The sequence below is a fragment of the Streptosporangium sp. NBC_01755 genome (genome assembly GCF_035917995.1).
Taxonomy (GTDB): domain Bacteria; phylum Actinomycetota; class Actinomycetes; order Streptosporangiales; family Streptosporangiaceae; genus Streptosporangium.
In genome coordinates this window covers 5,001,675-5,117,017 of sequence record NZ_CP109131.1, presented here as the reverse complement: position 1 = coordinate 5,117,017, position 115,343 = coordinate 5,001,675, and the positions used below count along the sequence as shown (strand labels likewise).

General features: G+C 70.5%; 86 protein-coding genes, 1 tRNA gene and 1 pseudogene (2 of these 88 cut by a window edge). 41 read left to right on the top strand and 47 right to left on the bottom strand.

Annotation, left to right across the window (positions count from 1 at the left end; all coding sequences use genetic code 11):
* The 13 genes from glyA to thrC all read right to left on the bottom strand — a co-directional run.
* Positions 1–1,253, bottom strand: the 5' portion of a protein-coding gene (glyA, locus tag OG884_RS24355) for a serine hydroxymethyltransferase (RefSeq protein ID WP_326636513.1). 13 nt of this gene lie to the left of the window's left edge; 1,253 of the gene's 1,266 nt are visible here — the first part of the coding sequence; the start codon lies at positions 1,251–1,253; the stop codon falls past the left edge of the window.
* Between the two features lie 244 nt (positions 1,254–1,497).
* The gene (locus tag OG884_RS24350) at positions 1,498–1,878 is read right to left on the bottom strand and encodes a hypothetical protein (RefSeq protein WP_326636511.1); all 381 of its coding nucleotides are present in this window, start codon (positions 1,876–1,878) and stop codon (positions 1,498–1,500) included.
* 42 nt (positions 1,879–1,920) lie between these two features.
* Entirely contained in the window at positions 1,921–4,206 is a 2,286-nt protein-coding gene (locus OG884_RS24345; protein ID WP_326636509.1) for a hypothetical protein, read from the bottom strand.
* A gap of 128 nt (positions 4,207–4,334) precedes the next feature.
* On the bottom strand, positions 4,335–4,466 hold the full coding sequence (locus tag OG884_RS24340) for a hypothetical protein (protein WP_326636507.1): 132 nt from the start codon (positions 4,464–4,466) through the stop codon (positions 4,335–4,337).
* A complete protein-coding gene (locus OG884_RS24335) occupies positions 4,463–5,146 on the bottom strand; it encodes an L-threonylcarbamoyladenylate synthase (protein ID WP_326636505.1) in 684 nt (227 codons plus the stop codon). The genes OG884_RS24340 and OG884_RS24335 overlap by 4 nt, the downstream gene beginning before the upstream one ends.
* A gap of 97 nt (positions 5,147–5,243) precedes the next feature.
* Positions 5,244–6,098: a peptide chain release factor N(5)-glutamine methyltransferase gene (prmC, locus tag OG884_RS24330; protein ID WP_326636503.1), complete on the bottom strand. Its 855-nt coding sequence runs from the start codon at positions 6,096–6,098 to the stop codon at positions 5,244–5,246.
* Between the two features lie 8 nt (positions 6,099–6,106).
* A complete protein-coding gene (gene prfA, locus OG884_RS24325) occupies positions 6,107–7,159 on the bottom strand; it encodes a peptide chain release factor 1 (protein ID WP_326636501.1) in 1,053 nt (350 codons plus the stop codon).
* A gap of 108 nt (positions 7,160–7,267) precedes the next feature.
* Entirely contained in the window at positions 7,268–7,486 is a 219-nt protein-coding gene (gene rpmE, locus OG884_RS24320; protein WP_030906633.1) for a 50S ribosomal protein L31, read from the bottom strand.
* 205 nt (positions 7,487–7,691) lie between these two features.
* Positions 7,692–8,336, bottom strand: a complete 645-nt coding sequence (locus OG884_RS24315) for a response regulator transcription factor (protein WP_326636495.1) — start codon at positions 8,334–8,336, stop codon at positions 7,692–7,694.
* A gap of 12 nt (positions 8,337–8,348) precedes the next feature.
* A complete protein-coding gene (locus tag OG884_RS24310) occupies positions 8,349–9,668 on the bottom strand; it encodes a sensor histidine kinase (RefSeq protein ID WP_326636493.1) in 1,320 nt (439 codons plus the stop codon).
* Positions 9,669–9,800: 132 nt separating this feature from the next.
* The gene (rho, locus tag OG884_RS24305; protein WP_326636491.1) at positions 9,801–11,876 is read right to left on the bottom strand and encodes a transcription termination factor Rho; all 2,076 of its coding nucleotides are present in this window, start codon (positions 11,874–11,876) and stop codon (positions 9,801–9,803) included.
* A gap of 467 nt (positions 11,877–12,343) precedes the next feature.
* A complete protein-coding gene (thrB, locus tag OG884_RS24300; RefSeq protein WP_326636489.1) occupies positions 12,344–13,321 on the bottom strand; it encodes a homoserine kinase in 978 nt (325 codons plus the stop codon).
* Between the two features lie 267 nt (positions 13,322–13,588).
* The gene (gene thrC, locus OG884_RS24295; protein WP_326636487.1) at positions 13,589–14,647 is read right to left on the bottom strand and encodes a threonine synthase; all 1,059 of its coding nucleotides are present in this window, start codon (positions 14,645–14,647) and stop codon (positions 13,589–13,591) included.
* A gap of 235 nt (positions 14,648–14,882) precedes the next feature.
* Between thrC and OG884_RS24290 the strand changes: the two genes are divergently transcribed.
* Positions 14,883–16,454, top strand: a complete 1,572-nt coding sequence (locus tag OG884_RS24290; protein ID WP_326636485.1) for a glycosyltransferase — start codon at positions 14,883–14,885, stop codon at positions 16,452–16,454.
* A 44-nt stretch (positions 16,455–16,498) separates the two neighbouring features.
* On the opposite strand, the gene OG884_RS24285 is transcribed toward OG884_RS24290, so the two are convergent.
* A complete protein-coding gene (locus OG884_RS24285; RefSeq protein ID WP_326636482.1) occupies positions 16,499–18,247 on the bottom strand; it encodes a glycosyltransferase in 1,749 nt (582 codons plus the stop codon).
* Positions 18,244–19,383 (bottom strand): glycosyltransferase, encoded by a 1,140-nt coding sequence (locus OG884_RS24280; protein ID WP_326636481.1) that lies wholly within the window; start codon positions 19,381–19,383, stop codon positions 18,244–18,246. The genes OG884_RS24285 and OG884_RS24280 overlap by 4 nt, the downstream gene beginning before the upstream one ends.
* Before the next feature lie 211 nt (positions 19,384–19,594).
* Here OG884_RS24280 and OG884_RS24275 point away from each other — a divergent pair, with 211 nt between their 5' ends.
* The 4 genes from OG884_RS24275 to OG884_RS24260 are packed head-to-tail and all read left to right on the top strand — an operon-like array spanning position 19,595 to position 25,566.
* Positions 19,595–20,068 (top strand): hypothetical protein, encoded by a 474-nt coding sequence (locus OG884_RS24275; protein ID WP_326636478.1) that lies wholly within the window; start codon positions 19,595–19,597, stop codon positions 20,066–20,068.
* Complete coding sequence (locus OG884_RS24270) at positions 20,065–21,849, top strand: glycosyltransferase (protein WP_326636477.1); 1,785 nt, start codon at positions 20,065–20,067, stop codon at positions 21,847–21,849. The genes OG884_RS24275 and OG884_RS24270 overlap by 4 nt, the downstream gene beginning before the upstream one ends.
* The gene (locus OG884_RS24265; protein WP_326636475.1) at positions 21,849–23,771 is read left to right on the top strand and encodes a glycosyltransferase family 2 protein; all 1,923 of its coding nucleotides are present in this window, start codon (positions 21,849–21,851) and stop codon (positions 23,769–23,771) included. The genes OG884_RS24270 and OG884_RS24265 overlap by 1 nt, the downstream gene beginning before the upstream one ends.
* 58 nt (positions 23,772–23,829) lie before the next feature.
* Positions 23,830–25,566 carry a glycosyltransferase gene (locus tag OG884_RS24260; protein ID WP_326636473.1) on the top strand — a complete coding sequence of 579 codons (1,737 nt, stop codon included), beginning with the start codon at positions 23,830–23,832 and terminating at the stop codon, positions 25,564–25,566.
* A gap of 158 nt (positions 25,567–25,724) precedes the next feature.
* On the opposite strand, the gene OG884_RS24255 is transcribed toward OG884_RS24260, so the two are convergent.
* The 6 genes from OG884_RS24255 to OG884_RS24230 all read right to left on the bottom strand — a co-directional run bounded on the left by OG884_RS24255 (position 25,725) and on the right by OG884_RS24230 (position 33,321).
* On the bottom strand, positions 25,725–26,531 hold the full coding sequence (locus OG884_RS24255; RefSeq protein ID WP_326636471.1) for a polysaccharide deacetylase family protein: 807 nt from the start codon (positions 26,529–26,531) through the stop codon (positions 25,725–25,727).
* Positions 26,532–26,769: 238 nt separating this feature from the next.
* Positions 26,770–28,062, bottom strand: a complete 1,293-nt coding sequence (locus OG884_RS24250; RefSeq protein ID WP_326636470.1) for a homoserine dehydrogenase — start codon at positions 28,060–28,062, stop codon at positions 26,770–26,772.
* Between the two features lie 60 nt (positions 28,063–28,122).
* Positions 28,123–29,505 carry a diaminopimelate decarboxylase gene (lysA, locus tag OG884_RS24245; protein WP_326636468.1) on the bottom strand — a complete coding sequence of 461 codons (1,383 nt, stop codon included), beginning with the start codon at positions 29,503–29,505 and terminating at the stop codon, positions 28,123–28,125.
* A 140-nt stretch (positions 29,506–29,645) separates the two neighbouring features.
* The gene (locus OG884_RS24240) at positions 29,646–30,458 is read right to left on the bottom strand and encodes a neutral zinc metallopeptidase (protein WP_326636466.1); all 813 of its coding nucleotides are present in this window, start codon (positions 30,456–30,458) and stop codon (positions 29,646–29,648) included.
* 43 nt (positions 30,459–30,501) lie between these two features.
* Positions 30,502–31,158 carry a DALR anticodon-binding domain-containing protein gene (locus tag OG884_RS24235; protein WP_326636464.1) on the bottom strand — a complete coding sequence of 219 codons (657 nt, stop codon included), beginning with the start codon at positions 31,156–31,158 and terminating at the stop codon, positions 30,502–30,504.
* A 255-nt stretch (positions 31,159–31,413) separates the two neighbouring features.
* Positions 31,414–33,321 (bottom strand): glycosyltransferase, encoded by a 1,908-nt coding sequence (locus OG884_RS24230; protein ID WP_326636462.1) that lies wholly within the window; start codon positions 33,319–33,321, stop codon positions 31,414–31,416.
* A gap of 71 nt (positions 33,322–33,392) precedes the next feature.
* Here OG884_RS24230 and OG884_RS24225 point away from each other — a divergent pair, with 71 nt between their 5' ends.
* Both OG884_RS24225 and treS read left to right on the top strand, forming a co-directional pair.
* Positions 33,393–35,051, top strand: a complete 1,659-nt coding sequence (locus OG884_RS24225) for an asparagine synthetase B family protein (protein ID WP_326636460.1) — start codon at positions 33,393–33,395, stop codon at positions 35,049–35,051.
* 475 nt (positions 35,052–35,526) lie between these two features.
* On the top strand, positions 35,527–37,224 hold the full coding sequence (gene treS / locus OG884_RS24220; protein ID WP_326646981.1) for a maltose alpha-D-glucosyltransferase: 1,698 nt from the start codon (positions 35,527–35,529) through the stop codon (positions 37,222–37,224).
* Between the two features lie 39 nt (positions 37,225–37,263).
* On the opposite strand, the gene OG884_RS24215 is transcribed toward treS, so the two are convergent.
* The 3 genes from OG884_RS24215 to OG884_RS24205 form a co-directional block, all read right to left on the bottom strand.
* Positions 37,264–39,543, bottom strand: a complete 2,280-nt coding sequence (locus OG884_RS24215) for an ABC transporter permease (RefSeq protein WP_326636458.1) — start codon at positions 39,541–39,543, stop codon at positions 37,264–37,266.
* Positions 39,544–39,644: 101 nt separating this feature from the next.
* On the bottom strand, positions 39,645–40,385 hold the full coding sequence (locus tag OG884_RS24210) for an ABC transporter ATP-binding protein (protein WP_442811740.1): 741 nt from the start codon (positions 40,383–40,385) through the stop codon (positions 39,645–39,647).
* Positions 40,385–40,882, bottom strand: coding sequence for a PadR family transcriptional regulator (locus OG884_RS24205; protein WP_326646980.1), 498 nt, complete (start codon positions 40,880–40,882; stop codon positions 40,385–40,387). Before OG884_RS24205 ends, OG884_RS24210 begins: the two co-directional genes overlap by 1 nt.
* A 140-nt stretch (positions 40,883–41,022) precedes the next feature.
* Between OG884_RS24205 and OG884_RS24200 the strand changes: the two genes are divergently transcribed.
* The 6 genes from OG884_RS24200 (at position 41,023) to OG884_RS24175 (ending at position 47,283) form a co-directional block, all read left to right on the top strand.
* Positions 41,023–42,279: an ABC transporter substrate-binding protein gene (locus OG884_RS24200; protein WP_326636454.1), complete on the top strand. Its 1,257-nt coding sequence runs from the start codon at positions 41,023–41,025 to the stop codon at positions 42,277–42,279.
* A gap of 108 nt (positions 42,280–42,387) precedes the next feature.
* Positions 42,388–43,707 (top strand): ABC transporter substrate-binding protein, encoded by a 1,320-nt coding sequence (locus OG884_RS24195; RefSeq protein ID WP_326636452.1) that lies wholly within the window; start codon positions 42,388–42,390, stop codon positions 43,705–43,707.
* A 12-nt stretch (positions 43,708–43,719) separates the two neighbouring features.
* A complete protein-coding gene (locus OG884_RS24190; protein ID WP_326636450.1) occupies positions 43,720–45,201 on the top strand; it encodes an ABC transporter permease subunit in 1,482 nt (493 codons plus the stop codon).
* The gene (locus OG884_RS24185) at positions 45,198–46,073 is read left to right on the top strand and encodes a carbohydrate ABC transporter permease (RefSeq protein ID WP_326636448.1); all 876 of its coding nucleotides are present in this window, start codon (positions 45,198–45,200) and stop codon (positions 46,071–46,073) included. Before OG884_RS24190 ends, OG884_RS24185 begins: the two co-directional genes overlap by 4 nt.
* Positions 46,074–46,155: 82 nt before the next feature.
* Positions 46,156–46,833 (top strand): uracil-DNA glycosylase, encoded by a 678-nt coding sequence (locus OG884_RS24180; RefSeq protein ID WP_326636447.1) that lies wholly within the window; start codon positions 46,156–46,158, stop codon positions 46,831–46,833.
* Between the two features lie 99 nt (positions 46,834–46,932).
* Positions 46,933–47,283 carry a hypothetical protein gene (locus tag OG884_RS24175; RefSeq protein WP_326636445.1) on the top strand — a complete coding sequence of 117 codons (351 nt, stop codon included), beginning with the start codon at positions 46,933–46,935 and terminating at the stop codon, positions 47,281–47,283.
* A gap of 88 nt (positions 47,284–47,371) precedes the next feature.
* Here OG884_RS24175 and OG884_RS37600 read toward each other — a convergent pair whose 3' ends face one another.
* Both OG884_RS37600 and OG884_RS37595 read right to left on the bottom strand, forming a co-directional pair.
* Complete coding sequence (locus OG884_RS37600; protein WP_442811513.1) at positions 47,372–47,602, bottom strand: FAD-binding domain-containing protein; 231 nt, start codon at positions 47,600–47,602, stop codon at positions 47,372–47,374.
* Positions 47,603–47,801: 199 nt separating this feature from the next.
* Positions 47,802–48,170, bottom strand: a pseudogene (locus OG884_RS37595) (deoxyribodipyrimidine photo-lyase); the annotation flags it as partial.
* A 192-nt stretch (positions 48,171–48,362) separates the two neighbouring features.
* Between OG884_RS37595 and OG884_RS24165 the strand changes: the two are divergent.
* Together OG884_RS24165 and OG884_RS24160 are read left to right on the top strand one after the other, a co-directional pair.
* Positions 48,363–49,274: a MerR family transcriptional regulator gene (locus OG884_RS24165; protein WP_326636443.1), complete on the top strand. Its 912-nt coding sequence runs from the start codon at positions 48,363–48,365 to the stop codon at positions 49,272–49,274.
* Positions 49,275–49,411: 137 nt separating this feature from the next.
* Complete coding sequence (locus OG884_RS24160) at positions 49,412–49,936, top strand: sigma-70 family RNA polymerase sigma factor (protein ID WP_326636441.1); 525 nt, start codon at positions 49,412–49,414, stop codon at positions 49,934–49,936.
* 207 nt (positions 49,937–50,143) lie between these two features.
* Here the strand turns inward: OG884_RS24160 and treZ are convergent, their stop codons facing one another.
* The 4 genes from treZ to OG884_RS24140 form a co-directional block, all read right to left on the bottom strand.
* Positions 50,144–51,871 carry a malto-oligosyltrehalose trehalohydrolase gene (gene treZ / locus OG884_RS24155; protein WP_326636439.1) on the bottom strand — a complete coding sequence of 576 codons (1,728 nt, stop codon included), beginning with the start codon at positions 51,869–51,871 and terminating at the stop codon, positions 50,144–50,146.
* A gap of 3 nt (positions 51,872–51,874) precedes the next feature.
* On the bottom strand, positions 51,875–54,352 hold the full coding sequence (gene treY, locus OG884_RS24150; RefSeq protein WP_326636437.1) for a malto-oligosyltrehalose synthase: 2,478 nt from the start codon (positions 54,350–54,352) through the stop codon (positions 51,875–51,877).
* Positions 54,345–56,450 carry a glycogen debranching protein GlgX gene (gene glgX / locus OG884_RS24145; protein WP_326636434.1) on the bottom strand — a complete coding sequence of 702 codons (2,106 nt, stop codon included), beginning with the start codon at positions 56,448–56,450 and terminating at the stop codon, positions 54,345–54,347. The genes treY and glgX overlap by 8 nt, the downstream gene beginning before the upstream one ends.
* Positions 56,451–56,567: 117 nt before the next feature.
* Entirely contained in the window at positions 56,568–60,068 is a 3,501-nt protein-coding gene (locus OG884_RS24140) for a BTAD domain-containing putative transcriptional regulator (RefSeq protein WP_326636432.1), read from the bottom strand.
* A 230-nt stretch (positions 60,069–60,298) separates the two neighbouring features.
* On the opposite strand from OG884_RS24140, the gene mscL reads away from it, so the two are divergent.
* Positions 60,299–60,727: a large conductance mechanosensitive channel protein MscL gene (gene mscL / locus OG884_RS24135; protein WP_326636430.1), complete on the top strand. Its 429-nt coding sequence runs from the start codon at positions 60,299–60,301 to the stop codon at positions 60,725–60,727.
* Between the two features lie 141 nt (positions 60,728–60,868).
* Positions 60,869–61,531, top strand: a complete 663-nt coding sequence (locus OG884_RS24130) for a hypothetical protein (RefSeq protein ID WP_326636428.1) — start codon at positions 60,869–60,871, stop codon at positions 61,529–61,531.
* Positions 61,532–61,936: 405 nt separating this feature from the next.
* Here OG884_RS24130 and OG884_RS24125 read toward each other — a convergent pair whose 3' ends face one another.
* Positions 61,937–62,536 carry a TetR/AcrR family transcriptional regulator gene (locus OG884_RS24125; RefSeq protein WP_326636426.1) on the bottom strand — a complete coding sequence of 200 codons (600 nt, stop codon included), beginning with the start codon at positions 62,534–62,536 and terminating at the stop codon, positions 61,937–61,939.
* Positions 62,537–62,591: 55 nt separating this feature from the next.
* On the opposite strand from OG884_RS24125, the gene OG884_RS24120 reads away from it, so the two are divergent.
* The gene (locus OG884_RS24120; protein ID WP_326636424.1) at positions 62,592–63,395 is read left to right on the top strand and encodes an SDR family NAD(P)-dependent oxidoreductase; all 804 of its coding nucleotides are present in this window, start codon (positions 62,592–62,594) and stop codon (positions 63,393–63,395) included.
* Positions 63,396–63,840: 445 nt separating this feature from the next.
* Here OG884_RS24120 and OG884_RS24115 read toward each other — a convergent pair whose 3' ends face one another.
* Positions 63,841–65,424 (bottom strand): peptide chain release factor 3, encoded by a 1,584-nt coding sequence (locus tag OG884_RS24115; RefSeq protein ID WP_326636422.1) that lies wholly within the window; start codon positions 65,422–65,424, stop codon positions 63,841–63,843.
* Positions 65,425–65,675: 251 nt separating this feature from the next.
* Between OG884_RS24115 and OG884_RS24110 the strand changes: the two genes are divergently transcribed.
* The 5 genes from OG884_RS24110 (at position 65,676) to OG884_RS24090 (ending at position 75,175) form a co-directional block, all read left to right on the top strand.
* Positions 65,676–66,437, top strand: coding sequence for a PP2C family protein-serine/threonine phosphatase (locus OG884_RS24110; RefSeq protein ID WP_326636421.1), 762 nt, complete (start codon positions 65,676–65,678; stop codon positions 66,435–66,437).
* A 288-nt stretch (positions 66,438–66,725) separates the two neighbouring features.
* Positions 66,726–67,337, top strand: coding sequence for a hypothetical protein (locus OG884_RS24105; RefSeq protein WP_326636420.1), 612 nt, complete (start codon positions 66,726–66,728; stop codon positions 67,335–67,337).
* Positions 67,338–67,350: 13 nt separating this feature from the next.
* Positions 67,351–69,462 carry a flotillin family protein gene (locus OG884_RS24100; RefSeq protein WP_326636419.1) on the top strand — a complete coding sequence of 704 codons (2,112 nt, stop codon included), beginning with the start codon at positions 67,351–67,353 and terminating at the stop codon, positions 69,460–69,462.
* Positions 69,459–74,639 carry a DNA repair ATPase gene (locus OG884_RS24095; protein WP_326636418.1) on the top strand — a complete coding sequence of 1,727 codons (5,181 nt, stop codon included), beginning with the start codon at positions 69,459–69,461 and terminating at the stop codon, positions 74,637–74,639. The genes OG884_RS24100 and OG884_RS24095 overlap by 4 nt, the downstream gene beginning before the upstream one ends.
* A 173-nt stretch (positions 74,640–74,812) precedes the next feature.
* Positions 74,813–75,175, top strand: coding sequence for a DUF488 domain-containing protein (locus tag OG884_RS24090; protein ID WP_326636416.1), 363 nt, complete (start codon positions 74,813–74,815; stop codon positions 75,173–75,175).
* A gap of 68 nt (positions 75,176–75,243) precedes the next feature.
* Here OG884_RS24090 and OG884_RS24085 read toward each other — a convergent pair whose 3' ends face one another.
* On the bottom strand, positions 75,244–75,849 hold the full coding sequence (locus OG884_RS24085; protein ID WP_326636414.1) for a helix-turn-helix domain-containing protein: 606 nt from the start codon (positions 75,847–75,849) through the stop codon (positions 75,244–75,246).
* An 80-nt stretch (positions 75,850–75,929) separates the two neighbouring features.
* Here OG884_RS24085 and OG884_RS24080 point away from each other — a divergent pair, with 80 nt between their 5' ends.
* The gene (locus OG884_RS24080; protein ID WP_326636412.1) at positions 75,930–76,307 is read left to right on the top strand and encodes a hypothetical protein; all 378 of its coding nucleotides are present in this window, start codon (positions 75,930–75,932) and stop codon (positions 76,305–76,307) included.
* Positions 76,304–77,134, top strand: coding sequence for a phosphoribosylaminoimidazolesuccinocarboxamide synthase (locus OG884_RS24075; protein WP_326636410.1), 831 nt, complete (start codon positions 76,304–76,306; stop codon positions 77,132–77,134). Before OG884_RS24080 ends, OG884_RS24075 begins: the two co-directional genes overlap by 4 nt.
* 42 nt (positions 77,135–77,176) lie before the next feature.
* On the opposite strand, the gene OG884_RS24070 is transcribed toward OG884_RS24075, so the two are convergent.
* Positions 77,177–77,980 (bottom strand): PP2C family protein-serine/threonine phosphatase, encoded by an 804-nt coding sequence (locus tag OG884_RS24070; protein ID WP_326636408.1) that lies wholly within the window; start codon positions 77,978–77,980, stop codon positions 77,177–77,179.
* An 84-nt stretch (positions 77,981–78,064) separates the two neighbouring features.
* On the opposite strand from OG884_RS24070, the gene OG884_RS24065 reads away from it, so the two are divergent.
* The 3 genes from OG884_RS24065 to OG884_RS24055 all read left to right on the top strand — a co-directional run bounded on the left by OG884_RS24065 (position 78,065) and on the right by OG884_RS24055 (position 81,859).
* Positions 78,065–80,008 carry an N-6 DNA methylase gene (locus tag OG884_RS24065; protein WP_326636406.1) on the top strand — a complete coding sequence of 648 codons (1,944 nt, stop codon included), beginning with the start codon at positions 78,065–78,067 and terminating at the stop codon, positions 80,006–80,008.
* Between the two features lie 25 nt (positions 80,009–80,033).
* On the top strand, positions 80,034–80,927 hold the full coding sequence (locus OG884_RS24060) for a serine/threonine-protein kinase (RefSeq protein ID WP_326636404.1): 894 nt from the start codon (positions 80,034–80,036) through the stop codon (positions 80,925–80,927).
* Positions 80,928–81,004: 77 nt separating this feature from the next.
* Complete coding sequence (locus OG884_RS24055; protein WP_326636402.1) at positions 81,005–81,859, top strand: MBL fold metallo-hydrolase; 855 nt, start codon at positions 81,005–81,007, stop codon at positions 81,857–81,859.
* Between the two features lie 30 nt (positions 81,860–81,889).
* Here OG884_RS24055 and ctaD read toward each other — a convergent pair whose 3' ends face one another.
* The gene (gene ctaD, locus OG884_RS24050) at positions 81,890–83,590 is read right to left on the bottom strand and encodes an aa3-type cytochrome oxidase subunit I (RefSeq protein WP_442811512.1); all 1,701 of its coding nucleotides are present in this window, start codon (positions 83,588–83,590) and stop codon (positions 81,890–81,892) included.
* A 275-nt stretch (positions 83,591–83,865) separates the two neighbouring features.
* Between ctaD and OG884_RS24045 the strand changes: the two genes are divergently transcribed.
* Both OG884_RS24045 and OG884_RS24040 read left to right on the top strand, forming a co-directional pair.
* Positions 83,866–85,233, top strand: coding sequence for an NAD(P)/FAD-dependent oxidoreductase (locus tag OG884_RS24045; protein WP_326636399.1), 1,368 nt, complete (start codon positions 83,866–83,868; stop codon positions 85,231–85,233).
* An 85-nt stretch (positions 85,234–85,318) separates the two neighbouring features.
* On the top strand, positions 85,319–86,467 hold the full coding sequence (locus tag OG884_RS24040) for an NAD(P)/FAD-dependent oxidoreductase (RefSeq protein ID WP_326636397.1): 1,149 nt from the start codon (positions 85,319–85,321) through the stop codon (positions 86,465–86,467).
* 498 nt (positions 86,468–86,965) lie between these two features.
* Here OG884_RS24040 and OG884_RS24035 read toward each other — a convergent pair whose 3' ends face one another.
* The gene (locus OG884_RS24035; RefSeq protein ID WP_326636395.1) at positions 86,966–87,127 is read right to left on the bottom strand and encodes a hypothetical protein; all 162 of its coding nucleotides are present in this window, start codon (positions 87,125–87,127) and stop codon (positions 86,966–86,968) included.
* A gap of 123 nt (positions 87,128–87,250) precedes the next feature.
* Here OG884_RS24035 and OG884_RS24030 point away from each other — a divergent pair, with 123 nt between their 5' ends.
* Together OG884_RS24030 and OG884_RS24025 are read left to right on the top strand one after the other, a co-directional pair.
* Entirely contained in the window at positions 87,251–89,017 is a 1,767-nt protein-coding gene (locus OG884_RS24030) for a PD-(D/E)XK nuclease family protein (protein ID WP_326636393.1), read from the top strand.
* 246 nt (positions 89,018–89,263) lie between these two features.
* Positions 89,264–91,945 (top strand): calcium-translocating P-type ATPase, PMCA-type, encoded by a 2,682-nt coding sequence (locus OG884_RS24025; protein ID WP_326636391.1) that lies wholly within the window; start codon positions 89,264–89,266, stop codon positions 91,943–91,945.
* Positions 91,946–93,613: 1,668 nt separating this feature from the next.
* On the opposite strand, the gene OG884_RS24020 is transcribed toward OG884_RS24025, so the two are convergent.
* Both OG884_RS24020 and OG884_RS24015 read right to left on the bottom strand, forming a co-directional pair.
* A tRNA-Arg gene (locus OG884_RS24020) sits at positions 93,614–93,688 on the bottom strand.
* 105 nt (positions 93,689–93,793) lie between these two features.
* Entirely contained in the window at positions 93,794–94,954 is a 1,161-nt protein-coding gene (locus OG884_RS24015) for a C40 family peptidase (RefSeq protein WP_326636389.1), read from the bottom strand.
* A 171-nt stretch (positions 94,955–95,125) separates the two neighbouring features.
* Between OG884_RS24015 and OG884_RS24010 the strand changes: the two genes are divergently transcribed.
* Positions 95,126–95,515, top strand: a complete 390-nt coding sequence (locus OG884_RS24010) for a response regulator transcription factor (RefSeq protein WP_326636387.1) — start codon at positions 95,126–95,128, stop codon at positions 95,513–95,515.
* A 77-nt stretch (positions 95,516–95,592) separates the two neighbouring features.
* Here OG884_RS24010 and OG884_RS24005 read toward each other — a convergent pair whose 3' ends face one another.
* A complete protein-coding gene (locus OG884_RS24005) occupies positions 95,593–98,367 on the bottom strand; it encodes an ATP-binding protein (protein WP_326646978.1) in 2,775 nt (924 codons plus the stop codon).
* Positions 98,368–98,653: 286 nt separating this feature from the next.
* Here OG884_RS24005 and OG884_RS24000 point away from each other — a divergent pair, with 286 nt between their 5' ends.
* Positions 98,654–99,274 (top strand): LysE family translocator, encoded by a 621-nt coding sequence (locus tag OG884_RS24000; protein ID WP_326636386.1) that lies wholly within the window; start codon positions 98,654–98,656, stop codon positions 99,272–99,274.
* A gap of 145 nt (positions 99,275–99,419) precedes the next feature.
* Here OG884_RS24000 and OG884_RS23995 read toward each other — a convergent pair whose 3' ends face one another.
* The 4 genes from OG884_RS23995 to OG884_RS23980 form a co-directional block, all read right to left on the bottom strand.
* Positions 99,420–100,631 (bottom strand): hypothetical protein, encoded by a 1,212-nt coding sequence (locus OG884_RS23995; RefSeq protein WP_326636384.1) that lies wholly within the window; start codon positions 100,629–100,631, stop codon positions 99,420–99,422.
* Positions 100,632–100,662: 31 nt separating this feature from the next.
* On the bottom strand, positions 100,663–101,049 hold the full coding sequence (locus tag OG884_RS23990) for a Rid family detoxifying hydrolase (RefSeq protein WP_326636382.1): 387 nt from the start codon (positions 101,047–101,049) through the stop codon (positions 100,663–100,665).
* A 31-nt stretch (positions 101,050–101,080) separates the two neighbouring features.
* The gene (locus OG884_RS23985) at positions 101,081–101,665 is read right to left on the bottom strand and encodes a hypothetical protein (RefSeq protein ID WP_326636380.1); all 585 of its coding nucleotides are present in this window, start codon (positions 101,663–101,665) and stop codon (positions 101,081–101,083) included.
* Positions 101,666–102,084: 419 nt separating this feature from the next.
* A complete protein-coding gene (locus OG884_RS23980) occupies positions 102,085–103,608 on the bottom strand; it encodes an N-acyl-D-amino-acid deacylase family protein (protein WP_326636378.1) in 1,524 nt (507 codons plus the stop codon).
* A gap of 204 nt (positions 103,609–103,812) precedes the next feature.
* On the opposite strand from OG884_RS23980, the gene OG884_RS23975 reads away from it, so the two are divergent.
* Positions 103,813–104,754, top strand: coding sequence for a discoidin domain-containing protein (locus OG884_RS23975; RefSeq protein ID WP_326636376.1), 942 nt, complete (start codon positions 103,813–103,815; stop codon positions 104,752–104,754).
* A gap of 24 nt (positions 104,755–104,778) precedes the next feature.
* On the opposite strand, the gene OG884_RS23970 is transcribed toward OG884_RS23975, so the two are convergent.
* On the bottom strand, positions 104,779–105,309 hold the full coding sequence (locus OG884_RS23970) for a hypothetical protein (RefSeq protein ID WP_326636372.1): 531 nt from the start codon (positions 105,307–105,309) through the stop codon (positions 104,779–104,781).
* Positions 105,310–105,671: 362 nt separating this feature from the next.
* A complete protein-coding gene (locus OG884_RS23965) occupies positions 105,672–106,241 on the bottom strand; it encodes a hypothetical protein (RefSeq protein WP_326636370.1) in 570 nt (189 codons plus the stop codon).
* Between OG884_RS23965 and OG884_RS23960 the strand changes: the two genes are divergently transcribed.
* The 4 genes from OG884_RS23960 (at position 106,240) to OG884_RS23945 (ending at position 108,312) form a co-directional block, all read left to right on the top strand.
* The gene (locus OG884_RS23960) at positions 106,240–106,422 is read left to right on the top strand and encodes a hypothetical protein (RefSeq protein ID WP_326636368.1); all 183 of its coding nucleotides are present in this window, start codon (positions 106,240–106,242) and stop codon (positions 106,420–106,422) included. The two genes, OG884_RS23965 and OG884_RS23960, sit on opposite strands and share 2 nt — an antisense overlap.
* Before the next feature lie 103 nt (positions 106,423–106,525).
* Positions 106,526–107,746 (top strand): helix-turn-helix domain-containing protein, encoded by a 1,221-nt coding sequence (locus tag OG884_RS23955; protein ID WP_326636365.1) that lies wholly within the window; start codon positions 106,526–106,528, stop codon positions 107,744–107,746.
* A gap of 96 nt (positions 107,747–107,842) precedes the next feature.
* Positions 107,843–107,995, top strand: coding sequence for a hypothetical protein (locus OG884_RS23950; protein ID WP_326636363.1), 153 nt, complete (start codon positions 107,843–107,845; stop codon positions 107,993–107,995).
* On the top strand, positions 107,992–108,312 hold the full coding sequence (locus OG884_RS23945; protein WP_326636361.1) for a hypothetical protein: 321 nt from the start codon (positions 107,992–107,994) through the stop codon (positions 108,310–108,312). The genes OG884_RS23950 and OG884_RS23945 overlap by 4 nt, the downstream gene beginning before the upstream one ends.
* A gap of 108 nt (positions 108,313–108,420) precedes the next feature.
* Here the strand turns inward: OG884_RS23945 and OG884_RS23940 are convergent, their stop codons facing one another.
* Positions 108,421–112,020 carry a DUF4153 domain-containing protein gene (locus OG884_RS23940; RefSeq protein ID WP_326636359.1) on the bottom strand — a complete coding sequence of 1,200 codons (3,600 nt, stop codon included), beginning with the start codon at positions 112,018–112,020 and terminating at the stop codon, positions 108,421–108,423.
* A 135-nt stretch (positions 112,021–112,155) separates the two neighbouring features.
* On the bottom strand, positions 112,156–112,845 hold the full coding sequence (locus OG884_RS23935) for a response regulator transcription factor (RefSeq protein ID WP_326636357.1): 690 nt from the start codon (positions 112,843–112,845) through the stop codon (positions 112,156–112,158).
* A gap of 210 nt (positions 112,846–113,055) precedes the next feature.
* Between OG884_RS23935 and OG884_RS23930 the strand changes: the two genes are divergently transcribed.
* Positions 113,056–113,913, top strand: coding sequence for an arylamine N-acetyltransferase family protein (locus OG884_RS23930; protein ID WP_326636355.1), 858 nt, complete (start codon positions 113,056–113,058; stop codon positions 113,911–113,913).
* Positions 113,914–114,206: 293 nt separating this feature from the next.
* Positions 114,207–115,343: the 5' portion of a serine/threonine-protein kinase gene (locus OG884_RS23925; RefSeq protein ID WP_326636353.1), read on the top strand. The gene runs 489 nt beyond the window's last position; 1,137 of the gene's 1,626 nt are visible here — the first part of the coding sequence; its start codon is at positions 114,207–114,209; the stop codon falls past the right edge of the window.

The following is a 115,343-nucleotide window of genomic DNA, read 5'->3' as shown; positions in this document are numbered from 1 at the left end:
GGATATATCTGATGGAGCCTCGTCAGCACCGCGACGCGCTCCCGTATTTCACCCACTGTGTCGGGGTTGCGGATGGCCTGTGCCACCATCGAGGCCACCGCCTTCATCTCCTCGGGCCCCATCCCCTGGGTCGTGACGCAGGGGGTGCCGACCCGGATCCCGGACGTCACCGTGGGCGGCTCCGGGTCGTAGGGGATCGCGTTGCGGTTCAGCGTGATCCCGGCCGCGCCACACCGCTGCTCGGCCACCGCGCCGGAGACCCCGACGTCACGCAGGTCGATCAGTGCCAGATGGCTGTCGGTGCCCCCGGAGACGGGCCGCATCCCCTCGGCGGCCAGGGCGTCCGTCAGCACCTGGGCGTTGGCCACCACCTGCCGCGCGTACAGCGCGAACTCCGGGCGCAACGCCTCGCCGAACGCCACGGCCTTGGCTGCCACCGCGTGCATGAGCGGGCCGCCCTGCACGAAAGGGAAGACCGCGCGGTCGATCCTGGCGGCCAGCTCCCGCGTGCACATGATCCCGCCACCCCTCGGGCCGCGCAGCGCCTTGTGCGTGGTGAAGGTCACCACATCCGCGTACGGCACGGCGGACGGCAGGGCATGCCCGGCCATCAGGCCGATGGTGTGCGCGACATCGGCGAGCAGCCAGGCACCCACCTCGTCGGCGATCCCCCGGAAGGCCGCGAAGTCGATCTCCCGGGGATAGGCGGTGGCACCACATATGATCATTTTGGGCTGATGTCGCAACGCCAGCTCCCTGACCTCGTCATAGTCGATCAGTTCGGTGTCCCTGCGCACGCCGTACGCCACGACGTCGAACCAGCGGCCGGAGAAGTTGACCTTGGAGCCGTGCGTGAGGTGGCCGCCGTGCGACAGCGCCATCGCCAGCGCCGTGTCGCCCGGCTGGAGCAGCGCCGCGTAGGCCGCCAGATTCGCCGAGGCGCCGGAATGGGGCTGCACGTTGACGTGATCGGCGCCGAACAACCGCTTGGCCCGGTCGATCGCAAGCTGCTCGGCCCGGTCGACGACCTCGCATCCGGCGTAGTAGCGCCTGCCGGGGTAGCCCTCCGCGTACTTGTTGGTGAGCGTCGAGCCGAGCGCGGCGAGCACGGCAGGCGAGGCGAAATTCTCGCTCGCGATCAGTTGGACGCCTCCGCGGAGCCTGTCGAGTTCGTCGAGGAGTACACGTGCGATCTCGGGGTCCTCGCGCTGCAGGAGGCCGAAATCTGGCCCGTAGTACGGCTCTGCGCCCATGGCTCACATCCCGAAGATGACAACTCACCCCCACTGTAAGCCCGGCCGCCCCGGTTATCCCAGGTCAGGGAGCTGTCGCCGCGGAAAGGCGTGTCGCCGTACGGAACGAACGCCCCGGGAAAGCCCCCTGGTCGTCGTCCGCGCGGGGAGACTTGGAAGACCACCCAGGGAGGCTTGGAAGACCGCCCGGCCCGCGAACCTCGCGCCGAAGGAGCCGACCGGTGGGTTTGAGCCGGGAAGGACGTCAGGAGAAGGCATGCGGAGCCCCGGCGCCCACGGGCACCCATCTCGGCGTGTCGGCCGCCTGGTCGCTGATCGAGGTCAGGATCGCCTGCCGGTAGAGGCCGAGACGGGTGCGCCACTCCGTCATGTCCTCGACGTAGCGGCCGGAGACCGGGGCGTCCCAGACGTCCCTGCTCCTGGCGAGCTGGTAGGCCTTGTCCAGACTGGCGGCCAGCGTGTCAAGCTCGGGAAGCACCTGCCTCCACATCATGACCAGCCGCTGGTAGTCGGGGTTGAACTCCCACGCCGTGGCGGCGTCCGAGGACGGCAGCCCGCTGCCGGCCGAGGCCGGTGGGGTCTCCCCCGGCTGCAGCGGCTGCGGTGCGGGTGGATCCACGAACATCACAGGCTCCTCACCCTCGCTGACACGGTCCTTGCACCCCGCTCACTGCCCGCCTCCGGGGGGCGGGATCGGCCGCAGCGGATTTCCCGGCTCCACGTCGCCCGCCGGCCCGTCGGGCCCGATGTCCATGGGCGCCCAGGCTCCCTTGCCCCAGGTCTCCCCATCCGGCACCTGCACGCCGGGCATCTCCAGCGGTTCGATCTCCCTGGCGTTGTCGGCGAGCGTTCTGAGGGCGTCCAGATCGAGGGGACCCGCCTCCGCGGTGACGACGTCGCTGCCGTCGCCCGCCCACCGGGCGACCGAGCCCTCATCCGGACCCCCATCCGGTGGGGCGGCCACACCCCCGGGAGCCACCCCCGCCGCCTGCCCCGCGCCCCCGGCGGCATCCTCCGCCCCTCGCGCCTCGCTGAAGACCGCGTCGCCGATGGATGGCATCCCGACGTCTCCTCGCGGCGCCACAGCGGGCTGCGAGGCCGCCTCACCGGAGGTCGTCGTACCCGCCGTCTGGACGGCGGGCTCAGCGGAGGTCGTGGCCGGCGGCCGAACGGCCGCCTCACCGGAGGCCGTGCCCGCGGGCTGGGGAGTGGCGTCACCACCCGTGCCCGGCGGCTGGACGGTCTGGTCGGTGGTCGGTCCCGCGGTGTCGAGGAGCGGATAGTCGGGCTTGGCCGAATCGAGCGGGCCATGCGGCTCGACCCAGCCTGGCTGCCCCGCCGTGGCGGAGACGTTGTCGACCCCCGGCATCTCCAGCGGCGGGATGTCCTCGATGTTCTTCAGCAGCTCGTCGACCTCGGCCGCCGTGGGCGAGTCGAGCGGGATCTGGAGCACCTGCACGCCGTCGACCTCCACGACCCTGGCCCTGTGATCGCCGCTCTGGTCGATGTCGTCGGGATGGTCCTTCTTGGAACTGTCGAGGATGTCGTTGCCGGACGTGCCGCTCTCCTGCCTGGGCGAGCGCTCATCGCCCTTGGAACCGGAGTCACCCTTGGCGTCGGGATCGTTCACCGGCGTGTCACCCACGGAGCCATCCCCACGCGGCGTCGTCTCATCGCCCTTGGAACCGGAGTCACCCTTGGCGTCGGAATCCTCCCCACCCGGCATCGTGTCGTTCACATTGACGATCTCCGGCCGCGCGTCATCGCTTCTGGGCGTCTCCGGCGCGGGTGTGGAATCCCCCTGCGGCACCTCCGGCACGGGGGCGGCATCCGGGCTGGGAGCCTCAGGGACGGGCGTCTCGCGTGGCACGCCGTCAACCGGCCGCCCTCCGTCCTGAGGCCCCTCACCGGGCCCCGGAACCGCGGGTTTCAAATCCTCGACCTTCGGCGTCTCCGGCCGCGCCCCCTCAGCCCTGGGCGCCTCCGGCGTGGGATCAGCCTTCGGGGCCTCACGTGGCGTGTCGTCGGCTCTCGGCGCCTCCGGCATGGCATCCGGCTTCGGAGCCTCCGGCACAGGCGTGGGATCAGCCTTCGGGGCCTCACGTGGCGTGTCGTCGGCTCTCGGCGCCTCCGGCATGGCATCCGGCTTCGGAGCCTCCGGCACAGGCGTGGGATCAGCCTTCGGGGCCTCACGTGGCGTGTCGTCGGCTCTCGGCGCCTCCGGCATGGCATCCGGCTTCGGAGCCTCGCGTGGTGCGGTGTCAACCGGCTTGACGCTCTCCTTGGGGGTGTCCTCCCCGCGTGGGGAGGTCTCGTCACCCTTCGAACCCGTTTCCGGCTTCCGCTCGTCGGCTCCGGACGTCTCCGGCTTCGGCGTCTCCTTCGAACCGTCCCGTGGGGAGGTCTCGTCGCCCTTCGAACCGGTCTCGGGCTTGGCCTCGTCGGCCTTCGGGGTCTCGGGCTTGGCCACGTCACCCTTCGAACCCGTCTCGGGCTTGGGCGAGTCCTTCGGATCGTCACGCTGTGTGCTCTCGGCGGACTGATCACCGACACGGGGCTTGTCGTCCGCTCCGACCGCCGGTTTGAGACCGTCGGCCTTCGGGGTCTCGGGCTTCGCGTCATCGCCCGCCGCACCGGTCTCGGGCTTCGCGCCGTCGCCCGCCGAACCGCTGTCAGGCTTCGTGTCCCCGGCCCTCGGCTCGGCGGGAGGTGCCGTCACGTTCTGGTTGATCTTCTTCTCCAGCAACGCCACACGAGCGGAGACGTCACGGACCATCACGTCGCACGCGTCGGCGATCTGGACGGGCCTGTGGGTCGACTGCGAGGACAGGCCGGCCCCGCTCATCAGCTGGGTGACCTTGCCCTCGGCGTTCCGCATCTGATCAGCCGCCCGCCGTACCTCGGACAGCAGGTCGCGGACCAGCTTGGGGTCCATTCCTTCGAACTTGCCCATGGACGTCTCCCAGAAGTGTCGGCCCACCTCAAGGTACCGGGGAGACGGCCTCACGTCACGGTGATAATCAGATGGCATGGATCATGGACATGGGCCACGCCACGCCAGCCCCGTGAACCCGCCGAGGATCACGTCCCGGAGTGGACGTGCACAGCGACCCCGAGCCGTTCCAGCGTCCGCACAACGCCGGCCGCACCGTGGTGGAGCGGATAGTGCCCGATCTTGTCGAGCAGGACGGGAACACCCGGGTCCACATTCACTCGCCGGACTCTGTGCCACCGTCAGGCTCGGGACCTTCGTCGGTGGCGACGTAGCCGATCACACCGCGCAGCTTCTCCACCGTGATCGCCCCGCGCCGCAGCAACCTGGGCACCGCGGTGGTCAGATCCAGGATCGTCGAAGGAGTGCCGCTCTCACACGGTCCGGCGTCGAGATAGACCGACACCGAGTCGCCTAGCTGCTTCTCCGCGTCGGCGGCGCCGGTCGCTGCGGGGGCACCGGAGCGGTTGGCACTGGAGACGGCCATCGGGCCGGTCTCCTTGAGCAGGTCGAGGGCGACCGCGTGCAGCGGCATCCGGATGGCGACGGTGCCCTTGGCGTCCCCCAGGTCCCAGGAGAGCGACCGGTTCGCGCGGCAGATCAGCGTGAGCGGCCCCGGCCAGAAGGCGTCGACGAGATCCTGGCCGTAAGGACCGAGATTCTCCACCAGGGCGTTGGCCGCCCGGACGGTCCCGACCAGCACGGGCACCGGCATGTCACGGCCGCGCCCCTTGGCCTCCAGCAGGGCGGAGACCGCGGCGGGCGTGAAGGCGTCGGCGCCGATGCCGTAGACGGTGTCGGTCGGCAGCACCACCAGCTCACCCCGCCGTACGGCGGACGCGGCCTCTACCAGGCCCGCTGCTCGCTGCTCGGCGTCGATGCAGTCAAAACGTCGGCTCACTTTGCCTCCTGGAGATCACTCGCTACGCTCACTCGCGTGCCTCCTCGCCCACCGGCACATCGCCGACGGCCAAGATCCCTCGCTCACGGCGTGCATCCTATTCCCGGCCGAAGCGGGCGGTGACGAAGCGGTCCCTGCGCGTCAGATCCTGGCGGCTGCGGACATCGCGCCAGCCGTTCTCCTCAGAGAAGATCAGATAGACCGGGGTGCCCTGCTGATCGGCGTGCTCCACGGCGACGAAGCCACCGGGACGCAGCAGGCGCCTGGCGGTCCTTTCGACGGCCCTGACCTCGTCGAGGCCGTCGCTGCCCGACCCGTACAGCGCGCGGTGCGGGTCGTAGTCGCGGACCTCGGGGTCACGGGGGATCGCGCCGGGCGGGATGTAGGGCGGGTTGGAGACCACCAGGTCGACCTGGCCGTCCAGCTCGGAGAGGGCGTCGGCCAGATCCTCCGGGTGCAGGTGGACGCGGCCCTGGCCGTGCTCGATGATGTTGCGCTTGGCCCAGCCGTAGGCGTCCGGGTCGACCTCGACCGCGTGCACGGTGGCCAGCGCGACCTCCTGGGCGATGGACAGCGCGATGGCACCGGACCCGGTGCCGAGATCCACGACCACCGGCGAGGCGACGTCCATCTCCCGCAGCCGGTCGATCGCCCAGCCCACCACGATCTCGGTCTCCGGACGTGGCACGAACACCCCGGGCCCGACCTCCAGGGACAGGTAGCGGAAGTAGGCCCGCCCGGTGATGTGCTGGAGCGGCTCGCGGGACTCCCTGCGGGAGACGCCCTCCCAGAACAGGGCGTCGAAGTCGGAGTCCTTCACGGTGTGCAACTCACTGCGCCGTACACCGTGCACACATGCGGCGATCTCCTCGGCGTCGGTGCGCGGCGACGGCACACCTGCCTCAGCGAGCCGAGCGGTGGCGAGGGCGATCTCGTCCAGCAGAAAGGTCATGGCGCGTTCTATGAATGGTTGGCGAGCTTCTCCGCCATCTCAGCGTTGAGCAGGGATTGGATGACGGCGGTGAGATCCCCGTCGAGCACCTGGTCGAGGTTGTAGGCCTTGAAACCGACGCGGTGATCGGAGATGCGGTTCTCGGGGAAGTTGTAGGTGCGGATGCGCTCGGAGCGGTCGACGGTGCGGATCTGGGACTTGCGCTCGGCCATGGCGGCGGCGTTGGCCTCCTCCTCGGCGATCGCCTGCAGGCGGGCCCGCAGGATGCGCATGGCCGACTCCTTGTTCTGGAGCTGGCTCTTCTCGTTCTGGCAGGAGGCGACCACTCCGGTCGGGATGTGCGTGATCCGCACGGCCGAGTCGGTGGTGTTGACACTCTGACCACCGGGACCGCTGGAGCGGTAGACGTCGATGCGGAGGTCGTTCGGGTCGACCTGGACGTCCACGTCCTCGGCCTCCGGGTAGACGAGCACCCCGGCTGCGCTGGTGTGGATGCGCCCCTGGGACTCGGTGACCGGCACCCGCTGGACGCGGTGCACACCGCCCTCGAACTTGAGCCTCGACCAGACGCCCTCGTCGCCCCTGGCCTTCAGGGCGATCGTGACGTCCTTGTAGCCGCCGAGGTCGGAGTGGGTGGCGTCGATGAGCTCGGTCTTCCAGCCGATCCGCTCGGCATACCGCAGATACATCCGCAGGAGGTCTCCGGCGAACAGGGCGGACTCCTCACCGCCCTCGCCCGCCTTGATCTCCATGATGATGTCCTTGTCATCGTTGGGATCACGCGGGACGAGCAGGTTCCTGAGCTTCTCCTCCAGCTCGGGAACGCGCGCTTCGAGCTCCTTGGCCTCCTCCGCGAACGCCTCGTCCTCCGCTGCAAGCTCCCTCGCCGTCCCGAGGTCGGCCTGGACGCCTTCGAGCTCGCGGTAGGTGTTGACGATCGGGGTCAGCTCGGCGTAGCGCCTGCCGAAGGTGCGTGCCTGCTTCTGGTCGGCGTGCACGGAGGGGTCGGCGAGCTTGAGTTCCAGCTCGGCGTACTCACTGAGCAGCTCGTCGAGGTTCACCGTGCGTCCTTCCTTGAAAGCCCTTTACAAGCCTGCCTCATCACCACGAACGCCGACCCGGGCACCCCCTCCGCAGGAGGTTGTTCCGAGCCGGCGTCGGGATGGGGGCTACTGGCCCGTGGACTTCTTGCCGAAGCGCTTCTCGAAGCGCGCCACCCGGCCGCCGGTGTCCAGGATCTTCTGCTTGCCCGTGTAGAAGGGGTGGCAGGCGGAGCACACGTCGGCGTGGATCACGCCGTTCTTCGCGGTGCTGCGGGTGGTGAAGGAGTTACCACAGGTGCACGTCACCTGAGTGGCGATGTACTCCGGGTGGATGTCGGGCTTCATGTCGTCTTTTCCTCTCCAAAACGCGGTCGCCGGGTCGCCACTGTCTCTCGCCGCTGAGGCTTGCGCGCTGGCACACCAAGGTGCGCGCGGGCGGGAACCGGAACCGCTGCGGTTCGGCTACCAGTGTGCCAGATCCTTCAACCATCCCAGGCCACAAGACATTCCCCGGCATCCGCCTCCCCCACGGGACCGGGGCGGCGGGCGGTCACCTGCCCAGATACGCGAGCACGGCGAGAACCCGGCGGTGGTCGTCGGTGGCCGGTTCCAGGCCGAGCTTGCCGAAGATACTGGAGATGTGTTTCTCCACGGCGCCCTCGGTGACGAGCATGCGCCCGGCGACCGCGGTGTTGGAACGGCCCTCCGCCATCAGGGCCAGAACCTCGCCCTCCCTCGCGGTCAGGGACTCCAGGGGATCTCCCCTGCGCCGGCGGCTCAGCAGCTGCCCGATCACCTCCGGATCGATGACCGTCCCCCCGGCCGCCACCCGGCGCACCGCGTCGAGGAACTCGGCCACGTCCGCTATCCGCTCCTTGAGCAGGTAGCCGACCGCTGCGGCGCCGCCGCCGATCAACTCGGTGGCGTACTGCTCCTCGACGTACTGCGACAGCACGAGGATCGGCAGCCCCGGCCTCCGGCTCCTGGCCTCCAGTGCGGCGCGCAGTCCCTCGTCGGTGTGTGTCGGCGGCATCCGGACGTCGACGACCGCCAGGTCCGGATCGTGCTCGATGACCGCGGCCACCAGCCCTGGGCCGTCGCCCACGACCCCGACGGTCTCGATCCCCCCGTCGGCCAGCAGCCTGGCCAGCCCTTCGCGCAACAACACCGAGTCCTCGGCGATCACCACCCGCATGTGTTCGAGCCCTCACCATTCACAGGGCAACTCGGCCCTGATCGTCGTGGGGCCGCCGAGCGGGCTGTCGACGCTCAGGGTGCCGTCGATGGTCGCCGCCCGGTCGGCCAGCCCGGCGAGACCGCCTCCGGGCTGTGGCACCGCGGCGCCGACCCCGTTGTCGTAGACCTCAACGATCACACGCTGCTCCTGACGGCTGACCCGGATGAACGCCTCGGTGGCCTCGGAGTGCTTGGCCAGGTTGGTCAGGCATTCGGCCACGACGAAGTACGCGATGCTCTCCACCGCGGGCGGGGGACGATGCGAGACCTCCACCGCCAGGTCCACCCGCACGGGCGCGCGCGCGGCGAGCGACGACAGGGCGGCGCTCAGTCCCCTGTCGGTGAGGATCGCCGGATGGATGCCCCTGGCGAGATCGCGCAGCTCGGCGATGGCGGCCTTGGTACCCCGGTGCGCCTGGTCGAGGAGCTCCCGGGCCGCCTCCGGGTCGGAGTCCAGCTTGGCCTGGGCCCGGCCCAGGTCCATGGCCACGGACAGTAGCCGCTGCTGGGCACCGTCGTGCAGATCACGCTCGATCCTGCGCCGCTCGGCCTCGGCCGCGTCCACCCCACGGGCCCGACTGGCCCGCAGGTGCGCGGCGCGGGCCGCCAGCCGGTTCTTCTCCCCCGCGCCCAGCAGGGCGGTGCCGAGCAGGCCGTGCAGCCAGGCCATCCCCCGGGTCGCGTACAGGGCCGCGAGGAGGAATCCGACCCCGATCAGGGTGCACAGCAGCGCCTTCGGCCCGCTGTCGATCGGCAGCGGGCCGATGGGTGTCATCGGCTCCCCCACCAGCAGCAGTGGCAGTGGCGCCACGGTCAGGCCGAGCCCGAGCGTCCACAGGACCACCGATACCGTGAACTCCCCGATCCCGATCGGCAGCAGCAACAGCAGGTAGAGCAGATCCTTCCAGGTGGCGGGGTCGACGAACATGTCCTTCCAGCGCAGGAACAGGTTGTCGCCCTCGGACGGCCGGTAGGGGTTGGGGATGTCGACGCCGAAGGCCAGCCGGAGGAGGCGGCGCTCCAGCATCGCCACCCCCCGCCAGGCCAGCATGGTCAGGGCGAGGAGCGGCAGCCCGATCCACACGATCACCAGCACCAGGGAGAGCGGGATCACCGAGGCGAGCAGCGCGAACCAGGCGAGGCCGTGGAACAGGCTCACCAACAGGTAGGGAACGGCCCGCCAGGTCATCGGGTCGACGAACATGCCGAGGGGGCCGTTCGGCCCGAAGGGCACACGCCGCCGGAGCGGTTTCCTGACCACAGGCGTGCTCAGCACTGTCTCGGCAGTCATGCGCCTCCCCCTGTCGCCCGCGAAAAGGCGTCCTGAAGTAGGGATATCCCGAAGTCCGGGGTCGGACAAGCGCTTTGGAAACGCCGAACGCCCCGGCCTGAGTGGCCGGGGCGTTCCACGTGCGGTGAGCGGTCAGTCGCGCTCAGAGCTGACGGTCGTCTTCTGCACCTGGAGCAGGAACTCCGCGTTGGACTTGGTCTCTCTCATCTTCTCCAGGAGAAGTTCGAGAGCCTGCTGCATGTCAAGGGCGTGCAGCACGCGGCGGAGCTTCCAGATGATCTGGAGCTCGTCCTTGCCCATGAGGATCTCCTCCTTGCGGGTGCCGGACGCGTCGACGTCCACCGCGGGGAAGATCCGCTTGTCGGCAAGTTGCCGGTTGAGCTTGAGCTCCAGGTTGCCCGTGCCCTTGAACTCCTCGAAGATGACCTCGTCCATCTTGGAACCGGTCTCGACCAGCGCGGTGGCGAGGATCGTCAGCGAGCCGCCGTTCTCGATGTTGCGGGCGGCGCCGAAGAAACGCTTCGGCGGGTAGAGCGCGGTGGAGTCGACACCACCGGACAGGATGCGGCCGGACGCCGGGGCCGCCAGGTTGTAGGCGCGACCCAGACGGGTGATCGAGTCGAGCAGCACGACCACGTCGTGGCCCAGCTCCACCAGGCGCTTGGCGCGCTCGATGGCGAGCTCCGCGACCGTGGTGTGGTCCTCGGCCGGGCGGTCGAAGGTCGAGTGGATGACCTCGCCCTTCACCGACCGCTGCATGTCGGTGACCTCTTCCGGACGCTCGTCCACCAGGACGACCATCAGGTGGCACTCGGGGTTGTTGTGAGTGATCGCGTTGGCGATCGCCTGAAGCACCATCGTCTTGCCCGCCTTGGGCGGGGAGACGATGAGACCACGCTGGCCCTTGCCGATCGGCGCCACCATGTCGATGATCCGGGTGGTCAGGATGTTCGGCTCGGTCTCCAGGCGCAGGCGCTCCTGCGGGTAGAGCGGGACGAGCTTATTGAAATCGGGGCGCTGCCGCGCCTGCTCCGGGTCCATGCCGTTGACCGTGTCCAGACGGACGAGCGCGTTGAACTTCTCACGGCGCTCGCCGTCGCGGGGCTGGCGGACGGCACCGGTGACGACGTCGCCCTTGCGCAGGCCGTTGCGGCGGATCTGGGCCAGCGAGACATAGACGTCGTTGGAACCCGGCAGATAACCGCTGGTCCTGACGAACGCGTAGTTGTCGAGGATGTCGAGGATTCCGGCGATCGGGATCAGGACGTCGTCGTCGCCCACCACGGGCTCGTTGCTGTCGAAGCGGTCGCGGCCACGGCGGTTACGCTCGCGGAACCGGCCGCGACGGCCGCGACGGTCGTCGTCGTCGCCCACACCGTGCTGGTCGGTGCGGTCCTGCGGCCCCCGGTTCTGCGGGCCGCGGTCACCACGGTCGCCGCGCTCACCACGGTCAGTGACACGGTCACCGCGCTCACCACGGTCAGTGACACGGTCACCGCGCTCACCACGGTCAGTGACACGGTCACCGCGCTCACCACGGTCAGTGACGCGGTCGCCGCGGTCGTTGATCCGCTCGCCACGGCTCTGACCGGCGTCGGCGGCGCGGGAGTCGGTGCGGCCGTCGCCGCGGTTGTCGGCACGCTGGTCGCCACGCTCGCGGCGGTCATTGGTGCGCTCGCCGCGCTCGCCACGGCCGCGGCGCTCGCCACGCTCGCGACGGCTCTCACCACGCTCGCCACGGCCCTCGGCCGGGGCGGCGTCGATGGTCTGCTGCTCCACGACGGGCTCGGGCGCGACGACGGCGGCCACGGGCTCGGGAGCGGGGGGCGCCTGCTCCACGACGGGCTCGGCGGCCACGACGGGGCGGGAACGTTCCCTGCGGGTGCGCGCCGGACGCTCGACGGCCGGCTCGGCTGCGGGTGCGGGGACGGCTGCGGCCGGAGTCTCCTTGACGGTGACGGAAGCCTGGGCACTCTCGGTGGAGACGCCCTGCTTCTCCTGGATGGCCGCGATGAGCTGGCTCTTGCGCATCCGCCCGGTCCCGCTGATGCCCAGCCCGGAGGCCATGGCCTGCAGCTCGGGCAGCACCATGGCGGACAGGCCGGTGCCGGAGCGACGGCGCGGCTTGGCCGCTGGGCGGGTGGGGGTGTCGCCGGACGCCGGCGCCGTGCCGGTGACGTCGGAGAGGAGTTCGGTGGTGTCGCTCACTAATGGGTCCTTCCCAGGGGTCGGGCGTGGCCATGATCAGCCAATCGTCCCGGTGGTGCGATCGACCCGGTGGGACAGACCGGGTCGGGTTGCACGTTGCGATCCTCGACGGCCCATGGAGGGCCGCCGCCACTGTCGGAGAAGGGCTGGTCCAGGCCGTCACCATCGAGAATCGCCGACGGTGGGACTTGGAGGACACCCCCCCGGATTGCTACCGGCAACCAGATGTCGAGGTAGATCGAACGCGCATGTCCCCTAAAACGCCGCCTCTTCGCTGCCCCAGCCGAATGTGGAGCATTCGGAGGCGACGGATTCGGGGAGGCCACTGCGGCGCTCACGCCTCACGGAGTGAGACACGATGCAGCGATGTGTGGCTGACAAGCACGCACCCAACGCGGGGCACCTGGTGCGGCTATCAGCCTAACATCACCAGCGCACACAGCTATTCCCTGAAGGTCGAAGAGATGTCAGCGTGTCTCAACAGAAACAACGCGGGCACCCCGGGTTTCGACATCCAGTGGCTGGATGTGCCAGTCATTACCCACTTCTGCTGCGATCAAATCCTGCGTATTCGCCGTGGAAAACGCAAGAACCGTGGGCCCCGCCCCCGAAACGACCGCGGCGACGCCCGCCCCGCGCAGCCGCCGTACCAGATCGGCGGTGAGTGGCATCGCGGGCGCGCGGTAGTCCTGGTGGAGTCGGTCCTCGGTGGCGGCCAGCAAAAGTTCCGGCTCCGGTCTGGCCGTCAACGCCGCGACCAGCAGCGCGGCCCGCCCCGCGTTCGCGGCCGCATCGGCGTGCGGGACCTCCTTGGGCAGCAGCCCTCGGGCGACCTCGGTGGACAGCCGGTATCCGGGGACGAGGACCACGGGCCTGACGTCGGAGTGCGGGAGCAGCCGAACCAGGTACGGCGCGCCCGTTCCGTCCGTCCACGCGATGGTGAGCCCGCCTGCCAGGCACGGCGCCACGTTGTCGGGATGGCCCTCGATCTCGGTGGCCAGCGCGAAGACCTCGTCGTCGGTGAGCTCGGGTCGCGCCCTCTGCGGGGGGGCGGGGACGGAGCCGTCCGGGTACGGGGCCGCGGCCAGCGCGCGGGCGGCGAGGATGCCGGCGCAGATCGCCGCGGAGGACGACCCGAGACCGCGGGCGTGCGGGATGCGGTTGAGACAGCGCAACCGGATCCCGGACGGCTGCCCAAGCCCCATCCTGTCGAAGGTCGCGCGCATCGTGGCGACGATGAGGTGCCCCTCGCCCGCGTCAAGCTCGCCGGCGCCCTCCCCCTCGACCTCGATGACGACGCTCCGGGAGCCGGAGCCCTCCGAGGGCTCGAACAGCTCGGCCTCGACCTCGTCGTGGAGGCCGAGGGCCAGCCCCAGCGTGTCGAACCCCGGGCCGAGGTTCGCCGATGTCGCGGGGACCTGGACGGTCACCTTACCGCTGGTCATAGATCTCCCGGGGCACGGCTCGATGGCGTGGCCATGGCGGACAAGTCGCTTCTCCTATCTGCCCGGCGCTACGGGGTGTCTGCCCGCGACGCCGGGACGGTCGCGGCGTGCCAGGTTCACCGGGCCCCGCCCCTCGGATCTTCTGCCCACCGCAGTCAGGCGGTGCCTCTCCGCGTTGTCGCCGGTCACCGCGGCACGCCCATGGCCCCCGCCTTGTGCGGCAGCGCCTGACCGATCCTCGCCACGGCAAGACCCGCGGGATGGAGCCTAGGCGAGTTCGAGGGCGACGGCCGCGGCGTGCGCGTCGATCGGGATCGTCACCGGGGTGGGAGCGCCCGAGATGGCCCAGTCGGGGTCCTTGAGGCCGTTTCCGGTCACCGTGCACACGATGCGTTGCCCGGGCTCGACCAGACCCTGGCTGTGGGCCTGGAGGAGGCCCGCCACGCTGGCGGCGGAGGCAAGTTCGACGAACACGCCCTCCTCCTGGGCGAGCAGCTTGTACGCGGCGGCGATCTGACGGTCGGTGACGGCCTGGATGACGCCGCCGGACTCGTCGCGGGCGGCCTCGGCGAGCTGCCACGAGGCGGGGTTGCCGATGCGGATCGCGGTGGCGATCGTGTGCGGGTGGGTAACCGGCGCACCGTTGACGATCGGCGCGGCGCCGCTGGCCTGGAAGCCGAACATGCGGGGCGTCCTCGTCGCGACGCCGTCGCCCGCGTACTCGGTGTAACCCATCCAGTACGCCGAGATGTTGCCCGCGTTGCCGACCGGGATGCAGTGGATGTCGGGAGCGTCCCCGAGCGCGTCGACGATCTCGAAGGCGGCGGTCTTCTGGCCCTGGAGCCGGAACGGGTTCACCGAGTTGACCAGCGCGATCGGGTAGTTCTCCGAGAGCTTCCTGGTCATCTCCAGGCAGTCGTCGAAGGAGCCCTCGACCTGGAGCAGCCGGGCCCCGTGGACCAGTGCCTGAGCCAGCTTGCCCATCGCGATCTTGCCGCGGGGCACCAGAACGGCGCAGGTCAGGCCCGCGCGGACCGCGTAGGCGGCGGCGGAGGCGCTGGTGTTGCCGGTGGAGGCGCAGATGACCGCCTTCGCCCCGTCTTCGACGGCCTTGCTGATGGCCATGGTCATGCCACGGTCCTTGAAACTTCCGGTCGGGTTGAGGCCCTCGACCTTCAGGTAGACCTCGCAGCCGGTCAGCGCCGACACCCGGTTCGCCGGAACGAGCGGGGTGCCGCCCTCCAGGAGCGTGACGACGGGCGTCGCCGTGGTCACCGGAAGTCGGTCACGGTACTCCTCGATGAGGCCACGCCACGCCCTGGTCATGATTGCTCCTCCCGCGCGCGGCCAATCCGTGCGCGTGCTACCTGCGGTGTTGAAAAGAGTCTACGGGCAACCTGTTCGACCTTGGGATGCACTGTCCACCGAATGGACACCTGGGGCGTCCTGCCTACAGGAAACCCTAAGAATGGGCCGGTATGGTCTGCGGAGCTTGACAGGCCTTGACAAGCGACAGGCCAGACACATGACAGGCAACGAACCAGACAAGGGGTGCCACATCATGACGGGCGGCACGGCGGCGGACCTGCCACCGATCCGGCACAACGACTACTCCCCCCTGGATCCGCCCGCGCTCGGCGCGTGGGATCCGGAACTCTCGGTCAGCGTGATCATCCCGGCCCGTGGCGGGCAGCACAGGCTCGATCTGACCCTTGCCTCCCTGGCGGCGCAGACCTACCCGGACCACCTCATGGAGGTGATCGTGGTCGACGACGGCAGCGAATCTCCGCTGCGGCTGCCGGAGATCGTCCCGCGGAGCACCAGGATCGTGACCACCGGCACCTCGGGCTGGGGCATCGCCCACGCGGTGAACACCGGCGCCGCCCTCGCCGACGGGCGGATCATCCAGCGCCTCGACGCCGACATGGTCGTCTGCCGCGAGCACATCGAGGCGCTGGCCCGATGGCACCATCTGGCCGGTTACCTGGTCACGATCGGCGCGAAGAGGTTCATCGAGGAACCGTCGCTGACCGCGGCCCAGGTGCACGACGGCGTGCTGGCGGGCCGGCTGGAGTCCGTCTTCGACCTGGCGAGCGCCCTGCCCAGCTCCACCGAGCAGACGATCTCCCGGACCAACGGCCTGCGGGCCAGCCGTAACCCCTACCACGTGTGCACGGGGCCGACGGTGTCCATGCGGCGCGAGATCTTCCGGGCTGTGGACGGAGTGGACACGGAGGTGCTGCGGGGCGAGGACACCGAGTTCGCCTACCGGCTGGCCGCGCACGGCGTGGTCTTCATCCCCGACATGACGGCACAGGCCGTACACCTGGGACTTCCCGCCCAGCGCCGCAACCGGCAGCGGGCGGTACAGATCGTCGCCCCCTACCTGGCCCACCGGGTGCCGCTCCGCCGCGACCTGCGTAAGGACCGGGGCCGCCACTGGCTGGTTCCGTACGTGGAGGTGGTGCTCCACGTCGACGAGCCGGGAGGACAGGTGCGCGAGGCGGTGGGCGCGGCGCTCGACGGGTCGCTCGGCGACGTGGTCGTCACCCTGGTCGCTCCCTGGTCGAAGCTGTCCGCGGACCGCCGGCCGGTGCTGGACGATCCCCTGTTCGACCTGCGACTGCTGCGCGAGCACTTCGCGCACGACGAGCGGGTGCGGTTCGCCGACGAGGTCTCCGGCACCCCCGCCCCGATCCCGTTCCGCTACACGGGTCCGGTCTCGGTCCCGCTGGGACATGACTCCCTGGAGCGGATGATCGGCGCCATGCAGGACGACCGTTCCGGCATGCTCGTCGTCGATCTCGGTGGCGACGGCGAGGCGACGCTGGAGCGGACCGAGGCGCTGGGCCGGGCGAGGCTGCTCGGCGCGGACGATGTCGCCGCCGTCGCCGCCTCGATCATGACCACCCACGGTGTGCGGCGCGGCGACCGGCCGGAGTTCTGGCCGGTCGAGACGGCGCCCACGGCCTCGACCGCCGCCCAGGCCGCCGCCTCGGCCCAGGAGCGGGTTCCGGCCCCGGCTCCGGAGCGGGAATCCGCGCCGCCCGCGGCGGGGCAGGTCCAGCGGCGCCAGGTCCAGGGCGGGCTCGTGTCCCTCCTCGGCAGGCTCCGTACCGTCCTCAGGAGCTGAAACCGCGCGGTTCCCGCCGGTCAGGCCGGAGGGGGCGGCAGTGGTCAGCGGCGGCGGGTGATGGCCCGTTTGACCGAGGACAGCAGCCCGTACTGGACGACCTTCCTGGCGGCGGCCAGTTCCCTGCGCAGGGTGCCGACCTCGCGCCGCAGCTCGACCGCGCTCCTGCGCCAGCGGCCCGCCTCGTCACGCCATCTGGTCACCTGGCCGCGGAGCCGCTCGGTCTCCCTGGTGAGGCGGGCCACCTCGGCCTCGGCCTCGATCCTGGCCCGGTGGGCGCCGCGGCGGCCGCTGATGTGGCGGGCCTCGGACGCGAAGCCGTAGGTCTCGCCGTCCACCCAGATCACGCCGAAGGTGTCCTCCACGGCGTCGTCGAGGTCCTCTCCCTCCTCCAGCACGATCGCGGCGCGCGCGAACGCGGCGGTACGCTCCAGCCGTGCCGCGACGATCACCCGCTCCGGGCCCGCTCCGAGCCTGTCGGCCGCACCGTCCTGTCCCCCCTCCGCTCCCCCCTCGGCCAGCAGCACCGAGACCAGGCCGTAGCCGTCGTCCCCGGCCAGGTCGAGCAGGCGGGCCAGAGTGTCGTCGCCGGGCACCCACCCGGCGGGCAGCCTGAGCCGGTAGGGAACCGCCAGGCCGGCCGAGCTCGACCGCGGGGAGGCTTCGGATGGAGCTTGGGTGGCGGGGTCCTCGTCGGCGAAGCGGACCCTGGGCTCGTGGGCGTAGTGGCCGCGGATCAGCACCAGATCCAGGTCGGGATCCTTCAGGGGAGCGCGCCCCTCGGCCCCGATGCGCTTCCACGGGCCGGTGAGGGTGACCGCGACGTCGGGCACGGTGCCCGCGAGGACGGCGTCGACCGTGGCGCGGACCTCGTCGTAGGAGTATCCGGGATCTTCCTGCCCCGTCCTCCCCCCGGGCTCGACGACCACCTCCACGTACGGCACCTTCCACTGCCTGCTCGGATGGGAGCGGAGCCAGCGGTAGGCGGGGATCCGGTCGGCCACGAACGCGTGGCTGACCCGGTCGATCGGGGCCTTGCCGCGCATGCGCATGGTCGGGCCCAGGTGGAAGGCGCGCGACAGCGGCTCGGGGACAAAGACGGCGCCCGCCTGGGCGAGCCGGTAGCCCATCTCGGTGTCCTGGCCGAGGATCAGGTCGGTGTCCATCGGCCCGGCGGCGGCGAGCAGCGCGGCGTTGACCGATGTCGCGCCACCGACGTGCAGGCTGAACGCGCGGCGCGGGTTGGCGGTGAGGCCGTCGGTGCGCTCGACGAGGTCGACCAGCCAGGCGTGCGGCTCCGCGGGCTCGAAGAGCCTGGCCAGGTCGTCGGCGGCGGCCACCGCCTCGGGGGCGGGCAACCGGGCCGGAGTGAAACGCAGGTAACCGGTGACCGCCAGGTACGGGGCTTCGTGGTGCCAGCGCATGTGCGCCTCGACCGACCTGCGGTCGAGGACCACGTCGGAGTCGAGCCAGTGGATCACGTCACCGGTGGCGGCCGACAGACCCGCGTTGCGGGCGTGGGCTCGACCGGGGACCGGGCAGATGATCAGGCTGGTGCCCTCCGGGCGGAGTTCGGGCAGGCGCAGCGGCGGGCTGCTGCCGTTGTCGACCACGATGACCTCGATCAGCGCGGCCGGGTAGGTCTGCACGGCCAGCCCCGCGAGTGTCAGGTCGAGTTTCTCCTGGTCACCATAGGCGGGAACGACGATGCTCACCCGGAGCGAGGGCGTCCAGGCGCCCAGGGCGGGCGGTGTGAGGCTCCGGTAGTCGTTACCGGCGATCCGCGCCGTCATCGTGCTTCCAGGATCAGGCTCGGGCGGAAGCCATGCCACTGGTTCGACGCGACGCGCAGGAAGTGGGCGAGGGAGAGCCGCCAGGTGTGCTCGGCGCCGACCGAGCGCCGCAGCACGTAGCCCAGGCCGTGGGTGCGGTAGACGCGTGCCCCCGCGGCGTGCGCGGCCTTCAGCAGCCCGGCGTCGACCCCCCGGGACAGCGGGGGGAAGCCTCCCGCGTCTCTGAAGGTGTCCCCGGGAAGCAGGATCGTGCCTCCGGCGACGTGCTCGGACCAGGTCTCGCTGATGTAGTCGGTACGGCGGACCGTGGTGTTCAGCGGCTCCAGATAGAAGAACTCGGCCGCGGTGCCGACGATGTCCGCTCCGGCGTAGGAGCGGGCGAGCAGCAGGTCGGCCAGGTGCTCGGGGCCGTACCAGTCGTCGTCGTCCCACTTGGTGAGATAGTCGCCGCCCGCCCTGGACGCGGCCAGGTTGAGCACCTCCCCGAAGGGGGTCTCCTCTCCGGCCTCGACCACCGTGACGGGCAGGGCGCACTCACGCAGCGCCCGCCGGACATCCTCGTGTGCGGCGGGGACCCCGTGCAGGCCCAGCAGGACCTCGACCCGCACCCGGCGCTGCCCGGCGATCTGGCCGAGCGCGGAGCCCAGCAGGTGCGGCCGCATGCTGGACATCACGACGCTGACCGTGGGCGGTGCCGTCTCCGTCCGGCCCGTCCCGGCCTGGTCTCGGAGCCCGTGGCGGCGTAGCCGCACGCTGTGCTCCTCCCTGCGCAGTGCGGTCACCGACCGGAGACCTCCGCCGTCGTCCTCCTCCGGCGCCCAGGCCGCGAGCAGGCGGGCCAGTTCGGGGTCCACCCAGCCCGGCGAGACTGCGGCGTACAGCGGCACCCCGGCCGCGGCCAGGCCGGTGACCGCGCCGAGGGGCACCTCGGAGGCGGGCCACCGGACGGCCAGTCCCCGCAGCGGGCGCAGGCGGGTGATCTCCTCGGTGTCCGGCCGGTCACCGAGCGGCGAGCCGGCCGCCAGCCAGCCCTCACCCGTCCAGGACAGCTCGGCCGTCTCCCCTGCCGCCGAGCGCAGGAAACCCGCCGGTGTGGTGAGAAAGGGCGGGGAGAGGGAGATCGGCTGAGCGGGCACGACCGAAGGATAGCGAGGCAGGAAGATCCCTTCTCACTGCACTTCCCACTTGGCTTATGTGATCACCTTCAATCATTCACAACTGTCACACAGGTCACAGGAACCTTGGAATTTCCTATTCATCGACGTATTCGCACTTGAAGAGCAGATAGCCTCATTTATCCCCCCTCAATGACAGGTAACGACAGAGCGGCACGGAAGGTAAGCGCGGATGCCCACGCCCCGAAAACTGACGCTTCTGGCGGCGACCATCGGTCCGGTGGTTCTGATCGCGCTGGCGCTGCTCGCGGGCACCGATGTCATCTCGGTCACGGCGGCCATCGTGCTCGGCGCGATCGCGACGGTGTTCGCCGTCCAGATGCCGGCGATCGCGACAGTGCGCAGGGTCGACGGCAAGGCCCTGCGGATCGACAACCGCATCAAGCGCTACGAAGCGGAGATGACCACGGTTAAGGCCGCGACCGAGCGGCTGGACCGGCGACTGGACGAGATCGTCGAACTGCTCAGGAAGCACGAGCACAAGCGGGACGAGGACCTGCAGGCGATCCTGGTCTCCCTGGGCGAGGACCGGCTGGTCTCCATACCGCAGCGCCAGGAGATGGAGGAGATGGTCCACGACCTGCTGCCGCGCCTGGCCGCGGTGGAGGCCAGGACCGAAAGGGCCGCCCCGGAGGGAGAGGCGTGAGCGGGGCCGGGCACGGCGACGGCCAGGCCGCCCGGACCGGCGTCCCGCGCGCCGGGGTCAGGCAGAACGACTACGGGTCACTGCTCCCGCCCGACCTGGGCCGATGGGAACCCAGGCTCGGGGTGAGCGTGGTGATCCCGGCGCACGACTGCCAGGAGGCGCTGGACCGCACGCTCGCCTCCCTCGCCGCGCAGACCTACCCCGCGCACCTGATGGAAGTGGTCGTCGTCGACGACGGCAGCGACCCGCCGCTGCGCGTCCCCGAGATCACCCCGGCCGATACCCGCCTCGTCCGGGTGCCGGAAGGCCGCTGGGGACGGGGCTGGGCCCGCCAGACCGGTGCCGCCGCGGCGGGCGGCGACGTCCTGCACTGGGTCGACTCCGACATGATCCTCAACCGGGAGCACGTCGAGGCGCACATGCGCTGGCACCACCTCGTCCGCTACGCCGTCGTGATGGGCGACGTCCGCTTCACCCCCGACGGGGCCGGGCCCCGCGCCGGGGAGGTCCTCTCGGCCGTGGAGTCCGGGGACGCGGAGAAGCTGTTCGACGAGTCCGCGCCGCACGGGTGGCGGGCGACCGTGCTGGAGGAGACCCGGTGGCTGCGGGACGCGGGCGCCGGGGCCTACCGGCTCCACTCGGGGGCCAGCACGTCGGTCCCCGTGGCGCTGCTCCGCTCCGTCGGCGGCGTGAACACCACGCTGAACATGGGCGAGGACACCGATCTCGGCTTCCGCCTCGCGCAGGCGGGCGCGGTCTTCATCCCCGACCCGCAGGCCCGAGGCTGGCACCTCGGCCCGTCCACGGTCATGCTCAGGGAGAAGGAGGTGCACCGGCACAACTGGTCGGTGCTGCCCGACCTCATCCCCGATCTGCGCTGGCTGCGCACCCACCCGCGTAGGAACTGGCTGGTGCCGTACGTGCACGTCGTCGTCGACGCCCGCGGCGCCTGCTACGAGGACGTGCGGGTGAGCGTGGACGCCGCGCTCGCGGGCACCCTCGTCGACGTCGCCGTCACCGTGGTCGGGCCCTGGGCGCGGCTCCCCGCCGGACGCCACTCCTCCCTCGACGAGCCGCTGCTCGATCTGCGCCTGGTGCACAACCTGTACGTCCACGAGCCACGCGTCTCCTTCGCCGAGGAGGCGCCCTCGGGCTCGGCACCCGCGCCGTTCCGCCTCACCTTCCCCGCCGGGTGGGCGCTCGGTGCCGGCAGCCTGGCCGAGCTGGTCGAACTCGCCGAGCGCGAGGGGTACGGGCTGCTGAGCGCTGTGCTCGACGAGGGGGCCACCGGGGTCAGGGCGGCCAGGTTCGAACGCACCGCCGCCTTCGCCAGGGCCGCACTGGTGACCGGAGACGCCCCCGACGGTGACATCGGCAGTGACACCGGCGACGACATCGACAGCGACATCGACATCGACATCGACATCGACATCGACATCGACGGTGTCGTCCACGAGCTGTTCGGCTCCCTGTGGGTGAGCGCCGCCGAGTTCGGCGTGACGACCGCCGGGGAGGCGGAGCCCGTCGCCGGGGACCCCGCGAAGTGGCGGGCCGAGGGCACCAGGTGGAAGCGCGAGGCGGAACGGCTGCGGGGCGAGGTGGAAAGCCTCCGCGCCGAAACCGAGCGCCTGCGGGAGGAGGCCGGGCGCCTGCGGGAGGAGGCCGGGCGCCTGCGGGAGGAGGCCGGGCGCCTGCGGGAGGAGCGGCGGCGCGGTCCCCTGGGCGGGATCATCTCGACGGCCAGGCGGCGGACGGCCACGCCTCGCGGGAAGAGCGGCTGATGTCCCCTCTGATCGATCTTGTACGCACCGCCAGGGAGCGGAACGGCAAGCGGCGCGTCCTCGTCTACTGCGCGGGCTTCGAGGCACTCGGCGAGCTGGAGTCGTACGGGGCGATGGACCTCGACGGCGACCTCGACGGCATCCCTCGCGCAGAGGAGGGCGCCGCGGAGATCCTGGTGCTCGCCCGCACGCCGACCGACCTCCGCAGGGCCGCGAGCCTGCAGTCACTGCTGGCCATGGCCACGCGGGTGGTCGTCGCGGTGGAGGAGACACCGCACTGGTACACCGCGCCGGTGCCTTCGCCCACCCCCGCCCACCGCTGGCGGTCGCTCGTCGAACTCCGTGTCCACCAGCCGGAGCAGCCCGCCTGGGTGATCGAGGCGCGGTTTTCCAAACCGGCACCCGCCGGGCGGACGCTCGCCGCGACCGCCAGGGCGTTCGCGGGACACCGGATGGACGCCGTCGCCGCACCCGTCGCCGGTCTGGCCGGCCCCGGAGCGGTCCACTGGCGTCCCGGCGACCCCAACGCGGCCCCGTCCTCCCCGACGGGACCGGTCCCCGACAGGTTCGGCGCCCGTGGCGCCGACCTGGTCGTGCGTGCGGTCGGCGAGGAGCCGCCCCCCTGGTCCGGCGGCGAGAACCCGGCGGACCGCCCGGTCGCCGAGCTGATGAGCTGGGAGCGGCTCGGCCGCCCCGGCGGTGGCAGGATCCTCCAGGCCGGCCTCGGCGACCTGTCGGAACCCCGGACCATCCCCCCGGTCGACGACCGCTCGGTCAACCCCATGGGCTTCGTCACCGTTCCGTCCCTCGGTATGGCCGACCTGTCCGTGGAATCCGACCGCTGGGCGATCACCTGCGGGGGCGGGATCCTCACCGCCTTCGGAGCCTCCGGCGCCGTCACGGACGTGGACGTCAACCGGATCAGGCAGGTCAGAGGGGTACGGGTGGACTGGCGGCGCGGCCACAGCGGCCCGGTGGCCGCGCTGCGGGTCGTCACGGGGCTGGCCGCGGCCGGGGTACCGCTGGTCTGTGAGGCCGTGCCGCGCTGGGCGGGCGCCCTCGGCCCCGAGCTGGCCGCTCTGATCACCTCGGTCGGCGAGACCGCGCTCAAGGACGACCTGGAGCGCGAGGAGCACAGCATCCGGCTGCGCCGCGAGGCGCTGCGCACCCACGGCGTCCGCGCCCGCTGGGAACAGCTCGGCGCCCCCGCGGCGCCCTCTCCGCCGGTGTCGGTGCTGCTCGCCACCCGCCGCCCGGAGATGGTGGGCTTCGCGCTGGAGCAGCTGTCCAGGCAGCGCGGCGCCGAGTTCGAGGTGATCCTCGCCCTGCACGGCATCCCGGCGACGCATCCCGGCGTGGCCGAGGCGCTGGCCTCCTTCGAGCGGCCGGTCACCGTGTTCGAGGCGGGCGGGGAGGCCGTGTTCGGGGCCGTGCTGAACGAGGCCGCGGCCAGGGCGTCGGGATCGTTCCTGCTGAAGATGGACGACGACGACTGGTACGGGCCCGACTTCGTCTCCGACCTGCTGCTGGCCCACTCCTACTCGGGGGCCCAGGTGGTGGGCATGGTCCCGGAGTTCGTCTACCTCGCCTCGATCGGGGTGACCGTCCACCGAGAGCAGGTCACCGAGCAGATCACCAACTTCATCGCCGGAGGGACCATCTTCGCCGAACGCTCCGCCTTCGAGGCCGTGGGCGGCTTCCGTCCCCTGCCCGGCACGATCGACGCCCAGTTCCAGCACGCCGTGCAGGCCGCCGGCGGGCAGATCTACCGCACCCAGGGCCTGGGTTACATCCTGCGGCGCGGCAACGTCGCCGACCACACCTGGCGCGAGCCGATCGGCACGTTCCTGCGACGCAACAAGCGCCAGTGGCGCGGCTTCCGGCCGAGCGCGCTCATGGAACTCCCCCCGGAGGCGCCGTGAACGCGCCGCACCCCCTCGGGAGGCACCGTACCCGCCGCAGGCCTCTGCCGGAGAGACCGTGAACGCGCCGTACCCGCCGCGGGTTCCGGTCCAGGCCGCCGCGCCGCGGATTCCCGGAAACGACTACGGGGTGCTGCCGGCGCCCGTCCTCGGCGCGTGGGAACCGCACCTGCCGGTGAGCGTGGTGATCCCCGCCAGGGGAGGGCAGGACCGGCTCGATCTCACGCTGGCCGCGCTCGCCGCGCAGACCTATCCCACGCACCTCCTTGAGGTGATCGTCGTGGACGACGGCAGCGCGCCCCCGCTCCGGCTCCCCGAGATCGCTCCCGAGCACACCCGGATCGTCGTCGGCACCCCCGGCCGCCGGGGCATCGCCTGGGCCCTGGAGGCCGGCACCGCCGTCGCGGACGGCGAGGTGATCCACCGGATGGACGCCGACATCGTCTCCTACCGGGAGCACGTCGAGGCGCACATGCGCTGGCACCACCTGGCCGGCTACCTGGTGGTGCTGGGGACGCTGCGCTTCACCCCCCTGGCGGGCACCCCGCCCACCCCCGCCGAGGTCCAGATCGCCGTTTCCAAGGACAGGGCGGACTCCCTCTTCACCGAGGACCCCGAGCACGGGCACGACTGGATCGGCGAGCTCGTCACCGCCCACCGCGGCTTCCGCGACGCGCCCAGCTCGCTGCTGCACCGCGTCCACGTGGGCGCGACGGTCTCGCTGCCGGCCGCCCTGCTGAGGGAGGCCGGAGGGCTGGACACCTCCCTGACGCTCGGCGAGGACACCGAGCTCGGCTACCGGCTCACCCAGACGGGCGCGGTGTTCGTCCCTGACGCCGAGGCGCTGAGCTGGCACCTGGGCACGACGACCGCCATGCGCAGGCCCGCGGACGTCAGGCGGCACAACGACCCGTTCATCGCCGACCGGGTCCCCTACCGGCGCCATCTGCGCACCGACGCGGGCCGGCAGTGGCTGGTCCCCTACGTCGACGTGGTGGTGGATGCCCAAGGCGCCTGTTTCGAGGATGTCAGGGCGAGCGTCGACGGGGCACTGGCCGGCAGCCTGCCCGACGTGCACGTCACCCTGACCGGGCCGTGGGCGTCACTGGAAGGCGAGCGTCGCGCCCCGCTGGACGACCCGCTGCTCGACCTGCGGCTGCTGCGCGGCCAGTACGCCCACGACGGCCGTGTCTCCTTCGCCGAGCGGGTCCCGGTGACCTCGGCGCCCGCGCCGTTCCGGCTCGTCTGCCCGGCCGGATGGGTACCGGGGACGGAGTCCGTGGCCATGCTGGTCGAGCGGGCGGAGCAGGACGACGAGGGCCTGCTGCTCGTGGCGCTGGACGAGGACGAGTCCGGAGTCCTGGCCGCCCGTCTGGAGCGGACCTCCTCCGTCGCGAGGGCTGGGCGCGTGGCCCGCGAGGGCGAGTCGCTCGACGACGTGATCGCCGACCTGCACGGCGCGACCTGGCTGGACGCGGAGTCCTGGCGGCTGCGGCCGGCGGCGCGCGCCTACCCCTACTGGGCCACGAACCGCAACCGGGAGGCCGTGCGCTGGCGCGCGGCGGCCGAGTCGCGCGCGCGGGAGGCCGAGCGGGCCCAGCGGCAGGTCGCCAAGCTCAAGGCCGAGCTCAAGGAGTTGCGTGCCGTGGCCGCCAAGGGCCACCGCGACACCGTCAGGTGGAAGGAGAAGGCCGAGCAGCGCCGCCTGGAGGCGGTCGCCCTGCGCCAGGCCCGGCAGCGTTCCCTGCTCGGCCGCGCCGCCCGCGGCCTCCGCAGGCTCACCGGGGGCTCCTGACCGCCCTCACCCGTGCCGTTTCCGGGCGACGGCCCACCCCGCGCCGTTTCCGGGCGACGGCCCACCCCGCGCCGATGCCGGGCGACGACCCTCCGGCCCGGTCCTCCTGCCCGGCCCTCCGCGGATCCGAGGGGTCCTGACCGCGCCCGGGTCGCCGCTCAGCCGGGCAGGGGGCGGTAGCGGGCGCCGACGGCGCTTTGCAGTGTCTTCACGACGGTGCCGCGGGACTTGCGGGCCGCCAGCCAGTCGAGGAACCCGTTCAGGCGTTCGGGAGCCACCGAGTAGAGCCCGCAGCGGTCGCAGACGCGATGGAACACCAGCGGAACCAGGCCGCCACCGCCCTTCTCCGCGTTGAGGACCTGCTGTTTCATGTGTCGCAGCAGGGTGTCCTCACGGACGGAGCCGGGCGTGCGGATCTCGTAGCGGTCCCTCGGGCGCATGGTCTCGCTCGCCGGGCAGCCGGGGCACCCCCACTCCCTGAGCCCTCCGACCGAGCGGGCCGCGTCGTAGCCGCACCGCCTCGCCACCGCCTTGGCGTCGGCGTCGACCGCGCCGAACGGGTAGGCGAGGGTGGCCGGCCGGTACCCCCACGCCACCAGCCTGGAGCGGTCGTCGCAGATCTGCCCCTCCTGCTCGCTCCGGGTCAGCTCGGTGAGGCGGACGTGGGTCAGCGTGTGACCGCCGATCTCGTGGCCCTTCTCGGCTATCGCGGCGAGCCGGCGCCGGGTCAGCTTGAGCTCGCCGCCGATGGTGTCGGTGTTGACGTAGAACGTTCCACGCATGCCGTGTCTCTCCAGCATGCGGGCCACGGCCAGGTGTGTGGAGTCACCGTCGTCGAAGGTGAGCGAGACGACGGTCCCGGCCTTCTTCGAGGGTTTCGCGGTCTTCGCGTGAGCGACCGGTCCCGGCGCCATCGCGATGGCCAGCGCCGTGGAGAACACAGCCACCCGACGAAAGATCTTCACGGTGGGCTCTCCTTCCCGGAATAGCAAATAAAGCGTAAAAAAACACCATATAAGCCTATAGAGACCACCGAATTATCCGTTATCAAATCCCCAGGAACCCGATACCGACCCGGCATGGCACCGCCCGGTGAGTCTGCCGCAAAGAGCTTTGCGGCAGACTCACCGGGCGGTGCCGATCATCGAAGTCCCGGGGGCGTGTGCCGGGAAGGTTCACCCGGCCGGAGCGGCGGTCACCGCGCTACGGAGTCTCCTCGCCCTCCACCCGCATGACGCTCACCACGTCGCGGACGATGTCCAGCTCGCGCAGGCCCTCGATGGTGGCCGAGAGCGCGGCGTCGCCGGCCCGGTGGGTGACCAGCACGAGCTGGGCGTCCGCGCCGTGCCCCTCCTGACGAACGGTCTGGATGGAGACGTCCTGCTTGGCGAACATGTCGGCGACCCGGGCGAGCACACCGGGCTTGTCGGCGACGTCCAGCGAGACGTGGTAGCGCGTGACGGTCTCGCCCATCGGGTGCACGGTCAGGTCCGCGTAGGTGGACTCCTCCGGGCCCCGGGTGCCCGCCAGCACGTTGCGGGCCACCGCCACGATGTCGCCCAGCACCGCGCTCGCGGTCGGTGCGCCGCCGGCGCCCGCGCCGTAGAACATGAGCTGACCGGCGGACCGCGCCTCGACGAACACCGCGTTGTACGCCTCGCGGACCCCCGCCAGCGGGTGCGTCCTGGGGATCATGGCCGGATGGACCCGTACGCCGAACGACCTGCCGTCCTCCGAGCGGGCACAGATCGCCAGCAGCTTGATGACGTAGCCCATCGCCTTCGCGCTGGCCACGTCCGTCGCGGTGATCTCGGTGATGCCCTCGCGGTGCACGTCGGCGGCCGTCACCCGGCTGTGGAAGGCGATCCCGGCGAGGATCGCGGCCTTGGCCGCGGCGTCGAAACCCTCCACGTCGGCGGTGGGGTCCGCCTCGGCGTAGCCCAGCGCCTGGGCCTCCCCCAGCGCGTCGGAGAACGAGGCTCCACTGGAGTCCATCTTGTCGAGGATGTAGTTGGTGGTGCCGTTGACGATGCCGAGCACGCGATGGACGTGATCCCCGGCGAGCGACTCGCGCAGCGGGCGGACCAGCGGGATCGCACCCGCGACGGCCGCCTCGAAGTAGAGGTCGGCGTTGCCGGCCCTGGCCGCGGCGTGGATCGTCGCGCCGTCCTCGGCGAGCAGCGCCTTGTTGGCCGTGACGACGGACTTGCCGCTGTTCAGCGCGGCCAGGATGAGCGCCCTGGCCGGCTCGATTCCACCGATCACCTCGATGACGATGTCGATGTCGTCTCGGGCGACCAGGGCCTCGGCGTCGGTGGTGAGCAGGGCGGGGTCCACGTCGGCGTCCCGCCTGCGGCCCAGGCGCCGCACGGCGACCCCGGCCAGCTCCAGCGGTGCCCCGATACGGGCGGCGAGGTCGTCGGCCTGCTCGTGCAGGAGCCTGACCACCTGGGAGCCGACGACTCCGCATCCCAGAAGCGCGACTTTCAGCGCCATACGATCACGCTCCCCTCTCGCCCACGCCACGCACGGGTTTCTCGGCCGCTCCTGGTCGTTTCACAGCTGTCCTCTCAGCAGGTCGTCCTCGGTCTCCCGACGGACGATCACGCGGGACACCCCGTCCTTGACCGCGACCACGGCGGGCTTGGGGAGGTAGTTGTAGTTGTTGACGAGCGAGCGGCAGTAGGCGCCGGTGCCCGCGACGGCGATCAGGTCGCCGGTGGCCAGGTCGGCGGGGAGCCACAGGTCCCGCACGACGATGTCGCCGCTCTCGCAGTGCTTGCCGACCATACGGGAGAGCATCGGCTCGGCGGCGCTCTCCCTGGAGGCCAGGCGCGCGGTGTATTCGGCCCCGTAGAGGGCGGTGCGGAGGTTGTCGCTCATGCCGCCGTCGACGCTGACGTAGGTGCGCAGCCCCTCGACGTCCTTGATCGTGCCGACCTCGTAGAGCGTCACCCCCGCGCGTCCGGCGATGGCCCTGCCCGGTTCGACGGTGAGCTTGGGCACCGGCAGGCCGGCGCCCCTGGCCACCTTGCTGACGATCTCCCGAAGGCTGTCGGCGATCTCCTTGACGTCGGGTGCCGTGTCACCGTCGACGTACGGGATGCCGTAGCCGCCGCCGAGGTCGAGCTCGGGCAGCACGACGTCGTGCTCGTCCTTGATCTGCACCAGGAGCTTGGCCAGACGTGCCGCGGCCACCTCGAACCCGGCTGTGTCGGTGATCTGGGAGCCGATGTGGGAGTGCAGGCCGACGAGCTCCAGCTGGGGCAGGGCGAGGATCCGCCTGGCCGCCTCGGCCGCCGCGCCGGAGCTCAGCGAGAAGCCGAACTTCTGGTCGTCGTGGGCCGTCGCGATGAACTCGTGGGTGTGGGCCTCGACACCCACGGTGACCCGGATCATCACCCGAGGGCGCCTGCCGTGCTTGTCGGCGAGGAAGCCCAGGCGGGCGATCTCCTCGAAGGAGTCGGCCACGATGTGCCCGACACCGGTCTCGACGGCCCTCTCCAGCTCGGCGAGCGACTTGTTGTTGCCGTGCATGGTGATCCGCTCGGGCGGGAACCCGACGCTGAGCGCGACGGCGAGCTCGCCGGCGCTGCACACGTCGAGGCCGAGGCCCTCCTGCATGATCCAGCGGGCGACCTCGCGGCACAGGAACGCCTTGCCGGCGTAATGGACCTCGCCCCCGGAGAAGGCGCTCGCGTAGTCGCGGCAACGGGAGCGGAAATCCTCCTCGTCCACCACGTAGAGCGGGGTGCCGTGCTCGGCGACCAGGTCCCTGACGTCCACGCCGCCGACCGTGATCGAGCCGTCGGCGCGGCTCGACGTTCGCGGCCAGATGGTCGGGTCGAGCGTGTTCAGGTCGGCGGGTGCGTGCGGAGGGCGCTCCTCGGGCAGCACTTCGGCATGCCGGTCACCGGCGGGATGGGCGAATCGACTCACCCGATCGAGGCTATCGGACCCGGTGATCCCCCTGAGACGATTGCCCACCTATCGAGACGCGGCCACCCTCGAATACGCGAATTTTTTACGTTATTGACCACTTTCGCGACATATTTTAATGTCGCACCGCGATCTGATCTTCAGGAGACCTGCTCGGCGGGAGCGCCCCAGGTGTTGCAGGCCGCCACCGTGCCGCCCTCCTGGCCGTGCCGCATCCACTCGGCTCTGCTGGCGCCCGAGCCGTGCGACTGCCGGTAGGCCGCCTCCGTATCGTCCTCGGCGCCGGAATCGCGCCCGGCGAAGCCGCGCAGGCTCTTCAGCCGGCGTGGCGCGGCGATGCGCAGCGTCGCCGCCGCCAGGCAGTCCGCCTGGAGTTCGAGCCGCCGCGACCACGCCTCGTCGAAGGCCTCGGAACCGCCCTGGTCGGCGATCCCGCTGACCTCCTGAACGTGGTGGGCGTACTCGTGCGCGAGCGTGAACATCATCGGGAAGACCCGCTCGTCCTCGACCAGCACGTTGACGACGTGGGAGTCGGGACAGTAGACCCCGGCCCAGTCGTAGTCGTCGATCCCGCAGGCGGCCTCCTCGGAGGCGGCGATCAGCCGCACCTCCTCCGGCGCCGCGTAGTCGATGCCCGCCTTCGCCAGGGTGACCGCCCACATCCGGTCCAGGCACCCGGAGAGGGCCTTCAGCGACGCGCGGGCGTCGGCGTCGAGGTTTCGCGGGAGTGTGCCGCAGCGGGCGTCGATCGGCCCCGTCTCCTCGTAGAGGCGGTGCTTCGCCGCGACCGAACGGGGCGAGCCTGGCGCGGTTCCGAGGAGTTCACGCAGATCGTCGCCGAGGTAGACGAGCCCACCGGAGATCACCGCGAAGGCGAGCAGGGTCGGCAGCACCCGCCGGATCATCCCGGGGCGGCGCGGCTCGTACGCCTCCCAGTCGCGGGGACCGCCCATTCGCCTCTCCCCTGATCCCTTTGATCTTCTTTGAGAGGGTCTATCACAATCTGTCGGGGGCTGTCTCACCAAGCACGGCCAGCGCCTCGGCCAGCACGTCACGTACGGCCCGCGCCAGGCGCACGCGGGCGGCGTGCAGCTCCGACGGCTCCTCGTCACCGACGGGAAGCGCGGCGGCTCCCTCGAAGGCGTCGTGGTAGGCCAGGGCCAGGTGCTCGGCGTAGGCGGCCCACCCGGGATCCCGGCTCACCCGCCTGCCGGGCACCTCGGCCAGCGACCTGAGCACCGCCCTGTCCCTGCGGCCGTCGAGCAGCTCGGGCCTGAAGGCCCCGCCGACGCCCAGTTCCACCGCCCAGCGCTGCACGGCGACCGCCCGCGCGTGCGCGTACCTGACGACGAATCCGGGGTTGGCCCACGTCCTGGGGAGGTCGGCCCACGGGGATGTGCCCGTGACGGGCGGGACGCGCGCGCCGATCTCCGTGACGAGCTCGCCGGGCACGGACACCGCGATCTCCAGGAAGCCACCGGCCAGGACCCGGACGGCCGCGATCCCCGGCAGCGCGCGGAGCCACCCGGCCATCTGTTCGGGGGCCTCTCCCCGGCGCAGCGCGGCCGGGGAGACGTAGATCGCCTCCTCGGCCCACGTCCCCCTGGGGATCGGCGGCAGGCCGAGGACCTCGCCGAGCGCGCCGGGCGTCATCCCGGCAGCCTAGCCGTCCGCCGCCCACAGATCCCGTGCAGATCCCGTGCAGATCCCGCCCGGACGGCCCCGGCTCCCGCCGCCGCAGGGCCGGGGCCCGACTCCGGACCCTTGCCTGGCCCTTGCCTGGCCCTTCCCTGGCCCTTGCCGCTACCTGGCCCTTCCCAGGCCCTGACCGGCCCCTTGCCGCGCTCTCCCGCACCCTTCCCTGGCCCTTGCCGCGCCCTGACCAGGCGGACCGAGGATGTACGACGGTCAGATCAGGGCGTGCGGGTCGGCCGGGCCGTAGTCGACGAGCTGGGCCGAGCCGAGCAGCCAGCGGTCGCGGTCACGGAGGCAGACGTAGCCGAAGCGGTCGGCGGAGAAGACCTTGATCCCGTCCGCACGGCACTGGCGCATCAGCACCTCGGCCCAGTTCTCCGAGACGTCGGCGAAGCCGATGCCGCGCAGCACCGTGCGGCGGGCCAGCAGGGTGGCACCCGCGACATCGGGGAGGTAGGAGTACTCCGCCGAGGGCTGGCGCAACACCGTCGCCGCGACGTCGCGCAGGTGGGCGTAGTAGGCCGCCTTGCCGACGATGTCGGCGCTCGTGAACAGGAACGCCCGGCTGAGATCGGTCAGGTAGTGCTCTCCGTACCGGTCACGGGCGTCCATGACCGCCACCAGGTCGCCCTGGCACAGGTCGAGGGCGCGGTTGAGCATGCCGCCCGTGGTGAGTCCGGGGTCGGGGCGGCGTACCGTGACGTGCACCTGTTCGGGCAGCGCGGCGCGGGCCCGCGCCGCGGCGTCGGGAACGTCCGACAGCAGCACCAGCTGGACGACTCCCTTCTGCGGCGCGATCTGGGCCAGCGTGTGCTCCAGGTCGCCCCGGTCGATCATGATCACCGAGATGTTCAGGGTGGCCCGGCCGCTGGGCAGGCCGATCGCCTCCAGCAGGTCGTCGACCTTGTTGGTCATCGTGCCCGAGGCGTACGCCTGGCGGAGCGCCAGGTGAGCCCGGCGCGGGTCGGGATCGGTGCCGATGGAGGTTCCACAGGCGGCCAGCTCGGCCATCCGCCAGGGCTCCGTGCCCGGCGGGCAGTCGACCGCGACGGGCCAGCGGTAGGAGGTGAGCACGTCCGGATACGACAGATGCCCGGGGAGCAGCTCCTCCAGCGAGAGCACCCGCTCGAACCGATCCCCGACCAGTGGCAGCGGGTTGTGCACACGCGGCTGGATGGCGAAGGGCAGGATTCCCAGTGAGGGCGCCCGGCGGCCCGGCTCGGGCTCCTGGGCCGCCAGCGCGGCGCCCCAGGCCCTCACGGACTTGGGCAGCGCGGTCACGACGTGCTCGAACAGCCTGGCCGCGGCGGTGAAGTCGGCCGCCTCGCCCCCGGTGTGCCAGAAGACCGTGCGGATGCCCCGCTCCCCGCACCAGGACAGCAGGGCGCGCAGCCCCTGCCCCGGCCGGCGCAGCTCCTGCGCCCACGGCCCCTCGGTCACCGACTCGACCAGCAGCAGGTGCGGGACCTCTGCCGCCAGCACCCGGGCGAAGTCCTTCGGCGTGAAGCCGGTGCTCTGGCGCCACTCGTAGCGCAGCAGTGCCTCGCCGTGCGGTGAGGAGATCACGGCGGCGGTCAGGTGCGGGCGGGTGTTCGGCCCGGTCGGGACGCGGAACGGCTTGAGCTTGACCGACCTGCCGCCGACGGTTCTGACCGAGCTGGTGGCCTGGAAGGACGCCCCGGGCACCGGCGCCTTGTCACCGCTCTTGCGCGGCACCGGCTGGCGCTTGGGAGCGGTCGGGCGTTTGGCGGGCTTGGCCGCCCCGCGCAGGCCCCGCGCCAGCCGCACCGGGTTGCTCTTGCCGGTCTTGATCGCGTCGCCGAGCCGGGACCAGCGGGCCACCTGCACCGAGGAGAGCTTCCACCTGGCCACCTCGGCCTGGTAACGCTGCTCCGCCAGGTCCCTGCGGAGCTTCTCCTCGGCCGCGTTCGCGGCCTCCAGCCGCTCCTCGGTCTCGCTGAGAAGTTCTCGCACCCCGCGCAGTTCCTCGGCCACCCGCTCCGCGTCAGCGATCTTGGCCTGTGCCGCGTCAAGCAGCCGGGCCAGCTCGGAGGCCCGTTCCGCGTGAGCCACCGCCTCCCGTAACGCCTGCCGTGTGCTTTCGAGTTGGTCGCCCGCCACGCCGTCCTCCGTTTCCTCAGCCGGGCGAAAGGATACCCTTTGCTCAATCGCGACACAGAGGAGTCAGCACGGTGCAGTGGCCGACGTTCAATGTGAGGCCGTACGTCTGCGGCGGCATCGGACACCTCGACGAGGCCGTCCTGGAGACGCTGCGCGGGGCGGGGCCGCGGGTCAGACCCGCCGTCCAGGACCAGGGCGCGGCCTTGTTCAGTTCCTCCCCGCTGCCGCCCTATCAGCGGGACGAGCACACCTGGGCCTTCGCCTGGGGGGAGCGCAAGCCCGGTGGGGCGGCGCCGTGGATCACCGTGGCCGAGACCTACGAGACGCCCGGCCTGATCGACGACGGCGAGCGGATCACCCTGCACGCCGGTGGCCTCGGCCTCGTGGACGTCTACTACCTGTTCCGCGGCGGGGCCCTCTACTTCTCCTCGCTGCTCGAACCGTTGCTCTCCCTGGCGCGCACCCCGTACGAGATCAACTGGGACGCCTGGGCCTCGATCATCCAGCTGACCTTCCCGCTGCGCGACGACACCCCGTACACGCAGGTGAAGCGGCTGGCCGGGGCGAGCGCGATGGTCTTCGACCGGGCGTCGGGCCGGATCTCCGTCGAGCGGATGCTGCCCCGGTGGCTGCGCGAGGAGCCGTACGAGGCGGGCAGGTCCGCCGGGGAGATCCTGGAGATCCTGCACGAGGTCTACAAGGAGCTCGACGGGCGCCCGCTGCTCGTACCGGTCAGCGGCGGCTACGACTCGCGGCTGCTCTGCTCGGTGGCGGTGGCGCGCGGCGCCGACGTGGAGTCGTGGACGACCAGCCCCGACGACGGCACCGACACCGACATCGTCTTCGCCAAGGCGATAACCCGCGAGCTGGGCGTGCGCCATCGGGTGATCCCCCAGGACGCCGCCGCCTACCCCGACGACGCGCTGGCCGCGGCGCGGCGGCTGGAGTTCCTCACCCCGCACCACGCCTGGTACACCCCTTTCGCCCGCGAGGTGCACGGGGCGGGGCGGACCCTGGTCGACGGGCTGGCCGGAGGGCCGCTGCTGAAGAACTTCATGGTCAGCGGGGCCGCGCTGGAGGCCTCCACGCAGGCCGAGCGCAAGGCCGCGCTGCTCGGCTCGCTGGCGCTGGGCTCCCCCTCCACGCCCTTCCTGTCCGAGCGGGCCGAGGAGTGGATCACCGACAGCGTCGGGCACGCCTTCACCCAGTCGACCTCCATGCTCAACGGTCACCGGGCGGAGTTGCCGCTGTCGGTCCTGCACACCAGGACGGCGCGGGGCATCGCCCGCTCCCCGGTCAACCTGGTCGGCCCCGAGGTCTCGTTCACGGCGCCGTTCATGCACCCCGACTTCTTCGACGCGGCGCTCTCCGTGGGGGTGAACCGCAAGGACCAGGGGCGTTTCTACCGCGAGCTGCTGTACGCGGCCGACCCGCGCGTGGCCGCGCTGCCCTCCACCAACGTGGTCAAGCAGCCGCTGGTGCGGGTCCCGCTCCGCTCGGCCGCCGCACCCGCCAGGGAGTACGGCCACCGGATGCTCACCCTCGTCGCCGACGCCGTGCCCTCGCTGCTGTCCGAGCGGTTCCACGCCGTGATCGCCGAGGGCCCCGACGGCCTGACCCGGTTCAACGGCTGGAACGACCGCTTCTGGGTACGCGGCCTGGTGCTGTTCGGCGCCTGGCTCGGCGACTACCGGGACCGCCTCCCCGACCTCACCCCGCCCTGGGACTGACCTCCCGACGCCGTCCACCCGCCGGGTCCGTACCACACGGCCCGGCTGAGCCTTCCCGCGCCCCCGGAATCGGATTCCGCCCCCTCGCAGAAGACTGAAACGCGTCCCCGTCCGGCGACGCGCGCGCCTGCCGGGTCCGCGGACATAAGCCGAGGTCACCCCCTTGGGGCGTGTCATGTTTCGCGCAGGAAAACGGTGAGCGACGCGGCGATTACGCGGGCACGGCGCGATGCGCGCCGCGATTCCGTGGGGCGGGGGCGGCGTACCACGCCAAGGGGGCTTCGAGAGGTTCGGTCGGCTGGTAGTGTTCGGCCCAGAAAGCGCCACAACGGATGGCTCCGAATCACAAATTCGGCCCATCCAAGGCCATGGAGCTCGTGGGGATGACGGCTCCCGGCGGCGCGGTCACCAAACATCATCAGCCGGAGCTTCCGGTGACTTCGTCCTGCCCTTTATCACCGTGAGCGAGAACACGATGAATCCATCCCCCCTCCCCTCCCCTTCCCCGGAGTCAGTGGCCGAGGACTTCGTCTCGGCCGACCCCCGGTGGTACAAGCGCGCGGTCTTCTACGAGGTGCTGGTCCGCGGGTTCAAGGACTCCAACGGCGACGGCACGGGTGATCTGCGCGGCCTCATCGAGAAGCTGGACTACGTCCAGTGGCTCGGCGTCGACTGCCTGTGGCTGCTTCCGCTGTACGAGTCTCCCCTGCGTGACGGCGGTTACGACATCTCCGACTACATGAAGATCCTGCCGGACTTCGGCGATCTCGGAGACTTCGTGGAGCTGATCGAGTCGGCGCACCGGCGGGGCCTGCGCATCATCACCGACCTGGTGATGAACCACACCAGCGACAAGCACCCCTGGTTCCAGGCGTCCCGGCACGACCCCGAGGGCCCGTACGGCGACTTCTACGTCTGGTCCGATCATCCGACCGGGTATCCCGACGCGCCGATCATCTTCGTCGGCGCCGAGGAGTCCAACTGGACCTATGACCCGGTCCGCAAGCAGTACTACTGGCACCGCTTCTTCCACCACCAGCCGGATCTGAACTACGAGAACCCGGCGGTCCAGGAGGCCATGCTGGAGGTCCTGCGTTTCTGGCTGGACCTGGGCATCGACGGCTTCCGTCTCGACGCGGTGCCCTACCTCTTCGAGCGCGAGGGCACCGACTGCTCCGGCCTGCCGGAGACCCACGCCTACCTGAAGAAGGTCCGCGCCGAGGTCGACCGCCTCTACCCCGACCGGGTGCTGCTGGCCGAGGCCAACGGCTGGCCCGAGGACGTGGTCGAGTACTTCGGCGATCCCGCGGCCGGCGGCGACGAGTGCCACATGGCCTTCCACTTCCCGCTCATGCCGCGCATCTTCATGGGCGTGCGGCGGGGCAGCCGCGAGCCGATCTCCGAGATCATGTCGCGGACCCCGAAGCTCCCCGAGAGCGGCCAGTGGGGCATCTTCCTCCGTAACCACGACGAGCTGACGCTTGAGACGGTCACCGAGGAGGAGCGCGACTACATGCACGCCGAGTATGCCAAGGACCCGCGCATGCGAGCCTACCTCGGCATCCGGCGCCGCCTCGCCCCGCTGCTGGAGAACGACCGCGACCAGATCGAGCTGTTCACCGCACTGCTGCTCTCGCTGCCCGGCTCCCCGGTCATGTACTACGGCGACGAGATCGGCATGGGTGACAACATCTGGCTGGAGGACCGCGACGCGGTCCGCACCCCGATGCAGTGGAGCCCCGACCGCAACGCGGGCTTCTCCACGGCCGATCCCGGACGCCTCTACCTGCCCGCCGTGATGGACCCGATCTACGGCTACCAGGCGGTCAACGTGGAGGCGCAGCAGCGGAACCCCGCCTCGCTGCTCCACTTCACCAGGAACATGCTGGCGATCCGCCGGGAACACCCGGTCTTCGGCACCGGCGTCTACAACGAGCTGTGGTCCAGCAACCCGGCGGTGCTCAGCTTCGTCCGTGAGGACGGGGACGATCTGATGCTCTGCGTCAACAACCTGTCGAAGTATCCGCAGCCGGTCGAGCTCGACCTGTGCCGCTTCGCGGGGATGACCCCCGTCGAGGCCAGGGGCGGGGTGCACTTCCCCTCGGTGGGCACCCTGCCCTACCTGCTGACCCTGCCGGGTCACGGCTTCTACTGGTTCTCGCTCAAAGCCTGAGAACGACTCCGAGACAGCCCCGGGACGCGTGTCCCGGGGCTATCTCGCCGTTACCGGGACCTGGGCGCGGGCGGCGCGGGCCGCCGGGATCAGCGTCACCAGCAGGGCGGAGCCGACCGCGACGAGCATCGCGACGGCGAGCGTCAGGGCCGAGGGCGTACGGCCGATGCCGGCGCCGACGCCGCTGGTGTGGCCCTGCAGGTCGATCAGCCCGCCGACCAGCGAGGCCCCGGCCGCGGTGCCCGCGACCACGCCCAGCACGATCAGCAGGCCGGTCCCGGTGACCAGGGTGGCGGCCACCTGTCTGGGCGTGAGGCCCATGGCCTTGAGCACCGCGAGATCGAAGGCGTGGTCGCGCAGGCCCAGGGCAGCGGCCGTGAGGAGGTTGGCCAGGCCCAGCAGGGCGAGCACGCCGATCAGCGCCACGATCACCACCCGGATGATCGCCAGCCGCTCCGCCGGGTTGACCACCCGGTGCACCTCAAGGGCCTCTCCCGAGGCGGCCAGCAGCCGAGCCCGTACCTCGGCCGGGTCCGCGCCCGGCCTGAGCACCAGGCTGTAGAACTGCGGCGGTACCGCGTCCTTGGCCGCGAGGCTGTCGATGCCGAAGGAGAGCACCTCCCCGTCCTGGTCCGGCTCCACCACCCGGCCCACCAGGTGCACGATCAGCGGGGTGCCGCCCACGGTCAGCCGGACCCGGTCGCCGATCTTCACACCCAGCAGGTCGAGCAGCCCCTGCCCGGCGACCGCCTCTCCCCTGGCGGCGTACATCCTGCCCTCGACCACCGAGAAGGGGTACGGCTCGGTCGAGGTGCCTGCGGCGCGGGCCAGCACGCTCCTGGTCTGCTCGGGCTCCAGGGCGAGCACCTCGGCGCCGGGATAGGCGGCCAGCACCTCGGGGTCGGCCCTGGCGATCTTCAGGGCGTCGCCGGCCGGGAGCTTGTCCGGGCGCACCGTGAGCGCCGCCGCCTGGCCGACCTGCTCGGGGCGGCGCAGGAAGTCGTCCAGGGTGGCCCAGCAGCCGAGCCCAATGGTGATCATCATCATCGGGATCGCGACGCCGAAGATGCTCAGGAACGCCGGGACGCGCCGGGTGAAGGCGTCGCGGGTGCCCAGGACCAGGGCGGGCGGCAGTCGCAGCAGAAGCGCCAGCCTCGCCAGCCTCGACAGGTGCCCCCGGGGCGGCGCCGCAGGGGCCGCGGGGATGGGAGGGGTGCGCCCGCCGCGCCAGGCCGGCAGGGCCACCGCCACGCAGACCACCACGGCGGTGCCACCGGCTATGGCGAGCAGCGGGACCGGCGAGAGCGGCAGGATCGGCACCCCGTCCAGGACGAACGAGGCGGCGACCTGACCGCAGAGGAGTCCGATGACGATGCCGAGCAGCCCGAGCGCGCCGTGCTCGGCCATGAGCACCGCGAAGACCTGGCCCCGGGTGTAGCCGAGGGACTTGAGGGTGGCGATGTCGCGGGTCTGGGCCAGCACCCGGCCGCCCACCGCGTTGGCGATGGCGAGCGCGGCGGCCACCAGCCCGGTGATGCCGAACAGCGCGAGCAGCAGGCCGAGCAGCCGGTTGTCCAGCTCCATCGAGGCCCGGACCTCGCGCCAGGTGGACATCCGCTGGATCTTCCCCTCCAGGAGGGTGACGGCACCGTGGGCGGCGGGCAGCGTGGCCTCGCCGTCGGCCAGGCGCAGCCCGGTGACCGACTCGCTGCGGCCCAGCGCGGGCTCGACCCGCGCCAGGACGAGCCCGAGCGTCCAGGCCAGGCCGGGCGTCCACTCGGGGTAGAAGCCCTGGTCGGCGCTGTCGGCCAGGCCGACCACGATGAGCGGGTGGGTGGCGCCGTTGAGCCCCGTCACCGGGAAGGGGCCGCCCACCCTCAGGTCGAGCGCCCTGGCGAAGGAGCGCTCGACGACCACTCCGTCGGTGTCGCCGGGGCGGAGCGGGCGCCCCTCCCGGATCAGGGGGACCGCGACCCTCGGCGGCGTCGCGGACATCTCGCGCAGCGCCACCGGCGACTTCTTCCCGTCCAGGGTGAGCGTGACCGGGGCCGACCGGTAGGGGCCGGCCACCTGGACCACGCCGGGGAGTCTCGACAGCGCGGCCACCTCGGGGGCGTCCCTGGTGTGTATCCACACGTGCGCTCCCCTGGACTCGGCGAACAGGCCGCGCCACGGGTTGGTGCCGTCCTCAAGCAGGGTCGCGGAGGTGATCAGCGCCGTGACGATCCCGGCCACGGCCAGCACCGTCAGCAGCGCCTGTGCCCTGCGCGCCCGCAGGTCGGCCCGGATCCACCGGTAGGAGGCGCGGACGGTGCTCATCGCGACGCGCCGGCCGGGGAGGCCGCGAACCCGGCGGGCCGCGAGAGCGCGGGCCGGACGGTCCCCGCGGGCAGGATCCGGGGAGAGGGGGGGCGCATCGGTCAGCCTCTCAGTTCGACGACGTCGCCCGCGCTGCCCTTGGGACGGCGGCGGACCAGGCCGGCGCCGCCGTCGTCGACGACCTGACCGTCCAGGAGGGAGACCACCCGGTCGGCCAGGCTCGCCACTCGGGCGTCGTGGGTGACCATGATGACGGTCTGGCCCTCGCGGTGGACCTCGCCGAGCAGGCGCAGGACGTCGCGGGTGTTGCGGCTGTCGAGGTTGCCCGTGGGCTCGTCCGCGAGCAGCAGGCTCGGCTTGTTGGCCAGCGCGCGGGCCAGCGCGACCCGCTGCTGCTCGCCTCCGGCGAGCTGGGCGGGCGCGGCGTCGGCGCGAGCGGTCAGGCCGAGCTCGCCGAGAAGGTACTCGCGGCGCCGGCGGGCCTCGCGCGCGCTGACCCCGGCCAGCAGCGCGGGCAGCTCGACGTTGTCGGCCACGGTCATGTTGGCGACGAGGTTGAAGAACTGGAAGACGAAGCCGATCTTCCGGCGGCGGAGCAGCGCCCAGGCGCTCTCGTTCAGCGTGTCGGCCCGCTGCCCGTCGAGCCAGATCTCGCCGCTGGTCCTGGCCTCAAGACCGCCGATCATGTGGACCAGCGTGGATTTGCCCGACCCGGACGGCCCCATGACCGCCACGAACTCCCCCGCGCTCACCCGCAGGTCGACCCCCCGCACGGCGGGCACCGGCACCCCGCCGTCCTGGTAGATCTTGACAAGGTTGACTGTGTCGACCACGGGAGAAATCAACTCAGGTCCTCCTGGCAGCGTTCGAGCCAGTCGAGGTCGGCCTGGAGGTGCAGCATGGCCCCCTCGACCAGCAGGAGCGCGACCCGATTGCCCGGATCGGTCTGCTGCGCGAGTTCGTTGAGGTCACGCATGAGTCCGAGGTAGTGACGGCGCTGGCGGTTGATCATCGCCATCCTGTCGGCGATGCCGGTCATCGGGGCCAGCACGAGTTTCATGAAGAACTCGTCCCGGACCCGGGGCCCCTCGGTGGGCTCGTCCACCCACGTGTCGAGGATCTCGCGGCCCGCGGCCGTCAGGTAGTAGACCTTCTTGTTCGGCCGGTTGGACTGCTCGACGTCCACGGCGCGCACCAGACCGTCCTTCTCCAGACGGCCGAGCGTAACGTAGATCTGCCCGATGTTCGGTGAAGGGTAGGCGCTACCGAAGATCTGTTCAAGCGCCTGTTTGAGCTCGTAGCCGTGGGCAGGTTCCTTCGCGAGGAGCGCCAGCAGCATCAGCCGCACGCCCCACCTCCTCGGAAAGCTCGTTACGTGAGCGTTACGTGTTCATCCGTTGACGATGATGTTATCGCTATGCATAACATGCATGCATCTACCTAACGCGTATGTAAACAGCTGGAAATCAGGAGGAAACGGTGCGCCGACTCATCCCCATCGCGCTCGCCGTGCTTCTCCTGGCGGGGTGCTCGGCTGCCGGCACGCGGGAGACCGAGCGGTTCGGTGGAACCGGCCCGTTCACCCTCGTCATCGGCCGCGACACGACGGCGTACCTGCAACCGCTGCTGGACCGGTGGAACCAGACACATCCCCAGGAGCGGGTGAGCCTGCTCGAACTCCCCGAGGCGGCCGACGAGCAGCGCGCCCAGATGGTCGCCAACCTGCAGGCCAAGAGCGACCGCTACGACGTGCTGGCACTGGACGTGGTCCGGACCGCGGAGTTCGCCGATGCCGGCTGGATCCTGCCACTGGAGCGCACGATGTTCCCGCTCGACCGGTTCCTACCGCCGGTCGTCGACACGGCGGTCTACCAGGGCAAGCTCTGGGCCGTGCCGTACACCAGCAACGCGGGGCTGCTCTACTACCGCAAGGACCTGCTGGCCAAGCAGGGTTTCAAACCGCCGAAGACCTGGGAGGAACTCCGCACGCAGGCGCGCACCCTGCACGAGAGGTACGACATCGGCGGCTACGCGGGCCAGTTCCTGGCCTACGAGGGCCTGACCGTCAACTTCACCGAGGCCGTGCAGTCGGCGGGCGGGCAGATCCTCAGCCCGGACGGCACCGAGGTGACCATGGACGTGGCCAAGGCGAAGGCCGGCCTGGACTTCCTGGTGGACGGGTTCCGGGAGGGGTGGATCCCGCCCGAGTCGCTCTCCTTCAAGGAGGAGGAGTCGCGGCTGGCCTTCCAGGAGGGCAGGCTGGCCTTCGCCCGCAACTGGCCGCACGCGTACGGGCCGGCCACCCTCTCGTCCATCGCCGACAGGTTCGGGGTCACCAGGCTTCCCGGGCTGAGCGGCCCGGGAACCGGCTCGCTGGGCGGCTACAACCTCGCGGTGAGCGCCTTCTCCAAGCGGCAGAAGTCGGCCGTCGAGTTCATCCGCTACTTCACCGGCCTGGAGAACCAGCGGCGGGTACTCACCGACGGCTCGTTCCCGCCCGTGTGGGCCGAGCTGTACGACGACCCCGCCCTGATCAAGCGTTTCCCCTACCTGCCGGTCCTGAAGCAGAGCATCCTCTCCGCCCGCCCCAGGCCCGCCAGCGCCAACTACAACCAGCTGAGCCTGGTGATCGCCAGCGCGGTCTCCAACGCGCTCACCCCGCCCTTCGAGGAGGCCGGCGACGACGTTGTCGCCTCCATGAAAGGCCAGCTCGTCGAGATCATCCGGGCTCCTTGACGCCGGGGCGCCCCCCCTGGCAGGAGCCGTCATCCCATCTCGGCCGCTCGCACGTCCCCATCCATCCCCCTATGCCAAAGCCTCGACATCTCAGGAGGTCTGTTCAGCATGCGCAAGACCATTGCCACAGTGACGACGGCGGGGCTCGCCCTGGCACTCGCCGCGTGCGGGGGCGAGTCGCCCGCCCCGGCACCGGCCGCGAGCGGCAGCGCGTCCGCACCCGCCGCCAAGACCCTCGAAGGGGTGTCCATCGAGGTCGCCGCCAAGTGGACCGGCCCCGAGCAGACCAACTTCCAGGAAGTGCTCAAGGCGTTCGAGGCGAAGACCGGCGCCAAGGTCACCTACGCCTCCACCGGCGAGGACACCGGCGCCTACCTCGGTCCCCGCATCCAGGGCGGCAACCCACCGGACATCGCGATCCTGCCCCAGCCGGGCCTGGTCAAGCAGTACGCGGACCAGAAGGCGCTCAAGCCGCTCACCGCCGAGGTCCTGAAGCAGATCGACGACAACTACACCCCGTACTGGAAGGAGCTCGGCTCCGCGGGCGGCCAGTCCTACGGCGTGCTGGTGAAGGCGGCTCACAAGTCGCTCATCTGGTACCGCGACCAGGCGTTCCAGGACGCGGGGGCGCAGCCTCCGGCCACCTGGGACGACCTGATCAAGACCGCCCAGACGATCGCCGACTCCGGCACCCCGCCGTTCTCCCTCTGCGGCGCCTCCGGCTGGACGCTGACCGACCTGTTCGAGAACGTCTACCTGTCCAGCGCGGGCCCGGAGAACTACACCAAGCTCTCCAACCACGAGATCCCGTGGACCGACCCCAGCGTGACCACCGCGCTGGAGAAGATCGGGCAGCTCGTCGGTAAAAAGGAGTTCCTGCTCGGCGGCTCCTCCGGCGCCCTGCAGACCGACTTCCCGACCTGCGTGACCCAGGTCTACGGCCAGGACAAGTCCGCCATGGTCATCGAGGCCGACTTCGTGGGCACCACCGCCGAGGAGTCGGGCGCCAAGCTGGGCGAGGAGGCCAAGTACTTCCCGTTCCCGAAGGCCGGTGACACCGAGCCGGTCGTGCTGGGCGGCGACATCGCGGTGGCGCTGAAGGACTCCGAGGGCGCGATGGCCCTGCTGGAGTTCCTCGCCTCCGCCGAGGGCGGCGAGGTCTGGGCGAAGCTTCCCGGCTACCTCTCGCCCAACCGCAACGTCTCGCCCGACAACTACCCCGCCGAGCTGACCAAGCAGCTCGCCCAGACGATCATCTCCGCCGGCGACGCGGTCCGCTACGACATGTCCGACCTGGCGCCGAGCGCCTTCGGCGGCACGGACGGCAAGGGTCAGTGGAAGCTCCTGCAGGACTTCGTCCGCGACCCCTCGGACGTCAAGGGCATCCAGGAGAAGCTCGAAGCCGAGGCCAAGAAAGCCTGGAAGTAAGGGAGAGAGGCCGTGACCGACCGGTTAGACGGCCCGCAGGGCCCGCACGGCGACGCCGCCGGCGGGTCCTCCCCCGGACCGAACGACACCCGGCGACCGGCGCCCGACGCCGGCGCCGGGGTCCGCACACCCCAACCCGCCGCTCCCGCCGGCCAGGCGCCGAAGCCCTCCGGCCCCTCCTGGACCATCGCGTCGGCGAAAAGGGCCACCCGGCTGGGACCGCCGCCGAGCATGGCGATCTGGTTCCTGCTGCCGGGGGCGCTCCTGCTCGGCGTGATGGTGATCTACCCGATCATCTACTCGATCTTCCGCAGCCTCTACGACGCCAACGGCGACGGTTTCGTCGGCGTGGGGAACTACGCCACGATCTTCAGCGACTCCGCCACCCTGGTCACGATCAGGAACAACCTGATCTGGGTGGTGGTGGCCCCGCTCCTGGTCACCGTGATGGGCCTGATCTTCGCGGTGCTCACCGAGCGGATCCGCTGGGCCACGGCTTTCAAGCTGATCGTGTTCATGCCGATGGCCGTCTCCCTGATGGCCTCGGGCGTCATCTTCCGCCTGGTGTACGAGCAGGACCCCGACCGGGGCGTGGCCAACGCCGTGATCACCTCGGTGACCGGCCTCTTCGGCTCCGATCAGGGCTACCCGGACGCCCGTCCCAGGGAGAACGACCAGGCACCGGTCATCGCCGCGCAGGGCGCGGTGCTGAGCAGGCAGGCCGCCGCTCCCGGACAGGCGGTGCTCGTCCCGCTGGTCGGCGTGAAGCCGGACTCCCTCGCCTCGGCCGCGTCGGCGAAGGCGGCCCAGCCGGGTCCCGGCGAACTGGCCGGGACGGTGTGGGTGGACTTCACCCAGGGCGGCGGCGGAGCGGTCAACCGGGTGGATCCGACGGAGAAGGGGCTGGTCGGGGTGACCGTGGAGGCGGTGCGGGACGGTGCCGTCAAGGCCACCGCCCGCACCGAGGCCGACGGCACCTTCCGCTTCACCGGCCTCGCTCCCGGTGACTACCAGGTGCGGCTGCCGCAGTCGAACTTCCAGGCGGCCTTCAACGGGATCCCCTGGCTGGGACCGGCCCTGATCACCCCGGCGATCATCGGGGCGTTCATCTGGGTCTGGGCCGGGTTCTCCATGGTGCTGATCGCGGCGGGCCTGTCGGCCATCCCGCGCGACGCGCTGGAGGCGGCCCGCATCGACGGCGCCACCGAGTGGCAGGTGTTCCGCAAGATCACCGTCCCGCTGCTCGCCCCGGTGCTGCTCGTCGTGTTCGTCACGATGATCATCAACACGTTGAAGGTCTTCGACCTGGTCTTCGTCATCGCGCCAGGATCGGTGCAGCCGCAGGCCAACGTGATCGCGCTGGAGATGTGGCGGGTCTCCTTCGGTGGCGGAGGCAACCAGGGACTGGGCAGCGCGCTCTCCATCTTCCTGCTGATCCTCGTGCTGCCCTTCATGATTCTCAACATCCGCCGGTTCAGGAGGGACAACCAGTGACCACCTCCACCCTCGGCGCTCCACCGCGCAGCGCGGCGGGCCGCGTCGTCGACCGGATCGGCGGCGGCCTGGTCCAGGCAGTGCTGGTGCTGATCGGCATCTTCTGGCTGGTCCCGACCCTCGGGCTGTTCGTGGTCTCGCTCCGTGAGGAGACGGCCAACAACTCCACCGGCTGGTGGACCGCTCTTGTCAAACCCGCCGAGTTCACCCTCAAGAGCTACACCGACCTGCTGGCGAGCGGGTTCACCGCGTCGTTCTGGAACACCGTGTTCATCACGGTGCCCGCGACGCTCCTGGTGATCGGCATCGCGGCCATGGCGGCGTACGCGTTCGCCTGGATGGAGTTTCCCGGCAGGGACGCGCTCTTCCTCGTGGTGGTCGGCCTGCTGGTGGTGCCGATCCAGATCGCGCTGATCCCGATCGCGAAGCTCTACGGCACGGTCGGCATCTTCGGCTCCATCGCGGGCGTGGTCCTGTTCCACGTCGCCTTCGGGCTTCCGTTCGCCATCTTCCTGCTCCGCAACTTCTTCGCGGGTATCCCCCGCTCGCTGCTTGAGGCGGCGCGCATGGACGGCGCCGGCGAGTGGAAGATCTTCTCGACCGTGGTGTTCCCGCTGGCCAAGCCCGCGGTCGCCTCGCTCGGCATCTTCCAGTTCCTCTGGGTCTGGAACGACCTGCTCGTCGCCCTGGTCTTCGCCAACACCGAGAACCAGCCGATGACCAAGGCGCTGCAATCCCAGATGCGGCAATTCGGGACCAACGTGGACATTCTTGCGCCAGGCGCTTTCCTGTCGCTGATCATCCCGTTGATCCTCTTCTTCGCCTTCCAGAGGTATTTCGTCCAGGGGATGATGGCCGGCTCGGTGAAGTAGAAACAGGGGCAGGCCCGGTGCGGCGCGCGCTGATTTCCGGCACGCGCCGTACCGGGCCTAAAACATCGATAGGGTCCTGCACATGGCCGCACGTCCCTTGAACGAAGTTGTGGAAGCCGGGTGGGCCAAGGCCCTGGAACCCGTCGCCGAGAAGATCGCCGAGATGGGCGAGTTCCTCCGGAGGGAAGTGGCGGAGGGCAGGCAGTACCTTCCGTCCGGGGCCGATGTGCTCCGCGCCTTCCAGCAGCCCTTTGACCAGGTCAAGGTGCTGATCGTGGGGCAGGATCCGTACCCCACGCCGGGTCATCCCATCGGTCTGAGCTTCTCCGTCGCCGCGGACGTACGCCCGATCCCGGCCAGCCTGCGCAACATCTACAAGGAGCTCACCGAGGATCTCGGACTGCCGATGCCGGGCAACGGCGACCTGACCCCCTGGACCGAACAGGGCGTGCTCCTGCTCAACCGGGTGCTCACCGTCATGCCGGGCAAGCCCGCCTCGCACCGGGGCAAGGGCTGGGAGGAGGTCACCGAGCAGGCCATCAAGGCCCTCGTCGCGCGCGAGCAGCCGATGGTGGCGATCCTGTGGGGGCGTGACGCCCGTAACCTGCGCCCGATGCTCGGCAAGGTCCCGGCCATCGAGTCGGCCCACCCCAGCCCCCTGTCGGCCCGCAGCGGCTTCTTCGGCTCCCGCCCGTTCAGCAAGACGAACGAGCTTCTCCAGCAGCAGGGCGCGCTCCCCGTGGAGTGGAAGCTCCCCTAGCCCGTCCCGCGGATCCTACGGCGAGGAGCAGCAGGCAAAAGATCCAACGGACAGGTCCCAGGCCCTGTCCGACCCTAACCAGGCACTAGGATTTCCACCATGAGTGATGAATCGGGCACCGAACGCTATCTGCGTCTGACTGTTGAGCTGACCGTGGAGGTGCAGGACATCGCCTCCCTGCAGGCCGCCGCGTTGAAGGAGATCAACCACCCTGACGCCGATTTGGACGACGACGAGCGCAAGGAGCAGGCCGAACTGGTCTCGGCCGACGAGACCGGCGCCACGGCGCTGCAGTGGCTGATCGAGCCGGATCACGTCCTGGGGTTGATCGAGCACGTCGAGCAGATCGAGCCCCGCGAGGCCGTGCTGGGCGTCGAGCCCTCCGACGGCCCCTCGGATGAGGACGAGGACGAGGACCACGAGCACGCCGGTCACGACCACCGGCACTGAGAGCGCCCCCGTAACCCCGCCGGTGGGCGGCCTTTCCGGCCGGAAAGGCCGCCCACCGGCGGGGTTTTCGGTACCGGAGCACTCAACTTCAGTTCACGGAGACGAGCGGCGCGGGGTAGCCGGGGAGGCCCGAGGGCAGTTTCCACGGCTCGTGGATCACCCGCTTCGGCAGGGCGGCGAGCTCGGGGACGTAGCGGCGGACGTACTCGCCGTCCGGGTCGTACCTCTTGGCCTGCCGGATGTGGTTGACGGGCCGGTTGGGCCGGGTGTCGTTGCCGGTCCCCGCGACCCACTGCCAGTTGCCGTAGTTGTTGGCCACGTCGCCGTCGAGCAGCCGCTCGAAGAAGTGGTCGGCCCCGACACGCCAGTCGATACGTCTCGTGTCCGGGCTCGGGTAGCCTGCCGGGGCTCAGGGCCCCGGGGACACGGACCATGCCGGGCGCCTTGAGCACCTCCCGGCGTGGTCGCCGGCTCCAGGCCCGCCAGTAGGGGGTGAAGACCCGGTAGTGGTCACCGCCGCCCGACGGCCTGAGCGCGTCCGGCGGCACGACCGTCAGGCCGGGAAAGGCGCGGAACTCCACCCCCGCGCGCTCGCACTCCGCCGCCAGGCGCCGTTGCCTGCGGTGCGCGAGGGCGCTGACGTCCATGGCGGCGTGGACCGCCCCGGCCCCCGACTCCCTCGCCAGGCGTATCGTCTCCGCGACCGGATCACCCCTGCGCACGACCAGCTCACCGCCCCGCTCACGGAGCGATCCGCGCAGGTCGGCGAGGCATTCGGCGAGAAATCCCAGACGGTTGCCAGCAGGTATGTCGGGGTCGATGACGAAGAGTGGTATGACATGGCGTGCGCGCTCGCACGCAGCGGCGAGCGCCGGGTGGTCGTGCACCCGGAGGTCGCGGCTGAACAAAACGATCACAGTATCGGTCACGTTTTCCTTTCGCCGGGTCACGCTCCGCCGGTTGCATCCGCCGGGGGCTCGGAACTCGAAGGAATGTCCAGGGAGCGACCGCTCATGTCGCCTGTCACGCTGGTAGGGCAGTAGCGGGCTTGAAATGGGATGATGGAAAAGCAGCGACAGGTGACCGCTGATGAGGAGCCGGGATACGGCATCGGCGCCGTCTCACGACGCCTCGGCGTGCCCGCCCCCACGCTGCGGACCTGGAACCTACGCTACGGCGTGGGCCCGAGCCGCCGGAGCCCCGGGGGGCATCGACGCTACGACACCCGCGACCTGTGGCGCCTGGAGGAGATGAACCGGCTCATCAGGAGCGGAGTTCCCCCCGCCGACGCGGCACGGGAGGTCCTGCGGGTCGAGGCCGTCCCATCGGCGGTTCCGGAGGTGCGCACCGAGGAGATCCCCTCCCCCCTGGCGGAGCGGCCCGGCATCCCCACGGCGGCGATGCTGGCGCGGGCGGCCATGACGCTGGACAGCCGAACCGTCTACGACTGGATGGAGGCGTCGCTGGCCAGGAACGGCGTACCGTGGACCTGGGAGCGGCTGGTGATGCCGGTCTTCGAGACGATCTGCGACCGCCAGGCCGAGAGCGGCGCGAGCGTCGAGATCGAGCACCTGTTCTCCGACCGGCTGCTGGCGGCGCTGATCCGGCTCACCGCACGCCCCGCCCGGCCGGTCAACACTCGCCCCGTGCTGCTCGCCTGCGCCGAGGACGAGCAGCACAGCCTGCCGATCTACGCACTGGCCGCCACGCTGACCACCGACCATCGGGTGGAGACCCGGGTGCTGGGCGCCAGGACCCCGTACCCGGCGCTGGCGGACGCGATGCGCCGGCTGGGCCCCTCGGTGGTCTTCGTCTGGTCCCAGCTGCCCGCCACCGGTGACCCTGCCCCTCTCGCGTCGCTGCCCGTGCTCCGTCCGCCGAGCCTGGTCGTCGCGGGCGGTATGGGCTGGCGGGAGGGGCTGCCGACATCGGTCCGCCACGTCACGTCGTTCCAGGACGCGCTCACCCGCGTCCTCACCGCCCTGGCCTAGGCACGGCCTTTACCTGCGGGCCGGATCCCCCTTCTCCCTCCCATTGATCGGCGTGCCACCGTGCCCTGCTTGCGATCATGTCGACCGGCCAGGTATGAATAGGTTTTGAATAAGTTTTCTCGGTGAGCGGAGGCGTCATGACGGACACCCTGAACATCCGGTTCGCCGAGGGCGACGATGCGGCCCTGGCCGAGTGCTTCCGCGCCCACGGTTCCCTCATCCGCTCCTACCTTCGGCGATTCGTACCGCAGCAGGAGATCGAGGACCTTCAGCAGGTCGTGTTCGCCGAGGTCTGGCGGTCACGGCACCGCTTCGACCCGGCCCGCAGCCTCCCCGCCTGGATGCTCGGCATCGCGCACAAGCGCGCGGTCGACCGGCTTCGGATGCGCACCCTGCCTACGGTGCCGCTGGACGTGGTGGCGGATCCGGCCGGCGACGACGGCAGGGTCGACGGCGACGGCATGGCCGAGCGCGACCAGGTGCGCCGGGCGCTGGCCAAGCTGCCCGAGTCACAGCGCCAGGCGATCGAACTGGCCTACTACGGCGACCTGACCCAGCGGGAGATCGCCGAGAGGTTGAGCGTCCCGCTCGGCACGGTCAAGGCCCGTACCGCCCGCGGTCTGCGCCGCCTGTCCGACATCCTCACCCCGGCCGCGGCGTGAACGGCTGTCATGGAGCGGATCTTCGCCCACCTCCGGCTCCGCGCGCTGCTGGAGAGCGACCGGCGACCCCGGGACCCGGTGTCCTTCCACACCCGGCACAGGATGCGGCGGCCGGCCCACACCACCCCGTGGCCTACCGGCGGGCGGGGCGGGTGGTGGCTCAGACGGGCGCCAGGTGACCGTCTGAGCCTCCGGCCACCGCGGTGGTCAGCCGGGCGGATCCAGTCTCACCACCGCGAGAGAGCGGGCGGGCAGGGACAGCTCCTCTCCCCGCACCGTCGCCGACGGGTCAGAGGCGAGCAGGATGTGGCCGGGCGCGAACCGTCCTGGCCCGAGCCTGACGGTGAGCGGGACCGGACCGAGGTTGGCCGCCACCCTGAGCCCTCCCCGATGGACGACCAGCCAGGACTCGCCGTGGTCGACCCGGACCCGATCCAGCCTCGGGTCCGTCAGCTCGGGATGCGCCCGGCGCAGCGCGATCAGGGCCCGGTACCAGTCGAGGTGGGCCCGGTGGGCGTCGTCGTCCAGCTCGCTCCAGTCGAGCTTGGAGCGCAGGAACGTCAGCTCCTCGCCGGGGTCGGGGGCCTTCTCCGCCCAGTCGTCGTAGCCGAAGCCGACGAACTCCCGTCGCCGCCGGTCGGCCTCGCCCTCACGCAGCTGCGGCTCGACGTGATCTGTGAAGAACAGGAACGGCGTGCGCGCCCCCCACTCCTCCCCCATGAACAGCATGGGGGTGAACGGCGAGGTCAGCAGGAGCCCGGCGGCCAGCCGGAGCACCCCGGGCGCCAGCCGGTCGCCCTCCGCGCGGTTGCCGATCTGGTCGTGGTTCTGCGCGCAGCAGACGAAGCGGTAGCCGGGCAGGTGGGCCGCAGACCGGCCGTGGGATCGCCCCCGAAAGGACGAGTAGGTCCCGTCGTGGTAGTAGGCGCGGGTCAACACCTTGGGCAGTGCCCCGTAGAAGTCGTCGTAGTAGCCGTGCCGCTCCCCGCTCACCGCCACGTGCAGGGCGTGGTGCACGTCGTCATTCCAGGCAGCCGCCAGGCCGTACCCTCCGGCCTCGCGGGGGGACATCAGCCGGGGGTCGTTGAGGTCGGACTCGGCGATGAGCGTCAGCGGCCTGCCCACCGCCGCCGACAGCGCCTCCGTCTCGGCGGCCATCTCCTCCAGCAGGTGAACGGCCCGGTCGTCGTGCAGGGCGTGCACGGCGTCCAGTCTCAGGCCGTCGATGTGGTAGTCGCGCAGCCACTGCATCGCGTTGCCGACGAAGTAGGCACGCACCTCGTCGGAGCCGGGGCCGTCCAGGTTGACCGCCTGCCCCCAGAAGGAGGAGGCACTGGAGTGGAAGTAGGGGCCGAAGGGGGCGAGAAAGTTACCCGAGGGGCCGAGGTGGTTGTAGACGACGTCGAGGATCACACCGAGCCCACGCCGATGGCAGGCGTCCACGAGGCGCTTGAGCCCGTCAGGGCCGCCGTAGTTGTCGGTGACGGCCCACAGGTCCACGCCGTCGTAGCCCCAGTTGCGCCCGCCGGGCACCGGCGGTACCGGCATGATCTCCACGAAGTCGACGCCGAGCTCCACCAGGTGTTCCAGCTTGCCGATCGCCGCGTCGAAGGTGCCCTCGGGGGTGAAGGTGCCGATGTGCAGCTCGTAGACGACCGAGCCCGGCAGGTCACGCCCCCGCCACAGGGCGTCGCCCCACTCGAAGCGGTCGTGGTCGTAGACCCGGCTCGGGCCGAAGATCCCCTCCGGCTGCCAGCGGGTACGGGGATCGGGCAGCGCCTCGCCCCCGTCCAGCCGGAACCGGTAGTCGGTGCCGTGCCCGGCCCCGGGCACCTCCGCGAACCACCAGCCGCCGCCCGCGGACGACATCGGGTGGCGAACCTCGCCGATCTCCACGTCCACCGTCGTCGCCCGCGGTGCCCAGACCTCGAACATGGATCAGTCCCTTTCCAGAAGTACGACGGGGTGAACCGACAGCAGATGGGCGAGCGGGATCCTGCCGGTGTGCTCGGCACCGGAGAGCAGGTCCCGCCAGGTCCCGTGCGGCAGGGTGAGCGTGCTGCTCCCCCAGCCGCCGCAACGCTCCAGGCCGACCGGCAGCCGGGTGGCCACCGTCACCGCCCGATCCCCCCGGGCGAAGGCGATCGCGTGCTCTCCGGCCTCGATCGGGACGTACGGCGCCTCGGGGTCCAGCCTCCGCCGCAGATCCAGCGCCCGGCTGGTGACCGCCAGCTTGGCCTCGTCCCATGACAGGCCCTCCGTGGCGGGACTCGGGTGCTCCTGCTCCGGGTGGGCCCGGCTCGCGTGCGCCTGCGCCGCCGAGAGCATCCGGCGGCGCAGCGGGAAGTCGACAGGACGGCGGTTGTCCGGGTCGACCAGGGAGAAGTCGGTGATCTCGTTGCCCCAGTAGAGGTCGGGCACGCCGGGCAGCATGAGCTGGACGAGCTTCTGGCCCAGCGAGTTGGACCTGGCATACGGCTCGATCCTCGCGGCGAACTCCTCGACCGAGGCGCCGCACTCCTCGATGGCCCGGGTGACGAAGTCGCGGATGCCGCGCTCGTAGGCCGGGTCGGGGGTGGCCCAGGAGATCGAGGTCTTGGCCTCGCGGGCCGCCTTGAACAGGTAGTCGAAGAACCTGTCGGGACCGATCGGCCAGGAGGCCATCAGATTCTGCCAGGCCAGGTAGTCCAGGGCCGGGTCGAAGGAGACCTTCGAGGACCACTCGCCGACCGCCGCCGCCCACTCTCCCGGAAGCTCGGACAGCACGGCCAGCCGGGCCCGTACGTCCTCTGAGCGCTTGGTGTCGTGGGTGGACAGCGTCGTCATCGTGCCCGGCGACATCCGCCGGCAGAACGCGTGGAACTCCTCGACCGGCTCGCCGAACCTGTCGGGCTCGCCGCCCACCTCGTTCAGGCAGGCCAGCGGGTACCAGCGGTAGAGGGCGGTGTCCTCCACCCCCTTGGCCATCACCGGACCGCAGGTCTGCTGGAAGCGGGTGATCGCCTCGGCGGGCCCGGCCAGCACCCGCCGGACGACCTCCGCCACCGGAGCGCCCTCGGGCAGCCGCCCCGCGGCGACCCGTCCGGCCTCCTCGACGATCTCGGCCGAGATCTCGGGCACCGGCTCGCCCGGCACCGCGTAGGCCCGGTAGACCGGCATCGCGGCGAGCAGCTCCACCAGCGTCCGGCGGTCGGAGCCGACGACGGCGTGCAACCTGTCGATCTCCGAGCCGAAGAACAGGCTCAGCACCTCCGCCTTGGACTCCCGGACGACCGCGGCGTAGCTGGAGGGCATGCCGGTCTGCCGGGTGAACAGCTCCACCAGCGGCTCCCTCCCCGACGGGTCGACGAACAGCCCGGTGATCCGGTTGAGCACCTCGTAGCCGGTGGTGCCGTCGCACTCCCAGTCCGCGGGCAACCGCTCGGAGCCGATCAGGATCTTCTCCGCAACGGTCCACACGCCCGAGACGGCGCGCAGCCGCGACAGGTAGCCGCGCGGCTCGGCGAGCCCGTCGGGGTGATCCACCCGCAGCCCCTTGATGATCCCCTCCTGGACGAGCGAGAGGATGACGGCGTGCGTGGCGTCGAACACCTCCGGGTCCTCCACCCGCAACCCGATCAGCGAGGACACGTCGAAGAACCGGCGGTAGCCGGGTCCGCGCCGCCAGTCGACCAGCCGGTAGTTCGCGTCGGGCAGCGGGAAGACATGGTCGTGGTAGCGCAGCACGTCGCCGTCGACCACCGCCTCCCCCGAGTCGCCGAGCACCGGCATGTTCACCCTGCCGTCGCCACCGGACCAGTCGATGTCGAACCAGGGCGCGTACGGTGACTTCCGCCCTTCCTTGAGCACCGACCACAGCTGCGCGTTGCCCGACTCGGGCACCGGGACCGTCATGTGGTTGGGCACGATGTCGACGACGATGCCGATCCCGTGCTGGGCGAGCGTATCCGACATCCGCCGCAGGCCCTCGATGCCGCCGAACTCCTCGCGGACGCGCGAGTGATCGGTCACGTCGTAGCCGTGCCGCGACTCCGGCACGGCCTGCAGGATCGGCGACAGGTAGACGTGGCTCACCCCCAGGTCCCGCAGGTACGGGGCCAGCTCGGCCGCCTTGTCGAACCCGAAGTCGGGGGTCAGCTGGAGCCGGTAGGTCGAGACCGGCACCTCGTACGAGCCGGGCGACGGCGGGGGCTCGGGCACCTCCTCGGGGAGCTCCACCGGATCCGGCACGTCCTCGCCGAACAGTGCCCCGGATTCCAGCAGGATCTCGTCGTGGGCGACCTGCTGCGGGATCACACCGGGCGCCGGCTCTCGCGGTACGACACCGGGCACGGGCTCGGGCGGGACCACGCCGGGCGCGGGCTCCAGGGGAGCGGGCACGGGCTCGGGCGTGGGCTGCTTGACGGGCTCAGACACGGCGCAACACCCGCACCGAGCGGCCGACCACCGGCACGCTCTCTCCGGCCCGGCAGACCCGGCTGTCAACCATGATCGGCATCGCCGTGTCGATCTCGGTCAGCCACATCTCACCGTAGTCCTTCGGAAGGGTGAACTTGATGACGTCGTGGTGGGCGTTGAACAGCAGCAGGAACGAGTCGTCGACGATCTGCCGCCCCCTGCGGTCGGGCTCGGTGATGGCCTCACCGTTCAGGAAGACGGCCAGCGACCTGGCGTAGCCAACGTTCCAGTCGGCATCGGTCATCTTCTCCCCTCTCGGAGTGAGCCAGGCGATGTCGCTGAGGTTCTCCTCCGAACCGCGTACGGGCCGCCCGTAGAAGAACCTACGCCGCCGGAAGACCGGGTGGTCGGCGCGGAGCTTGGCCAGCCGCCGGGTGAACTCGAGCAGCAGCCAGTTCTCCCTGACGTCGGACCAGTCGACCCAGCTCAGTTCGTTGTCCTGGCAGTACCCGTTGTTGTTGCCCCGCTGGGTACGGCCCAACTCGTCACCGTGGGAAATCATCGGAACGCCCTGGGACAGGAAAAGAGTGGTCAGGAAGTTGCGCTTCTGCTGCTCGCGCAGGGACTCGACGGCCAGCGAGGCGGGCCCTTCCTCACCGCAGTTCCAGGAGCGGTTGTCGTCGGTGCCGTCCCGGTTGTCCTCGCCGTTGGCCTCGTTGTGCTTGCCGTTGTAGGAGACGAGATCCTGCAGGGTGAACCCGTCGTGGCAGGTGACGAAGTTGATGGAGGCGGCGGGGCGTCGGCTGTCGTCCTGGTAGAGGTCGCTGGAGCCGGTCAGCCTGGAGGCGAACTCGGGCAGCGAGGCGGGCTCACCCCGCCACAGGTCGCGGATCGTGTCGCGGTACATGCCGTTCCACTCGGTCCACCTGGCGGGGAAGTTGCCCACCTGGTAGCCGCCGGGGCCGAGGTCCCACGGCTCGGCGATCAGCTTGACCTGCGACAGCACCGGGTCCTGCTGGACCAGGTCGAAGAAGGCGCTCAGCCGGTCGACCTCGTGCAGTTCCCGCGCCAGCGTCGCGGCCAGGTCGAACCTGAAACCGTCCACGTGCATCTCGATGACCCAGTAGCGGAGCGAATCCATGATCATTTGAAGCACGTGCGGGGAGCGCATGAACAGGCTGTTGCCGGTGCCCGTGGTGTCCAGGTAGTAGCGCTTGTCGTCGTCGACCAGGCGGTAGTAGTCGGTGTTGTCGATGCCCCGCATGCTCAGCGTCGGGCCCAGGTGGTTGCCCTCGGCCGTGTGGTTGTAGACCACGTCGAGGATGACCTCGATGTTCGCCTCGTGCAGGGCCTTGACCATGGCCTTGAACTCCAGTACCTGCCCGCCGCGCTGCCCGGTGCTGGAGTAGGCGTTGTGCGGGGCGAAGAACCCGATGCTGTTGTAGCCCCAGTAGTTCGTCAGCCCCCGATCGGCGAGGACGTGGTCGGTGACGAACTGGTGTACCGGCATGAGCTCGATCGCCGTCACCCCGAGGGCGGTCAGGTGATCGATGATCTCCGGATGCCCGATCGCCGCGTAGGTGCCGCGGATCCGCTCGGGGATCTTCGGATGATTGATCGTCAGACCCTTGACGTGCGCCTCGTAGATCACCGTGTTGTGGTACGGCGTGCTCGGCGGCCGATCGTGCCCCCACCCGAAGAACGGATTGATCACGATGGAGTGCGGCATGAACGGGGCCGAGTCGTCGTCGTTACGGCTCTCCGGATCACCGAAGCGGTAGCCGTACACCGCCTCGTCCCAGTTCACCTCCCCCTCGATCGCCTTGGCGTACGGGTCGAGCAGGAGCTTGGCCGGATTGCACCGCTGCCCCCTCCGCGGATCGTACGGGCCGTGCACGCGGTAGCCGTACCGCTGTCCCGGACCGACGCCGGGCAGGTATCCGTGCCAGACGAAACCCTCGCATTCGGTGAAGTTGACCCGCGTCTCCTGGTTCTCCTCGTCGAACAGGCACAGCTCGACGCGTTCGGCGACCTCGGTGAAAAGCGCGAAGTTGGTCCCCGCGCCGTCGTAGGTGGCCCCGAGAGGATAGGGATCACCCGGCCAGATCTCGATCATTACACCGCCCTTCAGCGGTGAACAAATATGCCCTGTTTCAGCCGGGACATGCGCACATTTTCACTCCTGTAACAGTGATCTCGGAGTTACCCGGCGGTATGCGGCGACGAGCCCGGGTCAGGTCGGCCGAAGCGCACCGGCCAGCGCGCGGAGCGCGGGTTCGTACACGCGCAGCCCCGCCGCTGCGGCGAACGCCTCCGCCGCCCGCAGATGGGCCCCGGCCCGCTCCTCGTCACCGTCGAGCAGGGCCAGCCGGGCCAGGCACAGGTCGGTCAGCGACCAGCCCAGCAGCCGGCCCGTGTTCGGGGCGAGCCTGCGGTACAGGACCTTCCCCGCGGCCTCGTCGCCGAGCGCCGCGCAGATCTCACTGACGGCGTCCGGTACGAACCGGTAGGCCAGCTCGGGGCCGAGTGCCGCGAAGCCGTCGCGGGCGAGTTCGGCGAAGGCCTCCCGCGCCTCGTCCGTCCTGCCCAGGTCGATCAGGGCCAGGCAGCGCAGGATCCGCCAGGGGCTCTGCCCTGGGCGGTGGGCGAGCATCTCACCGGACAGCGCGAGCGCCTCGCCCGCCTCGCCCGCCGCCCGCAGGGAGAGGAAGCGGAACGTCTCCCGCCGCAGCAGCGCGTCGCCCCGGCCCAGCGCCCCCTCCGGGTGTGCCGTGCCGGACGCGTCGGCCTCGGCGAGCGCGTCGGCGAACCGTCCGGCCAGGTAGGCGTGGACCGCGCGCTGCCAGGCGGCCAGGCTGACCATCGAGGGGAGCCTGAGCCTTTCCGCGCTCTCCCGCAGCCAGGCCAGCGACTCCGCGGCCGGCCCGGCGGCGCCCTGGGCGTTCAGCTCGACGTACTCGCTCTCCCTGCCGATCCACTCGGTGGCCAGGTCGCCGGTGCGGCGGCCGATGTCCACGATCTCGGCGACGACCGCCCGCCGGTGGTCGTGGTCGTGGCCGGAGCGCAGCAGGATCTCCAGGGCGATCAGCGTCCTGGACAGGGTCTGGTCCTCCCCGGTGCGTCGGGCCAGCCGCACCGCCTCCTCCGCCATCTGCACACTCTGCTCGACGGGCCGCAGGGTGGAGCCGGTCAGCGCGGCGGCGGCGAGCAGCTGGGCCCGCCACGGCGAGTCCCCGGCGAGGTCGGAGGCGAGCACCCGGTCGATGCGCCCGGCCAGCCTGTCGATGCCGGTCATCTCCTCGTACATGGCCAGATAGATCGGGTTGGAGAACCCCAGCACCGCCCTGGCCAGCCGGTTGTCGTCGCCGAGCTCCTCGGCGAGCTGCGCGGTGGCCTCCAGTGAGGCGCGGGCCGCGCCGCTCATCCCCGCGGCCGCCTGCGCCTCGGCCAGGTCCAGCAGGAGGTCGCAGCGGAGCCCGTTGTCGGGCCCGGGCAGCCAGTCGATCATCGCGATCGCCCGTTCCAGGCTTTCCGCCGCGTCCTCGTGGGCGAACTGCGCGGTCGCCTGGGCCGCCGCGCGCCGGGTGTAGCCGATGGCCCTGCCCGCCATCGCGGGGGTCAGCAGGCCCTCTCGGTAGTGGTGGGCGATCTCGGTCAGCCGCGTCCCGTTCCGCTCCTCAAGCACCTCGGCGATCCGTGCGTGCAGTCTCCTGCGACGCAGCGGCGGCAGCGCCTCACGCAGCACGTCACGGACGATGTCGTGCACGAACCGGCAGCTCGGCCCCTCCCCCTCGACCAGCAGCCGGGCCCCCACGGCGGCGTCGACGATGTCGAGCACCCGCCCCTCGGGCAGCTCCGCCACGCGCGTCAGGATGTCGGTCGCCGCCTCTCTGCCCAGCAGCGCCGCGACGGTCAGCACCTCCTCGGTGTCGGGCGGCAGGTGGGCCATCCGGCCGCGCACCACGTCCGAGAGCGCCTCGGGGGTCTCCCCCAGCTGCAGCACCTCGCCCAGGAAGAACGGGTTGCCCGCGGTCAGCCTGCCCATCTCCGCCGCCCGGCCGGGGTCGGCGCCGGCCCGTCCCAGATACTCGCGGATCTCCTCATCTGCCAGGCCGCGCAGCAGGAGCCGCCGCACGTGCGGCAGCCGGCGCAGCACGCCGAGGGTGTGCTCCAGCGGCTCGCCGGGGCGTACGTCGGTGTCGCGGTACGTGGCCACGACCGTCAGCTCCGGGCAGAGCCGGGTGGAGGCCAGGAACTCCAGCAGCCGCAGCGACGAGGTGTCCGCCCACTGGAGGTCGTCGAGGACCACCAGCACCCGGCCGTGCTCGTTCAGCAGCCGGGCGAACGCCTCGTACAACGCAAACCGCCCAGACTGCCCTCTTTGCCCCGCTTGCCCGGTTCGCTCGGCCCACCCTTCCGTCCCGATCCGCCCGATCTGCCCGCCTCCGGCCTGCCCGGCTCCGCTCCCGGTCCCGGTCCCGCCTTCGATCTGCCCGGTTTCGGTCCCTGCTCCGGTCCCGGTTCCGGCTCTGGCGAGTTGCGCCAGTTCGCCATCCCTGCCGACCAGGTCCTGCACCGCCTGCGTCCAGGGCCAGTAGGGTGGCGCGCCGGTGCCGTCCCAGCAACGGCCCCATACCACCCGCCGGCCCCGCGCCCGCGCGACGTCGGCCGCGTGCTCGGCGAGGCTGGTCTTGCCGATGCCAGGCTCCCCGGCGAGCAGCACCACCCGGTGCCCGTCCCCGGAGACCGCCCGCGCCAGCACCCCTGCCTCCGCCCCCCGGCCCACCAGTCCGGTGCCTTTCTCCTGCCCGGCCGGCTCCGCCGCCGCTTCCCCGGCACCCGTCGTCTCCGCCGTACCGGCCTTCTCCGCCGTATTGGCCGCCTCCGTATTGGCCGCCTCCGTCACGGCGGCCGTCTTCCCCGCGTCGGCCGCACCCGCCGCCGCGCCCACCTCCGCCGTACGCCTGGGCCTCAGCTCGGGATCCTGGCCGAGAATGCGCCGCTCCATCTCCCTCGACCAGGGGTCGGGGTCCAGTCCAAGATCCTCCATCAGCACCCGGCGCCCCTCGGCGAGCAGGCCGAGCGCGTCCGCCTGCCGTCCCGCCTGGTAGAGCGCGTGGGCGGCGAGCGCCCGCAGCCGCTCCCTGAACGGATGGGCACCGACCAGCTTGGCCAGCCCGGCCGTCACCGACGCCCCCCGGCCGAGCGCGAGCTCCGCCTCGGCCAGGTCCTCCTCGATCGTCAGTCGCAGCTCGACCAGGTGCGCGCTCTCCTCCGCCGCCCAGGAGGAGCCCGGGAGATCCTCAAGCGGGTCCCCGCTCCACTCCCCCAGGGCCAGCCGCAGCTCCCGCACCGCCCCCTCGTGGTCACCCGCCGCGCCCAGGCTCCTGCCCCCGGCCACGTGTCCCCGTACCCTGCCCAGGTCGATCGCGGTTTCGGGGACGTCCAGGACATATCCTCCCGGCCTGCTGGTCAGGACCTTCGGGGGCACCTCCCTCGGCCTGCCCGGCTCGAAGACACGGCGGAGCTTGGAGACGTACGCCTGCACGGTGTTGAGCGCCCCCGGAGGGGGATCGCCCTCCCAGAGCGCGTCGATCATCCGGTTCGGCCCAACCGGCCGCGGGGCCGAAAGGACGCACATGGCCAGCACCAGCCGCTGCTGATAGGGGCCGATGTCCACCGCCACCCCACCATCGGCGATCACCCCGACCGGGCCAAGCACACGAAAATCCATCCGGCCACCTCGCTCGCGAACTGCGCCGATAGTAACCTTTCGTACCACCTGTCCCGTCCAACTCGTGACGGCGCCGAGGCGTGCATCCCCGCATATCCTCAACCGGACGCGTTAACCTCCGTCCAGACCACCCATCAGGGGCCCTGGTGGACTGCCGGAAAAACAACGGAGCTCTGGTCGCCGCCCTCCCCGGGCAGCGGCCCTTCTTTACGAGTAGAGGACATGAGGAAATGGGTGGATTCAAGAAGTTCCTACTGAGAGGGAACCTCGTCGAGCTGGCCGTGGCGGTCGTGGTCGGGGCGACCTTCAGCGGGCTGGTGCAGGCTCTGGTCAAGGACCTCATCACGCCGTTGATCGGGGCGATCACCGGCGGCCGGGAACCAGACTTCTCGGAGTACGTGTTCACGGTCAACGGCGCCCAGTTCATGTACGGCGACTTCATCAACCACCTGCTGAGCTTCCTGATCATCGCCGCGGTCATCTACTGGCTCGTCGTGATGCCGATGACCCGGCTGATCGGCTTCTTCGACCGGGACAAGGAGGCCACCGAGAAGCAGTGCCCGGAGTGCCTCAGCGACATCCCGATCGCCGCCAGGCGCTGCGCGTTCTGCACCGCGGTGCTGTCGCAGGTCCCCCTCGCCGACCAGCCCTCGGCGTAGGTGCCCTCTCCTCCAGCGCTGTACGACCGGCTACGGCGAGGCCAAGCGCAAGGCGGTGTTAGCTCGGCGTAGGTGCCCTCTCCTTCAGGGCTGTACGACCTTCCGGTCCGCCGGAAGAATCCTTCGGAGGACAATGGGGGCGTGAGCTTCGAACTGGCCGTCTGGCACGAGCCCAAGCCGATCACCAGGGAACACGCGGAGGACGTCTTCCAGACGTTCCGCCACGGGAAGTCGCATGGCGTGAGCCTTCGCCCCGAAGAGCCGGGCGCCTCCCTCTCCGGGGAGCAGGAGCCCGCGGAGACCCACCCGGGGGTGGTGGCGTTCGTCGAGCGGCTTCCCGAGGCCGAGCCGCTCTCCGCGGACTTCGCCCTGGTCACCGTGGACCTGGAACGGGCCGACGAGGTGGCGGCCGAGGTCTTCGCCCTGGCCGCCGAGTGCGGGCTGGTCTGCTACGACCCACAGCGCGGCCTGGTGCACAACCTGTCTCCGCGTGGCGTCTATCCCACCATGGAGATGCGTACCGGCGACGGGATGATCGTGGTCGCCCCTGATCTGGGGCTCATCTCCGACGCGCTCGCCACCATGTCCCCGCAGAACCCGTTCACGGCGCTGGTCGTCTTCGGCGAGCACTTCGTCCAGAGTTCCCCGGAGATCTCGGGCTACGAACTGGAGTACAAGGACAGCGTCCGGGACCGGATGTTCCGCACTCACATTCCCGACCTGGAGGCGGTTCAGACCGCTTTCATCGAGTACGCCACTGGAGAGCGCGCCTTTCTGGAGCGTCACGACTGGCGTCTAGTCTGACTTTTCCGGGTGCGGATTGTTTGCGGTTGTTCGCTGTGCCCGCTGCGGTGGGCGGGTGTTCCGGCCGGCCGTCTCAGTTACCGTCTGGTGATTTCGGCCTCCGGCCTGCTCGGGCGCGGGTGGTTGCGGGCTCTTTTTACGCCGGCCGGAACACCCGCCCACCTCCGCTGCACGTGCTTCGGCCGTACGGCGTGCAGGCCGTAGCCGCTCGCTTTCCGGCCGCCCAGATAACGCACCGTCGCTGAAGCGTCGCTTGAGGATCGTCCGGAGCTGGTCACCGTAGCTGAAGCGCGACCGCATGACCCAGTCCAGGGCCGGGCGCCGTAAATCGTGCTACCGCTGTTTTCTCCCCTGCCTCTACCTCTCCTCGGCTGTTTTCCAACCTCAGCCTGGGCTGTTTTCTTTTCAGTGGCATTCGCCCATTGCGGCGTGCGTCTGGGCGGGGGACATGGGTGGGGCGGGGAGGGGGTGGGCAGCGGTGGCGCGTAGGCCGTCGAGGGTCAGGGCGAGGTGCCGCCGCCAGACTCCGGGAGCGACGCGGAACGTCGCGCGTACGGTCGCCGCGACCCCCCAGATCACGAACGCCATGTCGGCCAGCGTGACATCGTCCCGCAGGGTGCCCGACTCCTGGGTGCGCTCGATGATCTGCTGCATCAGCGCGTATCCCGTGTCCGTGCCAGCTGTTCCTCCGCGTATGGCGAGGTCGTTGTAGCCAAGGTCGGCCGCCTGTAGCTCGCACACGCCGGTGATGAACGCGACGAATCCCTCCCAGGCGTCGTCCATCGCGAGCGACCGCTCGGCCAGCTCGGCGACGGTCGCCACCCGGTCCTCGAATACCGCTTCCACCAGCTCGGTACGCGTGGGGAAGCGGTTGTACAGCGTCCCGATGCTCACCCCCGCCGTACGCGCGATCTCTTCGAGCGGCACGTCGAGTCCCCGGTCGGCGAAGAGGCTCCTGGCCGCCCGCAGGAGGCGCTCACGGTTGTGGAGGGCGTCCTTGCGCATGCTCGAAAGCCTAGCTAAGTTGAGGTGAATCTCAACTTGAGGAAGGCCTCAACTTATGCGGCGGACGATCGTGATCACCGGCGGCACGGACGGCATCGGCAAGGCCCTCACCCGGCACTACGCCGAGCAGGGCGACCTGGTCATCGCCGTGGGCAGCGGCGAGGTGGGCGGGCGGCGCCTGCGGGAGGAGGCACCCGCGGCCCGCTTCGTCCAGGCGGATCTCAGTTCCATCAGGCAGACACGCGACCTGATCCGGGAGCTCCGTGACGAGCATCCGGTGATCGATGCACTGGTGCTCGGGGCCTTCAGGTACAACCCGACGAGGATCGAGACACCGGAGGGCTTCGAGCACACCTTCGCCCTGTACGTGATCAACCGCTGGCTCATGGCCGAGGGCCTGCGCGAATCACTGGAAAAGGCGCGAACACCTGTGATCGTCAATCTGTGCGGGGTCGGGGGCATCCCCGCGGGAAAGATCCACTGGAATGATCCGCAACTGACCGAGGGGTATCGGCCTTTCAGAGCGACCATGCAGGGCGCCAGGGCCGTCGAGTTGCTGGGCATGGCCTACGCCGGCGAGCGGACGAGCTACGTGCTCTACAACCCGCTGTTCGTGGCGACAGGGATGTTCAAACCCTTCCGGCAACCGGTACGCGGCCTCGTCCGGCTGATGTCGGCGATGTTCGCTCAACCGGCGGCCAGGGCGGTACCCCCGATCGCCGCCCTCATCGACCGTCCGCCGACCGGCCCGCTCACCGCCTACCGGAAGGGCAGGCCCGTCGAGCTCACCATGGATCGCGACCTGGCGCTGAGATTCGAGAAGACCCTCCACACGATGGCATCGTCACCCCCCGAATGATCCAGACATTCCGGATTCTCGACCTCCCCACAATCGGCTACCGGTAGCCGTTCGGCGACGGCCCAACCTTGGACTGGTTACGGCGCCCGGCCCTGGACTGGGTCATGCAGGCGCGCTTCAGCTACGGTGATCGGCCCTGATCGGCTCCTCAAGGGACGCTTCAGCGACGGCGCGTACCCAGGCGGCCGGAAAGCGAGCGGCTACGGCCTGCACGCCCTACGGCCAGAGCACGTGCAGCGGAGGTGGGCGGGTGTTCCGGCCGGCGTAAAAAGAGCCCGCAACCACCCGCGCCCGAGCAGGCCGGAGGCCGAAATCACCAGACGGTAACTGAGACGGCCGGCCGGAACACCCGCCCACCGCAGCGGGCACGGCGAACAACCCGCACAGCGGGCACGGCGAACAACCCGGGTACGGCTCTCAGGGAAAAGGGCCGTACCCGAGCCGGTCAGCCGCGGGTGTCGGCAAGCAGGGCGTTCAGCACCAGGTCAGGGTGGTCGCGCATGACGCCGCGCATCCGCCACTCGTCGGTGAACAGCGCCAGCAGGGCCCTGTCCAGCGAGCGGGCGAAGACCTCCACCCCACGCTGGCGGGCCAGGATCGGCGCCGACTCGGCGTCGGTGAGCCTGGCGATGCCGAAGTCGAGCCGGTCCATCAGGATCTCGGTGTTGAACTCGGTGGCCATCCGGTGCTTGACCACGTCGAACTGCATCGGGCCCACCGCGGCGAGCACCGGCGACTGGTCGCCTCTGACGTCGGAGCGAAGCACCTGGACCACGCCCTCGGCGTCGAGCTGCTCGATGCCCTTGCGGAACTGCTTGGAACGGCTGGAGTCGCGGACCCTGGCCGTGGAGAAGTGCTCGGGGGCGAAGCTCGGGATCTTCGGGAACTCGACGGGCGAGCCGTCGTACAGCGTGTCGCCGGGACGCAGGGCGCTGGCGTTCACCAGTCCGACCACGTCGCCGGGGTAGGCCTCGTCGATCGTGGCGCGTTCCTGGCCGAAGACCGACTGGGCGTACTTGGTGGCGAACGGGCGGGCGGTGGCCGCGTGGACGAGCACCATGCCGCGCTCGAACCTGCCGGAGCAGACCCGGACGAAGGCGATCCGGTCGCGGTGCGAGGGGTCCATGTTGGCCTGCACCTTGAAGACCAGGCCGGAGAACGGCTCCTCCAGCGGGCGCGGGTCGTCGTCGACGTCCGGGCGGGGCGCGGGGGCGGGGGCGATGTCGACCATGGCGTCCAGCAGCCGGCCGACGCCGAAGTTGGACAGCGCGGCCCCGAACAGCACCGGGGTGGACTCGTGCGCCTCGAAGGTCTTCTGGTCGTGGTCGGCGCCGATCGCGGAGAGCAGGTCGATCTCGTCCTTGGCCCGCTCCCAGTCGCCGCCCAGCTCGGTCAGGGCCTGCTCGGCGTTCAGGTCGGTCTCGATGGCCTTGGTGGCACCGCCGGGGGTGCGGGTGTAGCGGACGATCCGGTCGGCGGCGCGGTCGGCCACCCCGTGGAAGAAGCCGCCGGTGCCGATCGGCCAGGTGATCGGCGTGGGCTTCAGGCCGGTCTTCTCCTCGATCTCGTCCAGCAGTTCCAGGGCCTCGCGGCCCGGCCGGTCCCACTTGTTGACGAACGTGATGACGGGGATGCGGCGGTGCCGGCAGACCTCGAACAACTTCAGCGTCTGCGGCTCCATGCCCTTGGCCGCGTCGAGCAGCATGACCGCGCAGTCGACGGCGGCCAGCACCCGGTAGGTGTCCTCGGAGAAGTCCGCGTGACCCGGGGTGTCGACCAGGTTGAACATGTGGCCGCGGTATTCGAACCTGAGCGCGGCGGAGGTGATGGAGATGCCCCTGGCCTTCTCCATCTCCATCCAGTCGGAGGTCACCCCGCGCCGCCCGGACTTGCCGTGCACCGCGCCCGCCTGGCTGATCGCGGAGGCGTGCAGCGCCAGCGCCTCGGTCATGGTCGACTTGCCCGCGTCGGGGTGGCTGATCACCGCGAACGTGCGGCGACGTGCCGCCTCCTGCATGATCGCGGTCATTCCTGATCTCCTAGCGGTGCGTAAAGTGGGGGACTACGGGCACAGTGCGGAGGCACTGAGGAGGCGCTGAGTGGCCACTGAAACAGCTTACGCGCCACCACCGCTGTCAACAGATGTGGCAACACTTCCCCAGGCCGCTTGCGCCACCATGGTGTTAAGTGGATCGTGGAACATCTCGGTTCGCCCTAGGCCCATCCCAACTGTCCGAAAGCGGCTCAGCTCGTGCAACTCGACGATCTAGTGATGTGCAGATGATCACGCTGCGCTATGCTGCAGGGTCCGATGTCGGCCGGATCCGGCAAGGCAACGAGGACGCCGCCTACGCCGGCGCCCGGCTTCTCGCCGTCGCCGACGGAATGGGCGGTCACGTGGGCGGGGAGGTCGCCAGCTCGGCGGCCATCGCCATCGTGGCGTCCCTGGACCAGGAATGCCCGGGCGACCTCGCCTCCGCCGCCGAGGCCGGGGTCCGCAAGGCCAACCAGCGCCTGCGCGAGCTGGTCGCCGAAGACCCGTCGCTCACCGGTATGGGGACCACCCTGACCCTGATGCTCTGGAACGGCTCGCGCGTCGCCCTCGCCCACATCGGCGACTCTCGCGCCTACCTGCTCCGCAACGGCGACCTCTATCAGATCACCTACGACCACACCCTGGTCCAGACGCTGATGGACGACGGCCGGATCACCGCCGAGGAGGCCGCCCGCCACCCGCACCGGTCGATCCTGCTTCAGGTCCTCGACGGCAACGAGAACCTCGAACTCGACCTCTCCCTACGGGACGCCGAGGTCGGCGACCGCTACCTGCTCTGCTCCGACGGGTTGTCGGGGGTGGTCGAGGCCGAGCGGCTCCGCCAGGTGCTCGCCGAGGTCGACGACCTTCAGGAGGTCACCCGGCAGCTGATCGCGCTCGCCTGCGAGGCCGGAGGGCCTGACAACATCACCTGCGTGGTCGCCGACGTGGTCGAAGGGGAGATCACCGACAACCCGGTGGTGGTCGGCTCGGCCGTCCCCTCATAGGCGCGCACAGAGCCCGGTGCGGGCCGTCCGCTCGTGGCCGATCACCGCTCGTGCGGGCAGGCCACGGCAGCGAGGCCCGCCTCCGCTCCCCGGCTCCCTCGTGCCCTCGGACGATTCCCACCCCGCCCGCGCATCGGCCCCCGGAGAACCCGCAGGTAGAGAGTTTAATACGAATATTTCTCCAATTTGGGAACTATTCCCTTTAACCAATCTTTACCTGTATATAGTCGCTTACGCGCGCTCGGGGGAGCGCGATCCGGTACGCCAGCAGGGGGACCTCACACGCCGATGGGCCAGTTCGTCGATGCCGCGCTGTCTTTTCCGACCGTCCTGTTCACGTTCCTGCTCCTGGTGATCATCGCGTACTGGGTGCTCGTCGTGTTCGGTCTGTTCGGTTTCGACGGCGACGCCGGTGACGGCTCCGAAACCGCGGGAGCCACCGGCCTCCTGAGCGGTCTGGGACTCGGCGGGGTCCCGGCCGCACTGGTCGTCTCGCTGCTGGTCGTCGTCGCCTGGTTCGCGAGCCTCGTGGGCGGCGCGCTGTTCACCGGCACCCCCGCCCTGGTGGCGGTACTGATCGCGGCGCTGATCTGCGCCTGGGCATGCACGCGCCTCATCGTGCTGCCACTGCGACGTCTCATCCCGAAGGAGCGCGTCCCCTCCCGCGCCGACTTCGTGGGCCGTGCGTGCGTCATCCGCACGAGCCGGGTCGGCACTGATTTCGGCCAGGCCGAGGTCACCGCCCCGGACGGCTCCTCCGCGCTCGTTCAAGTGCGTCAGACCGGCGACGACGCCTTCGCCGCCGGAAGCACCGCCCTGATATTCGCCTATGACTCCCCGGGCGAGTTCTTCTGGGTGATGCCGTACGCCGCGGAACTCGACCCTGATCGTCCTATTTAACCGAGGGACCATTTTGGACGTCATCTCCACCGGACTCGGCATCTTCCTCGCCGTCGTCCTCCTCGTCGTCGTCGGCCTGCTCATCATGATCAGCCGCCTGTTCAACAAGGTCGAGCAAGGCAAGGCCCTGATCGTCTCGAAGATCAACAAGGTGGACGTCACCTTCACCGGGGCCATCGTGCTGCCCATCTTCCACAAGTCGGAGCTGATGGACATCTCGGTGAAGACCATCGAGATCGCCCGGACCGGCCGTGAGGGTCTGATCTGCCGCGACAACATCCGTGCCGACATCCGCATCACCTTCTTCGTCCGGGTCAACAAGACCGTCGAGGACGTGGTGAAGGTCGCCCAGGCCATCGGCACCGCGCGGGCGAGCGACCAGGAGACGCTGCAGGAGCTGTTCAACGCCAAGTTCTCCGAGGCGCTCAAGACGGTCGGCAAGCAGCTCGACTTCGTGGACCTCTACACCCAGCGTGACCGGTTCCGCGACGAGATCATCCAGGTCATCGGCACCGACCTCAACGGCTACAGCCTTGAGGACGCGGCCATCGACTACCTGGAGCAGACCTCGCTGATGTCCCTGGACAGGAACAACATCCTCGACGCGCAGGGCATCAGGAAGATCACCGAGCTGACCGCCATCGAGCACGTACGGACCAACGAGTTCCAGCGGCGCGAGGAGAAGGAGATCACCCGCCAGAACGTGGACGCGCGGGAGGCCATCCTGGAGCTGGAGCGCCGCCAGGCCGACGCGGAGATCAAGCAGAAGCGCGAGGTGGAGACCATGCGCGCCCGCGAGGAGGCGGAGACCGCCAAGGTCCAGGCCGAGGAGCGGCTCAAGGCACACGCCGCGAATCTCCGTACCGACGAGCAGCTCGGCGTCCAGCAGGAGAACCAGGCCCGCGAGATCGCGGTGGCGGCGAAGAACCGTGAGCGGGTCCTTGCCATCGAGACCGAGCGGATCGAGAAGGACCGCCTGCTGGAGGTCATCGCCCGCGAGCGCGAGACCGAGCTGTCGCGCATCTCCAAGGACAAGGAGCTGGAGGGCGAGAAGCGCTCCATCGCCGAGGTGATCCGCGAGCGGATCGTGGTGGAGAAGACGGTCGCCGAGCAGGAGGAGAGCATCAAGCGCCTGCGGGTGGTCGAGGAGGCCGAGCGGACCCGCCAGGCCGTGATCATCCAGGCCGAGGCCGAGGCGCAGGAGAGCCTGGTCAAGGACATCAAGGCGGCCGAGGCCTCCGAGGCCGCGTCCAAGCACAAGGCGCGCGAGGCGCTGGTGCTGGCCGAGTCCCGGCAGCAGGCCGCCGAGCTCGACGCCCGCGCCAAGATCCGCCTCGCCGAGGGCGTCCAGGCCGAGATGGCCGCCGTCGGCCTGGCCGAGGTGCAGGTGCGCGAGCGGGACGCCGCGGCGATCGAGAAGGTCGGCCGCGCCGAGGCCGCCGTCGAGCGGGAGAAGGCGCTGGCCGTCGCCGAGGGCGATCAGGCCAAGGCGCACGCCGTGGCCACCGCGGTACGCGAAAAGCTGAAGGCGGAGGCCGAGGGCGAGCAGGCCATGGCACTGGCCGCCGCCGCGACGGTCGGTGAGAAGCTCAAGGCCGAGGCCGAGGGTCTCACCGAGAAGGCCGCGGCGATGGCCGCGCTCACCGACGCGACCCGCGCCCACGAGGAGTACCGCCTGCGGCTGGAGGCCGAGAAGGAGATCCGCCTCGCCGGGGTGAACGTGCAGCTCAAGATCGCCGAGGCGCAGGCCTCCGTGGTGTCGGCCGGCCTGTCCAAGGCCAACATCGACATCGTCGGCGGCGACACCGTGTTCTTCGACAAGCTGATGAGCTCGATCACCATGGGCAAGGCCGTGGACGGCTTCCTGGAGCACTCCGACGTCGCCCAGAGCCTGGCCGGGCCGTACCTGAACGGCTCGGCGAGCATCCCCGCCGACCTGGGCAGGGTCCTCGGCTCGATCGACACCGCCGACGTGCGGAACCTCTCGCTGTCCGCGCTGCTGGTGAAACTGATCAAGGATGGCGGTCCCGACGCCGACAGGCTCCGCGGCCTGCTGAGCGAGGCCCATGCCGCGGCCACCGGCACCGAGGTCCCGGTCGCCGCGCTCAACTCCGCCGGCAAGTGACGTCCTCCACGGCGGAGGCCGTCACCGACGCCCCCGGCGCGGAGGGGGCGGGACTGGACGCGGGCACCTACGAGGTGCTCCGCGCCCGGCTGGCCGAGCAGGCCGCCGAGCTGGCCAGGCAGGCCGACGCGCTCAACGCCGAGCGCCTAGCGGTGTTCGGCGGGGCCGAGCTGCGCCTGATCGGCACCGAGCGGATACGCACCGAGAACAACTGCGTGCCACGCGACATCGTGTCGGTCGGCGGGCTCATGCTCTTCGGCTACAACGTGTTCATCGGGTTGAAGCCGGAGACGGCCGTCGCGGACGTCTTCTCCATGCACACGTTCGTCAGGAACCCGGCGGAGGGGGAAGGCGGCGCGTTCCGGTTCGATCCCGCGCCGATGTTCCGCGACCCGCGCTTCGAACGGGACTTCGCCGAGCTCTACCGGTACTACCGGGAGACCAGGCTGCTCCAGCTCCGCCGCGTCGAGGACAGGCTGCTGGCCGTCTTCCAGACCGGCCCGCAGGACACCCGGGTGCTGCGCTGGCAGGTCGGGACGGACGGCACGCTCACCTACATCGACGACCGGGGGGAGCGCGACCACACGTTCCCGCCCTCGCACGACTTCGAGTGGACTCCCGCCACCCGCGACGACCACGTGCTCGGCCGCCACCCGCACATCTCGATCGAGGGCGAGGTGTTCGTCGAGACCGTCGGCGGCGACCTCACCATCAAGATCGAGAACAACACCGAGAGCGGCGAGGGCATCTACCGCGAGCCGGTCGCCGAGCCGCTGCAGAGCCTCGCCGACGCGGAGGTCCAGCACGCCAGGATCGGCCCGCTGATCCTGCTGCGGGTGCGGCCGTACAAGGAGCCCGAGTGGCGGCACCTGGTCTTCAACACCCGGACCAAGGGCGTGGTCCGTCTCGACGGCATCGGGCAGGCGTGCCAGCGCCTGCCCGAGGACCAGGGGATCATCTTCCCCGGCGGCTACTACCTGTCCACCGGGATCAGCAAGACCTTCGACACCGACGTGTCCGAGTTGGAGTTCGAGCGGGTCATCCGCTCCCCCAACGGCGAGGACGTGCTCTACGTCTTCCACGCCCGCACCGAGGGGCGCTCGCTGCTGCTGCCGTACAACGTGATCCGCAAGCAGGTGGCGAACCCGCTCTCCTGCCACGGCTACTCGCTGTTCGACGACGGCACGCTGGTCGTTTTCAGGGCCACCTCCGAGGAGCCCACCCGCGTCCACCCGATGCAGGTCTGGCAGACGGCGTACCAGTCGGACCTCTACGCCGCCGGCCGTCCGGCCGGCACCGGACCGCTGGAGCGGATCGGTAACGCGGAGCTGGTCCGGGGCATCTCCGACTGCCTCTCGGTGGCCAGGATGGTCGATGAGATGGCGCCGTCGATCCCGGTCTTCGAGGCGCTGATCGCCTCCTGCGTCCGGGCCTTCGACCACTACCACTGGCTGGGCGAGCACCGGCTGCGCGGCCCGCTCGCCGACGTGCGAGCCACCGCCGAGCAGGTGCTGGACGAGTTCGAGAACGTCCAGTCGCTCACCCGTCAGGCCGCCGAGGCGCTGGAGGCCGCCGCCGCCGACATCGCCGCGCTCGTACGGCACGCACGCGGCGAGGCGCCCAGGTCCGCCCAGGGCTGGGTCGACCGGCTGTCGGAGCTGCGCCAGTCCCAGGGGCACCTGGTGACCCTGCGCGAGCTGCGCCACGTCGACGTCGCCAGGATCGACGCGCTCGACGCGGAACTGGCGGCCGAGCTGGACAGCACCGCGCAGCGCGCCGCGGGCTTCCTGCGGGGCGAGGACGCCTTCGCCGGATACCACGCGGAGGTCGAGCGGCTGGTCTCCGACGCGGGCGCCATCGCGACAGTGGCCGAGGCCGGGCCGATCGGCGAGCGGCTGGAGCGGCAGGCGCGGGGGCTGGAGATCGTGGTCGAGGTGGTCGGCACGCTCGACATCGCCGACGCCACCGTGCGGACCGCCATCCTGGAACGGGTCGGCGAGGTGCTCGGCGGTGTCAACCGCGCCCGCGCCACGCTGGACGCCCGGCGCGGGGAGCTGCTGGCCGGTGAGGGCCGGGCCGCCTTCGCCGCCGAGTACGCCCTGCTGGGGCAGGCGATCACCGGGGCACTGGCGATGTCCGACACCCCCGAGCGCTGCGACGAGCAGCTGGGCCGGCTGATGCTCCAGCTGGAGAACCTGGAGTCGCGCTTCGCCGAGTTCGACGACTTCCTGGGGCAGCTGACCGCCAAGCGGGAGGACGTCTACGAGGCGTTCTCCTCGCGCCGCCAGGCGTTGCTCGACGAGCGGGCCCGCCGCGCCGACCGGCTGGCCGACTCCGCGACCCGGATCCTGTCGAGCGTACGGCGCCGCCTGGCCGGGCTGAAGTCGCTGGACGAGGTCAACACCTACTTCGGGTCCGACCCGATGGTGCTCAAGCTCAAGGGCGTGGCCGGGGAACTGCGCGCGCTGGGCGACCAGGTCCGCGCCGAGGAGCTCGAAGGCCGGATCAAGTCGGCCCGGCAGGAGGCGGGCCGCGCCCTGCGCGACCGGCTCGACCTTTACACAGACGGCGGCGAGACCATCCGGCTCGGCCGCCACCTGTTCGCGGTCAACACCCAGCCGGCCGACCTGACCCTGGTCCCGTACGAAGGCCGGATGGCGTTCGCCGTCACCGGGACCGACTACCGCTCCCCGGTGCTCGACGCGGCCTTCGAGGAGACCCGGCCGTTCTGGAACCAGCTGACGGTCTCGGAGTCGCCGGAGGTCTATCGGGGCGAGCACCTGGCCGCCTCCATCCTGGCCGCCGCCGAATCCGGCACTCTGACCCTGGGGGCCTCCGGAACCTCGGGCACCCCGGCCTCGGGCGAGCGCCGGATCTCGCTGGACGCGCTGCACGAGGCCGCGGTGGCCGACGGCGAACTGCTGGAGATCGTCCGCCGGGTGGCGGAGACCCGCTACGACGAGGGCTACGAGCGGGGCGTCCACGACCACGACGCCACCGCGATCCTCCAGGCCGCGCTCCGCCTGCACGCGGGCGCGGGACTGCTCCGCTACCCACCGGCCGCGCGGGCCGCCGCCCAGCTCTTCTGGGCCTTCGGCACCGACGAGGCCGCCCGCGCGACCTGGACCACCCGGGCGACGTCGCTGGCGCGGGCACGGGCCCTGTTCGGCCAGGTGGAGGCGGTTCGGGAGACCCGCGCCGCCCTCGGCTCGGCGATCGCATCCTTCGTCCGGGGCCTTCACGGCCATCCGGAGGGTCCGACGGGTGCGCTCGCCGTGGCCGCCGCGAGCACCGCCGGGGCGACCGGGACCCGCGTACGGGAAGACGAGGGCGTCTCCGAACTGGCCGGGGAGTATCTCTTCGAGGAACTGGCGAGCAAGCCGTTCGGGTTCGTGACGAGCGCGGGGGCGCGGTCGCTGCTCGACCGGTTCGACCGGGCGCTCGGCCCCGCGCGCCAGGAGTTCGAGGACGACCTGCGAGCGCTTGGTGACGACCTCCCCGGGCGTCACCGCCTGGCCGAGGCATGGCTGTCCGCCTTCGACGCCTCGGCCCCGGCCGCCGGCCTAAGCTCGGGACCGGGCCTGGTGTCGGCCTCGGGATCTGGCCTGGTGTCGGCCTCGGGATCTGGCCTGGTGTCGGCCTCCGGATCGGAACCGGGCGCGGGGCGTGCCTCGGGGGCCGGATCGGCGGAGCTGGTGGAGGCGGTGGCCGTACTGCTGTGCGAGGTGGCGCGGCACGACTCGTCGGCGGCGCTGACCGCCACGGTCGAGGGGCTGCTCGGCGCGCACCCCCGGATCTCCGGGCGCGCGATCCAGCTACGGCTGGACGAGTTCCTGGCCAGGAGCCGGCACTTCCGCGACCACCGTGTCCCCGCGTACCGCGCCTACCAGAAGCGGCGCAACGAGCTGGTCGCGGCCGAGCGGGCGCGGCTGCGTCTTGAGGAGTTCCAGCCGAAGGTGATGACCGCCTTCGTCCGCAACCAGCTGCTCGACGAGGTCTACCTGCCGCTGATCGGCGACAACCTGGCCAAGCAGCTCGGCGCGGCCGGTGACGCCAAGCGGACCGACCAGATGGGCATGCTGCTGCTCATCTCCCCGCCGGGCTACGGCAAGACCACCCTGATGGAGTACGTGGCCAACCGGCTCGGGCTGATCTTCGTCAAGGTCAACGGCCCGGCCCTGGGCCACCTGGTGACCTCGGTGGACCCGGCGCAGGCACCCGACGCCACGGCGCGGCAGGAGATCGAGAAGATCTCCTTCGCGCTGGAGATGGGCAACAACGTGCTGCTCTACCTGGACGACATCCAGCACACCTCCCCGGAGCTGCTGCAGAAGTTCATCTCGCTGTGCGACGGCCAGCGCCGGATGGAGGGCGTCTGGGAGGGCCGGACCCGCACCTACGACCTGCGCGGCAAGCGCTTCGCGGTCTGCATGGCGGGCAACCCGTACACCGAGTCGGGTAAGCGCTTCCGCATCCCCGACATGCTCGCCAACCGGGCCGATGTGTGGAACCTCGGCGACGTGCTGTCGGGGCGGGACGAGCTGTTCGCGCTGAGCTACATCGACAACGCGCTGACCTCGAATCCGGTCCTGTCCCCGCTGTCCACCCGCGATCGAGGCGACATCCGCCTGCTGGTACGGCTGGCGCGGGGCGACTCCGGGGTCCGGGCCGACCGGCTCTCCCATCCGTACTCCTCGGTGGAGCTGGAGCAGGTCCTCGCGGTGCTGCGCAAGCTGCTCCGGGTCCAGAAGGTGGTGCTGGCCAACAACCAGGCGTACATCGCCTCGGCCGCCCAGTCGGACGCCTCGCGGACCGAGCCTCCTTACCAGCTGCAGGGCTCGTACCGGAACATGAACAAGCTCGCGGCCCGGGTCGTCCCGGTGATGAACGACGCCGAACTGGAGGCGGTGATCAACGATCACTACCTCGGCGAGGCCCAGACCCTCACCTCCGGCGCCGAGGCCAACCTGCTCAAACTCGCCGAACTACGCGGCACCCTGACCCCGGTGCAGGCCGCGCGGTGGGCGGAGGTGAAGACGGCCTACCTGCGATCCCAGGCCCTGGGCGGCGCCGAGGACGACCCGATGACCCGCGCGGTCGGCGCGGTCGGCCTGCTGGCCGACCGGGTGAGCACCGCCATCGAACACGCCGCCGACCGGCTCTCCCCCGAACCATAAAACCCGCTCACGGGGGCCCAGGGCGGAAAGGGGCGCTTTGACCCCCCTTTCCGCCCTTACCTCTGTGAAACGGAACAATGTCGCCCAGCTGACCGACGGACCGACTCCACCCGGGGCTGGACCGGTGGCTGGACCGGTGGCTGCCGTCACCGCCGTCTGGGAATGACCACGGTATGGCTACCAAACCAAAAGTACGGGTGCGCCGGGTCTACGAGGAGCCGACAGCCTCCGACGGCGCCCGGGTGCTGGTCGACCGGATCTGGCCGCGCGGGCTGTCCAAGGAGAAGGCACACCTGCAGGAGTGGTGCAAGGCGGTGGCGCCCTCGACCGAGTTGCGCACGTGGTACGGCCACGATCCGGCTCGGTTCGAGGAGTTCGGCCGCCGCTACCGGGCCGAGTTGAAGGATCCCGAGCGGGCCGCCGCGCTGGAGCACCTGCGGGAGATGGCGAAGCAGCGAACGGTGACGCTCCTGACCGCGACCAGGCGTGCCGACATCAGCGAGGCCGTGGTCCTCGCCGACCTGCTGCGGGGTTGACCGCGGCGTCCCACGTGGTCATGGAAGTGCTTCGCGGTCCGCGTGGCGGGCAACCGGCACCCGGCGGCTCACCTGTCGGAGGGGCGGGCGCGGACGTGCAGGCGTTCGCCCTGGGGGCCGAACAGGCTGAGGGCTTCGGCGGGTTCCGGGCCGGGATTGCTGAAGGCGTGCGGGATGTGGGTGTCGAACTCCGCCACCTCTCCGGGCATCAGGACGATCTCCTTCTCGCCGAGCGACAGGCTCAACCGCCCGGACAGGACGTAGAGCCACTCGTACCCCTCGTGGACCCGCTGTTCCGGCCCGACCCCGGGCCGGCTCGCCGGAATGATCATCTTGTATGCCTGGAGCCCGCCGGGCCGGCGGGTCAGCGGGATGAACGTCCTGCCGTTGCGGATGATCGGGCGCTGGTGGACGCGTGGGTCGCCGGTCTCCGGCGCGCCGACGAGTTCGTCCAGGGGGATCTGGTGGGCTCGGGCCAGCAGAAGCAGGAGTTCCAGGGTGGGACGACGTTGGCCGGACTCCAGGCGGGACAGGGTGCTGACCGAGATCCCGGTGGCCTCGGAGAGCTGCGCCAGGGTCGCGCCGCGCTGCCGGCGCAGTGCCCGCAGGCGCGGGCCTACCGCGTCGATGACCCTGTCGAGGGCTTCGTCTGAGGTGAGAGCGTCGTCGTCCATGCCATCTATTTGCTACTCCGGCAATGGCATTTGTCAAATCAGCCACCGTAGACGGATAGTCCTGCGACAAGACGGCCGACGTGCTCGTCTCCCTCGGGCTGGAGCCGGTCGAGCAGCTGGTCGGCGGCCACGTCGTCGGCAGCTACCTGCCCGCCGATCCCACCGGGGCCACCTCGGTGCCCGGGGTGTGGGTGGCCGGCAACGTCGCGGACCTGCGCGCCCAGGTGATCGTCTCCGCAGCCTCGGCACTGAACACCGCCGCGGCCATCAACGCCGACCTCATCGCCGAGGACACCCGCCACGCCGTGGCCGCTCACCGCCGGCGGCCCGAGCCCCTCTCCGGCCACGCGGGCGGGCCGGTCGTCCGGCAGGGCGGGCACGGCCCGTCGCCGGATGTCGAATACGGTGAGCAGGTGTCGGTCAGCGACCGGGTCGAGCGAGAGCAAGGAAAGCCGTGAAGCTTCTTCATTCAGGGAAGGTCCGCGACGTCTACGAGGACCGTGGGGACATCATCCTCGTGGCGTCCGACCGGGTGTCGGTGTACGACGTGATCCTGCCCACACCCGTCCCCGACAAGGGGAAGATCCTCACGCGGCTCTCGCTCTGGTGGTTCGAGCAACTCGCCGACATCGTGCCCAACCACGTGATCTCGGCGACCGACGTACCCGCCGAGTTCGCGGGCCGTGCGGTGCGGTGCAGAAAGCTGGAGATGGCGAAGGTCGAGTGCGTCGCACGCGGCTACCTGACCGGCGGCGGGCTGAAGGAGTACCGGACGCACGGGTCGGTCTCGGGCGTGCCGCTGCCGCCCGGTCTGCTGGACGGTTCCAAGCTCCCCGAGCCGATCTTCACCCCGTCCACCAAGGCACCGCTCGGGCAGCACGACGAGCCCATCTCCTTCGACGGGGTGGTCGCCCTGGAGGGCGCCAAGGCCGCCGAGGAGTTCCGGCGGATCACGCTGGAGATCTACCTGCGAGGCTCCGAACTGGCCGCGGAGCGGGGCATCATCATCGCCGACACCAAGATCGAACTGGGCCGGGACTCCGACGGCGCGCTCGTGCTCGGCGACGAGGTGCTGACCTCCGACTCCTCCCGCTTCTGGCCCGCCGACCGGTGGGAGCCCGGCCACGCGCAGTTCTCCTTCGACAAGCAGTACGTGCGCGACTGGGCGACCGGCACGGGCTGGGACAAGAAGGAGCCCGCTCCCGAGATGCCCGCCGAGGTCGTGGAGGCCACCCGGGCGCGCTACATCGAGGCGTACGAACGCATCACCGGCAGAACCTGGTAGGACCGAGCGAACTCCCCGACGCTCGGGGAGGCACCGAAGTCCCTACAGGGAGAGTTTCCTCTCGACCGCGGCGCCCACGATGGTCGGTTCCACGGGGGCGGAACCGGTGGGCGTCCCGAAGTCGGCCACGATGCAGGTGATGTTGTCGGGGCCGCCCCCCCGGTTGGCGAGGTCGATGAGCCAGCGGGCCGCCTCGTCGGGGTCGGAGATCTCGGTCAGCGTGTTGAACAGGGTCTCGGGACCGACCACGGCGGTCAGGCCGTCGGAGCAGAGCAGATAGCGGTCTTCCGGGTAGGCCTCGCGCAGCGACAGGTCCAGCTCACCGTCGCCGGTGCCCTCAAGGACCCGCAGCACCATTGACCGGCGCGGGTGCTCGGCGGCCTGCTCGGGGGTGATCCGCCCTTCGTCCACCAGTGACTGGACCAGGGTGTGGTCATGGGTGATCTGGTAGAGGGCGCCGTCGCGCAGCATGTAGGCCCGGGAGTCCCCGACGTGGGCCAGGGCGAAGGTGGCGCCGTCCCAGAGCATGGCGGTCAGAGTGGTACCCATGCCACGGAGCGTGGGATCCTGCTCGCTCATGTCGCGCAGTGTGTGGTTGACGTCCCTGGCGGCGCCCTTGAGCGCGGCGAGCAGGTCGACACCGCCCGCGGGAAGGGTGTCGTCCAGCGCCACCATGGCGGTGACGGCAAGTGAGCTGGCGACCTCTCCACCCGCATGACCACCCATACCGTCCGCTATGGCGAGCAGGCGTGCGCTCGCGTAGCCCGAATCCTCGTTCGCCTCACGGCGGACTCCCACGTCAGAGCGGGCCGCGTAGCGCAGTGCCAGTGGTTGGTTCAGTGCCATGAAGGCAGTAAATCATTGGTTGAAGCACTTCACAAGCAAAGGCGTTGTAGACCGTTGCGGCACAGTCAACTACTGTGGCCCAACATGGAGGAACGCCAGGAGATCACCGTGAACGCGGGCGACATCGCCCGGCTTGCCGGGGTCGGCAGGGCAGCGGTGAGCAACTGGCGCCGCCGCCACGAGGACTTTCCCCAGCCGGTGGGCGGCACCACCTCCAGCCCGCTGTTCTCCCTGCCCGAGATCGCCGTGTGGCTGCGCGCGAACGGCAAATCCTTTGAGGTCTCGCTCGGCGATCTGGTCTGGCAGCGGATGCGCACCTCGGTCGACGACCTCAGGCTGGGCGAACTGGTGGCCAAGGTCGGCGCGTTCCTGCTGTTCCTGCGCCGCGAGCCCACCGCCTGGCGTGATCATGGAACGAAGTCTCTCACCCATATGGCCGAGGTGACGACCGATCTCCCCGGCTCCGCAGATCTCCGCCTGGACGACCTGGCCCTCGTCCGGCTGGTCGCCGAGCTGGCCACCGAGCGCGACCCACTGGAGGTCTTCGAGTTCCTGTTCGAGCGCTACGTCGAGGCCCACTCCCGCCAGCTCTCGGTCACCAGGGAGGATGTGGCCGAGCTCATGGTCCGGCTGGTGGTGCGGGAGGGGGACGTCGTCCTCGACCCGGCATGCGGTGTCGGAACGCTGCTGCTGGGCGCGGACGCCTCGACGGCCCGGCGGGGAAGCGCTTCGACAGGCGGGAAGACCCTCCTGACGGGGCAGGAGATCAACGAGACGAACGCGCTGCTCACCGCGGTTCGGGTGCTGCTGCGGGGGACCGAGGCCCGGATCGTCGCCGGTGACTCGCTCCGCGAGGACGGCCTGGCCGGTGAGGCGGCCGACACCGTGGTCTGTGACCCGCCGTTCAACGAGCGGGTCTGGGGTCACGAGGAGCTCGCCGGCGACCCGCGCTGGGAGTACGGCCTGCCGCCGCGCGGGGAGTCCGAGCTCGCCTGGGTGCAGCACTGCCTCGCCCGCGTGAGGCCGGGCGGCCTGGTGGCGATCCTGATGCCCACCGCCGCCGCCAGCCGGCGTCCGGGCAAGCGGATCCGTGGCAACCTGCTCCGGGCGGGAGCGCTGCGGGCCGTGGTGACGCCGGCGCCCGGCGGTCCCGACCTGTGGATACTCCGCAGGCCCGACGGCGGACGCCCGCCGTCCCAGCTGCTGATGGTGGACGCCGGCGAGGACCTGTCGAGCGTGGAGCCCGCCTGGCGCGCGTACCTGGAGAACCCCGAGGCCGAACTGTCCGGCGAGAGCCGCACGGTGCGCATCATCGACCTGCTCGACGACGAGGTCGACCTCGCCCCGGGCAGGCACCGCCCGCAGCACAGCGGCCTCGACTTCCCGCGTGACTTCACCGAGGCCCTGGCCAGGTTCATGGAGACCTCGGCCACGCTGTCGGAGGCCACTCCCGCCCTGGAACTGCTCGCCGAGCGGCAGGACCTGCCGACCACCACGGTCGGCGAGCTGGCCAAGGCAGGGCTGATCACGATCCTGCAGGCGCCGCCGAGGATGTCGGCGGACGAGGGCCCGCTCCCGGTGCTGACCGCCGACGACACCGCGGCGGGCGCCTCGCCCTCCGGCCGTACCACCCTCGACCCGGCACTGGTCATGATCAGGCCCGGCGACGTGGTGACCACGGTGCTCGGCGCGGTCAGGCTGATCACCCAGAGCGGGGCGGCGCTCGGCCCGCAGCTCACGCTCTACCGGGTCGATCCGCAGCGGCTCGACTCCGGGTTCCTGGCCGGTTTCCTGCGCTCGGCCGACGCCGCCAGGGTCCATCCCAGCTCCAGCCGCCTCGACGTGCGGCGGGCGAGGGTGCCCATGCTGCCCCTGTCCGACCAGCGGATGTACGGCACGGCCTTCCGCGAGCTGTTCGAACTGGAGGACAGGCTGCGCGCGACGAGGGCGCTGGGGGAAACGCTGATCCGGCTAGGCTTTGACGGACTGGTCGACGGCCATCTCCGGCCATGCGACCAAGGGGCGTGACGCCCGCACGTCCAGGGGAGGGTCGATGGTCATCGGCGACCGATACGTACTCGACGACCTCCCTCTCGGCCAGGGGGGCATGGGCGCCGTCTACGGCGGCCATGACAGGCATCTCGACCGCAGGGTGGCCGTCAAGTTCCTGAGGTTCCTCACCGGCCCCGACGAGGAGTTGAAGCGGCGTTTCCTACGCGAGGCCCGCATCCTGGCCAGGCTGGAGCACCCCGGCGCACCGGTCCTGTACGACTTCGGCACCTTCGACCAGCGACTGTTCCAGGTGATGCAGTTCATCGAGGGCGTCACCGTGGCCGACGTGGTCAGCGAGCACGGCCCGCTCCCCGTGCCCTGGGCCGCGGCGATCGCCGCCCAGGCCTGCGCGGTGCTGACCGCCGCCCACGCGCTGTCCGTCTACCATCGCGACCTGAAGCCGACCAACCTGATGCTCTGCCCTGACGGGAGCGTCAAGGTCCTCGACTTCGGCCTGGCCGTGCTCCGTGAGGCCGACTCGACGCAGTTCACCCGGGTCGGCCAGATCCTCGGCACCCCGTCGTACATGGCGCCCGAGCAGATCCAGCGCGGCCTGTCCGGCCCTCGCAGCGACCTCTACGCCCTCGGGTGCGTGATCCACGAGATGCTGACGGGCCGCCAGCTGTTCACCGGCCCCACCGAGTACGCCGTGTTCGAGCGCCAGGTGAAGGAGCGCCCGCCCGAGGTTCCGGGGGTCCCCGCCGAGCTGAACCGACTCGTCGCCGACCTGCTGGAGAAGGATCCCGACAACCGTCCCGCGGGCGCCGACGTCCTCTACGAGCGGCTGCAGCCCTTCGCGGTGGACCTGCCGATGCTCCCGGGCTTCCTGCACCCGTCGTCGGTGCCGAGCCCGGGTCGGATGTACGCGCGGATGGTCGGCCGGGTCCTGGCCTGACGGCCCTTTCCCGACGGTCACCAAACGTATGGCAGTCGCCTCGACCGGCCTCGGTGATCAGGGGGAGAATACGAGCCGTGGAAGGTCGATGGGTCGAGGTGGCGGACCGGGTGCTGGTGCGGCGGTACGCCGAGCTGGACCTGTCGGTGGGGCTGGTCGTAGGCGACGGCGGCTGCCTGGTGGTCGACACGCGGGGAGACGAGCGGCAGGGGGCGGAGTTGCTCGCGGAGGTCAGGCGGATCACCCGTGCCCCGTGGACGGTGGCGATCACCCACTCGCACTTCGACCACAGCTTCGGCACCCGGCCGTTCCTCGGCTGCCCCGTCTGGGCGCACGAGGGCTGCCGCACCGACCTGGTCGAGAACGGCGGCCGTGCCAGGGACGAGTGGGCACGCCACTACCGGGATCGGGGACGTGCGGACATCGCCGGTGACATCGCGAGGACCGAGATCGCGCTGCCGGACCACCTCGTGACCGACCGGGCGGAGCTGGTCGTCGGCGGTCGCCCGGTCGTCCTGGCCCACCTCGGCCGCGGCCACTCAGGCAACGACCTGGTCGTCCACGTACCGGACGCCGGCGTGGTCTTCGCCGGGGACCTGGTGGAGAACGGCGCCCCGCCCGCCTACGAGGACGCCTACCCTCTCGAATGGCCGGCCACCCTCGCCGGGTTGCTCGACCTCCTCGGCGACAGCGACAGCGACACCGGCGGCATCATCGGCGGCGACGACATCGGCGGCATCGGCGGCGTCATCGTCCCCGGCCACGGCGACCCGGTCGACCGTGCGTTCGCCGCCGCCCAGCACGCGGAGGTCGCCGCCCTCGCCCGCCTGTGCGAGCGGGTGGCGGCGGGTCTGCTCTCCCCCGCCGACGCCGTGCGCCTGTCGCCGTACCCCGAGGAGACCACCAGGACCGCCCTCGGCCGCCCCTGCTGACGGCGAGGAGACCGCGAGGACGCGGACCGCTCAGATCTCCTCGTGGAGCCCGGCCGTCGGGTCGAGCCGACGTGGCCGGTCCCCGATCCTCGGGTGATGCAGGTCGAAGGCGGGCCGCTCCGAGCGGATGGTCGGGATCGAGGCGAAGTTGTGCCGGGGCGGCGGGCAGGAGGTGGCCCACTCCAGCGAGTTGCCGAAACCCCACGGGTCGTCCACGGTCACGCGCGGGGCGTGGCGTGCGGTGTACCAGATGTTGTAGAGGAACGGCAGCGTGGAGGCGCCGAGCACGAACGCGCCGATCGAGGAGACCAGGTTGAGCGTGGTGAACCCGTCGATCGGGCTGTAGTCGCCGTAGCGGCGCGGCATGCCCTGCGCACCCAGCCAGTGCTGGACCAGGAAGGTGGCCTGGAAACCGATGAACAGCAACCAGAAGTGCAGCTTGCCCAGCTTCTCGTTCAGCATCTTGCCGGTCATCTTCGGCCACCAGAAGTAGAAGCCCGCGAACATCGCGAACACCACGGTGCCGAAGACCACGTAGTGGAAGTGCGCGACCACGAAGTACGAGTCGTGCGCCTGGAAGTCGAGCGGCGGGGAGGCCAGGATGACCCCGGTCAGCCCGCCGAGCAGGAAGGTGACCAGGAATCCGACCGCGAACATCATCGGCGAGTCCATCGATATGTGCCCGCGCCACATGGTGCCGGCCCAGTTGAAGAACTTCACACCCGTCGGGATGGCGATCAGGAACGACATGAAGGAGAAGAACGGCAGTAAAACCTGGCCGGTGGTGAACATGTGGTGCGCCCACACCGTCATCGACAGGCCCGCGATCGCGATGGTCGCGCCGACCAGGCCGATGTAGCCGAAGATCGGTTTGCGGCTGAAGACGGGGATCACCTCGCTGATGATGCCGAAGAACGGCAGCGCGATGATGTAGACCTCCGGGTGGCCGAAGAACCAGAACAGGTGCTGCCAGAGCAGCGCTCCCCCGGTCTGCGGGTCATAGATGTGAGCGCCGTGCCTGCGGCCGGCCTCCAGGGCGAGCAGCGCGGCGGACAGCACCGGGAAGGCTATCAACACCATCAGACCGGTCAGCAGCACGTTCCAGGTGAAGATCGGCATGCGGAACATCGTCATCCCGGGGGCCCGCATGCAGATGATCGTGGTGATGAAGTTGACCGAGCCGAGGATCGTGCCGAGGCCGGCCATCACCAGGCCTACGATCCACAGGTCACCGCCGACCTGCGGGGAGTGCTGCGCCGTGGAGAGCGGCGTGTACGACGTCCAGCCGAAGTCGGCGGCACCGCCGGTGGTGAGGAAGCCGAACAGGACGATGACGCCACCGAAGAGGAAAAGCCAGTAGCTCACCATGTTGAGCCGGGGGAACGCCACGTCGGGCGCTCCGATCTGCAGCGGCATGACCACGTTGGCGAACCCGGCGAACAGCGGGGTCGCGAACAGCAGCAGCATGGCCCCGCCGTGCATGGTGAACATCTGGTTGTAGCGCTCCAGGCTCACCACCTGCATGCCCGGCTGGACGAGCTCCGCCCGGATGACCATGGCCATGAGCCCGGCGATCATGAAGAAGACGAACGAGGTGATCATGTACAGATAGCCGATCACCTTGTGGTCGGTGCTGGTCAGCCAGTTCACGACCAGTGAGCCCGGCTCTCCGTTGCGCGATGCCGACGGTGAGGTCAGCGGCCCCTCACGTGACTGCTCGGAGGTCGTCACAGCCCACCCCCCTCGGGAACCGGCTCGTCCACGAACCGGCCCGTCCACGAACCGGCGCGGCATCCGATCCCCGCCGCCTTCCACCCCGCCATCCCCAGGAAAAGCCGCTCCCACTCGCACCCTTCCGCCATCTTGCCCGCGCGCTGACCTGGCGATTAATCGCCCTCATCCGGACCTCAAGGTCCGCGTGGGCAACGTCGGATGACACGCCGTGCTTGACCCGGGGGCGCAGGGGGCACTCCGCTGGAATACGGAGCGTCGAAAGGAACAACCTCATGGCCAAGCGACAGCGAGTCGTCGTGATCGGAGGAGGGTTCGCGGGCTTCACCGCGGTCCGCGCCCTTTCCGGAATCGCGAAGGGCGCGATCGAGATCGTCCTGATCAACCCGACCGACTACTTCCTCTACCTGCCGCTGCTGCCCGAGGTCGCGGCAGGGATCCTCGACCCGCGCAAGGTGGCGATCCCGCTGTCGGGCAACTACCCCGGTGTGCGGCATCTGCTCGCCTGCGTGGACACCGTCGACATCGAGGCGCGCCGCCTGAAGTGCACGGACGCCGAGGGCAACCCCCGCGAGCTGGGCTACGACCGCCTGGTGGTCGCGGTCGGCAGCGTCAACAAGCTGCTTCCCATACCCGGCGTCGCCGAGCACGCCCACGGTTTCCGCAGCATCGCCGAGGCCCTCTACCTGCGCGACCACCTGATCCGCCAGATCGAGCTCGCCGCCACCTCCGACGACCCCGAGGAGCGCAGAGCCCGGTGCACGTTCGTGGTCGTGGGCGCCGGATACACCGGAACCGAGGTGGCGGCTCAGGGCCAGCTGCTCACCCTCGACACCCGCAGGAGACAGACCGCCCTGCGTGACCAGCCGGTGCGCTGGATCCTCGCCGACGTCGCCCCGCGCATCCTTCCCGGGCTCGACGAGCGCCTGTCGCGGACCGCGCACCGGACGCTGTCGGAGCGAGGCATGGAGATCCGCACCGGTACGAACGTGGCCGAGGCGACGGCGGACGGGGTCAAGTTCTCCGACGGCGAGTTCGTGCCGACCCGGTCCCTGATCTGGTGCGTCGGCGTGCGCCCCGACCCGATGGTGGAGTCGCTGGGGCTGCCGACCGCGAAGGGGCGGCTGCTCGTCGACGAATACCTGCGGGTGCCCGGACATCCGGAGATCTACGCCTGCGGCGACGCGGCCGCGGTGCCCGACCTCACCCGGCCGGGCGAGTACACCCCGATGACCGCCCAGCACGCCGGCCGCCAGGGCAGGCGCGCCGCCCACAACATCGCCGCCTCGTACGGTCACGGACGGCTCCTGCCGTACAGGCACCACGACCTGGGGTTCGTCGTCGACCTGGGCGGGGCCGCCGCCGCCGCGAACCCGCTGGGCGTGCCGCTGTCGGGTGTGGTCGCCAAGGCGGTAACCCGGGGTTACCACCTGCTGGCCATCCCGCACGGCCGGGCGCGCATCGCCGGGAGCTGGCTGCTGGATCTCGTGCTGCCTCGCCAGATCGTCCAGCTGGGCACGGTCGACGGCTCGGAAGTCCCGCTCGCCTGCACCACCCCCGAGCACCCCCACAGCCCGAGCGCCCCGCGGCCTGAGCCGGTGAAGCCGGTGAAACTTAAAGGACGGCGAGATCCTTCGGCATGAACTCATCCGAGCCGACAGGCCCTCCCCTACGGCGGAAGTGACGGCAAGGCGATTCCGCACGGGCGTACAGGGAAGGCTCACCAGAGTGGATGACGTGTGGGACCTGGCGGTCGTCGGCGGTGGGCCCGCAGGGGCTGCCGCGGCGCTGCGCGCGAGGCAGCTTCGGCCTGACGCACGGGTGCTCCTGCTCGATCGGGCCGACTTCCCCCGCGACAAGGCCTGCGGCGACGGCATCGCCGCCCACGGTCGTGACGAGCTCGCCCTGCTGGGCATCCCCGACCTCATCGCCGACTACCGGCCGACGCAGCGCCTGACGGTGATCTCCCCCGGTGGCGAGCGCGTCTCGGCCACCTCCGCCCGACCCAACCACGTCGTCCCCCGCAGGGTCTTCGACGCCCGCCTCGTCGACGCCGCCCGTGCCCGCGGTGTCGAGGTCCGCCGCCACCGCGTCCGCTCGCTCGCCGTCCTCGGCGGCCACATCGTCCTCGACGGCACCGTCACCGCCCGCGCCGTCGTCGCCGCCGACGGGGCCAACTCGACGGTGCGGCGCCTCATCGGCATCTCCCCCGCCCCTGACAGGCACACCGCGATCGCCGTGCGCGGCTACGCCGACGTACCCGCCGACGACGACGTGCAGTCCATCTTCATGCAGCAGGACGGGTGGCCCGCGTACGCGTGGTCGTTCCCCATCGGTGACGGCACCGCCAACGTCGGCTTCGGGATGCTGCTGCCTCGGTTGCGCGCCACCGGCCTGCCCGGCCGCGAGGTGCTGCACGGCAGGCTCGCCGAGTTGCTGCCCCACCTGAGCGCCCACGACCTGCGCGCCCACCATCTGCCCCTGTCCCCGGGGCGGCCGAGGCCGGGCTCGGGGCGGGTGATGCTCGCCGGTGACGCCGCCGGTCTCATCAACCCGCTCACCGGCGAGGGCATCTACTACGCCCTGGTCTCCGGCCGCCTCGCCGGCGAGGCGGCCGTGCGGGCCGCCGCCGACCCGCTGCCCGCCTACCGGCGCGAGCTGAGAAAGGCACTCGGACGGCACCTGCGCACCACGGACGTGCTCGCCCTCGCCGCCCAGTCACCCGGCTTCATCGACGCGGCGATCGACACGGCCGCCCGCCGCAAGGAGGTGTTCGACCTGCTGGTCGACGTGGGTCTCGGCGCGGGCACCGTACCGCTCCCACTGGCGCTGGCCGTGGTCCGCCGCTGGATCGCGGGCGGCGTCCGACGACGCTGAACACCACACGCGCACGCTCCCCGGGTGGTGCGCGCGGAGCAGGGCGAGCCCGCTGGTGGCGAACCGGGTCTGCACCACGGAGCGCTCGTCGGCGAACTCCAGCGCGATCACCGTCTTCGCCAGGCCGGACACCGGGGCCGCGGGATCGGCGGTGACGGCGACCGTCGGGATGTCCCCGGCCACGCCGAGGGCGTGCAGCACCTCCGTGGTGGTCCCGGACCTGGTGATCGCCACCAGCCGGTCGTAGCGGCGTGCGGGCAACTCGGAGGCGGGGAAGGCGTCGGTCTCCCCCTGCCCCGACCGCTCGCGCAGGACCGCGTAGGCCTGTGCCATGTAGAGCGAGGTGCCGCAGCCGATCACGGCGACCCGCTCGCCCGCCTCCGGCAGGCCCGCCGGACTCGCAGCGCCGAGCTCCAGCGCCCGCCGCCAGCACTCGGGCTGGCTGGCGATCTCCCGCAGGACGTACGTCACATGCACCTCACCTGTCGATGCCTATGTTCACGCCTGCAACATGCCACAGTCGCCCACCGACCGCCAGGAGGGCTCTTTGCCGAACCCCGCCCCGGTGCCGTCGGCGAAGGAGACGGGCTGCCGGGGCCCCGCGCCGTTCTGATCAGGCATGACGATCCCGTCGAGCAGTGTGGCGGCGGTACCGCCCAATCAACGCACTCTGATGCTTCACCCTCGCCATCCCAAAAAACTCGTGACTGTAATTCACACTATGTTTCACTGTGTTGCAACGCAGAAGCACCTCTCGGCTTCCCCCACACCTAGGAGAGTGCGTTGAGCCAGTCCCCCAGCACCGAGTTCACCGGGAATTTCGAGGTCGTCCGGCTGTCGGCGAGCCTGCTCGACCATCGGGAGGGCGACTGCGGAGACTTCGCAGCCGTCAAAGCTCGCCCGCAGCTGTGGTCACGGGTCTCCGAGAAGCGCAGGTACGCACCATGGGAGACCTTTCCGCTCGGCCTGGTGATGGACGTGCTCGACGCGGTCGAGTTCGAGGCGGCCCAGGTCGACGAGGCCCTGACGAGAACTCTCGCAAACACCCGCAGCACCGTGCATCCGGGGGTCGCCAGCTGGGTCTGGCACGCCTGCCACACCTATCTGGAGGTCTCCGAGAGCCTGGCCGCCACGCTCGCCTCCGAGGGGGTGGAGCTCCACCCCGAACGCAACCCCCGGATCGTCCAGGGCGGCCGATCCGCCGCGGAGATGCGCTCCCTCACCGTGTGGGGCCGGTGGTACGGCTCGCCGGACGGCACGACGGTGGAGTTCCGCCGGATGCGCCTGCGCCGCCCCCTGGGCAGTGCGGACAGGCCGTCCACCCAGGCGATGGCGTATGTGGCGGCCGTGGGCAGACAGGTGGAGGACCCGTCGGAGCTGTATCGCGCCATCCCCGTCCCGGTGCGACCCGTTCCCGTGCCGGAACGGGTGCGAGTGGTCGAGATCGGACTGACCACCGGGACAGACGAGGTCCTTCTCGACACGACGGACCTGGAGGAGATCCGCGGCGCGTACGCCTCGAACGTCAGACCCGCGACAGCCCGGCTGCTGGCCGGTGGCGACCGGATTCCGGGGCAGCACTGCGCCGAGTGCAAGGCGCGGGCCTCCTGCGGAGATCTCGCGCACGCTCCGGGCCTGCTCGGCCTCGACGACCGGGGCACACATCGGCGAACGTGGTCGATCACCACGTCCCGCTACTACCAGGTCTGCCCGGCGCAGGCTCACCTGCGCGAGCTCCGGCTTCCCGGCGACTGGGAGACGAGCCCGGCGGCCGAGCGCGGTCAGCACGTGCACGCGTGGCTCGAAACCGCGCACACCCGTGGCAGGCCCTGCACCCTGGCGGACCTTCCGGAGTCAGGCGCCGATGACTGCGGCCTCGCCGACGCGTTGATGGAGCGGGAGGAGTATCACCGGGCCCGGCCGTACCTGCTCCGGCATCTGGAGGTATGCCCGCTGAACGGCCCTGGCGAGGCCTCCGAGGTCAGGCCCGAGCCGAAGGTCGCCGCGTACGACGCGCGGGCCGATGTGGTGGTGCTCGCCCACCCGGACCTCCTCCGCCGGGTGGACGGGCGTCTCGTCTACCGCGAGCAGAAGACGTCGGCCGTACCGCGCGGGATCACCACGGAGAACGCGCTGGAGATGGTTCCCCAGCTCGCCCTGGCGGTCTGCCTGATCACCGCCGGCGTCTTCGAGGACACCGATGGGCTGGTCGAGCTGGAACAGCTCACCCCGGCCTCCGCCGAGGTGCTCACGTTCGACGCCGCCGACCCGGCGATCGTCTCCGCCGCCCGCGCGGTCGTCCTCGACCGGATCCGGCCCTGGCACCGCGACGTCGCCTTCCGCGCCACTCCCGGCTCCTGGTGCCGGTTCTGCCCGGTGGCCCGCTGGTGCCCGGATGCCTCCCGCTCCACCGCGCACGTGGTGGACGGTCTCGCGTTCGACCCGCTCACCGGAGAGATCCTGGCAAGCCCCGGACGGTTGGACGGCCGCGTCGAAGCGATCGCGGCCACCCTCGCCGATCCCGACCCCGACGACGAGCCACCATATTGATGTCCTCCCTCTTGATGTCCTCCCTCTTGATGTCCTCCCTCTTGATGTCCTCCCTCTTGATGTCCTCCCTCGCACACGAGCGGATTCCCACGGTCACCTGTGCACTCGTGCTCCCACGGTCACCCGTGCTCCCTTGGGAGAAATCGCCCCCTTCAGGCTCCTTCCTCGCCTGCGACTGCGAATCCGTCAGATGGCCGCGGTCATCTGACGGATGACGGCTTGGAATCGCCTACCTAGGGTTGCCACATGAGCGACATCGCCTGGCACGCGGCCGGCCCAGCCGAAGTGGCCCGGAACTACGGCACGGACCCTGCCGAGGGACTGACCGAGGCGGAAGCCGTACGGCGGCGCGGCGAGCACGGGCCCAACCGGCTGCCCGAAGCGCAGCGTGAGCCGCGCTGGCACGCGTTCCTGCGGCAGTTCCAGGATCTGCTGATCCTCACCCTGATCGGCGCGGCGCTGGTGAGCCTGCTGGTCACAGGGGAGTGGGAGACACCCGCGATCATCGTCCTGGTGGTCCTGCTCAACGCGACCATCGGCTTCGTCCAGGAGTCCAAGGCGGAGGCGTCGCTGGAGGCGCTTCAGAAGATGCTCCACACCGAGGCCACCGTGCTCAGGGACGGCTCCGCCATACGCCTGGACGCGGCCGACCTGGTGCCCGGCGACATCGTCGAACTGGAGGCGGGCGCCCGGGTGCCGGCCGACGGACGGCTGCTCTCCTCCGCATCGCTGGAGGTCCAGGAGGCGGCGCTGACCGGCGAGGCCGAGGCCACCGCCAAGTCCGCCGAGGCCGAGGTCGCCCCGGACGCGCCGCTGGCCGACCGTGTCACCTCGGTCTTCATGAACACGATCGTCACCCGCGGCCACGCCCGAATGATCGTGACGGCGACCGGGGCCGCTACGGAGATCGGGCAGATCGCCGGGCTGATCCAGGAGACCGAACCGGCGCCCACCCCGCTGCAACGTCAGATCAACGCCCTGGGCAAGACCTTGGCGCTGATCGCGGGCGTCGTCATCGTGATCGTGTTCGTGCTGGGTCTGCTGCGCGGGCAACCCGTCGGCGACCTGTTCATCACCTCCGTCTCGCTCGCCGTGGCCACCGTGCCCGAGGGGCTGCCCGCCGTCGTGGCCTTCACCTTGGCCATGGGTACGGCACGCCTGGCCCGCCGCGGGGCGATCGTCAAACGCCTGGCCTCGGTCGAGACGCTGGGCAGCACCTCGCAGATCTGCACCGACAAGACGGGCACGCTGACCCTCAACCAGATGACGGCCCGCGAGGTGCGGCTGGCCGACCGCCGCTTTACCGTGTCGGGTCAGGGATACTCCGCTGAGGGTCGTATCCGCAGCACCGACGACTCCCCCGCCGAGGGGCCGGCGCTCCACGAGGCGCTGGTCGGCATGGCGCTCTGCACCGACGCGTTGGTCCACGGCGAGGACGACGTGGTCGGTGATCCGACCGAGCTCGCGCTGGTCGTGCTGGCGGAGAAGGGCGGGGTGGACGTCACCGCGCTCCGGCGACGGCATCCGCGCATCGCCGAGGTGCCGTTCGACTCCGACGACAAGTTCATGGCCGTCTTTCACCAGACCGGCGACCGGGTGCGCTGCTTCGTCAAGGGCGCGCCCGACGTGCTCGCCGCCCGCGCCGACCGGTACCTGACGGCCGACGGCACCCGGTACTTCGACGTCGCGGCGCGCGAACGGTACGCCGACGGCAACCGGGAGCTGGCCGAACAGGGGCTGCGTGTGCTGGCGATCGGCGTCAAGGACCTCCCCGGCCTCGACGCGGAGACCGACCTGAAGGGACTGGTCGACGGCATCGTGATGCTGGCGCTGGTCGGCATCGTCGACCCGCCGCGCCCTGAGGCCGCCGAGGCCATCGCGCAGTGTCACCAGGCGGGAATCCAGGTCCGGATGATCACCGGTGACCACGCGGTGACGGCCGCGGCCATCGCCCGCCAGCTGAACATCCCTGGCAAGGCGATCACCGGTGCCGAGCTCGACTCGATCTCCGACGAGGAGCTGGCCCGGGAATTGCCGGAGATCGGGGTCGTCGCCCGGGTGACCCCACAACACAAGATTCGCATCGTGCAGGCCCTGCAGGACTCCGGCCAGGTGGTGGCGATGACCGGAGACGGCGTCAATGACGCCCCCGCCCTGCGCAAGGCGGATATCGGCGTCGCGATGGGCATCACTGGGACAGAGGTGAGCAAAGAAGCCGCCACCATGATCCTCACCGACGACAACTTCACGACCGTGGTGGACGCGGTCCGTGAAGGCCGCGGCATCTACGCGAACATCGTGAAGTTCACCCGCTTCCAGCTCTCGACGGCCTTCGGGTTCGTGCTCACCTTCCTCGCCGCTTCATTGACCGGGCTGGCCGGAGGCGCTCCGTTCACCGCGGTTCAGATCCTCTTCGTCAACCTCGTCATGGACGGGCCGCCTGCGCTATCCCTCGGGGTGGACCCGGCCGGCCCGGACGCGATGAAGCACCCGCCGCGGCCCCGGGACGAGCGCATCCTCACCACCACCCGGCTGTTGCGCATTCTGCTGGCGGGAGCGGTCATGTCGGGTGGCACACTCGCCGTCCTGATTCTGGCCCCCGGGCACGCCGCGGCGGCCGGGCAGGTGTCGGTCGCGGGGACGATGGCCTTCGTCACCTTCGTCTTCTTCCAGATCTTCAACCTGATCAACGTCCGTGACGACCTGCGCAGCGCCTTCCACCGCAGTACTTTCGCCAACCCCTCGACCTTCGTGGCGATCGGGGTCGTGCTCGTGCTCCTGGTCGCCATGGTGGAGTGGCCGGCCCTGCACGCCTTCTTCACCGTCACGAACCTCACCGCCGGTCAGTGGTTGGTCTGCGCGGCCGTCGGCTCGGCGATTCTCTGGGCGGGCGAGCTGGTCAAGTTCATCCTTCGCAGGAGAACGTGACTCGTCCACGTGATGTCCCAGCGCTGCGCGGTGAGTTTGTCGCGGATCTCATCCGGGCGCCGCTCGATCCGCTCACCAGAGGCTCGAAGCCCGCGGCACACCCGATCGCTCCACGGGATCACGCCAAGCGCGTCGAAGGTCTCCTTCGCGGCCCTCAGGAGCGGCCTGGCCCGAGAGGTGTGACGACGGTGACTTCGCGGAAACGCCTTGGACGGGAGCAGACCGGATCGCCATCGCGGACAGTGAGCCGACATCGCTTCGCGCGCCAATCCGGTCCCCACGATCGCACGGTGGCCCGCCGCCGAAACCCCGGCCGGCGTACTGCCGCAAGCGCGCGGGCCACGGCCCTTTTTGACCGTATTCCAGTGGCACCCATGGTGGAGCAGGTCAAAAGTCCTAAATCTCCGCTTCACCTTCTTTAGACTCCCCCCATGTCGTATTCCCCCCCTCCCCTCTACTCCCCCCCTCCTCTACAAGGCGACGTCCAGCAATGCCACCTCGCCGCAGACATACGGCAACGATTCATCCAATACCACTGGGATGACATGACGCCCAATCGGGTGCGGCGGATCCTGGACACCAAAACCAGCGCCGCCTGGTGGATCGACAACCGAAAAAGGCTGACCAGCCAGATAGCACGGGAGCTGGGGGATTTCTTCTACCTCGTACGCTCGTCTTCCACCACGATGCCCCCCCGCGGGCGCGTGCTCGTCCCCCCGCCTCACCAGCAGTCGTGCGGAATTCCCGGACACGGTAACTGTCCGGTGTTCGCCGAAGAATGGAGCAGTGGCTACCGAATAAGGCGCTACTCAGGCGGCACATCCATGGATGCAGACGGGATGGGCCTCACACCTTGCGGAAAGGCAGGCAGGGAACAAGGCTACGAAGCCGGGTTCGAGGACGGTTTGGATGCTCGGGCTCGGTTAATGAGCAATGCAGGCCGCGTCAGTTTCGCACAGGCGTGGCACTACACCTTCTCCGATAATTTCAGGAACAGATATTACGACTGATCCTGGTGAATTAGGAGGGCGACAGGAAGGGACCGCACAAGCTCGGGGGCTGACCAATATGGGGTGCGGCCGAAATACGCCAGAAAGACACCGTGAGCCGGGGCGATGTACCGGATAAGAGACCGTTACCACGTACATCGCCAGGCAGAGATCAAGGCTGGCAAGAGATTTCACTGGCAGACGGTGCGCGACTGCCACATGTGATTCGGTACATCATCGCCCCTCTGACCAGCGGAAACAGCCCCACCGTTACACTTGGCGCCGGCGCCGCGAGGAAGCGGCCTGGTCTCCTGCACGCGCCAGTTGATCCGCCCTTCCCGTGAAAGGTCGCCCCTGATGACTCGCCCAAGGTCGGCCAGTGCCTTTGTATTGGGAAACAGGTATCGGCTCCACCCCTGGCCGTATGCGCGACCGGTAGAGAAGTCCGAAGAGATGGTCGAGCTCGTGGCAAACAAGTCGGGCTATCGGCCCCTCGAACCAAGTCGGGCTATCGGCCCCTCGAACACCGTGATGCGAATGTCCCCCTCGATATTCGGTACGCCCCTGGTACGCGACCAGTGGCACACGGCCGGATTTGGTGGCATAGGACGGCACAGCCAGGAAAGCGAAACGACCCGCGTTCCCGCAGGTCGTTGCTGGGTTTCCCCTGGTAGATCGCTGGTGCCCCCTGCAAGATTCGAACTTGCGCTCCCGGCTCCGGAGGCCGGTGCTCTATCCCCTGAGCTAAGGGGGCCAACGTGTGATTACACTACCAGCTTCCTGGGGCTGACCGACACTCGTGGCGGGAACGGGGATCTTCGGAGAACACTCGGGAACGGAGGGTCATCGGGTCGGCTGGTCAGCTCGGGGAGGGGCGGACGGCGCCCCGATAGCGGGAGAGGTAGTAGGCCGAGGCGGCGAAGTCGGTCGTCCTGACGACGTCACCGGTTCCCGGGGCGTGGACCATGACGCCGTCCTTCACGTAGACGCCCACGTGGGTGGGGTCTTTGACACCTCCGCCGAAGAAGACCAGGTCTCCTGGCCGGAGCTGCGAGAACGGCACCCGGCGGCCCTGCCTGAACTGGGTTCCGGTGTAGTGGGTGAGCCTGGCCCCGGCCCTGGACCAGGCGTGCAGGGCGAGCCCTGAGCAGTCGAAGCCCCCGCCGGTCGGGCCGGCGCTCGAACCGCCGCCCCAGACGTACGGCCTGCCGACCTGGCGGAGCGCCGCGACCGCCGCGATCTGCCCCCGCGTGGGCGCGCCGCGTCCACGCGAGACCGCTGCCTGCCCGCGCGCAGACGCTGCCCGCCCCTTGGGTGGGACTTTCCTTCCGGGTGAGGACGCCGCCCATCCGCCGGATGGCGTTTTCCTCCCGCGTGGTGGGCGCTGTGACCGCTCGGCGAGCGCTCGCGAGGATTCCGGGCGGGAGGATTCCGGGCGGGAGGAGGCCCAAGGAGCCTTCCGCTTCGCTGAAGGAGCGGAAGCGGAACTCGAACCGACGGGAGAATCTGCCGAAGCGCCGGCGAGAGAGCCTGCGGCAGCACGGGCAGGGGAAACCGGAGGGGTGGCGGGCCCGCGGGAGTGGTCGTCTCCCGGAGGGCCGTCGCTTCCCGGCCATTCGTCATGCTCGCCCTGGAAGTGGGCCATCAGTCCGCCATCAGGGCTGTGAGGGGTTCCTGTCCACTCACCGTCCGCCCCCGAGAAGTCCATCGGCCATCCGCCGCCCGGATCCGAGAAGGCCGTCGACCGGTTGCCGTCTGTGTCCGGGAGGGCGGCACCGGGCGGCGTCGACGCGGGGCGATCTGTCAAGGTGGCTCCGGTATCCGGGAGAACGGTGCGCCGAGCCTCGCAGACGGCGGTCAGGGTGACGCGGACCTCCTCCGGCAGCCAGTGCGGGGCCGTCGTGGAGAGAAGGCCGGCCCAGGCGCCGCAGGCTTCCGGGGAGAGGCGGGGCGCGGGGACCTGGAAGCTCCCCGCGAGGACCGCCGAGAGGATGGAGACGGTGACGAATGCCGTGATCACGCACGCCCTCCTTGGGCTCGATGAAGGATCGAGGCCCCAGGATCGGCGTGCAGAAGTGATCGCCAAGGAGCCGAACGCGGTTCTGTGGAAAACCCGTCGCCTGTGGACAGCTGTGCGTACACATCCGCGGAAACCCGCGCGGGAGCGGGGAAGAGGGGTTAGCCTCACGCCGTGGGAGAGGTTCTGGGCAGGGTGTTGGTAGTGGATGACGACGACGTCATCCGGCAGCTCATCGCGGTCAACCTGACCCTGGAGGGGTTTCAGGTCGACACGGCCTCCGACGGGCAGGACTGCCTGGACCGGGTGCTGGACGTGATGCCAGACGTCATCACGCTGGACGTCATGATGCCCAGGCTGGACGGTTGGATGACCGCCACCAGGCTGCGAGGCGACAAGGGGACCAGGCACATCAAGGTGGTCCTGATCACCGCGCGGGCGCAGGAGGACGACAAGCGGCGAGGCCTCGGGATCGGGGTCGACGCCTACCTCACGAAGCCCTTCGACCCTGCCGAGCTGATCCAGGTCGTCCGCGATCTGGCCCTGACCGCGCGCGGCGGTTAGAGCGGATCGGGCACCGGCCACGGGTCCCGCCCGTGGTCAGACCAGATGCCCGCCGCCCCTGTCTCGACGGCCCGTGGTCAGAGCAGGCCGTCTCTGCGGGCCACGGCGGCGGCCTGGGTGCGGGAGGAGACGCCCAGCTTGGAAAGAATGTTGGAGACGTGCACGCTCACCGTCTTCTGCGCGATGAACAGCCGCTCACCGATCTCGCGGTTGGACAGCCCCTCGGCCACCAGGGCGAGCACCTCCTGCTCACGAGCCGTGAGCAGGGTCGGCGACGCGGAGACGAAGCGCGCCCTGCGGCCCAGCTCGGCCAGGGCTGCGCCGAGCGGCCTGGCGCGCAGTGACTCGGCGGCCTCGACGGCCAGTTCCCATTCCTTCAGGGCCTCGGCGCGCTCGCCCGCGACGAGCAGCGCCTCGGCCAGCCGCCACCGCGAGCGCGCGACCTCGTAGACGAATCCAAAATCAAACGCCTCGACCACCGCGCGCCACGCCGCGACGTCGAACCGGCCGTGCGCGCGGTGCCACTCGGCCTCGGCCCTGGCCAGCCAGGCCAGCCCCTCGGACCCCAGCGGGCCCCGGCGGACGGAACCGGGGCCTACGGCGGCGGGCACCCTGGCCCGTTCCAGGAAGGCGTCGGCCTCGGCCGCGCGTCCCAGGTCGGTCAGCGCCCACAGGGCGGTGCTGCTGAGCCGGATCACGGCCGGATCGTTGGGAACAAGGGCGTCGAGTCCCGCGAGGGCGTGTTCGAGCGCGCTCTCGGGGTCTCCGCGCCACAGTGCGTGCTCGGCGGCCAGGCCGCGGCCCATGGAGGTGACCGTGACCTCGTCGGGCCAGAAGGGCTCCAGCCAGGACAGGCGTTCCTCGACGGCCGGCAGGCCCCTGGCCACCTCGACGAAGAGCGCGAAGGACGACAGGAGCGCCTCGGCCGGGGTGCCGACGCGGACGCCGAACCCGGCGGCGACCTTCTCCGCCTGGTCCCACTCCCCCGCGACGTAGTGAACCAGGAGCCGCAGAAAGCGCAGGTCGGTGCCGAAGGTGCTCCAGTTGAGCCCGGTCTCCCCCGCCACCCGCAGCCCCCGGTCGGTGGTGACCGCGGCCTCGGCCAGGTCTCCGTTCTCGTACTGGACCCGGGCATGGTTGAAGATGGCCCGCAGGTCGATGGCGAGGTTGCCCGAACTCTCCGCGGTGGCGCAGGCGAGCAGTTCCTTGGCTCGGGGGATGTCGCCGGCGAGGGCCGCGAGAGCCGCGAGGGTGATCAGCGCGCTGGTCTCCGCGTCGGCGGCGCCGCTCGCGCGGGCCGCCTCCAGGGCTCGGCCCGCCAGCGCCTCGACCTCGTCGTGCCGCTCGCTCCAGTAGAGCGAGCGTGCGTAGGTCGCGAGCGCGCGGGCGAGCACCGGCCCCTCTGGTGCCGCCTCGACCGCCGCGTGCGCGGCGACGATCGCGCCCTCCAGGTCGTCCGTGTCGATGAGGACGTACGCCAGACGCTCGTTGACCTCGGCGGAGGGCGGCAGGCGCCGGAACTGGGAGACAGCCCGGTGGTTGTCGCCGCTGTCGGCCGCCGCGTCGGCACTGCGCCTGGCGAGGCCGACGTGGTCGATCCCGGCCAGTCGCTCGGCGTCGGGGACCCGGTCCCAGAGCCCGAGCGCCCGGTCGAAGTGGCGGTGCGCCTCGGCCGGGGCGCCCAGCCGCTCGGCCCTCCGCCCGGCCTCCACCGACGCCACCAGCGCTCCGGGCAGATCGTGTCCCGCCAGGTAGTGGTGGGCGAGCTCGGCCGCGGAACCGCCTCGGGCGGTCAGCAGGCGGGCGAACTCGGCGTGCGTCCTGGTCCGCTCGCCGGGCAGCAGGTCGTTGTAGACGACCTCCTGCAGGAGCGCGTGCCGGAAGGCGTAGCCGTACTCCCCGTCGGGGCGGAGCAGGCCACGCGAGACGATCTCTCGCATGGCCCCATCGAAGGCCAGGTCGTCGAGGCCCGATGCCTGCTGGAGCAGATCGTGGTCGGCCCGGCGACCCGCGACGGCCGCGCCGCGGAGCACCCCCTGCGCGGGGTCGGAGAGCAGCTCCACCCGGGAGAGCAGCAGGCCGGCCAGACCGTCGGGCATCGAGCAGCCGGCGGAGACCGCCTCCAGCAGCTCCTGGGCGTAGAAGGGGTTGCCCTCGGCCCTGTCGACCACCTCCCGCATCACGCGGGCGTCGGTGCCGCCGAGCGTGGCCAGATAGTCGGTCATCTCGTGACGGTCGAGGGGATCCAGCTCCACGGACGTCACCGAGGGGAGCCGCTTGAGCTCGGCGAGGACCCGGCGCAGCGGGTGGCGGCGGTGGAGGTCGTCGGTGCGGTAGGTGCCGACGAGGCAGACCGGCTCGGTCTGCAGCATCCGGCTGAGGAAGACCAGCAGATCGCGGGTGGACTGGTCGGCCCAGTGCAGGTCTTCGAGGACCAGCAGCACGGGCCGTGCGGACAGGAAGCCGAGCATCGAGCCGAAGAGCTGCTGCTGTGTCAGGCCCGACGTGCTCTCCCTGCCCGGGTCGGTGCCGCCGGGCAGCAGCCTGCCGAGGACCGGTCGCGCGTTGAGCTCCGCGCGCAGTTCCCCGCGCACGGAGCGCAGGGCGTCGGCGAGCGGGAGGTACGGAAGGGCGTCGCCGAGTTCGGCGCACTGCCCGACGAGCACGGCGAATCCAGCGGCCTCGGCCCGCTCTGCCAGCTCGGTGACCATCCGGGTCTTGCCGATGCCCGCGTCGCCTCCCAGGAGGGCGACTCCCGCCTGCCCCGCGGCGGCGGTGTCGAGCACGGCGGTCAGGCGATTTAGCTCTGCCGATCGCCCGATAAGAACGCTTTGCGTGCTTTGCCACCCCACGTCGGCGAGTATCGCACGAGGCACCGACGGGAATGGACGATCGACGTCGCACCGGCTCGGGGGTCGATCACCCGAGACGTCTCGTGTGAGGCACCGGCGGAGCCGATTCCGGCCGGCTCCGCACCGCGGCCGACGTCGCGTCGGCGCCGGGATCGATCGCCTGGCCGGAACGCTTCACAAGGCGTCGGCGGGGCCGGTTCCGGCGGACGCGGGGCCCGATTGGTACCCCGAGGCGTCCGCCCATTGGCCCTGACGACGGGGAGACGGACGCCCCTAAGGTCGGAGCATGGTCTCCCCGTCCACATTACTGATCTTCTCGGTCGCGTCGCTGGCACTGGTCCTGGTGCCAGGCCCGAACCACATCTACATCATCACCCGCGCCGTCTCGCAGGGCCGCGCCGCCGGTGTCGCGAGCGCGTTCGGCGTGGAGGTCGGCACGCTGGTGCACATCGCCGCGGCGGCGGCCGGTCTCTCGTACGTGATCGCACAGTCCGCGACCCTGTTCAACGTGATCAAGTGGGCCGGTGTGGCCTACCTGGTCTATCTGGGCGTCCGGGCGCTGACGAGCAGGCAGGAGCTCACGGCGCAGGAGGCGGCCCCGCAGCCGCTGCGGGCGATCTTCCTTGAGGGCATGGTCGTCAACCTGCTCAACCCCAAGGTCATCCTCTTCTTCCTGGCGTTCCTGCCGCAGTTCGTGGAGCCGGAGGCGGGTGCGGTTCCGCTGCAGATCGCCATCCTGGGCACGACCCTGCTGGTCCTGGGCCTGATCTCCGACCTGATCTACGCCATGGCCGCGGGCGCCCTCGGCACCCGGCTGAGGATCAGGTCGACCTTGCTCGGCCACTTCAGCGGGGTCGTCTACCTCGTCCTCGGCGTCGCGACCGCGCTCTCCGGCCGCTCCGTCTGAACGTACGAAGCCTGAACGTACGAAGCCTGAACGTACGAACCCAGCTGGCCGCACAGGTCCCCCACCAGGCGAGCCAGACGACTTCGCCGCCCGGGCCGTGAGCGCCGTCCTGGACGGCGCCCTCGCCCGGTGAGGTCAGGTGAGGTCAGGCGGAGAGCGCGCCCCGGATGCGCTCCAGGATCGGGTAGGGCATGAGCCCGTACGCGTAGAAGTCGACCGCGTCGGCCCCCGAGGCCCGCACGGCGCGGACCTTGGCCGCGAGGCGGTCGGCCGAGTCGGTGTCGGGGAGGCCCGGACGGAGAACGACCCGCAGTTCCCTGTCCTTGCCCGTCGAGCGGCGGTAGGCGACCACATCGTCCGCCACCCTGCCCGCGTCGCGGGCGTAGGCGAGCACGCCGAGCGAGGGCACCAGGTCGCCTAGGGCGACCAGGTCGACGCCGAGCTGCCAGGAGTCGTGCGCGGCGAGCCCCGGCGAGGGCAGGCCGTCGGTGTAGCCCTTGACGGAGCCTGTGGCGTCCAGGAAGACCAGGCGCGCCCCCTCGGCCGCGACGGCGCCGGAGACGTCGGAGACCAGCGAGGTCACCACCTCGGAGCGGGCCCGCGCGTAGGCGACCACCTCCGGGCCCGCGTACGCGGTCAGGGCCGCGCGGGTCACCTCGCCCTGGGCGGGCGGATCTCCGTCGAGGACGGCGTCCACGATCCTGGTGCACTCCTCGCGCGCCACCTCGGCGTTGACCCCCAGGTCGGTGGCTCGGCGCATGCAGAAGTCGCAGAAGCACAGGCCGAGCAGGAACGCGTCCATCGGCCCGAGCGGGACGAAGCTGCGCTCGTGGTGGTAGCCGTGGCCGAACGTCGAGAAGTGCAGCGCCTCGGCCACCACGCTGTCGACTCCCTGCCTGGCCACCGCCCTGCCCAGCGCTACCGCGTACAGGCGCACGTCGGGGTGGGAGGGGCACAGGTCCACGGGCGAGCTCCGGTCACCGAAGCAGTTGCGTACCGTCACATCCGGGTTGGCCAGGCCGAGCGTGGTGTTCTGCAGGAAGACGGTCCAGCCGTGCAGCGCGAGCCCCCGCTCGGCGGTGGCCAGGCGGAGCGCGGCCAGTGGCTCGTCCTCGGCCCCCTCCTGGACGGGCGGGACCAGCCGCAGCCCGCCGAAAAGGTCGGCGGGCGGCATGAAGTGCGCGCCGTCGCTGCGGAGCGTCACCCGGGAGCGGCCGTGCGGGGTGACGTCGCGGGCGCGGCGGTATGCCGCGGCCACGGTCACCCCCGTCAGGCCGTATCCGGTGATCCGGTCAAGGACCGCCTCCATGCCCTCCCCGCGTACGTCCTCGACGTAGACGTATAGCGAGCTGTCCAAGCCGCCGCCCTCCCACGAAGTCGGTCAGACTCTAACGCGGCCTGTAGGCCACGAAGTCGATCTCGACAAGGATGTCCATCAGGTCGGAGCCGACGGTCGTGCGGACGGGATAGGGGCGGGTGAAGTAGGACTTGTACGCCTCGTTGTAGGCGGCGAAGTCACGCTTGAGGTGCTGCAGGTGCACCGTCGACTTCACCACGTCGTCGAAGCCGAGGCCGTGCGCCGCGAGGACGGCGGCGAGGTTGCGCATCACCTGATGCGTCTGCTCGGCCACGTCGGTCCCGACGACCTCGCCGGTCTCGGGGCTCAGCGGCCCCATCCCCGAGGTGTAGACGAAATCGCCGACCACGAGGCCCTGCGAGTACGCCCCCACGGGCGCCGCGCCCTCGTCGGTACGCAGCTCCTGCTTGCCGCTCATCTCGTCACTCCTCAAAAGGGGAAACAGGGGATCAGAAAAAGGTGTTTATCAGGTCGACGACGACGTACTCCTCGTCGACCACCGGTATGACCCGCCACTTGTCGAAGGCGGTGCACGGGTGGGAGATGCCGAACGACACCAGGTCTCCCGGCCGCACCGGCGAGCCCGGCGCAGGCCTCAGGACCGTGTGCTGGTCCTGGACCTTGAGCACCGTCGCGTCCGCGACGGCTCCGCGCGGGATCGGCAGCCCCTCATCGAAGGGGGCGTCGCGCTTGCCGAACCCGACCACGGCCAGGCCGGGCTCGGGAACGCTCAGCACGTGTGCCCAGATCTCCAGCGCGGCGCGCAACTCCCCGTCCATCCGGGTGTACGGGGTGCGCTCGCGATAGTAGCCGTCGTCGTGGGAGATGTAGGCACCGCTGCGCAGCATGACCCTGGCCCGGCAGGTGGCGAGCTCGCGGCCGATCACGTCGAACCACTGGCTGCCGCCCACGGACAGGATCGGATCGCGCACCCGCAGGTGTTCCAGTGCCTCCAGCAGCCGGTGCAGGTAGGCCCGCACCTCGCCGGTGGATCCCAGCGACCCCTCGTACCCGGCGACGCCGGCCAGCTCCACGCCCTCGGCCCGCTGCGCCGCCGAGGCGACCTCCAGCAGCTCGGCGAGGGTACGGCTGCCGCCCCGGCCGCCCTCATGGCCCAGTTCCGCCAGGACAGCGAGGCCCCCAGCGCCCTCTCGGGATCCACGATCCCCTTCACGTTCCGACCCTCCCTGTGGTCACCTTTGCGGATTTACCGGACCATCGGCCGTTGAATCCGGGCATGGGAGATCGCGCCCCGTTGGTCACCCTGAGGACCCTATCCTCACGGCGCCCTCTCCGGTGCCGTGACCTCGAAGACGCCACCCCTGCCGAGCCGCGTTGCGCGCTCTCAAGACTGCGGCGCCCTCACCACGCGCCGTTCAGAACCACATTCTCGGGGCCGCACTCTCCTCCCAAGGCTGCGGCGCCTCACCACATGCCGTTCAGAACCGCGCTCTCAGGGCCGCAGCGCCCTGCCGGGGGTGGCGCCGGTGAGCTGCCCCCCGGCGAGGGCCGGAACCCCGGAGACGAGGACGTCGCCGATCCCGGTGGCCGGGGTCCGCGGGGCGGCGTAGGTGGCCAGGTCGGCGACCGCTCCCGCGTCGAGGACGACCAGATCGGCGACCTGCCCTGGACGGACGAGGCCGCGCCCTTCGAGGCCGAAGCGGCGGGCCGGGTGCGAGGAGAGGTGGACCGCCGCCTGCTCCAGGGTCCAGTCTCCGGTCTCGCGGACGTGGTGGCCGAGCATCCTGGCGAATGCCCCGTAGCCGCGGGGGTGGGGGTGGCCGCCCACGTAGATGCCGTCGGAGCCGCCGGTGTGCGCCGGGTGACGCAGGATCGCGCGGACCGACGCCTCCCCCTCGGGGCCCTCGTCAGGGCGGGCCACCATGCATCCGGCCTCCAGCCGGGTGTCGATCAGGATCCGGCGGCAGAACTCTCCCGGCTCCAGCCCCGCCTCGGCGGCGGCCTCGGGCAGCGTCAGCCCCTCGGCCCACTCGGCGCCAGGTACGTGGGAGAAGGTGATCCTCGGCCAGAGCATCTCGTCCCACTCGATCCGCTCGGACTCCAGCACCTCCAGCGCCCGGTCGGCGTCGGCGTCCGGGACCCAGGCCGGCAGCGCGACCATCGCCAGGATCGTGCTGCCCCGCAGGTAGGGGTAGGTGTCGAAGGTGATGTCCAGCCCTCGGAGCCGAGCCTCGTCGACCAGCGGCAGGAGGGTCGTGGCCGGGCCGTGGTAGTGCGAGACGTGCACCGCGGCGCCCGAGCGACGGGCGATGTCGGTCACCTCGGCCATTCCCGCCGGGGCCGCCGCCCCGTACCCGCGCATGTGCGTCACGTACGGCAGGCGGCCGAGCGGCGCGCAGAGCGCGGCGATCTCGGCGGCGTCGGCGTAGCGGCCCGGGGCGTACTCCAGCCCGGTGGAGAGGCCGGCCGCCCCCTCCGACAGGCCGCGCTCGACGCGGGCCAGCATCGCGGCCACCTCGTCGGCGGAGGCGGCCCGTCCGGCGGCGCCCATCACGTCGTGCCGGATCGTGCCGTGCGGCAGCAGGTAGGCGGTGTTCAGCGCGGTCGTCCTGTCGTAGCCGTCGAGCAGTTCCCCGACGCCGATCGGCCCGTCGGCCGAGGGGTGGACGCCGTTGACCGCCGCGAAGTAGCGGGTGGCGTAGGCGAAGGTCTCCTGGGTGGTGGAGGGGGCGAAGGAGAGCCCGTCCTGGCCGAGGACGAAGGTGGTCACCCCCTGCCGGAGCGCGGCGAGCTGCACCTCCTTGTCGAGGACGATGGCGTCGCCGTGGACATGGCAGTCAACGAGGCCGGGCATGACGTGGCGCCCGGCGGCCTCGACCACCGTCGTGGCCTCCGCGGCGTCCAGGCGGCCCACGGCGGCGATCCGGTCACCGGTGACGCCGACGTCGGCCCGGCAGGCCGGGGCCCCGGTGCCGTCGAGCACCCAGCCATCCCTGATCAACACATCGAACGACATGCCCGGATTCAATCATTCGGGAGGTGTTCAAGGCACCCCATGTCGGCCTTCGTTCTCCCTGTCCATGTCCCTGATTTCCCCCGCATCGCACGTAACCGGGAATTTGGACCCCCGCCCCCTTGACCATGACGCGTCATGGATGGTGACATCTTTTTCTAGTTAGGAATCTTTCCTAACTAAGTGATCGCAGAGAGGGCACCCCCTGTGCATGCGAGACCGCGTCTCCAACGCCCCTCGACCGTCCTCGTCCTGGCACTGGCGTCGGCACTGATCGCATCGGTGTTCGTGCTGGCGGCCCCACCCGGCTTCGCCGCCGACTCCCTGCTGTCCCAGGGCCGTCCGGCCACCTCGTCCTCCAACGAGGACGCCACGTTCCTCCCCTCGGCCGCCTTCGACGGCAACACCACCACCCGCTGGGCCTCCGCCGAGGGCCACGACTCCGGCATCGGCCGCTACGTGCGGATGTACGGCACCGCGCACGGCACCGTCTACGGCTACTCGCTGTACGAGATGGAGGTCTACGGCAGCACCGGCGGCACCACCCCGAGTCCCACCCCGACGATCACCCCCGGCGGCCCCGGCGTGCCGTTCGGCTCGCATGCGATCCCCTACGCGGCCGGGATACTGCGTCCCAGCGGCGCCCAGGCCACGCTCGACCAGAAGGTGATCGACTACTACCAGCGCTGGAAGGCCGCCTTCGTCAAGCAGAACTGCGGCAACGGCTGGTATCAGATCATCTCCCCCGACGCCGACCACCCGTACGTGGCCGAGGCGCAGGGCTACGGCATGGTCATCACCGCCACGATGGCCGGGGCCGACCCGGATGCGAAGAAGATCTTCGACGGCCTGGTGAAGTACGTGCTGGCCCACCCCTCGTCGATCACCCCCGGCCTGCTCGCCGCCGAGCAGAACACCGCCTGCCAGAGTGTCAACGGCGGCGACTCGGCCACCGACGGCGACCTGGCGGTGACCAGCGGCGACGCCAAGTCCCTCGCCGCCGCGCGCAAGCTCAACACCTGGATCAAGAGCAAGCCTGTCAGGAGTGCGCGGGCGTCCCCAACCGAAATCACCCCCCGGACGACCTCGGCCCGCTTCAATCCGGGCCGGCGTGGCATGGAGCTTCACAGGAAACCGCACGTAGCCTGAGGCGGCCCGGCGCGGCGGACCTTGTTACGCGGGCTCCAGGTGTCCCACGAACCGGTAGGAGAATCCCTTGCCGGCAGGGGAGTAAGCGTCGATGTCCTGATAGCCGCCCCTTGCGGTCACCGGGATGCGCAGCAGCAGGTCGTCGCCGATGTAATCGTCCTCCCACACCTCGATGGTGAACGATCCTCCGGCGACGGTGGTCTGGCTCTTGTACACCCCGGCGGCGCGCTCTGCGGAACCGGCGGAGCATACCGAATACTCCCATACCCAGCAGGTTCCGGCCTTGGTGTCGACCTCGTCACCGTTGGTGGGCCAGCCGAGGTACTCAGCGCCGTTCTGACCTATGATCCGCACACGGATCTCATCCTCGCCGCTCTCCTCCAGATCGAAGGCCTGAAGCGAGCCGAACACGATCTTGAGGAGGGGGCCGGCGGCGGCCGTAGGGGAGTCGCCGCCGAGAGCGGGGGGCTCGGCGGCCTGGGCCGGGGACGCAAGGGCCGCGACGAGTGTCAGCCCGGCGGCCAGAGTGCCGACCCTGGACAGGATGTTGTTCATGCGCTCCTCGTTTTCCGTTGGCAGGCGGGCTCCAGGCGGGAATTGAGCCTGTAGTGGTAGCCGTTCATGTCGACCCTGTGAGTGGTGATGACGTTCGCCATACAACCTGTCGGGGACGTCTTGTCGATGGCTTGGAGCCTGCTGGTGGCGGGAGACCGGCACGTCCGCTCGCGCATGAGATGCCCTGGCCGCCGCATGCGGACGCCACCGCGACGGCCGCACCACCACCTCGTCCCCTACTACACCTGGGACCACGAAGCCCGCGCCGAAGCCGCCATACGTGACGCGGGCAGGCGCTCCCGCCCGCGGCCTCTTTCAGAGGTCGGAGCAGGTGACGGGAAGTGAATCAGCCGGAAACCACCTCACTCGACCCACCACCAGCCCTTGCCGAGATCATACGTTGGGCTCCCTATGTCGCCCTCCGTGGTTTGAATGATCGTCTGAGAATCGGCCTTGCCCGGTATGTAGGCGAACCCCGCACCGGATTCGGCACGCCACTTATCGACGAAAACCGGGAAATAAAGGCCGTTCTTTTGGGCTTGTACATCCCCCTCTATCGACAGGTACTCCATCCACGAGGGAACCTCAAGCAGCCGGCCACTCTCGTAGGAGGAGGCGAGGTCGGCGAATGTCTCATGATGCAGCCGAAGCTGACTCTCCAGATAGACTATTTTCCAGTCTGTCGTCCAGATCAGCGCTCCCAGGATCGAAGTAGCCGTCAACACCGCCACCGAGCGTCCGTACGCTTTGACAGCCAGGTAGGACATCACCCCGGCGAAAGACCACAACAGCGACCACAGCCAGCCCCATAAAAGCGGCAGCATATAAAGCAGAGGGTTCTCCAGAAACAGTGGTATCCGAAGGTAGGAAACGAGCGCCAGAAGAAACCAGCCGGCCGCCACCAGCAAGGAGAGCAGCCACAGTTTCTGCATGGCAGGAGGAATCGGCACCGAAAAAGTGGGGCGCCGTCTCCACATTGCTCGCCATGCCTTGCTCGACGTCTCTACCAAAGCTGCACAATCTCCACACAAGCTGCCGCCGACGGTCTGGATGAAAAGCGCCGGGCTCCGGGTTCGCCTGATGAACCGAGAACAGCTGAGCGCACCGGGGTGAAGCAGCCGGGCTCCGGCCGGCGGGGCGTTCCCCTGACACGGCAAAAGCACCGCACGTAGCCTGAGGTTGTCGGGACCAATACGGATACGGGTGGGGCCTGCTCATGCGCGACGGCAGTACGAATGCCCCAGCCGCCGAAGAAGGCATCGGGCGGCGGATCGCTCAGGCTCGCAAGCTGCGCGGCCTGACACAGCAGCAGCTCGCCGACCGTGTGCCCTGTTCCAAGAGCCTGATCGCCCAGGTCGAACGAGGACACAAGCCGGCCACTCAGGCCCTCATCACCGCCGTGGCACGAACCCTGCGGATCGAGCTCGGTGAGCTGACCGGTCAGCCGTACCGAGATCCCGGCGCACGAGAGGACCGGATCCACGACTGCGTCCCGCAGATCCGGCAGGCACTCCTGTCGTGGGACCTCCCCGACGAGGACGTCCCGCCACCACCGATGGAGCAGCTCCGCACGGACGTGCGGCGTGCGTCCGCACTGGGCAGACAGGCCCGGTACGTCCAACTCGGGGAGATGCTTCCGGGCCTGCTGGAGGAGCTGACCCGCGCCGTCCACGTCAGCGAGGGAACACGCCGCGACGAACTCTTCGGGCTGCTCTCCGAGGCGTACACCGGAGTGACGGCGATCGCCTACACCCTGGGCTACTTCGACCTGCGCGGCCTCGCCATGGATCGCGTGGCATGGGCGGCCCAGGCGTCACAGGACCCGCTGCGTGTCGCTCGCACGCAATGGCAGCGTTCGACGCTGTTCCTGGCCACGGCCACCTACGACAAGGGCCTGATTCTCCTGGATCGGGTGCGGCGAGACGTCGGCGAGGATCTCGGCCGGCTGACCGTCGCCGAACTGAGCGTGTACGGCGCGGCTCATCTCCGATCCGCGATCTTCGCTGCCCGTGCCACTGACCGGCAGAGGGCATTCGAGCACATCGAACACGCCCGCGAGGCCGCCCGCGTACTGGGCCAGGACGCGAACCACTACGGCCTGGAATTCGGCCCCTCCAACGTGATCATGCACGAGGTCGCAGCCGCGGTGGAGATGTACGACGGCGGCGAAGCGGTCCGCCGCGCTCGGCATGCCGTGCTCCCTCCGGCGGTCGCACCGGTCCGGCTCGGCCACTACTACATCGACCTGGCCCGCGGCTGGCTCTACCACGGCGACCGCCAGAAGGCCCTGGAGACACTGCTCGCCGCCCGCCGGGTCGCCCCTCAACAGACCCGCAACCATCCGATGGTCCGCGAGACCGTCCGGATGCTCGTCAACCTCGAACGGCGACGCCCCCGAAGCCTCAGCACCTTCGCGAACTGGCTCGGCCTGCCGTAGTGGATCCAAGTTTCACGAACTCGTGATACTTCACCGTCTCCCATGACGGTCACGCTGTCTGCATGCATCGAGACACGGAACCACCGCACACGTCGGATGCCGGGCAAAGCCTCGCCCTCCGCACTGGCCGCGTTCCATGCCGGTGCCGAGCGGACCGTCGACGCCGACAGCCTGGAGGCCCTGCGCGCCGAGACCGACCGGCAGGAGGCCATCGCGCAGGAGGCACAGGCCGGGCAGGTGGTCTCATGATCCGCCGCTGCCTGGCCGCCGCCCGCGGCCGTCACCGCGACGGCCAGGCCGCCGCCCCAGTCCCGCACTACACCTGGGACCACGAGGCCCGTGCCGAAGCCACGATGCTGCAGATCACCTGGCCCGGCTGGGCCGTGTTGTACGGAACCGGCAGCCGTCTCTTCCACGCCATCGCCACCTGGCCCACCCCCGAACCACTGCTCCTGTGCGACCGGACCGTCGACGGGCTGAAGGCGCAGATGCGCGAGGCCGAGATGACCTCACTCCTGCAGCGTTGGGCGCTCACCTCCACCTCGGCCACTATCGGCCGCTTCTGAGCAGGCACGGCGGCCCCGTCCCTTCCCCGGCCCAGGGCCGCCGTGCCGTTGACGACGTACCGTACGTGACGCGGGCGAGACGTACGGCTCGGCGGCCCTCGAAGTCGCTCAGTCCTGGTTGGGGATCTCCAGGCGGGAGAGGGTCTGCGAGCACGAGGCGTTCCTGAGCACCGGTCGCCGGGCCAACAGTTCCCTCGCCTCGCGCCGGGCCAGGTTCCAGCCGTTCCAGGGGTCGGGTCCGGCGAGGTCGTTGGCCGCGATCACGTCCAGCAGGACGCAGCTGCGGGACGGCTCGGGCAGCCTGTCCAGTGCGGGGACCGCCTCGGCGCCGAGGTCGCCCAGGTATTCGAGGTCGACCCGGTCCACGCCCCGTACCGCGATCTGGGTCTCGGCGACCCGCAGGTCGGGGTTCCACACCGCGAACGCCAGCAGCGAGGCGCTCGTCATCAGCACGAGGGTCCTGGGCAGCCAGCGTGCGTGCCCTCGCCCGGTGAGCCGGGCCGCGCCCGCGGCGAGGACCAGTGCGAAGACCCCGCCCAGCCACCAGACCGTCGCCTCCACCGAGGCCCGCAGCCGGGAGAGCCCGTAGGCGTCGGCGTACAGGTCCAGGCGGTGCAGCGCGGAGAAGAGGATCACCAGGGTCAGCACGCAGAGCAGGCCGAGCAGCCCGGCCATCAGCCACCGGTCGAAGCCTTTGAGATCCAGCGTCCCCGAGGCGACCGCGACGATCGCCAGCACGAACACGCTGACGATGACGAGCTGGAAGAACCCCGAACGCGCGTACTCGGCGTAGGTCAGCCCGGTGGCGGAGACCACCCACCGGGTGCTGCCGAACAGCACGGTGAGCTGCATCCCCACGAACGTGGCGAACAGCAGGTTGAGCGCCGTCAGCGGGGTCACCCAGAGACCGCGGCCGACCGTGACCTTCAGGTCGGGGGCCTTCGGCTCGGCCACCGGACGCAGGCCGACCAGCACGGCGGAGGCCACCACGGCCGCGAAGACCACGAAGAGGAGGATCCGCAGCGGCAGCGACTCGGCCCAGTCCTGCGCGCTGAACACCTGCTGGACGGCCTCGGCGAAGACCGCGTCCGCCGAGGCGAACAGCGCCCCGAACACCGCCAGCAGCACGACGGTCAGCCCGCCCCCGAACAGCAGGGGGACCACCCTCCTGCGGTCCGCGAGACCCTTCAGCCTCGCTCCGAGGAACCATGGCACCGGCAACAGGCTCAGGAGCACGGACGCACCTCCCCTGAGCACCCCGAGCCAGCCGCGCCCGGCCCCCGACAGAGCGAGCGCGGCCAGCAGGAACCCGGCCGGCAGGAGCATCCCGACCAGCCAGTCGGCGTCCCTGAACATCACCGTCGCGACCAGCCCGTAGGCGATCGCCCCCATCCCGGCCGACCACGGGGTGATCCTGGCTCGCACCGCCGGGATCGCCGCCGCCCCCATGGCGACCGACACCAGCACGAGTCCGAGACCGGCCCTGCTGTACGGCACCGCGACCGCGGCGAGCAACCCGACGGCAGCGGAGGCCGGCAGCACCCACCGGGGGGTGTCCGGCAGGTCGGGCCGGGGGAAGAGGGGCGGCGCCTCGTACCCGCCGGAGCCTCCAGCCCCCTCGGAGACTCTGGAGGCTCCGGGTTTTCCGGATCCTCCCTGTGGCTGAACAGCCGTTCTGTATTCCTCCCGGATCGGCGCGAAACCCCCCGGGGCTCCCGAGGACCCGCTCCTGGCGCCCACCGGCTGCGCCGCTCTCTCCTTCTCCTGGACCTCCGGTACGGTGACGCGCTGCGCGGCGGGTCCCCGCGCGGGAGGCCGGTGCGGGAGCGGTTCGCCGGCGGACCAGATCTCGTTGGTGGGCGTGGTGGCGCCGATGACCGTGCCGACGAACACGCCGATCATGAAGAGGACGGCACCGACGAACGCGGCCAGCAGGACGTCGAAGCCCGCGAGGCCGATGCCCACGATCACCGCGCAGACCAGCCCGGCGACACCCCCGAGGAAGAGACCGAGGAACGCCCCGGACCAGTTCCGCACCACGACCTGCTCCCGGCGCACGTCCCCGTCCCGCCTGTCCCGCACGAGGACCGGCTGGGGGGGAAACGGCTGCGCGGGCGAAGAGGGCAAAGAGGGCGAAGGAGGTGGCACGGCGGGCGCGTCGGACTCGGGAGTGGAGGCTTCGGAGTCCGCAGGGGCGGACATGGGGACGGACACCACCTGGCGCCCAGGCTCCCCGGCGGTGACCTCCCGCCGAGGAGGCCCGAATGCCTCACCGGTCACGGTCGGCCCGGAGACCCCGGATACCTTTTCGACCCCGGCTGGTTCACCGGAACCGGAGTCGATGCCGGCGGCCTCGCGAGGATCCGGCTGCTGAGCATCCCCTGAGATCTCATGAGGTTCCTGTTCCTGAGCGCTCCCGGTGACCTCGTGACGCTCGCCGGCCCCTGTCGGTGTGCCGCTCGCGTGCGAGGCGGCAGACGAGGAGGCGGCAAGGTCCTCGGGGGCCTCGCTCACCTGGGCCTTTCCCGGGGCGGAAGGCGTCGAGACGACGGGATTCGCGACCTCGTACGCAGAGGTCTTGTCCGATACAGAAGGCGTATGAGCCTTACTCGCAGGGGCCTTGTCCGGGGCGCCGCCATGCACTGCCGTGGAGTTCACCTCAAAGGAATTCGCTCCGGAGGAGGAAACGTCCTTGGCAGGCGGAGACGGGGGGTTCATCTCAATCCTTTCCGGGAGGTCGGTCACGATGTGGCAGCCGAGACCGTCTTCGACGTGGATGGAGCCGCCGTGGAGTTCGACGATCTCCTTGGTGATGGCCAGGCCCAGCCCGGCGCCGCCGTCGTCGGCGGTCCGTCCCGCGTCCAGGCGGGAGAAGCGCTCGAACGCCCGCGCCCGGTCCTCGGCCGCGATCCCCGGTCCCTGATCGCTCACCCGGAGCCGGACGCCCTCTCCCCTGGCCACCGCCGCCAGCACCACGGTCCCGCCGTCGGGACTGTGCCGCACCGCGTTGTCCAGCAGGTTGGCGAGGACCTGCGCGAGCAGGTCGGGGTCGGCGCGCATGCTCAGTCCTTCCGGGACCTGGCAGCGGGCCGTCACGTCCTCCCTGGCCAGTACGGCCTCCCGAAGGGCCTGCTCGCAGAGCGGGCGCAGCTCGACGTCCTCACGTTCGATCAGCCGGGCACCCGACTCCAGCCGGGACAGGTCGAGCAGCTGCGCGACCAGCCGGCCCAGCCGCTCGGTCTGGGCGAGCGCGGTGCCGAGGGTGACGGGATCGGGCTCCGAGACCCCGTCGACCACGTTCTCCAGTACCGCACGGAGCGCGGTGATCGGCGTGCGGAGCTCGTGGCTGACGTTGGCCACCAGATCCCGCCGCTGCCGGTCCACCTCGCCCAGATCGGCGGCCATCGCGTTGAAGGCGCGGGCGAGCTCGCCGACCTCGTCACGGGAGGTCGCGGTGACCCGCAGGCCGTACCGGCCCTTGGCGATGGTCTGCGCGGCGGCGGCCATCTCGCGCAGCGGCTTGGTCATTCCCCGCGCGAGCAACTGCACCATGATCAGCGCGAACACCACGGCCACCGCGACGCGCACGTTGCGCGAGTAGCCGGCGTTGAGGCCGACCTCGTTGACGACGAACGCCGCCACCACGGCCAGCAGGATCACCATGCCGAGCTTCGCCTTGATCCGGCCAAGGAAGTCGAGAGGTCTCAAGGGTCGGCGCATCCAGGTGTCGGAGGGAAAGGGCATACAGAGGTTGACTGCCGGGAAGGGCGATCGGTTCTCGTACGGGTACGCTCACCTCCGGCCGGACGCGAGCGCGTTCCGGGGCCGTACCGGAAGGCGCGTTCACTGCCGCACCAGGGCGTAGCCGACGCCGTGGACGGTACGGACGACGCCGGGGCCGAGCTTGCGGCGCAGGGCACGGACGTGGCTGTCGACGGTACGGGTCGCCGCGGCCTCGGAGAAGCCCCAGATGTCCGCCAGCAGCCGCTCCCGCTCGAAGACCTGACCTGGGCGCTCGGCGAGGCGGCAGAGCAGGTCGAACTCGGTCCTGGTCAGCTGGGCCTCGTCGCCCCGCACGTAGACCCGGCGCTCGGCGGTGTCTATCTCGACGTCGGCGACGCGGATGACCGTGTCGGCCACGGCCAGCTGGGAGGCCCGCTCGACCCGGCGGAGCAGGGCGTGCACCCGGGCGACCAGCTCGCGCATGCTGAACGGCTTGGCCATGTAGTCGTCGGCCCCGACCCCGAGCCCCACGAGCAGGTCGGTCTCCTCACCCAGTGCGGTGAGCATGAGCACCGGAACCGGCCTGGCCGCCTGCATCCGCCGGCACACCTCAAGACCGTCGAGGCCGGGCAGCAGCCGGTCGAGCACCACCACGTCGGGCCCCGTCTTCGCGTAGGCGACCAGCGCCGCCTCCCCGTCCCCGACGACCAGCACGTCGAAGCCCTCGGCGGCCAGCCTGTGGCGTACGGCCCGCGCGATCGTCTCGTCGTCCTCGACCACGAGGACACGTCGTTGCTGAGGGGTTGCCATGCTCGGCAGCGTAGACCGGAGCCGTGCAGAAGACCTGCGGTGAATTGTGAAGGTTCTGCGCACTCACCAGGCGCGCCATCTCCAAACGCTTCGATGGCCAGGTCGTCGGCGTGGCCGTGGCCTGGTGGGCCGGGTCCGCCCTGACATCACCGGACGCGCCGCGCCCCGGCATCGCTAGGTCCGCGACCGTCCCGGCGTTACCGTGACGGAGTGATCGATGTCACCGCGTACCTCCGCAGGATCGACGTCAGGGTCGACGTCAGGGTCGACGGCCCTCCGAGCGTGGAGTCGCTGCACCTGCTGCACCGGGCACACGTGCAACGGGTGCCGTACGAATGCCTGGAGATCTGGCTGGGCCGGCCGACGACCGTCGACCCCGCGGAGTCGGCCGCGCGGATCATCGGTGGCCGGGGTGGCTACTGCTACCACCTCAACGGGGCGTTCTCCTTGCTGCTGGAGGCGCTCGGCTACCGGGTGCGGAGGCACGTGGGCGGGGTGCAGGGCAAGGCCGAGGGGCCGCCGAACGTGGACGGCGGCCATCTCGTGCTCACCGTCTCCGGTCTGCCCTGCCCGGACAATCCCGACGGTGAGTGGCTGGTCGACCAGGGCCTCGGCGACGCGATCCACGCCCCGCTCCCACTCGTCGAGGGCGTCTACCGGCAGGGCCCCTTCACCTACGGCCTGCGCCCCTCCGAGGTGGAGCCCGGCGGATGGCGGTTCGACCATGACCCGCGCGGCAGCTTCCTCGGCATGGACTTCCGCGCCGGACCCGCCGAGATGTCGGAGTTCGCCGCGATGCACGAGTTCCTGTCCACCTCTCCCGAGTCGGGCTTCGTACGGGTGGCCACGGTTCAGCGGCGCGACGCGAGCGGTGTCGACGCGATGCGGGGCCTGGTCCTCACCCGTATCGGCGACCGCGAACACACCCTGACCGCGCAGACCGAACGCGACTACTTCGAGATACTGGCCGACGTCTTCGCCCTCCCCCTGGCCGACGTCACCCCCTCCGAACGCGCCAAACTCTGGCAGCGCCTGTGGACCGCCCACGAGAGATGGTTTGAATCCTGAGATTCAAACTCTCCACGGCCACTCGGTCGAACCAGGAGACATGATCGCCCCCGCCCGTACGGGCGCCTGACCTCGACTCCGGGGCGTCGGCGGCACGCCCTCCCCACGGCCACTCGGTCGAACCGATTTTCCGCCCGTACGGGCGCCGGCTCTCGGCTCCGTCGCGTTGTGAGGACGCCCATGACACCGCGTAAGCGGAAACCAGGTCTCAATGCGGCAGGCGGAATCCCTTTTCATTGGTTCATGTGCCGCTAAGTGACTATGTTGCTGTCCGCGATGGGATAGCGAACGGGGTGAGCAGGATCGACACTCAAGTGCTGGCGGACCGCTATCGGCTACTCAGCCCTCTCTCCGGGGGCGGGGCAGGCACGGTCTGGCTCGCCACCGACGAGATGCTTGGCCGTGACGTGGCGGTGAAGGAGGTTCGGCTCCCGCCTGACCTCGATCCCGCCAGGCGGCGGGAGGTCCTCGCCTCGGCGCTTCGCGAGGCCAACCTCGCCGCCAGGCTCAAGCATCCCTCGATCGTGACCGTCCATGACGTGGTCATCGACCAGGAGCGGCCCTGGATCGTCATGGAGCTTCTTTCAGGCGCGTCTCTGGAGCAAACGGTCCGCGACCGGAGCCCGCTGCCGCTGCACCAGGTGGCCAGGATCGGTGTGGGCATCCTCAGCGCGCTCGGCACCGCCCACGCCGCCGGTGTGGTCCACCGCGACGTGAAACCGGGCAACGTCTTTCTCACCAGGACCGGCAGGGCGGTCCTCACCGACTTCGGCACCGCGGTCGTCGACGGCGAGGTCACCTCAGGTCGGACCGGCCACCTGATCGGCTCGCCCAACTACATCGCGCCGGAACAACTGCGCGGCGAACGCAGCGGCCCCGCCTCCGACCTGTGGTCTCTCGGCGCCACGCTCTACTTCGCCGTTGAGGGTATGCCGCCGCACCCGGCGGAGACCCCCATCGCGGCGATCGACCGGGTGCTCACCGAGCCGCCCAGGCCGCCGGAGCGCGCGGGCGGGCTGGGCCCGCTGCTGATGCTCATGCTCGACCCGGTTCCCAAGGCCCGGCCGTCGTTCGACGCCGTCGCCCGCTCCCTGGCCGAGCTGGCCACCGGCCGTACGGTCGCCAAGGCCGACAGGGCCGGCGGGATTCCAGCCGCCGCACCGCACCACCCCCTACCGCCCGCCGTCCCCGCCTCTGCTCCCGCCTCTGCCCCCGTCTCCCCCTCTGTCCCCGTACAGCCGTCCAAGCCGGGCCGGGGACGTGCGGCGCAATGGGCCGCCGCCGAGATGGCCGGGATCGCGGTGGTCATCGGGGTCACCTTCGGGGTGACGTTCCTGCTGACCCCGGCCCCGACGGCCGCCGAGAGAGGGATCAGGCTCAGCGAAAGTCCCGGCGCCTTCAGCACTCCTGTGGACGTGTGCAGGCTCATC

What these genes read in the sequence shown, in the direction of transcription:
- OG884_RS24025 (WP_326636391.1), top strand. Translation starts at nt 89,264, where the DNA reads ATGAGCGACATCGCCTGGCACGCGGCCGGCCCAGCCGAAGTGGCCCGG.
- OG884_RS23980 (WP_326636378.1), bottom strand. Translation starts at nt 103,608, where the DNA reads ATGTCGTTCGATGTGTTGATCAGGGATGGCTGGGTGCTCGACGGCACC.
- OG884_RS24180 (WP_326636447.1), top strand. Translation starts at nt 46,156, where the DNA reads ATGGCCGCACGTCCCTTGAACGAAGTTGTGGAAGCCGGGTGGGCCAAG.
- OG884_RS24065 (WP_326636406.1), top strand. Translation starts at nt 78,065, where the DNA reads ATGGAGGAACGCCAGGAGATCACCGTGAACGCGGGCGACATCGCCCGG.
- OG884_RS24140 (WP_326636432.1), bottom strand. Translation starts at nt 60,068, where the DNA reads ATGGATTTTCGTGTGCTTGGCCCGGTCGGGGTGATCGCCGATGGTGGG.
- OG884_RS24070 (WP_326636408.1), bottom strand. Translation starts at nt 77,980, where the DNA reads ATGGCACTGAACCAACCACTGGCACTGCGCTACGCGGCCCGCTCTGAC.
- treZ (WP_326636439.1), bottom strand. Translation starts at nt 51,871, where the DNA reads ATGTTCGAGGTCTGGGCACCGCGGGCGACGACGGTGGACGTGGAGATC.
- OG884_RS24310 (WP_326636493.1), bottom strand. Translation starts at nt 9,668, where the DNA reads ATGACTGCCGAGACAGTGCTGAGCACGCCTGTGGTCAGGAAACCGCTC.
- glgX (WP_326636434.1), bottom strand. Translation starts at nt 56,450, where the DNA reads ATGATCGAGATCTGGCCGGGTGATCCCTATCCTCTCGGGGCCACCTAC.
- OG884_RS24045 (WP_326636399.1), top strand. Translation starts at nt 83,866, where the DNA reads ATGGCCAAGCGACAGCGAGTCGTCGTGATCGGAGGAGGGTTCGCGGGC.
- OG884_RS24085 (WP_326636414.1), bottom strand. Translation starts at nt 75,849, where the DNA reads ATGGACGACGACGCTCTCACCTCAGACGAAGCCCTCGACAGGGTCATC.
- OG884_RS24285 (WP_326636482.1), bottom strand. Translation starts at nt 18,247, where the DNA reads ATGACGGCGCGGATCGCCGGTAACGACTACCGGAGCCTCACACCGCCC.
- prmC (WP_326636503.1), bottom strand. Translation starts at nt 6,098, where the DNA reads ATGACCTTTCTGCTGGACGAGATCGCCCTCGCCACCGCTCGGCTCGCT.
- thrC (WP_326636487.1), bottom strand. Translation starts at nt 14,647, where the DNA reads ATGACCAGGGCGTGGCGTGGCCTCATCGAGGAGTACCGTGACCGACTT.
- OG884_RS24060 (WP_326636404.1), top strand. Translation starts at nt 80,034, where the DNA reads ATGGTCATCGGCGACCGATACGTACTCGACGACCTCCCTCTCGGCCAG.
- OG884_RS23960 (WP_326636368.1), top strand. Translation starts at nt 106,240, where the DNA reads ATGGCAGGAGGAATCGGCACCGAAAAAGTGGGGCGCCGTCTCCACATT.
- OG884_RS24120 (WP_326636424.1), top strand. Translation starts at nt 62,592, where the DNA reads ATGCGGCGGACGATCGTGATCACCGGCGGCACGGACGGCATCGGCAAG.
- OG884_RS24160 (WP_326636441.1), top strand. Translation starts at nt 49,412, where the DNA reads ATGACGGACACCCTGAACATCCGGTTCGCCGAGGGCGACGATGCGGCC.
- OG884_RS24345 (WP_326636509.1), bottom strand. Translation starts at nt 4,206, where the DNA reads ATGGGCAAGTTCGAAGGAATGGACCCCAAGCTGGTCCGCGACCTGCTG.
- OG884_RS24195 (WP_326636452.1), top strand. Translation starts at nt 42,388, where the DNA reads ATGCGCAAGACCATTGCCACAGTGACGACGGCGGGGCTCGCCCTGGCA.
- OG884_RS23965 (WP_326636370.1), bottom strand. Translation starts at nt 106,241, where the DNA reads ATGCAGAAACTGTGGCTGCTCTCCTTGCTGGTGGCGGCCGGCTGGTTT.
- OG884_RS23990 (WP_326636382.1), bottom strand. Translation starts at nt 101,049, where the DNA reads ATGAGCGGCAAGCAGGAGCTGCGTACCGACGAGGGCGCGGCGCCCGTG.
- OG884_RS24250 (WP_326636470.1), bottom strand. Translation starts at nt 28,062, where the DNA reads ATGGCGCTGAAAGTCGCGCTTCTGGGATGCGGAGTCGTCGGCTCCCAG.
- OG884_RS24105 (WP_326636420.1), top strand. Translation starts at nt 66,726, where the DNA reads ATGGGCCAGTTCGTCGATGCCGCGCTGTCTTTTCCGACCGTCCTGTTC.
- OG884_RS23955 (WP_326636365.1), top strand. Translation starts at nt 106,526, where the DNA reads ATGCGCGACGGCAGTACGAATGCCCCAGCCGCCGAAGAAGGCATCGGG.
- OG884_RS23950 (WP_326636363.1), top strand. Translation starts at nt 107,843, where the DNA reads ATGCCGGGCAAAGCCTCGCCCTCCGCACTGGCCGCGTTCCATGCCGGT.
- OG884_RS24290 (WP_326636485.1), top strand. Translation starts at nt 14,883, where the DNA reads ATGACGGGCGGCACGGCGGCGGACCTGCCACCGATCCGGCACAACGAC.
- OG884_RS24205 (WP_326646980.1), bottom strand. Translation starts at nt 40,882, where the DNA reads ATGCTGCTGGCGCTCCTCGCGAAGGAACCTGCCCACGGCTACGAGCTC.
- OG884_RS24265 (WP_326636475.1), top strand. Translation starts at nt 21,849, where the DNA reads ATGTCCCCTCTGATCGATCTTGTACGCACCGCCAGGGAGCGGAACGGC.
- rpmE (WP_030906633.1), bottom strand. Translation starts at nt 7,486, where the DNA reads ATGAAGCCCGACATCCACCCGGAGTACATCGCCACTCAGGTGACGTGC.
- OG884_RS24275 (WP_326636478.1), top strand. Translation starts at nt 19,595, where the DNA reads ATGCCCACGCCCCGAAAACTGACGCTTCTGGCGGCGACCATCGGTCCG.
- OG884_RS24110 (WP_326636421.1), top strand. Translation starts at nt 65,676, where the DNA reads ATGATCACGCTGCGCTATGCTGCAGGGTCCGATGTCGGCCGGATCCGG.
- OG884_RS24235 (WP_326636464.1), bottom strand. Translation starts at nt 31,158, where the DNA reads ATGACGCCCGGCGCGCTCGGCGAGGTCCTCGGCCTGCCGCCGATCCCC.
- OG884_RS23935 (WP_326636357.1), bottom strand. Translation starts at nt 112,845, where the DNA reads ATGGCAACCCCTCAGCAACGACGTGTCCTCGTGGTCGAGGACGACGAG.
- OG884_RS24000 (WP_326636386.1), top strand. Translation starts at nt 98,654, where the DNA reads ATGGTCTCCCCGTCCACATTACTGATCTTCTCGGTCGCGTCGCTGGCA.
- OG884_RS24115 (WP_326636422.1), bottom strand. Translation starts at nt 65,424, where the DNA reads ATGACCGCGATCATGCAGGAGGCGGCACGTCGCCGCACGTTCGCGGTG.
- OG884_RS24090 (WP_326636416.1), top strand. Translation starts at nt 74,813, where the DNA reads ATGGCTACCAAACCAAAAGTACGGGTGCGCCGGGTCTACGAGGAGCCG.
- OG884_RS24215 (WP_326636458.1), bottom strand. Translation starts at nt 39,543, where the DNA reads ATGAGCACCGTCCGCGCCTCCTACCGGTGGATCCGGGCCGACCTGCGG.
- OG884_RS24315 (WP_326636495.1), bottom strand. Translation starts at nt 8,336, where the DNA reads ATGCGGGTGGTGATCGCCGAGGACTCGGTGTTGTTGCGCGAAGGGCTG.
- thrB (WP_326636489.1), bottom strand. Translation starts at nt 13,321, where the DNA reads ATGACCAGCGGTAAGGTGACCGTCCAGGTCCCCGCGACATCGGCGAAC.
- OG884_RS24175 (WP_326636445.1), top strand. Translation starts at nt 46,933, where the DNA reads ATGAGTGATGAATCGGGCACCGAACGCTATCTGCGTCTGACTGTTGAG.
- treS (WP_326646981.1), top strand. Translation starts at nt 35,527, where the DNA reads ATGAATCCATCCCCCCTCCCCTCCCCTTCCCCGGAGTCAGTGGCCGAG.
- OG884_RS24125 (WP_326636426.1), bottom strand. Translation starts at nt 62,536, where the DNA reads ATGCGCAAGGACGCCCTCCACAACCGTGAGCGCCTCCTGCGGGCGGCC.
- OG884_RS23970 (WP_326636372.1), bottom strand. Translation starts at nt 105,309, where the DNA reads ATGAACAACATCCTGTCCAGGGTCGGCACTCTGGCCGCCGGGCTGACA.
- OG884_RS23945 (WP_326636361.1), top strand. Translation starts at nt 107,992, where the DNA reads ATGATCCGCCGCTGCCTGGCCGCCGCCCGCGGCCGTCACCGCGACGGC.
- mscL (WP_326636430.1), top strand. Translation starts at nt 60,299, where the DNA reads ATGGGTGGATTCAAGAAGTTCCTACTGAGAGGGAACCTCGTCGAGCTG.
- OG884_RS24350 (WP_326636511.1), bottom strand. Translation starts at nt 1,878, where the DNA reads ATGTTCGTGGATCCACCCGCACCGCAGCCGCTGCAGCCGGGGGAGACC.
- OG884_RS24240 (WP_326636466.1), bottom strand. Translation starts at nt 30,458, where the DNA reads ATGGGCGGTCCCCGCGACTGGGAGGCGTACGAGCCGCGCCGCCCCGGG.